The 115,343-nt window shown below is 60.7% G+C and carries 97 protein-coding genes and 3 tRNA genes (2 of these 100 running past the window's edge); 66 read left to right on the forward strand and 34 right to left on the reverse strand.

The window, feature by feature from the left end; all coding sequences use genetic code 11:
* Positions 1-196: the start of a CynX/NimT family MFS transporter gene (locus tag ACJ8IN_RS05115; protein WP_060436999.1), read on the reverse strand. 1,025 nt of this gene lie to the left of the window's left edge; 196 of the gene's 1,221 nt are visible here — the first part of the coding sequence; the start codon lies at positions 194-196; the stop codon falls past the left edge of the window.
* Between the two features lie 503 nt (positions 197-699).
* On the opposite strand from ACJ8IN_RS05115, the gene agaR reads away from it, so the two are divergent.
* From agaR to agaF, 6 genes are read left to right on the forward strand one after another with little or no spacing between them, the layout of a single operon-like run.
* Complete coding sequence (gene agaR, locus ACJ8IN_RS05120) at positions 700-1,473, forward strand: transcriptional repressor AgaR (protein WP_308326005.1); 774 nt, start codon at positions 700-702, stop codon at positions 1,471-1,473.
* Positions 1,474-1,496: 23 nt separating this feature from the next.
* A complete protein-coding gene (locus tag ACJ8IN_RS05125) occupies positions 1,497-2,780 on the forward strand; it encodes a D-tagatose-bisphosphate aldolase, class II, non-catalytic subunit (RefSeq protein WP_060422156.1) in 1,284 nt (427 codons plus the stop codon).
* A 1-nt stretch (position 2,781) separates the two neighbouring features.
* Positions 2,782-3,258, forward strand: coding sequence for a PTS N-acetylgalactosamine transporter subunit IIB (agaV, locus tag ACJ8IN_RS05130; RefSeq protein WP_019455696.1), 477 nt, complete (start codon positions 2,782-2,784; stop codon positions 3,256-3,258).
* 14 nt (positions 3,259-3,272) lie between these two features.
* A complete protein-coding gene (gene agaW / locus ACJ8IN_RS05135) occupies positions 3,273-4,052 on the forward strand; it encodes a PTS N-acetylgalactosamine transporter subunit IIC (RefSeq protein WP_033635784.1) in 780 nt (259 codons plus the stop codon).
* Complete coding sequence (locus ACJ8IN_RS05140; protein ID WP_060428848.1) at positions 4,042-4,935, forward strand: PTS system mannose/fructose/sorbose family transporter subunit IID; 894 nt, start codon at positions 4,042-4,044, stop codon at positions 4,933-4,935. Before agaW ends, ACJ8IN_RS05140 begins: the two co-directional genes overlap by 11 nt.
* Before the next feature lie 10 nt (positions 4,936-4,945).
* On the forward strand, positions 4,946-5,380 hold the full coding sequence (gene agaF, locus ACJ8IN_RS05145; RefSeq protein WP_033654096.1) for a PTS galactosamine/N-acetylgalactosamine transporter subunit IIA: 435 nt from the start codon (positions 4,946-4,948) through the stop codon (positions 5,378-5,380).
* A 36-nt stretch (positions 5,381-5,416) separates the two neighbouring features.
* On the opposite strand, the gene ACJ8IN_RS05150 is transcribed toward agaF, so the two are convergent.
* A complete protein-coding gene (locus ACJ8IN_RS05150) occupies positions 5,417-7,144 on the reverse strand; it encodes an ABC transporter ATP-binding protein/permease (RefSeq protein ID WP_308326004.1) in 1,728 nt (575 codons plus the stop codon).
* A 205-nt stretch (positions 7,145-7,349) separates the two neighbouring features.
* Between ACJ8IN_RS05150 and ACJ8IN_RS05155 the strand changes: the two genes are divergently transcribed.
* Positions 7,350-8,057, forward strand: coding sequence for a hypothetical protein (locus ACJ8IN_RS05155; RefSeq protein WP_033635780.1), 708 nt, complete (start codon positions 7,350-7,352; stop codon positions 8,055-8,057).
* A gap of 32 nt (positions 8,058-8,089) precedes the next feature.
* Here the strand turns inward: ACJ8IN_RS05155 and ACJ8IN_RS05160 are convergent, their stop codons facing one another.
* Both ACJ8IN_RS05160 and ACJ8IN_RS05165 read right to left on the reverse strand, forming a co-directional pair.
* On the reverse strand, positions 8,090-8,737 hold the full coding sequence (locus ACJ8IN_RS05160; RefSeq protein WP_039567349.1) for a DsbA family protein: 648 nt from the start codon (positions 8,735-8,737) through the stop codon (positions 8,090-8,092).
* Between the two features lie 68 nt (positions 8,738-8,805).
* Positions 8,806-9,690 (reverse strand): MBL fold metallo-hydrolase, encoded by an 885-nt coding sequence (locus ACJ8IN_RS05165; RefSeq protein WP_033635778.1) that lies wholly within the window; start codon positions 9,688-9,690, stop codon positions 8,806-8,808.
* A gap of 108 nt (positions 9,691-9,798) precedes the next feature.
* Between ACJ8IN_RS05165 and ACJ8IN_RS05170 the strand changes: the two genes are divergently transcribed.
* The gene (locus ACJ8IN_RS05170; protein ID WP_308326003.1) at positions 9,799-10,707 is read left to right on the forward strand and encodes a LysR family transcriptional regulator; all 909 of its coding nucleotides are present in this window, start codon (positions 9,799-9,801) and stop codon (positions 10,705-10,707) included.
* 27 nt (positions 10,708-10,734) lie between these two features.
* On the opposite strand, the gene ACJ8IN_RS05175 is transcribed toward ACJ8IN_RS05170, so the two are convergent.
* The gene (locus ACJ8IN_RS05175; RefSeq protein WP_161764792.1) at positions 10,735-11,658 is read right to left on the reverse strand and encodes a LysR family transcriptional regulator; all 924 of its coding nucleotides are present in this window, start codon (positions 11,656-11,658) and stop codon (positions 10,735-10,737) included.
* A gap of 133 nt (positions 11,659-11,791) precedes the next feature.
* Between ACJ8IN_RS05175 and lysA the strand changes: the two genes are divergently transcribed.
* A complete protein-coding gene (lysA, locus tag ACJ8IN_RS05180; protein ID WP_308326002.1) occupies positions 11,792-13,054 on the forward strand; it encodes a diaminopimelate decarboxylase in 1,263 nt (420 codons plus the stop codon).
* 27 nt (positions 13,055-13,081) lie between these two features.
* Here lysA and ACJ8IN_RS05185 read toward each other — a convergent pair whose 3' ends face one another.
* From ACJ8IN_RS05185 to galR, 3 genes are all read right to left on the reverse strand, one after another.
* On the reverse strand, positions 13,082-13,384 hold the full coding sequence (locus ACJ8IN_RS05185) for a helix-turn-helix domain-containing protein (protein WP_004931828.1): 303 nt from the start codon (positions 13,382-13,384) through the stop codon (positions 13,082-13,084).
* 5 nt (positions 13,385-13,389) lie between these two features.
* Positions 13,390-13,734 carry a type II toxin-antitoxin system RelE/ParE family toxin gene (locus tag ACJ8IN_RS05190; protein ID WP_033635775.1) on the reverse strand — a complete coding sequence of 115 codons (345 nt, stop codon included), beginning with the start codon at positions 13,732-13,734 and terminating at the stop codon, positions 13,390-13,392.
* Positions 13,735-13,893: 159 nt separating this feature from the next.
* Positions 13,894-14,913 (reverse strand): HTH-type transcriptional regulator GalR, encoded by a 1,020-nt coding sequence (gene galR, locus ACJ8IN_RS05195; RefSeq protein WP_033649496.1) that lies wholly within the window; start codon positions 14,911-14,913, stop codon positions 13,894-13,896.
* Between the two features lie 220 nt (positions 14,914-15,133).
* Between galR and ACJ8IN_RS05200 the strand changes: the two genes are divergently transcribed.
* From ACJ8IN_RS05200 to lplT, 3 genes are all read left to right on the forward strand, one after another.
* The gene (locus ACJ8IN_RS05200; protein WP_308326001.1) at positions 15,134-17,392 is read left to right on the forward strand and encodes a molybdopterin guanine dinucleotide-containing S/N-oxide reductase; all 2,259 of its coding nucleotides are present in this window, start codon (positions 15,134-15,136) and stop codon (positions 17,390-17,392) included.
* Positions 17,393-17,740: 348 nt separating this feature from the next.
* A complete protein-coding gene (gene aas / locus ACJ8IN_RS05205) occupies positions 17,741-19,897 on the forward strand; it encodes a bifunctional acyl-ACP--phospholipid O-acyltransferase/long-chain-fatty-acid--ACP ligase (protein WP_033635771.1) in 2,157 nt (718 codons plus the stop codon).
* Positions 19,894-21,078: a lysophospholipid transporter LplT gene (lplT, locus tag ACJ8IN_RS05210; RefSeq protein ID WP_033635770.1), complete on the forward strand. Its 1,185-nt coding sequence runs from the start codon at positions 19,894-19,896 to the stop codon at positions 21,076-21,078. Before aas ends, lplT begins: the two co-directional genes overlap by 4 nt.
* A gap of 33 nt (positions 21,079-21,111) precedes the next feature.
* On the opposite strand, the gene ACJ8IN_RS05215 is transcribed toward lplT, so the two are convergent.
* The 4 genes from ACJ8IN_RS05215 to mutH all read right to left on the reverse strand — a co-directional run bounded on the left by ACJ8IN_RS05215 (position 21,112) and on the right by mutH (position 24,243).
* On the reverse strand, positions 21,112-22,152 hold the full coding sequence (locus ACJ8IN_RS05215; protein WP_060428836.1) for an NADP(H)-dependent aldo-keto reductase: 1,041 nt from the start codon (positions 22,150-22,152) through the stop codon (positions 21,112-21,114).
* A gap of 206 nt (positions 22,153-22,358) precedes the next feature.
* On the reverse strand, positions 22,359-22,577 hold the full coding sequence (locus ACJ8IN_RS05220; RefSeq protein WP_033635766.1) for a YgdI/YgdR family lipoprotein: 219 nt from the start codon (positions 22,575-22,577) through the stop codon (positions 22,359-22,361).
* Positions 22,578-22,736: 159 nt separating this feature from the next.
* The gene (locus ACJ8IN_RS05225) at positions 22,737-23,453 is read right to left on the reverse strand and encodes a TerC family protein (protein ID WP_033635765.1); all 717 of its coding nucleotides are present in this window, start codon (positions 23,451-23,453) and stop codon (positions 22,737-22,739) included.
* 103 nt (positions 23,454-23,556) lie between these two features.
* Entirely contained in the window at positions 23,557-24,243 is a 687-nt protein-coding gene (mutH, locus tag ACJ8IN_RS05230; protein WP_033635764.1) for a DNA mismatch repair endonuclease MutH, read from the reverse strand.
* Between the two features lie 696 nt (positions 24,244-24,939).
* Between mutH and rppH the strand changes: the two genes are divergently transcribed.
* The 12 genes from rppH (at position 24,940) to recD (ending at position 43,581) form a co-directional block, all read left to right on the forward strand.
* Complete coding sequence (rppH, locus tag ACJ8IN_RS05235; RefSeq protein ID WP_004931849.1) at positions 24,940-25,467, forward strand: RNA pyrophosphohydrolase; 528 nt, start codon at positions 24,940-24,942, stop codon at positions 25,465-25,467.
* A 12-nt stretch (positions 25,468-25,479) separates the two neighbouring features.
* Positions 25,480-27,726 (forward strand): phosphoenolpyruvate--protein phosphotransferase, encoded by a 2,247-nt coding sequence (gene ptsP / locus ACJ8IN_RS05240; protein ID WP_033654107.1) that lies wholly within the window; start codon positions 25,480-25,482, stop codon positions 27,724-27,726.
* A gap of 222 nt (positions 27,727-27,948) precedes the next feature.
* Positions 27,949-28,821 (forward strand): prolipoprotein diacylglyceryl transferase, encoded by an 873-nt coding sequence (gene lgt / locus ACJ8IN_RS05245; RefSeq protein WP_033649501.1) that lies wholly within the window; start codon positions 27,949-27,951, stop codon positions 28,819-28,821.
* A gap of 7 nt (positions 28,822-28,828) precedes the next feature.
* Positions 28,829-29,623, forward strand: a complete 795-nt coding sequence (thyA, locus tag ACJ8IN_RS05250) for a thymidylate synthase (protein ID WP_016929918.1) — start codon at positions 28,829-28,831, stop codon at positions 29,621-29,623.
* A 174-nt stretch (positions 29,624-29,797) separates the two neighbouring features.
* Positions 29,798-30,301: a prepilin peptidase-dependent protein gene (locus ACJ8IN_RS05255; RefSeq protein WP_039567375.1), complete on the forward strand. Its 504-nt coding sequence runs from the start codon at positions 29,798-29,800 to the stop codon at positions 30,299-30,301.
* Positions 30,295-30,873 carry a prepilin peptidase-dependent protein gene (locus tag ACJ8IN_RS05260; protein ID WP_308326000.1) on the forward strand — a complete coding sequence of 193 codons (579 nt, stop codon included), beginning with the start codon at positions 30,295-30,297 and terminating at the stop codon, positions 30,871-30,873. The genes ACJ8IN_RS05255 and ACJ8IN_RS05260 overlap by 7 nt, the downstream gene beginning before the upstream one ends.
* Positions 30,870-31,316, forward strand: coding sequence for a YgdB family protein (locus tag ACJ8IN_RS05265; protein ID WP_033649503.1), 447 nt, complete (start codon positions 30,870-30,872; stop codon positions 31,314-31,316). The genes ACJ8IN_RS05260 and ACJ8IN_RS05265 overlap by 4 nt, the downstream gene beginning before the upstream one ends.
* A complete protein-coding gene (locus ACJ8IN_RS05270) occupies positions 31,306-31,662 on the forward strand; it encodes a prepilin-type N-terminal cleavage/methylation domain-containing protein (protein ID WP_033635757.1) in 357 nt (118 codons plus the stop codon). The genes ACJ8IN_RS05265 and ACJ8IN_RS05270 overlap by 11 nt, the downstream gene beginning before the upstream one ends.
* Positions 31,663-31,694: 32 nt before the next feature.
* The gene (gene recC / locus ACJ8IN_RS05275; RefSeq protein WP_308325999.1) at positions 31,695-35,066 is read left to right on the forward strand and encodes an exodeoxyribonuclease V subunit gamma; all 3,372 of its coding nucleotides are present in this window, start codon (positions 31,695-31,697) and stop codon (positions 35,064-35,066) included.
* 231 nt (positions 35,067-35,297) lie between these two features.
* Positions 35,298-38,186, forward strand: a complete 2,889-nt coding sequence (gene ptrA, locus ACJ8IN_RS05280) for a pitrilysin (protein ID WP_308325998.1) — start codon at positions 35,298-35,300, stop codon at positions 38,184-38,186.
* Positions 38,183-41,734, forward strand: a complete 3,552-nt coding sequence (recB, locus tag ACJ8IN_RS05285) for an exodeoxyribonuclease V subunit beta (protein WP_308325997.1) — start codon at positions 38,183-38,185, stop codon at positions 41,732-41,734. Before ptrA ends, recB begins: the two co-directional genes overlap by 4 nt.
* Complete coding sequence (recD, locus tag ACJ8IN_RS05290) at positions 41,731-43,581, forward strand: exodeoxyribonuclease V subunit alpha (RefSeq protein WP_308325996.1); 1,851 nt, start codon at positions 41,731-41,733, stop codon at positions 43,579-43,581. Before recB ends, recD begins: the two co-directional genes overlap by 4 nt.
* A gap of 37 nt (positions 43,582-43,618) precedes the next feature.
* Here the strand turns inward: recD and argA are convergent, their stop codons facing one another.
* Positions 43,619-44,962, reverse strand: a complete 1,344-nt coding sequence (argA, locus tag ACJ8IN_RS05295) for an amino-acid N-acetyltransferase (RefSeq protein ID WP_049232224.1) — start codon at positions 44,960-44,962, stop codon at positions 43,619-43,621.
* Between the two features lie 221 nt (positions 44,963-45,183).
* On the opposite strand from argA, the gene amiC reads away from it, so the two are divergent.
* Positions 45,184-46,437: an N-acetylmuramoyl-L-alanine amidase AmiC gene (amiC, locus tag ACJ8IN_RS05300; RefSeq protein ID WP_033635752.1), complete on the forward strand. Its 1,254-nt coding sequence runs from the start codon at positions 45,184-45,186 to the stop codon at positions 46,435-46,437.
* A 90-nt stretch (positions 46,438-46,527) separates the two neighbouring features.
* Here amiC and ACJ8IN_RS05305 read toward each other — a convergent pair.
* The 3 genes from ACJ8IN_RS05305 to ACJ8IN_RS05315 form a co-directional block, all read right to left on the reverse strand.
* Positions 46,528-46,604, reverse strand: a tRNA-Met gene (locus ACJ8IN_RS05305).
* Between the two features lie 64 nt (positions 46,605-46,668).
* Positions 46,669-46,745: transfer RNA gene (locus tag ACJ8IN_RS05310), tRNA-Met, on the reverse strand.
* Between the two features lie 58 nt (positions 46,746-46,803).
* A tRNA-Met gene (locus tag ACJ8IN_RS05315) sits at positions 46,804-46,880 on the reverse strand.
* 216 nt (positions 46,881-47,096) lie between these two features.
* Here ACJ8IN_RS05315 and mltA point away from each other — a divergent pair.
* A complete protein-coding gene (mltA, locus tag ACJ8IN_RS05320; protein WP_033635751.1) occupies positions 47,097-48,233 on the forward strand; it encodes a murein transglycosylase A in 1,137 nt (378 codons plus the stop codon).
* Between the two features lie 84 nt (positions 48,234-48,317).
* Positions 48,318-49,124 carry a tRNA cyclic N6-threonylcarbamoyladenosine(37) synthase TcdA gene (gene tcdA, locus ACJ8IN_RS05325; protein WP_004931886.1) on the forward strand — a complete coding sequence of 269 codons (807 nt, stop codon included), beginning with the start codon at positions 48,318-48,320 and terminating at the stop codon, positions 49,122-49,124.
* Here the strand turns inward: tcdA and csdE are convergent.
* Together csdE and csdA are read right to left on the reverse strand one after the other, a co-directional pair.
* Positions 49,115-49,549 (reverse strand): cysteine desulfurase sulfur acceptor subunit CsdE, encoded by a 435-nt coding sequence (csdE, locus tag ACJ8IN_RS05330; protein WP_033649797.1) that lies wholly within the window; start codon positions 49,547-49,549, stop codon positions 49,115-49,117. The two genes, tcdA and csdE, sit on opposite strands and share 10 nt — an antisense overlap.
* A gap of 19 nt (positions 49,550-49,568) precedes the next feature.
* A complete protein-coding gene (gene csdA, locus ACJ8IN_RS05335; protein WP_308325995.1) occupies positions 49,569-50,774 on the reverse strand; it encodes a cysteine desulfurase CsdA in 1,206 nt (401 codons plus the stop codon).
* 196 nt (positions 50,775-50,970) lie between these two features.
* Here csdA and ACJ8IN_RS05340 point away from each other — a divergent pair, with 196 nt between their 5' ends.
* The 4 genes from ACJ8IN_RS05340 (at position 50,971) to rlmM (ending at position 54,041) form a co-directional block, all read left to right on the forward strand.
* Positions 50,971-51,195, forward strand: a complete 225-nt coding sequence (locus tag ACJ8IN_RS05340; protein WP_025304050.1) for a YgdI/YgdR family lipoprotein — start codon at positions 50,971-50,973, stop codon at positions 51,193-51,195.
* A gap of 385 nt (positions 51,196-51,580) precedes the next feature.
* On the forward strand, positions 51,581-52,498 hold the full coding sequence (locus ACJ8IN_RS05345; protein WP_025304049.1) for a transcriptional regulator GcvA: 918 nt from the start codon (positions 51,581-51,583) through the stop codon (positions 52,496-52,498).
* A gap of 51 nt (positions 52,499-52,549) precedes the next feature.
* Positions 52,550-52,945, forward strand: a complete 396-nt coding sequence (locus ACJ8IN_RS05350) for a DUF423 domain-containing protein (protein WP_004931896.1) — start codon at positions 52,550-52,552, stop codon at positions 52,943-52,945.
* A complete protein-coding gene (gene rlmM, locus ACJ8IN_RS05355; RefSeq protein ID WP_033635748.1) occupies positions 52,938-54,041 on the forward strand; it encodes a 23S rRNA (cytidine(2498)-2'-O)-methyltransferase RlmM in 1,104 nt (367 codons plus the stop codon). The genes ACJ8IN_RS05350 and rlmM overlap by 8 nt, the downstream gene beginning before the upstream one ends.
* 39 nt (positions 54,042-54,080) lie before the next feature.
* On the opposite strand, the gene xni is transcribed toward rlmM, so the two are convergent.
* The 3 genes from xni to queF all read right to left on the reverse strand — a co-directional run bounded on the left by xni (position 54,081) and on the right by queF (position 57,294).
* A complete protein-coding gene (xni, locus tag ACJ8IN_RS05360; RefSeq protein WP_197846804.1) occupies positions 54,081-54,839 on the reverse strand; it encodes a flap endonuclease Xni in 759 nt (252 codons plus the stop codon).
* A gap of 52 nt (positions 54,840-54,891) precedes the next feature.
* Entirely contained in the window at positions 54,892-56,256 is a 1,365-nt protein-coding gene (gene ppnN, locus ACJ8IN_RS05365; protein ID WP_021505658.1) for a nucleotide 5'-monophosphate nucleosidase PpnN, read from the reverse strand.
* Positions 56,257-56,448: 192 nt separating this feature from the next.
* Positions 56,449-57,294, reverse strand: coding sequence for an NADPH-dependent 7-cyano-7-deazaguanine reductase QueF (gene queF / locus ACJ8IN_RS05370; protein WP_094860060.1), 846 nt, complete (start codon positions 57,292-57,294; stop codon positions 56,449-56,451).
* A gap of 63 nt (positions 57,295-57,357) precedes the next feature.
* On the opposite strand from queF, the gene syd reads away from it, so the two are divergent.
* A complete protein-coding gene (syd, locus tag ACJ8IN_RS05375; protein ID WP_033649801.1) occupies positions 57,358-57,906 on the forward strand; it encodes a SecY-interacting protein in 549 nt (182 codons plus the stop codon).
* Positions 57,907-58,516: 610 nt separating this feature from the next.
* Here the strand turns inward: syd and ACJ8IN_RS05380 are convergent.
* The gene (locus ACJ8IN_RS05380; RefSeq protein WP_047570722.1) at positions 58,517-59,755 is read right to left on the reverse strand and encodes an MFS transporter; all 1,239 of its coding nucleotides are present in this window, start codon (positions 59,753-59,755) and stop codon (positions 58,517-58,519) included.
* A gap of 178 nt (positions 59,756-59,933) precedes the next feature.
* On the opposite strand from ACJ8IN_RS05380, the gene ACJ8IN_RS05385 reads away from it, so the two are divergent.
* From ACJ8IN_RS05385 to ACJ8IN_RS05405, 5 genes are all read left to right on the forward strand, one after another.
* Positions 59,934-60,260, forward strand: a complete 327-nt coding sequence (locus tag ACJ8IN_RS05385; RefSeq protein ID WP_033654135.1) for a YqcC family protein — start codon at positions 59,934-59,936, stop codon at positions 60,258-60,260.
* Between the two features lie 146 nt (positions 60,261-60,406).
* Positions 60,407-66,382, forward strand: coding sequence for an alpha-2-macroglobulin family protein (locus tag ACJ8IN_RS05390; RefSeq protein ID WP_308325994.1), 5,976 nt, complete (start codon positions 60,407-60,409; stop codon positions 66,380-66,382).
* A gap of 49 nt (positions 66,383-66,431) precedes the next feature.
* Complete coding sequence (gene pbpC / locus ACJ8IN_RS05395) at positions 66,432-68,780, forward strand: penicillin-binding protein 1C (protein WP_308325993.1); 2,349 nt, start codon at positions 66,432-66,434, stop codon at positions 68,778-68,780.
* Between the two features lie 60 nt (positions 68,781-68,840).
* Positions 68,841-69,611 (forward strand): tRNA pseudouridine(65) synthase TruC, encoded by a 771-nt coding sequence (gene truC / locus ACJ8IN_RS05400; RefSeq protein ID WP_060429212.1) that lies wholly within the window; start codon positions 68,841-68,843, stop codon positions 69,609-69,611.
* Between the two features lie 33 nt (positions 69,612-69,644).
* Positions 69,645-70,097 (forward strand): flavodoxin, encoded by a 453-nt coding sequence (locus ACJ8IN_RS05405; RefSeq protein WP_016929894.1) that lies wholly within the window; start codon positions 69,645-69,647, stop codon positions 70,095-70,097.
* 57 nt (positions 70,098-70,154) lie between these two features.
* Here ACJ8IN_RS05405 and ACJ8IN_RS05410 read toward each other — a convergent pair whose 3' ends face one another.
* The 4 genes from ACJ8IN_RS05410 to map all read right to left on the reverse strand — a co-directional run bounded on the left by ACJ8IN_RS05410 (position 70,155) and on the right by map (position 75,072).
* Positions 70,155-70,544, reverse strand: a complete 390-nt coding sequence (locus ACJ8IN_RS05410; protein ID WP_004931929.1) for a DUF3461 family protein — start codon at positions 70,542-70,544, stop codon at positions 70,155-70,157.
* A 129-nt stretch (positions 70,545-70,673) separates the two neighbouring features.
* Positions 70,674-71,498, reverse strand: a complete 825-nt coding sequence (gene dapD / locus ACJ8IN_RS05415; protein ID WP_004931932.1) for a 2,3,4,5-tetrahydropyridine-2,6-dicarboxylate N-succinyltransferase — start codon at positions 71,496-71,498, stop codon at positions 70,674-70,676.
* A 42-nt stretch (positions 71,499-71,540) separates the two neighbouring features.
* Entirely contained in the window at positions 71,541-74,204 is a 2,664-nt protein-coding gene (glnD, locus tag ACJ8IN_RS05420; RefSeq protein ID WP_033649826.1) for a bifunctional uridylyltransferase/uridylyl-removing protein GlnD, read from the reverse strand.
* Positions 74,205-74,277: 73 nt separating this feature from the next.
* Positions 74,278-75,072 (reverse strand): type I methionyl aminopeptidase, encoded by a 795-nt coding sequence (gene map / locus ACJ8IN_RS05425; RefSeq protein WP_004931936.1) that lies wholly within the window; start codon positions 75,070-75,072, stop codon positions 74,278-74,280.
* A 345-nt stretch (positions 75,073-75,417) separates the two neighbouring features.
* On the opposite strand from map, the gene rpsB reads away from it, so the two are divergent.
* From rpsB to ACJ8IN_RS05550, 25 genes are all read left to right on the forward strand, one after another.
* On the forward strand, positions 75,418-76,143 hold the full coding sequence (gene rpsB, locus ACJ8IN_RS05430; protein WP_016929891.1) for a 30S ribosomal protein S2: 726 nt from the start codon (positions 75,418-75,420) through the stop codon (positions 76,141-76,143).
* Positions 76,144-76,272: 129 nt separating this feature from the next.
* Positions 76,273-77,124, forward strand: coding sequence for a translation elongation factor Ts (tsf, locus tag ACJ8IN_RS05435; protein WP_033654122.1), 852 nt, complete (start codon positions 76,273-76,275; stop codon positions 77,122-77,124).
* A 148-nt stretch (positions 77,125-77,272) separates the two neighbouring features.
* The gene (pyrH, locus tag ACJ8IN_RS05440) at positions 77,273-77,998 is read left to right on the forward strand and encodes a UMP kinase (RefSeq protein ID WP_004931940.1); all 726 of its coding nucleotides are present in this window, start codon (positions 77,273-77,275) and stop codon (positions 77,996-77,998) included.
* Between the two features lie 119 nt (positions 77,999-78,117).
* Positions 78,118-78,675 (forward strand): ribosome recycling factor, encoded by a 558-nt coding sequence (frr, locus tag ACJ8IN_RS05445; protein WP_004931943.1) that lies wholly within the window; start codon positions 78,118-78,120, stop codon positions 78,673-78,675.
* Between the two features lie 157 nt (positions 78,676-78,832).
* On the forward strand, positions 78,833-80,029 hold the full coding sequence (ispC, locus tag ACJ8IN_RS05450; RefSeq protein ID WP_049195375.1) for a 1-deoxy-D-xylulose-5-phosphate reductoisomerase: 1,197 nt from the start codon (positions 78,833-78,835) through the stop codon (positions 80,027-80,029).
* 277 nt (positions 80,030-80,306) lie between these two features.
* On the forward strand, positions 80,307-81,065 hold the full coding sequence (gene ispU / locus ACJ8IN_RS05455; RefSeq protein WP_033635737.1) for a (2E,6E)-farnesyl-diphosphate-specific ditrans,polycis-undecaprenyl-diphosphate synthase: 759 nt from the start codon (positions 80,307-80,309) through the stop codon (positions 81,063-81,065).
* Positions 81,066-81,074: 9 nt separating this feature from the next.
* Complete coding sequence (gene cdsA / locus ACJ8IN_RS05460) at positions 81,075-81,917, forward strand: phosphatidate cytidylyltransferase (RefSeq protein ID WP_033644875.1); 843 nt, start codon at positions 81,075-81,077, stop codon at positions 81,915-81,917.
* 27 nt (positions 81,918-81,944) lie between these two features.
* A complete protein-coding gene (gene rseP / locus ACJ8IN_RS05465; protein ID WP_047571735.1) occupies positions 81,945-83,300 on the forward strand; it encodes a sigma E protease regulator RseP in 1,356 nt (451 codons plus the stop codon).
* A 35-nt stretch (positions 83,301-83,335) separates the two neighbouring features.
* Positions 83,336-85,762 (forward strand): outer membrane protein assembly factor BamA, encoded by a 2,427-nt coding sequence (gene bamA, locus ACJ8IN_RS05470; protein ID WP_033649807.1) that lies wholly within the window; start codon positions 83,336-83,338, stop codon positions 85,760-85,762.
* A gap of 156 nt (positions 85,763-85,918) precedes the next feature.
* Complete coding sequence (gene skp / locus ACJ8IN_RS05475; RefSeq protein WP_004931958.1) at positions 85,919-86,416, forward strand: molecular chaperone Skp; 498 nt, start codon at positions 85,919-85,921, stop codon at positions 86,414-86,416.
* Between the two features lie 3 nt (positions 86,417-86,419).
* Positions 86,420-87,442, forward strand: coding sequence for a UDP-3-O-(3-hydroxymyristoyl)glucosamine N-acyltransferase (lpxD, locus tag ACJ8IN_RS05480; protein WP_033635735.1), 1,023 nt, complete (start codon positions 86,420-86,422; stop codon positions 87,440-87,442).
* Positions 87,443-87,602: 160 nt separating this feature from the next.
* The gene (fabZ, locus tag ACJ8IN_RS05485; protein ID WP_004931962.1) at positions 87,603-88,058 is read left to right on the forward strand and encodes a 3-hydroxyacyl-ACP dehydratase FabZ; all 456 of its coding nucleotides are present in this window, start codon (positions 87,603-87,605) and stop codon (positions 88,056-88,058) included.
* A gap of 3 nt (positions 88,059-88,061) precedes the next feature.
* Positions 88,062-88,850 (forward strand): acyl-ACP--UDP-N-acetylglucosamine O-acyltransferase, encoded by a 789-nt coding sequence (lpxA, locus tag ACJ8IN_RS05490; protein ID WP_004931964.1) that lies wholly within the window; start codon positions 88,062-88,064, stop codon positions 88,848-88,850.
* Between the two features lie 3 nt (positions 88,851-88,853).
* Positions 88,854-90,002, forward strand: coding sequence for a lipid-A-disaccharide synthase (gene lpxB / locus ACJ8IN_RS05495; protein ID WP_033635734.1), 1,149 nt, complete (start codon positions 88,854-88,856; stop codon positions 90,000-90,002).
* The gene (gene rnhB / locus ACJ8IN_RS05500; RefSeq protein ID WP_047570732.1) at positions 89,999-90,592 is read left to right on the forward strand and encodes a ribonuclease HII; all 594 of its coding nucleotides are present in this window, start codon (positions 89,999-90,001) and stop codon (positions 90,590-90,592) included. Before lpxB ends, rnhB begins: the two co-directional genes overlap by 4 nt.
* A gap of 82 nt (positions 90,593-90,674) precedes the next feature.
* On the forward strand, positions 90,675-94,163 hold the full coding sequence (dnaE, locus tag ACJ8IN_RS05505; protein ID WP_094860062.1) for a DNA polymerase III subunit alpha: 3,489 nt from the start codon (positions 90,675-90,677) through the stop codon (positions 94,161-94,163).
* A gap of 12 nt (positions 94,164-94,175) precedes the next feature.
* On the forward strand, positions 94,176-95,135 hold the full coding sequence (gene accA / locus ACJ8IN_RS05510) for an acetyl-CoA carboxylase carboxyl transferase subunit alpha (protein WP_004931972.1): 960 nt from the start codon (positions 94,176-94,178) through the stop codon (positions 95,133-95,135).
* A 111-nt stretch (positions 95,136-95,246) separates the two neighbouring features.
* A complete protein-coding gene (locus tag ACJ8IN_RS05515) occupies positions 95,247-97,391 on the forward strand; it encodes a lysine decarboxylase LdcC (RefSeq protein ID WP_197846800.1) in 2,145 nt (714 codons plus the stop codon).
* Between the two features lie 105 nt (positions 97,392-97,496).
* Positions 97,497-97,886: a VOC family protein gene (locus ACJ8IN_RS05520; protein WP_033655316.1), complete on the forward strand. Its 390-nt coding sequence runs from the start codon at positions 97,497-97,499 to the stop codon at positions 97,884-97,886.
* 89 nt (positions 97,887-97,975) lie between these two features.
* Positions 97,976-99,529 carry a lysine decarboxylation/transport transcriptional activator CadC gene (gene cadC, locus ACJ8IN_RS05525; RefSeq protein ID WP_047570737.1) on the forward strand — a complete coding sequence of 518 codons (1,554 nt, stop codon included), beginning with the start codon at positions 97,976-97,978 and terminating at the stop codon, positions 99,527-99,529.
* 369 nt (positions 99,530-99,898) lie between these two features.
* On the forward strand, positions 99,899-101,242 hold the full coding sequence (gene cadB / locus ACJ8IN_RS05530) for a cadaverine/lysine antiporter (protein ID WP_033635727.1): 1,344 nt from the start codon (positions 99,899-99,901) through the stop codon (positions 101,240-101,242).
* Positions 101,243-101,337: 95 nt separating this feature from the next.
* On the forward strand, positions 101,338-103,476 hold the full coding sequence (cadA, locus tag ACJ8IN_RS05535) for a lysine decarboxylase CadA (protein ID WP_043139919.1): 2,139 nt from the start codon (positions 101,338-101,340) through the stop codon (positions 103,474-103,476).
* 68 nt (positions 103,477-103,544) lie between these two features.
* Positions 103,545-104,996 carry a dipeptide permease DtpD gene (dtpD, locus tag ACJ8IN_RS05540; RefSeq protein WP_033655313.1) on the forward strand — a complete coding sequence of 484 codons (1,452 nt, stop codon included), beginning with the start codon at positions 103,545-103,547 and terminating at the stop codon, positions 104,994-104,996.
* Positions 104,997-105,052: 56 nt separating this feature from the next.
* Positions 105,053-106,384, forward strand: coding sequence for a tRNA lysidine(34) synthetase TilS (gene tilS, locus ACJ8IN_RS05545; protein ID WP_308325992.1), 1,332 nt, complete (start codon positions 105,053-105,055; stop codon positions 106,382-106,384).
* The gene (locus tag ACJ8IN_RS05550) at positions 106,384-106,698 is read left to right on the forward strand and encodes a c-type cytochrome (RefSeq protein WP_308325991.1); all 315 of its coding nucleotides are present in this window, start codon (positions 106,384-106,386) and stop codon (positions 106,696-106,698) included. Before tilS ends, ACJ8IN_RS05550 begins: the two co-directional genes overlap by 1 nt.
* A 50-nt stretch (positions 106,699-106,748) precedes the next feature.
* Here ACJ8IN_RS05550 and rof read toward each other — a convergent pair whose 3' ends face one another.
* Positions 106,749-107,012: a Rho-binding antiterminator gene (rof, locus tag ACJ8IN_RS05555; RefSeq protein ID WP_004931991.1), complete on the reverse strand. Its 264-nt coding sequence runs from the start codon at positions 107,010-107,012 to the stop codon at positions 106,749-106,751.
* The gene (locus ACJ8IN_RS05560) at positions 106,999-107,199 is read right to left on the reverse strand and encodes a YaeP family protein (protein ID WP_004931993.1); all 201 of its coding nucleotides are present in this window, start codon (positions 107,197-107,199) and stop codon (positions 106,999-107,001) included. The genes rof and ACJ8IN_RS05560 overlap by 14 nt, the downstream gene beginning before the upstream one ends.
* A gap of 213 nt (positions 107,200-107,412) precedes the next feature.
* Between ACJ8IN_RS05560 and ACJ8IN_RS05565 the strand changes: the two genes are divergently transcribed.
* Genes ACJ8IN_RS05565 through nlpE form a run of 3 tightly spaced genes read left to right on the forward strand, consistent with a single transcriptional unit; the run spans position 107,413 to position 109,091 of the window.
* A complete protein-coding gene (locus ACJ8IN_RS05565; protein WP_025304016.1) occupies positions 107,413-107,961 on the forward strand; it encodes a YaeQ family protein in 549 nt (182 codons plus the stop codon).
* A 3-nt stretch (positions 107,962-107,964) separates the two neighbouring features.
* Positions 107,965-108,378, forward strand: coding sequence for an alternative ribosome rescue aminoacyl-tRNA hydrolase ArfB (arfB, locus tag ACJ8IN_RS05570; protein WP_028127523.1), 414 nt, complete (start codon positions 107,965-107,967; stop codon positions 108,376-108,378).
* 29 nt (positions 108,379-108,407) lie between these two features.
* The gene (nlpE, locus tag ACJ8IN_RS05575; protein WP_033655310.1) at positions 108,408-109,091 is read left to right on the forward strand and encodes an envelope stress response activation lipoprotein NlpE; all 684 of its coding nucleotides are present in this window, start codon (positions 108,408-108,410) and stop codon (positions 109,089-109,091) included.
* A gap of 60 nt (positions 109,092-109,151) precedes the next feature.
* Here nlpE and proS read toward each other — a convergent pair whose 3' ends face one another.
* The 6 genes from proS to metN form a co-directional block, all read right to left on the reverse strand.
* Positions 109,152-110,870, reverse strand: a complete 1,719-nt coding sequence (proS, locus tag ACJ8IN_RS05580; protein ID WP_033655309.1) for a proline--tRNA ligase — start codon at positions 110,868-110,870, stop codon at positions 109,152-109,154.
* Between the two features lie 120 nt (positions 110,871-110,990).
* The gene (tsaA, locus tag ACJ8IN_RS05585; protein ID WP_308325990.1) at positions 110,991-111,698 is read right to left on the reverse strand and encodes a tRNA (N6-threonylcarbamoyladenosine(37)-N6)-methyltransferase TrmO; all 708 of its coding nucleotides are present in this window, start codon (positions 111,696-111,698) and stop codon (positions 110,991-110,993) included.
* A complete protein-coding gene (rcsF, locus tag ACJ8IN_RS05590; RefSeq protein ID WP_025304011.1) occupies positions 111,695-112,099 on the reverse strand; it encodes an Rcs stress response system protein RcsF in 405 nt (134 codons plus the stop codon). Before rcsF ends, tsaA begins: the two co-directional genes overlap by 4 nt.
* Positions 112,100-112,213: 114 nt before the next feature.
* Positions 112,214-113,029: a MetQ/NlpA family lipoprotein gene (locus tag ACJ8IN_RS05595; protein ID WP_033635716.1), complete on the reverse strand. Its 816-nt coding sequence runs from the start codon at positions 113,027-113,029 to the stop codon at positions 112,214-112,216.
* Between the two features lie 39 nt (positions 113,030-113,068).
* The gene (locus tag ACJ8IN_RS05600) at positions 113,069-113,722 is read right to left on the reverse strand and encodes a methionine ABC transporter permease MetI (RefSeq protein WP_004932010.1); all 654 of its coding nucleotides are present in this window, start codon (positions 113,720-113,722) and stop codon (positions 113,069-113,071) included.
* Positions 113,715-114,746: a methionine ABC transporter ATP-binding protein MetN gene (gene metN / locus ACJ8IN_RS05605; RefSeq protein WP_004932012.1), complete on the reverse strand. Its 1,032-nt coding sequence runs from the start codon at positions 114,744-114,746 to the stop codon at positions 113,715-113,717. Before metN ends, ACJ8IN_RS05600 begins: the two co-directional genes overlap by 8 nt.
* Before the next feature lie 188 nt (positions 114,747-114,934).
* On the opposite strand from metN, the gene gmhB reads away from it, so the two are divergent.
* Positions 114,935-115,343 carry the 5' portion of a D-glycero-beta-D-manno-heptose 1,7-bisphosphate 7-phosphatase gene (gene gmhB, locus ACJ8IN_RS05610; RefSeq protein ID WP_033635715.1) on the forward strand. 155 nt of this gene lie beyond the right edge of the window, so the window shows 409 of its 564 coding nt (coding positions 1-409); its start codon is at positions 114,935-114,937; the stop codon falls past the right edge of the window.

Genomic DNA, 115,343 nt, shown 5'->3' on the forward strand with positions numbered 1-115,343 from the left:
GCGAGTTGATCAGGCCGGCGGCGGTGGCGGACAACGCCAGCTGCTGCTGGATCTGTTCCAGCAGCGGGCCGACGCTGGTCAGGGCGGCGCGCAGGTTGGCCGCGATCAGCATAATGCCGACGATCAGCAGAACGGGGCGGTGTAATCGGCGACGCGGGGTCGCGGTGGACGCTGGGGGTGAAGCGGGTTGCGGCATGGGTTCCTCGCACCAGGGCATGCAGTCAATCAGTGCTGCATGGCATGATGCGTTGATTGACGTTAACGCTTACGTACCGACAAATCGACGGTATCCGATCGCAAGTGTAGGGAAGATGGCGCGCGCTGACAAGGGGATGGCCCGGCGGGATGGCGGCGGTTAACCCTCGCCGGCCGCAGGATAATTGCCATTATGTGATCCTGGTCACTGAGTGAACTAAAAGTCAGGGCGCGGGGCGCGCCAGGCGCCGCTTTCGCTTTCCTCGCAGCCCGCACCTCGGCGCTCCGGGCTTCTCGCCCATCATGGCATTTCACTTTTTCTCCCTTCCGCTTTTGGGCTTTTCGATCCGTTTCGATTCGAAAGGTTTTTTGGCGGTTTTTTTGCTAAAACCGGGCTGTAAGCCCGATCACAATTTCATTGCTTTCGCTTTGCTGTAATGCCTGCGCAGTAGAGCGAAAGCCATCTTCTCCCCGGCGATGCCGGAAACCTGAGGACCGCAGCTCATGCCAGTGAATACCGCAAAGCGACGTGAACACATTATCGATCTGTTATGCGAGCACGGCAGCGTGCGCGTGGAGCAGCTCAGCAAACAGTTTGCGGTATCCACGGTGACGATCCGCAACGATCTGCGCTTTCTGGAACGAAAAGGGTGTGCGCTGCGCGCTTACGGCGGCGCGATGCTCAATCAGCAATTCGCTTTCGATCGGCCGCTGCGGGACAAGGGGCGGTTGAATCGCGACGTCAAAATGCTGATCGCCAACGCGGCGGCCGGCTATGTGCGCGACGGCGATGCGCTGATCCTCGATTCCGGCTCCACCACCACGCAGATCGTGCCGTTCCTGAAGGGGCGGCGCGATCTGGTGGTGATGACCAATGCGCTGAACATTGCCTACGAGCTTTCGGGAAACGACGGGGTGGAGGTCATGGTGCTGGGGGGCAGCGTGCGCCGCAACTCTTACTCGCTCTACGGTCCGGCCGCCGAGCAGCAATTGCGTCAGTACCGCTTCGACAAGCTGTTTTTGGGCGTCGACGGGTTCGATCTGAGCGCCGGCATTACCACGCCTCACCCCGGTGAGGCGCACCTCAATCGCGTGATGTGCGAGGTGGCGCGCGAGATTATCGCGGTGGCGGATGCCAGCAAATTCGGTCGCAAGAGCTTTTGCATGATTCGCGAAGCCGGACAAATCCATCGGCTGATCACCGACAGCCGTCTTCCGGACGATTACGAGCGGGCGTTAACCGAGCTGGGCGTGGAGGTCATCATCGCCGATCGGTAGCAGGGCGCCTGCATGGGGGCTTCATGCAGCAGTTGTTACAGCTTGTCGAGCAGCACAAGGCCGGTATGCCGGTCGGGATCTTTTCCGTCTGTTCCGCCCATCCCTGGGTTCTGAAGGCCGCGCTGCGGCAGGCCAAAGCGCGCGGCACGCCGGTATTGGTGGAGGCGACGTCCAACCAGGTCAATCAGTTCGGCGGCTATACCGGCCAAACGGCGGCCCAGTTCCGCGATGCGCTGTGGCATCTGGCGGATGAGATTGGCCTGGCGCGCGATCGCGTGTGGCTGGGCGGCGATCACCTGGGGCCCAACGCCTGGCAAGATCGCCCGGCTCAGGAAGCGATGGCGCTGGCGGAAACCTTGATCGACGATTACGTTCGCGCCGGATTTCGCAAGATTCACCTCGATTGTTCCATGTCGTGCGCCGGCGATCCCTCGCCCCTGGGGGATGCCACGGTCGCCGAGCGTGCGGCGCGCTTGTGCGCGGTGGCGGAGCGGGCCTGGATGCAGAGCGGCGGCGAAGCGCCGGTCTATGTGATTGGCACCGAAGTGCCGGTGCCGGGCGGCGCGCAGGAGGCGCTGGCGAGTCTGCAGGTCACCACGCCGCAGGCGGTGGCGCAAACGCTGGAAACGCACCGTATCGCCTGGCAACAGGCCGAGCTGAACGATGCCTGGCAGAGAACCATCGCGCTGGTGGTGCAGCCGGGCGTCGAGTTCGATCACCACCGCGTCGAACGCTATCAGCCGCAGCGCGCCGACGCATTGAGCCATTTCATCGAACGCCAGCCGGGCATGATCTATGAAGCGCACTCCACGGACTATCAGCCGCCGCAGGCCTACCGCCAACTGGTGCGCGATCACTTCGCCATCCTGAAGGTGGGGCCGGCGCTGACCTTCGCGCTGCGCGAAGCGCTGTTCGCCCTCGATCGCATCGAGCGTGAATGGCTGGGGGAGCGCCAGTCGGCGCAGCTGTGCGCCACGCTGGAGCAGGTGATGCGCGAGCAGCCGCAGCAGTGGAGCCGCTACTACCACGGCACGCCGCACCAACAGTACCTCGATCGCCACTACAGCCTGAGCGATCGGGTTCGTTACTACTGGCCGCAGCCGCAGGTGCAGCAGGCGGTCGACGGGCTGCTGGACAACCTGCGCCGCAGCCCGGCGCCGCTGGCGCTGCTCAGCCAGTACCTGCCTGATCAGGCGCGGGCGCTGAACGCCGGCGAATTGAGCGCCGATCCGCAAGAGTGGGTGCTGCATAAAGTGACGCAGGTGCTCGACGATTACCACGCCGCCTGCTACCCGGAGGGCCGCTGACATGCCGAACATTTTAATGACCCGCATCGACAATCGCCTGGTGCACGGCCAGGTGGGCGTGACCTGGACCAACACCCTCGGCGCCAACCTGGTGGTGGTGGCCAACGACGAGGCCGCCGCCGATCCGGTGCAGCAGAACCTGATGGACATGGTGGTGGCGGAAGGGGTGCAGACCCGCTACTTCACGCTGCAGAAAACCATCGACGTGATCCACAAGGCGGCGGATCGGCAGAAGATTTTTCTGGTGTGCAAAACGCCGCAGGACGTGTTGACGCTGGTGCGCGGCGGGGTGCCGATCCGTTTCGTCAACGTCGGCAACATGCACTTCGCCGAGGGGAAGCGGCAGGTGCACAAAACGGTGTCGCTGGACGACGGCGACGTGGCCGCGTTTCGCGCATTAGCGGCGCTGGGCGTGGAGTGCGAAGTGCGCCGGGTGCCGGATGAGGCGGGCGAGGCGATCGGCAAATTGCTCTTTTGAGCCAGGGGGAAAGCATGTTGACGGATGCGTTATTGATTGCGCTGTTGGCCGGGTTGGCGGGGGTGGACCTGTTCGACGGCCTGACCCACTTCCATCGGCCGGTGGTGATGGGGCCGCTGGTGGGGCTGATTTTGGGCGATGTCTACACCGGCTTGCTGGTGGGCGGCACGCTGGAGCTGGTGTGGATGGGGATGGTGCCGCTGGCGGGCGCCCAACCGCCGAACGTGGTGATCGGCGGGGTGATCGGCACCGCGTTCGCCATTCTGACCAAGGCCGACCCTAAAGTGGCGATCGGCGTGGCGGTGCCATTCTCGATTGCGGTGCAGGGCTGCATCACGCTGCTGTTTACGCTGTTCTCGCCGATGATGCACCGCTGCGATCGCATGGTGAAAGAGCTGAACTGGCGCGGCGTCGAACGGGTGAACTATCTCGGCATCGGCATCCTGTTCATCTTCTATTTCGTGGTGGCGTTCCTGCCGATTTACTTCGGCGCCGATGCGGCCAGCGCCATGGTGCAGAAGGCGCCGGGTTGGCTGCTGGACGGGCTGGCGGTGGCGGGCGGCATGATGCCGGCGATCGGCTTCTCGCTGCTGATGAAGGTGATGATGAAAAAAACCTACGTGGCCTATTTTATCCTCGGCTTTATCTCGGTCACGTTCCTCAAGCTGCCGATCCTGGCGGTGGCGCTGGGCGCCCTGGCGATCGCCCTGATCGATTTCTTCAACACGCAACGCGGCGCGGCAGAGGCGACGGCCCGGCCCGCTCCGCAGGAGGACGCCGAAGATGGCATTTAACGATTCCGACGATCTGCTGGCGCAAAAGGCCGAGCAACGCATGGCGCAGGCGCTGGCCACCAGCCAGGTGGAGCAGGACGACTATCTGGACAGCCAGCCCGCCGACGCGCTGACGCGCGGCGACATCAACCGTATGGCTTGGCGTTCGCTGCTGCTGCAGGCGTCGTTCAACTATGAACGCATGCAGGCCGGCGGCTGGCTGTATCAGCTGATCCCCGGGCTGCGCAAGATCCACCGCAACCCGCAGGATCTGGCCAACTCGATGAAGATGCACATGGAATTTATCAACGTGCACCCGTTCGACGTCACCTTCCTGTCCGGTCTGGTGCTGGCGATGGAGCAGAACAAGGAGAAGATCTCCACCATTCGCGCGGTGAAAGTGGCGCTGATGGGGCCGCTCGGCGGCATCGGCGACGCGCTGTTTTGGCTGACGCTGCTGCCGATCTGCGCCGGGATAGGCGCTTCGCTGGCATTGGAGGGCAGCCTGTTCGGGCCGATCGTCTTCCTGCTGCTGTTCAACCTGTTCCACTTCGGCCTGCGCTTCGGGCTGGCGCACTACGGCTATCAGGCCGGCACCAGCGCGCTGGCGCTGTTGAAGACCCACACCCGGCGCATTTCTCACGCCGCGTCGATCGTCGGCATGACGGTGATCGGCGCGCTGGTGGCCTCGTATGTGCATCTGTCCACGCCGCTGGTGATGCATGCCGGCAAGGCCAGGGTGGCGCTGCAGACCGACGTACTGGACAAGTTGATGCCCAACTTGTTGCCACTGTGCTTCACGCTGCTCATTTTCTTCCTGATGAAGCGCGGTTTCTCGCCGGTGAAGCTGATTGGCGTCACCGTAGCGATCGGCGTGGTGGGCAAATTTATCGGCATTTTGTGAGGAGCGGGCTATGCCAGGCATTGTGATTACCGGCCACGGCGGCTTCGCCACCGGGCTGTTGCAGGCGGTGGAGCAGGTGGTGGGGCCGCAGCGGCACTGCGCGGCGGTCGATTTCCCTGAACAGATGAGCACCGCGCAGCTCAACGACGCCTTGCGCTCGGCGCTGGCGGCGGTGGCGCAGCCGGACGGCGTGGTGTTTCTCACCGACATGCTCGGCGGCTCGCCGTTTCGCAGCGCCTGCGAACTGGCGGATGCGCAGGGCGATTGCGAAGTGCTGACCGGCGTCAACATGCAGCTGGCGGCGGAAATGATGCTGGAGCGCGACGGGTTGAGCCTGGATGAGTTTCGCGAGGTGGCGCTGGCGTGCGGCAAACGCGGCCTGACCAGCCTGTGGCATGAGCGCCGCCGGGTGAAATGCGAAGACGTGCCGGCCGACGGCATCTGAACGAACGCCGGACGCCGCCGCGCCCGGCTCTGCGGGTTATGCCGGCAGCGGGCTTAGCATCAGGCGCGCCGGTTGATCTTCGCTGCGGCTGAAGCGCCAGCAGGTCTGGTGGTACTTCGCCACGCTGTTGCGGTGCGCCACACTGATCAGCGTCACGTCCGGCAGTTCATCCACCAGCAGGCAGTACATCAACTGTTCGGTTTCGTCGTCCAGCGCGCTGGTGGCTTCGTCGAGGAACAGGATGTTCGGGCGAATCAACAGGGCGCGGGCGAACGCCAGCCGCTGTTGCTCGCCCGGCGACAGGCGGTGGCTCCAGTTGGCGGAGGTATTCAGCCAGCGCTGCAGGTGTTTCAGGCGGCAGTTTTCCAGCACCCGCATCAGCTGCGGATCGCTGTATTCCGACGCCAGGCTCGGGTAGCTCAACGCTTCGCGCAGCGTGCCGATCGGAATGTAGCTGCGCTGCGGCAGGAACAACGTGTTGGCATTGGCCGCTACCCCGATGGCGCCCGCGCCGTAAGGCCAGATACCGGCGATGGCCCGCAGCAGCGTCGACTTGCCGCAGCCGGAAGGGCCGACGATCAGCAGGCGATCGCCGCGTTGCAGCGTCATCTCGGCGCCGGCCAGCAGCGGCTGGCCGTCGGGCAAGTGCAGGCTGAGGTTGCTCAGCGTCAACGGATGGGCGGTCTCTTCCCGCAGCTGAATGCCGCGCGGCTGATGATGCACCTGATCGACGGCGGCGTTGAAGCCGGCCAGACGGTTGACGCAGGCTTTCCAGGTCGCCAAATCGTTAAATGCGTCGATGAACCACGACAGCGCACCCTGTACCTGGCCGAAGGCCGAGGCGATCTGCATCAGGCCGCCCATCTGAATGGCGCCGGAGAAGTAGCGCGGCGCCGCCACCAGCAGGGGAAATACAATGGCGAACTGGCCGTAGAAGTTGGTGGCGATGTTCAGCCGCCGGGTGATGCGCATAATCGCCCACCAGTTGCTGCGAATGGTGTCAAAACGATCGCCCAGCTGCTGCGCCTCGCGCTGTTCGCCGTGGTACAGCGCGATGGCGTCGTTGTTTTCGCGGATGCGGATCAGGCCGAAACGGAAGTTTGCCTCATACCGTTCTTGGTTGAAGCCCAACATGACCAGAGGTTTGCCGACCCACCAGATCAGCAGCGATCCCAGCACCGCATACAGCAGCGCGAACCACACCATATAACCGGGCAAGGTGATGGCATGCTGGCCGAGCGCGAAGGTCATTGGCCCGCTGACGTGCCATAGGATGTCGATAAAGGAAAACAGCGTCACAAGGCTGGAGAGCAGCCCGAGCGACAGCGACAGGGTATATTGGGTCAATACGTTGAGATCTTCGGCAATACGCTGATCGGGGTTATCGACGATCTGCTGCTGCTCGGTGTGGTAATACGCCTGGTGCGCCAGCCATTTTTCCATGAACTTTTCCGTCATCCAGCGCCGCCAGCGCATCTGCAGCCCCTGAGTCAGGTAGATCTTGTAGACCGCCAGCACGATGAAGATCAGCGCCAGATAGGTAAAACGCCACAGCTGCGCCTTGAATACCGGGTAGTTCTTGTTCTGCAGCGCATCGTAGAACACCTGATTCCACTGGTTGATCTGCACGCTGATATAGACCAGGCCGAGCGACAGGACGACGATGGCGATCAGCATCATCCAGGCGCGCCATCGTTCCTCCGACACCCAAAAGGGTTTGATCAGCTGCCAAACGGCGTGTTTCTGCAAGGGGGTTGCGTTCATAACGGCTCGATAATTGCGGTATTTCGTTCAGCATGGGCTGCGGGCCGGTAACAAACAAACCGCGACTGTAAGCAGTTTTAACTCCGCTAACTGTTTGAAATAAGGCGGCTGAATCGACAGCGGCACGCCGACGGGCGCAATTGCGGCATACACTCCACCGCCGGGCGGTTATACTTGCGCCGAATTTTTGCAGAAAGGATAAACGATGAAGGCTTGGTTTCCCCTGTTGCTGACCTGCGGCGTCTTCGCCGGCGCCCGGGCCTGGGCGCACATTGACGAGCCGGACATCGCCGCCGACTGCCAAAAGGTGGCGAGCTACGCCGAACTGGGAAAAAAGGCCTATCAGCGGCAGGATTACGCCAAAGCTGCCGACATCTTTCGCGATCAGGCGGCCTGGAGCGAGTTTTGCGGCCTGAGCGAGCAGGCCATCGCCACGGCCTACAACAACGTGGCGCTGTCGCTGATGCGCGCCGGGGAATTGCTCAAGGCACAGGCCTACCTGGCGTTGGCGCCGCACGATGACAAATCGCAGCACAACATGAGCCTGTTGCGCCAACGCCTGGCGCAGCGGCCGCAGCCGCAGGGGCCGGGCGGCGTGTATTGGCAATACGCCGGGCGCGGCGTGTGGAGCGAAGTGGCGGTGAAGCCGCAGGGCGAGCGCTGGCTGATCGATTTTTCCGGCTACGCCATGCCGCAGATGGGGCTGTATTACGGGCCGAACATGGGTGACTTCACCGCCGAGCTGCCAATCGAGCACGGCAAAGCGGTCTACCATCAGCATGACTCGGAAAGCGCGCAGGTCTGCGACGTCACGCTGGAATTTGGCGAGCAAGCGCTGGAGATGCACACGCGCGGGGATTGCGGGTTCGGTCACAACGTGCGGGCGGAAGGGCGGTTCGTGCGGGTCGAATGACCCGCCCCGGCAGCCGGGGCGGGAAAGGTAGGTTACGCCAGCGCGGCGGCGCCCAGCAGGTTTTTCCAGGCTTCCACGTTACCCAGATAGTTGCCGGCCGGCAGCAGATGCAGACGGCCTTCACTGTCCTGCAGCGCAAAGGTCGGGAAGCCCTGGCCTTGCACTTTGGCCAGCAGCGCCCGGCTTTCCGCGATGTGCTGCGCGGTTGGCGCGCCGGTGTTGAAACGCATTTCGGCGATAAACGCCGCCGAAGGCAACCCTAGCTCTTTCGCCAACGCTTCCAGCACCGGCGTATCGGCGATGCGCCGGCCTTCTTGATAGTGCGCCTGCTGAATGCGGTGCAGCATGTCCAGCCCGCGGCCCGCCAGCTTTTCCGCCGCCAGGATGGCGGTGATCGGCGGCTCGGAATCCATCACCGCCGTGGTGTCGCGCAGCAGGCCGTTGAAATAGGCTTCGCCAAAAGGCTGGCCCGTCATCTCGGCGATGCGTTTGTCGTGCGGAATGACGTAGTTGCGCCATTCGTCGGTGATTTGGCGACGGTTGTTGCCGGTCATCATGCCGCCGGCATGCGGCACGATCTTCAGCCCAGGGAGGCTCTGAGCCGCTTTCACCAGCGGCGCGGCGCCGTAGCACCAGCCGCACAGCGGATCGAAAATGTAATGCAGAGTGGTTTCGGTCATCTTTACTCCTCGCCTGGCGCGCGGCAGCTCACCGCGGTGCCAGGGCTGGTTCAATCACGCACGGGCGCTTATTGCGGCCACTTCATCTCGCCTTTCAGCACTTTCGCGCTCAGTTCCAGGCTCGACTCGTCTTTCAGCGTCGGGTAGTGCTTTTTCATCGCCTCAATCAGCGCGGCGGAATCCTTGGCCTTCGGCAGCTCGGCTTCCAGCGTGGTCAGGTATTTCTGGGTAAAGTGCACCGATGCCAGCGTTTGCGCTGCGCCCGGCAGGAAGTGGCCCGGCACCACGACCTGCGGCTTCAGCGCTTCGATGTTTTTCAGCGTCTGCTGCCAGTGCTGGCGCGATTCCACGCTCTGGTTGTCGGCGATCCACGGATGGATATTGTCACCGGCGACCGCGACACCGCCTACTACCGCTTTCAGCGCCGGGATCCACACGAAGGTGCGATCGGGGGTCGGGCCGTTCAGGCCTTTCACTTCCACTTTCTGGCCGTCGATGGTGAAGCTGTCGCCCTGCAGCGGCTGCGGCACGATCACGGTTTTCGGCGCGTTGTCTTTCAGGATCGGGCCCCAATAGGCGACTTTGCCGTCTTTGGTGGCGTTGATGTCCTTGATGGTGCCTGGCGAAGCGATGATTTTCGCCTCCGGGAAGGCCGCTTTAATCACGTCCAGACCGAAATAGAAATCCGGGTCTGAGTGGCTGATATAAACGGTGGTCAGTTTCTTGCCGGTCGCCTTGATCTTTTTCACCAGCGCTTCAGCGTCGTTGCGTTGGAACTGAGCGTCGATCAGCGCCACTTCGTGTTTGCCGCTGATGATTTCGGAAGACACCGGGAACACGCTTTTCTCGCCCGGGTTATACACTTCCATGGTCAGGGTATCGGCCGCGGTGGCGTAGGTGCTGAGGGTGGCGACGCCGGTGAAGGCCAGAGTTAACAGTGATTTCTTAAACATGGGCAGAGGTCCTTAGGTATCGGTTAATGTTGTAATGATGTTAGGTTGCATAAAGCGATAGAAAAACCGGATAATAAGCAATTATTCGTTGCATAAATCGGACTAATCATGGATCGCATTACCGCCGTAGAGGTTTTTGTCACCATCGTCGATCGCGGCAGCATGATCGCCGCTGCGGAAACGCTGGAGATGTCGCGCGCGATGGTGACGCGCTACCTGGCGCAGATGGAGCAATGGGCCGGGGCGCGTTTACTGCACCGTACTACCCGTAAGCTTAGTCTGACCGACGCCGGTGAGCGTACTCTGGAGCGCTGCCGGCAAATGCTGGCGCTGGCGGGGGAGATCGACCTGGTGGAGGAAGGGCAGAGCGACGAGTTGCGCGGCCTGCTGCGCATCACCTGTTCGCAGTCGCTCGGGCAAACGGCGCTGGTGGGGGCGGTCGCTCAGTATCTGAAGCGCCACCCGCAGGTGGCGGTCGATCTGCAGATGAACAATCGGGCGGTGAACCTGGTGGAAGAGCGCATCGATCTGGCGCTGCGCATCACCAACGAGCTGGATCCCAACCTGATCGCCCGCCCGCTGTCCACCTGCGCATCGGTGGTGTGCGCCGCGCCCGCTTATCTGGCGGCGCACGGCACCCCACGCCAGCCGCAGGATTTGGCGTTGCACAACTGCCTGACTTATTCCTATTTCGGCAAAAGCCTGTGGCATTTTGACGCGCAGGGGGTGAAATCGGCGGTGGCGGTCAGCGGCAACCTGAGCGCCAACGAGTCGGTGGTGCTGATGGCCGGCACGGTGCAGGGCGCGGGCATTTCCATGCAGCCCTATTATTCGGCGGCGCCGCTGCTGGCCAGCGGCGAACTGGTCGAACTGTTGCCGGATTACCGGCCACAGTCGATGGGCATCTACGGCATCTACACCTCGCGCCGCCAGATGCCCGCCACCTTGCGCACCATGCTGGACTTTCTGGTGGAATGGTTCGCCACCGATCCGCAGTGGCAGGCGACGCTGCGCTGATGCTGCGGCAATATTCCCCCGCCGCTTTCAGCGCCTGACGGCGGCGGCCAGCCGGGCGGCAAAGGCGGCGGCCTGCTGATGAAGGTGGTCGATAAAGGCCGTCACCAGCGCCGACGAGGGGCGGTGTAGCGGCCGAATCAGGCTGACGGTGAACGGCACGTCGATGCTGAACGGCCGCACGTGCACGCCGTTACCGGCATAGTCGAGCGCCGTCAGCGGGTTGACGATCGACACCCCCACGCCGGCCCTCACCATGGCGCATACCGATGCCGCGCTGTGCGTTTCCATCACCATGCGGCGCTCGACGCCCTGCTCGCCGAACAGCGCATCCAGCAGGTGGCGATAGCTGTCGGTGCTCGACAGGCTGATAAAGTTCTGCCCGGCGAAGTCCTGCGGCGTCAGCCGATCTTTCAGCAGCAGCGGGTGGCCCGTCGGCAGCACGCACACTTCGTTCAACGTCATCAGCGTCACCCGCTCGGTGCCCGCCGGCGTCAGGGTGGTTTCCGTCAGCCCGAGATCGTGGCGCTGGGCCGACAACCACTCTTCCAGCAGCGGCGACTCTTGCGGGATAACGCTGAAGCTGACTTCCGGGTAACGTTCGATAAAGGGCCGGCACACCGCCGGCAGCAGCGATTGAGAAAATACCGGCAGGCACACGATCGACAGCTGCGCCTGCTGAAACTGGCGGATGCCGGCGGCGGCGTTGACGATGCGATCGAGGCCGTAATAGGAGCGCTGCACCTCTTCGAACAACCGTAGGCCCTGCATCGTGGGGGACAAGCGACCGCGCACCCGGTCGAACAGCTGCAGCCGGATCAGCTTTTCAAAACGCGCCAGCTCGCGGCTGACGGTCGGTTGCGAGGTCTGCAGCAGGGCCGCCGCCTCGGTCAGGTTGCCGGTGGTCATCACCGCCCGAAAGATTTCGATCTGCCGCAAAGAGATGCTGTGCATGGCGAGGCCGCTCGGTTAAGGGGAAAGCCATATCATAAATGAATAGATTGCGGCTAAATAGATATTTTCCACCCGATTCAGCGTGCGGCACTATGGCGTTATCTGCCGTCATTTTCGAATTGGGAATATCGCCATGCCACGCCCGTTGCACGACACCTCCACCGCGTTGAACGCCACCAACCTGCTGGCCTTGCCGCAGCGCTTCGGCTGCCCGGTTTGGGCCTATGATGCGGACATCATCAGCCAGCGCATCGCTCAGCTGCGCCATTTCGACACTATCCGTTTCGCACAGAAGGCCTGTTCGAACATTCATATTTTGCGCTTGATGCGCGAGCAGGGCGTGAAGGTGGATTCGGTGTCGCTGGGCGAGATCGAGCGGGCGCTGCAGGCCGGTTTTCAGCCGGGCGGCGAACCGAGCGAAATCGTGTTTACCGCGGACGTGTTGGATCATGCCACGCTGGCGCGCGTCAGCGAATTGAAGATCCCGGTCAACGCCGGTTCCATCGACATGCTGGAGCAGCTCGGCCAGGTTTCCGCAGGGCACCCGGTGTGGCTGCGCATTAACCCGGGTTTTGGCCACGGCCACAGCCAGAAAACCAACACCGGCGGCGAGAACAGCAAGCACGGTATCTGGTATGCCGATCTGCCGCAGGCGGTGGAGAAAATTCGCCGCTACGGCCTGAGACTGATCGGCGTGCATATGCACATCGGTTCCGGCGTCGATTACCAGCATCTGGAGCGCGTCTGCGATGCGATGGTGCAGCAGGTGATCGATCTCGGTCATGATATCAGCGCCATTTCCGCCGGCGGTGGCCTGTCTATCCCGTACCAGTACGGCGAAGAGGCGATCGATACCGAACACTATTTCGGGTTGTGGAACCGGGCGCGTGAACGCATCGCCGCGCATCTGGGGCATCCGGTGCAGCTGGAGATCGAACCGGGGCGTTTCCTGATGGCGGAAGCGGGCGTCTTGGTGGCCGAGGTGCGGGCGGTAAAAGACATGGGCAGCCGCCACTTCGTGCTGGTGGACGCCGGTTTTAACGATCTGATGCGCCCGGCAATGTACGGCAGCTATCACCATATTTCGCTGTTGCCGGCCGATGGGCGCGATACCTCGGGGCAAGCGCTGCGCGAAACGGTAATTGCCGGGCCGCTGTGCGAATCCGGCGACGTGTTCACCCAGCAGGCGGGCGGCGGCGTGGAAACCCGCGAACTGCCGCCGGTGCAGATCGGTGATTATCTGGTGTTCCACGACACCGGCGCCTACGGCGCATCGATGTCCTCCAACTACAACAGCCGCCCGCTGTTGCCCGAAGTGCTGTTCGAAAACGGCGAACCGCGGCTGATCCGCCGCCGCCAGACCATCGAAGAGCTGATCGCGCTGGAGCTTATCTGATAAGCGGGCGGGCGCCTTGCGCTCGCTTCACAGCGTCATGCGGCGGTGTTGGCCATTGGGCAATTGCACATCCAGCGACAGCGTGCCGCCCATCGCCTCGATATAGCGTTTGAGCGACGACAGCTTTATTTCGCTGCCGCGCTTTTCCAAATTGGCGACGGAGGGTTGGCTGATGCCGAGCCGCTTCGCCAATTCAACCTGAGAGACCGCCAGCTCTTCCCTCAGCATCGCCAGCCGCAGCTCGAAAATTTCCTGGTCCGCTTTTTGCCTGGCGGCGGCAACGACGGCGGGATCGAGTTTATCGATCAGTTGGGATAAAGGTTTGGCCATCTGCACTACCTCCGGGTTGCCAGATAATGTGAAAACTCCATGGCGGCGATGGGCAACATGCGCTGGTAAAAGCGTTTGTCGCCGGTTTTATCGCCACCGCACAGCAATACCGCTTGCCGCTGTGGGTCAAAGGCGAAAAACACCCTGAAAGGGCGCCCGCGGTGTTGAACGCGCAGCTCCTTCAACTGCCGGACCGCGTCGGAAAAATACAGCGTATCGGCATGCGGCCGCGTCAACTGCGGGCCGAACGTCTGCAATTTGAAGATCGCCGCCAGGATGCTTGTTTGCTGGGCGTTGTTCAGCGCTAAAAACCAGTCGTCGAACCGTTCGACGGTCACCACTTGCCACATGACGCGCTCCGAATATAGCGTTTATGCTATATAGTGTAAAGGTTATTGTGCCAACAATATGCACGAACGCTGGGAGCGGAAAAAATCCAAAAGCGGGAAATGCGGCGGGCTGCGCAATCTGAGCGCATGGGTGATGGCTCACCCATGCGGCGGCGCGAATTACGGCTGTTCGTGCGCGTTGTTGAGGGTGGCGACCGAGTGGCGGCGCACCAGCGTCGGGCTGAACATGTTGGTGATTTCCGGCAGCGGTTGACGATTGGCCAAGGCCAGGGCCAGTTCCGCCGCCTGGGTCGCCATCGCCACGATCGGGTAGCGAACGGTGGTCAGGCGCGGCCGCAGGTAGCGCGAAATCAGCACGTCGTCGAAACCGATCAGCGAAATTTGCCCCGGTACGTCGACGCTGTTGTCGCTCAGCACCGAAAGCGCGCCGGCGGCCATCGGATCGTTGTAGCAGGTAACGGCGGAGAACGAGCGGCCGCGGCCGAGCAATTCGGTCATCGCCTGTTCGCCGCCGATCTCGTCCGGTTCGCCGTAGGCGATCAGCTTTTCATCCACCGCAATGCCGTGCTCCTGCAGCGCGTCGAGATAGCCTTGCAGGCGATCGGTGGCGTCGGAAATCTGGTGGGTGGAGCAGATGATGGCGATGCGCTGATGCCCTTGCTGGATCAGATGACGGGTCGCCAGCCAGGCGCCGTAGCGATCGTCGAGCGCCACGCAGCGCGTTTCAAAACCCGGCAGCGTGCGGTTGATCAGCACCATGCCCGGGATCTGTTGCATCCAGCCGCCAAGTTCCCGATCGCTCAGACTTTTGGCGTGCACCACCAGCGCCTCGCAGCGATGTCGCACCAGCTGTTCAATCGCCTGACGCTCTTTTTCGGCGTCGTGGTAACCGTTGCCAATCAGCAGAAAATTGTGGGTGGCGTAGGCCACCTGCTCGACCGCTTTGACCATCGCCCCGAAGAAGGGGTCGGAAACGTCGGAGACGATCAGGCCCAGCGTTTCGGTGGACTGCTGCGCCAGCGCCCGTGCGTTGGCATTGGGGTGATACTGCAGCTGTTCCATGGCGGCCAGCACCGCGGTGCGCGACCCTTCGCTGGCCTTGGGGGAATTGTTTATCACGCGGGATACCGTGGCCACGGAAACACCCGCCAGCCTGGCAACATCCTTTATCGTAGCCATATCAGTCAACACATCCTGGGTAATCGCTTACATCCCCCAGTTTTGCGGAAAAAAACCGGGGCTGCAAGCGGTGTTGTGCGCAACTTGTGGCGGCCGTTGCAGAATCTTTTCGCGGCTGCGCGCATAACCGTCGGCCGCCGAACGATAGCGCAATTTGTACGTTGGCACTGGCGACGGGCTGAGGTAACGTCTGTGCATTCCGATTTGCGCCGAGAACGCCATGTCCATTAAACGCTATCCGCAGCTCGCCCATTGGGGCGCCTATACCGCCGTAGTTGAAGACGGCCGGCTTATCCGCTGTGAACCCTTCGCCGACGATCCCGACCCTTCGCCGTTGCTCGATTCCATCGTACCGATGGTTTACTCCGACAAACGTATCCGCAAGCCGGCGGTGCGCCGCTCGTGGCTGCAAAAGCGCGAGGGCAGCGACCGCACGCTGCGCGGCAGGGAAGATTTCGTCGAAGTGGACTGGGAACTGGCGCTCGATTTGGTGGCGCAGGAGAATCGCCGGGTGCGCGATCGCTACGGCGCCTCCGGGCTGTTTACCGGCTCTTATGGCTGGTCGTCGGCCGGGCGCTTGCATCATGCGCGCTCGCTGGTGCGACGGTTCTATTTCAGCGGCGGCGGCGGGGTCGATCAGCAGGGCAACTACAGCTGGGGCGCGGCGCAGTTTTTCCTGCCGTATGTGATCGGCACTTTCTCGCCGTTGACCGGGCGCGTCACCAGTTGGCCAAGCGTGGTGGAGCATTGCGAGCTGTTTGTGGCGTTTGGCGGGCTGGCGCTGAAAAATGCCCAGGTCTCTTCCGGCGGCGCGGCGGAGCATGCGCTCAAACCCTGGCTGCAAAAGCTGGCGCACAAGGGCACGCCGGTTGTCAACATCAGCCCGATGCGCGACGACTGCCCCGGGTTCGTCAACGCGGAGTGGATCCCGATCCGGCCGAATACCGACGTGGCGCTGATGCTGGCGCTGGCTTACGAAATTCAGCGGCTGGGCGCGCAGGACGAAGCCTTCCTGCGCAGCCACTGCGTGGGCTATCAACAGTTGGCGGATTACCTGAACGGCGTGAGCGACGGCGTGGCGAAAACGCCGGCCTGGGCCAGCGCCATTACCGGCATTCCGGCGGCGCGCATCGCCCTGCTGGCGCGGCAGCTGATCGGCGCGCGCAGTTTTATCACCTGTTCCTACTCCGTACAGCGCGCGCACCGCGGCGAGCAACCCTATTGGATGATGATCGCGCTGTCGTCGATGTTGGGCCAGGTGGGCCTGCCGGGCGGCGGCTTCTCGTTCGGCCACGGCTCGATGAACGGCGTCGGCAACCCGCGCGTGGACACCCCCGCGCCGACCATGCCGGTAGGGGAAAACCCGGCCGGGCTGGCGATCCCGGTGGCGCGCATCTGCGACATGCTGCTGCACCCCGGCGAAACTTATCAATTTTGCGGCGAGACTCGGCAGTACCCGGATATCCACCTGGTGCACTGGGCCGGCGGCAACCCGTTCCATCACCATCAGCAGTTGAATCGGCTGGTGGAGGGCTGGCAGAAGCCGGATACGGTGATCGTACAAGATATCTGGTGGACGGCGGCGGCCAAAATGGCGGATATCGTGTTGCCGGTCACCAGTTCGCTGGAGCGCAACGACATCGGCGGCTCCTCGCGCGATCGCTACGTGCTGGCGATGCATCAGGCGATTGCGCCGCAGCATCAGGCGCGCAACGATTTCGATATCTTCGCCGATCTGGCGGAGCGCCTGGGCTATCGCGAGCGCTTTACCGAAAACCGCGGCGAGCGGGCCTGGATCGAAGATATCTATCGGCAATGCGGCGCGGCGCAGCGACGCGCCGGCGTCGCCTGGCCCGAGTTTGAGGATTTTTGGCGCCGGGGCTATGTCGAACTGCCCGCGCCGGCCAAGGAGTTCGTATTTTTTGACGCGTTTCGCGCCGATCCGCAGGCTAACCCGCTTCAGACGCCCAGCGGCAAGATCGAACTGTTCAGCGAGCGGATCGCCGGTTATCGCTACGAGGATTTCGCTCCGCATCCGCAGTGGCGGCCGCCGGTCGAGTGGCTGGGGGCGCCGCAGGCCAAAACCTGGCCGCTGCATCTGATCTCCATTCAACCGAGCGATCGTCTGCACAGCCAGATGGATCCGGCGCCGCTGGCGCAGGGCAATAAGACCGCCGGGCGCGAAACCCTGTATATGCATCCGGAGGACGCGGCGCAGCGCGGCGTGGCGGACGGCGCCGAAGTGCTGGTCAGCAATGCGCGCGGCAGCTGTTTGGCGGGGGCCTCCCTCACCGACGGCGTGACGCGCGGCGTGGTGCTGATGGCGACCGGCGCCTGGTTCGAGCCGGGTTACGACGCGCAGCGCCGGCCGGTCGAGCAGGCGGGCAACCCGAACGTGCTGACGCTGGATATCGGCACCTCGTCGCTGACGCAGGGGCCGAACGCCATGAGTTGCCTGGTGGAGGTCAGCGCGCGATGAGTGAAGGTTTCACGTCGGGATAACCGGCTCGCCGTCGCGGCTGTATTTATTTTTTCGCCGCTGCGGGAAGGTTTAAGTTTCATTGAGTTATTACAGCAGATCGCGGGAAATTTACAGCTGGTTGCATTTGGAGCAGAACTCTTGCGATTCGCCGGTAGTTTCCTGCACGCCATCTCTCTAGAGTAGGTGATCCCAGAGGTATTGATTGGTGAGAAATCAGCATACTCTGTATGTTGAAGCCATTTTCAATTGCACCAACCTACGCGGATGCGTAGGTTTTTTTTTGCCTGCCATATAGTATTCTTTTCCCTACAACGATTTACGCCTCCATGGCCAAGGGAGAAGGGCATGATCTTTTCACTGCTGCGCGCGCTGTTTCGCCTGCTGTTTCGGGTACGGGTCGAAGGGGACGTTCAGCACTTCGAGCGGCAAAAACTGCTGATTACGCCGAACCACGTCTCTTTCCTCGACGGCGTGTTGCTGGCGCTGTTCCTGCCGATTAAACCGGTGTTTGCGGTTTACGCCAGCATCGGCGAGAGCTGGTTTATGCGCTGGCTGCGGCCCTACATTGATTTCGTCTCGCTCGATCCCACCAAGCCGATGGCCATCAAGCAACTGGTGCGCATGGTCGAGCAGGGGCGGCCGATCGTGGTGTTCCCTGAAGGGCGCATCACCGTGACCGGCGCGCTGATGAAAATCTACGACGGCGCGGCGTTTATCGCTGCCAAATCGGGCGCCACCGTGGTGCCGGTGCGGATCGACGGCCCCGAGTTCAGCCCGTTCGGCCGCATGGCCGGGGTATTCAAGATCCGCTGGTTCCCGCAAATCAGCATCCGCATCTTGCCACCGACCACGCTACCGATGCCGGAAGCGCCGCGCGCGCGTGAACGCCGGGCGCTGGCGGGCGATCGGCTGATGCAGATCATGATGCGGGCGCGAATGGATACGCGCGAACCGCAGACGCTGTTCCATGCCTTGCTGGCGGCGCAGCACCGCTACGGGCGCCGCAAGCCCTGTATCGAAGACATCGCTTTCAAAGAAGACAGTTACCAGACGCTGATCAAGAAATCGCTGGGCGTCAGCCGCATTCTGCAGCGCTTTACCGCTGAAGGGGAACACGTCGGGCTGCTGTTGCCGAACGCCACCATCACCGCGGCGGCGATCTTCGGCGCTTCGCTGCGTAACCGCATTCCGGCGATGCTCAACTACACCGCTGGCGCCAACGGCCTGAACAGCGCGATGCTCGCCGCCGGCATCAAGACCATCGTCACCTCGCGCCAGTTTCTGGAGAAGGGCAAGCTGACCCACCTGCCGGAGCAGGTGACGCAGGCCAACTGGGTGTATCTGGAAGATCTGAAAGACACCGTTACGCTGGCGGACAAGCTGTGGATTTTGCGGCACTTGCTGCAGCCGCAGCGCGCGGCGTTGCCGCAACGCCCGGAGGACGCGGCGCTGATCCTGTTCACTTCCGGTTCCGAAGGCCACCCCAAGGGCGTGGTGCATTCGCATGCCAGCCTGCTGGCTAACGTAGAACAAATTCGCACCATCGCCGACTTCACGCCGCGCGACCGTTTCATGTCGTCGCTGCCGCTGTTCCACTCGTTCGGCCTGACGGTGGGGCTGCTTACGCCGCTGATCACCGGCAGCCGCATTTTCCTCTACCCCAGCCCGCTGCACTATCGCGTGGTGCCGGAGCTGGTGTATGACCGCAACTGCACGGTGCTGTTTGGCACGGCGACCTTCCTCAACAACTATGCGCGCTTCGCGCATCCGTATGATTTCGCCCGCCTGCGCTACGTGGTGGCCGGCGCGGAGAAACTGGCGGACAGCACCAAACAAATCTACCAGGACAAATACGGCATCCGCATTCTGGAAGGCTATGGCGTGACCGAATGTGCGCCGGTGGTGTCCATTAACGTGCCGTTGGCGACCAAGGTGGGCACCGTCGGCCGCATCATGCCGCAGATGGAGGCGCGCCTGATTGCGGTGCCGGGCATCGATAACGGCGGCCGCCTGCAGCTGAAGGGGCCGAACATCATGAAAGGCTATCTGCGGGTTGAGCGCCCCGGCGAGCTGGAACCGCCGGCGGCGGAAGATGCGAACGGCGTGCTGCAGCCGGGCTGGTACGACACCGGCGATATCGTCAGCCTGGATGAGCAGGGCTATTGCACCATTCGCGGCCGCGTGAAACGCTTCGCCAAGCTGGCGGGCGAGATGGTGTCGCTGGAGAGCGTCGAATTGCTGGCGCAACGGCTGTCGCCGGAAAAAATGCATGCCGCCACGGCCAAAGGCGACAGCAGCAAAGGCGAGGCGCTGGTGCTGTTCACCACCGATCCCGCCATCACTCGTGAAGCATTGCTGCGGGTGGCGCGTGAGCTGGGCAGCCCGGAGCTGGCGGTGCCGCGCGATATTCGCCTGTTGAAAACGCTGCCGGTGCTCGGCAGCGGCAAACCCGATTTCGTCACCCTGCGTCATATGGCCGAACAGCCGGAGAGTGCCCGATGAATCCTTCGACCGAGTCCCCTTTGCTGTCACGCGGCATGATCGCCGTCATCAGCGCGCAGTTCCTCTCGGCGTTCGGCGACAATGCGTTGCTGTTCGCCACGCTGGCGTTGATCAAGCAGCAGCTGTATCCGGACTGGAGCCAGCCAATCCTGCAGATGGCCTTCGTCGCCACCTACATCATCCTGGCGCCGTTCGTCGGCCAGGTGGCCGACAGCTTTGCCAAAGGGCGGGTGATGATGTTCGCCAACGCCTTAAAATTGGCGGGGGCGTTGGTGATCTGTTTTGGGGGAAACCCGTTCCTCGGCTACAGCCTGGTCGGGGTGGGAGCCGCCGCGTATTCGCCGGCCAAATACGGCATTCTGGGCGAGATCACCAGCGGCGAGAAGCTGGTCAAGGCTAACGGCCTGATGGAGGCCTCGACTATCGCCGCCATTCTGACCGGTTCGGTGGCCGGTGGCATTCTGGCGGACTGGCATGTGGTGGCGGCGCTGGCGGTCTGCGCCTTGGTTTACGCGGGGGCGGTGGTCGCCAACCTGTATATTCCGCGCCTCGCGGCGGCGCGCCCGGGGGCTTCCTGGCGCCCGCGGGCCATGACGAACAGCTTCTTTACCGCTTGCGTCACGTTATGGCGCGATGGGCAGACGCGTTTTTCCTTGATCGGCACCAGCCTGTTCTGGGGGGCCGGCGTGACGCTGCGTTTTCTGCTGGTGCTGTGGGTGCCGGTAGCGCTCGGCATCGCCGATAACGCCACGCCGACGCTGCTGAACGCCATGGTAGCCGTCGGTATCGTGGTGGGGGCCGGCGCCGCCGCACGCTTTGTCACGCTGAAGACGGTGAAGCGCTGCATGCCGGCCGGGATCCTGATCGGCGTTGCGGTCGCGGTATTCGCGCTGCAAACCACCATGCTCAATGCCTATGTCTTGTTGGCGATCATCGGCATGCTGGGGGGCTTTTTCGTGGTGCCGCTCAATGCGTTGCTGCAGGAGCGGGGCAAGCATTCGGTCGGCGCCGGCAATGCTATCGCGGTGCAAAACCTGGGTGAAAACGCCGCCATGTTGCTGATGCTGGCGCTGTATTCGCTGGTGGTGAAGCTGGGCGTGCCGGTGGTGGGCGTCGGCGTAGGGTTTGGCGTGGTGTTTGCGCTGGCGATTAGCGCGCTATGGTGGTCGCAGCGGCGGTGAAACGGGGCGCAGCCAGGCTGCGCCCTTGCTGTATTAAGGCGCCGGAATGGTAAACCGGGTATGGATTTCTTCGAGCGCCTGCAGCACGTCTTCATCCAATACCACATCGAGGCTGTCGATGTTGATTTTCAACTGATCCACCGTGGTGGCGCCCAGCAGGGTGCTGGCGACAAACGGCTGTTGACGCACGAAGGCCAACGCCATCTGCGAAGGATCCAGCCCGTGTTTTTTGGCCAGCGCCACGTACTCGGCGATCGCCAGCTGGGTTTGCTGCCCTGAATAACGGTTGAAGCGGGTGAACAGCGTATTGCGCGCACCGGCCGGTTTTGCGCCATTGAGGTATTTACCGCTCAGGGTACCGAACGCCAGGCTGGAATAGGCCAGCAGTTCCACCCCTTCGTGCTGGCTGATCTCGGCCAGGCCAATCTCAAAGCTGCGGTTCAGCAGGCTGTACGGGTTTTGAATCGACACGATGCGCGGCAGCTCGTGTTTCTCCGCCAGCTGCAGGTAGCGCATCACGCCCCAGGGCGTTTCATTGGAAACCCCGATATAGCGGATCTTGCCGGCGCGCACCTGCTCGGTCAGCGCCTCCAGCGTTTCCAGCAGCGTGACCGCGGCTTTGTCGTCGGTGTATTGATAGTTGAGTTTGCCAAAACAGTTGGTGGCGCGCTGCGGCCAGTGCAATTGGTAGAGATCGAGATAATCGGTATTCAGCCGCTTGAGGCTGGCGTCCAGCGCGGCGCGGATGTTTTTGCGATCGAGCGCCTGCTGCGGGCGAATGCTGCTGTCGGTGCCGCGCACCGGGCCCGAGACTTTGCTGGCCAGGACGATTTTTTCGCGATTGCCGCGCGCCTTGAGCCAACTGCCGATATAGCTTTCGGTCAGGCCCTGGGTTTCCGGACGGGGCGGCACCGGGTACAGTTCGGCGGTGTCTATCAGGTTGACGCCTGCGGCCAATGCATAGTCCAGTTGCGCATGGGCGTCGGCTTCGCTGTTCTGTTCGCCAAAGGTCATGGTGCCCAGTCCCAGCACGCTCACTTCTAAAGAACTGTGGGGAATACGGTGGTATTGCATTAACGGCCTTCCTTTCTTGTTAGCGCTTACGGGCCGCGCGGCCCGGTGAAACAGGAGCCCAATGTCAGAAGACGGCGCAGAGTCCGTCGGGCGGCGATGTCGCCTTTCCTGACTATAACCAAGCGGTGAAGATGGGGGAAGCGGATTCCGTGCGGACGCGAATGGGGGCTACCGCGCTTGAACGGGCGATAGCCGGCGGGCGGTGATTAGCGTTCGATAACCTGAGAAACTTGATCGCCGTTGATCTGGCGCTGGTTGCCTTTCTCGTCTTTATAGCTGATGAGGCCGGTATCTTCATCGATCTCCGGTTTGCCTTGCGTCAGGATCATGTTGCCGTCTTTGGTCGCCATCACGTAGTCGCTGGAACACCCCGCCAGGCCAGCCACCATCACCAGCGCAGACACTGCCATTACCCACTTTTTCATCCTGCGGATCCTCGATTATGCAGAAAATAATGTTCTTTCAAGATTAGCAAACTCTCGGCGAAGCGCGTCTCAGATAAGTCTTTATCTGATAAGAAAAAGTGAAATGAGAGGTCAACAAAGTGATGAAAGCCGCCAATGGCGGCTTTCATATAGATAGCGTTATTCCGGCGCGCGATTTTTTTTGCTGCGCATCAGATTGAGCGCTTCTACCGACATCGAGAAGAACATGGCGAAGTAGATGTAGCCTTTTGGCACGTGCACCTGGAAGCTTTCCAGCATCAGCGTGAAGCCCACCAGGATCAGGAACGCCAGCGCCAGCATTTTCACCGACGGATGGCGGTTGACGAATTCGCCGATCGGTCGGGCAGCGAACATCATCACGCCGACGGCGATCACCACTGCCGCCATCATGATGAACAGATGGTCGGAAAGGCCCACGGCGGTAATCACCGAATCCAGGCTGAAGATAATATCCAACAGCATGATCTGCACGATCGCGCCGAAGAAGCTGTGCACCTTGGTGTGGTGCTCTTCTTCCGACCCTTCGATGGTTTCGTGGATCTCTTTGCTGGCTTTCCAGATCAGGAACAGCCCGCCCAGCAGCAGGATCAGATCGCGAGCGGATACGCTGTGCTCCATCACGGTAAACAGCGGATGGGTCAGGCGAATCACCCAGGCGATGGAAGCCAGTAGCGCCAGGCGCATAAGCATGGCGGCGGCCAGCCCGATCCGGCGAGCTTTGTTCTGTTGCGCTTTGGGCAGCTTGGCCACCACCAGCGACAGAAAAATGATGTTATCAATACCCAGTACGATCTCAAGAATGGTTAGCGTGCCTAACGCTAACCAGGCATTGGGATCCATAATCCATTCGAACATTGCTCGACACACCTTATTAATACTTAATAAATGCAAAGCGTGAATTATACGCGTTTATCATGGCGCTGATAGGGGCAGCTAAACCAGAGTTAAACGAAATCGCTTAGATTGAGAAATGTCTTGCCAGCAGCGCGCCGGTAAAACTCTTTTTCAGATAGAAGCCGCGCGGCAGCGTCATGATCGGTTGCCCTTGTTCGCCGATGGCTTCGGTGAGCGCCTTGCTGTTAGCCGCTTTGGGGCGCAGCTGCAGCACTTCGCCGTGGCGTGCGGTGATGCGCTCTACGTGGCCGAGCACGATCAGATCCATCAATTCTTCCCAGTCGCGGCGCAGCATTTCGTCTTCTGCCGCGCTTGGGCTCCACAGCAGCGGCGAACCGACGCGGCGTTCGGCCAGCGGGATCTGGCGTTCGCCTTCTACCGGTATCCACAACACGCGCGCCAGCTTGTAGCGAACGTGGCTGTTGGCCCAGGTGACGCCGCTGTTGCCGGTGAGCGGAGCGACGCAGACAAAAGTGGTTTCCAGCGGTTTGCCGGCGGCGTCGACAGGAATGGTTTTCAGCTCGATGCCCAGCTCGGGAAAGTCCTGCTCCGGTTTGCTGCCGGCCATGGCGCCGAGATACAGCTCCAGCAGCATGCCTACCCAACCTTTATCGCGTTTCAGATCCTTGGGGATCGGCAGCTGCGCGCGAGCGGCCAGTTCGCCAAAGCTGGCGCCGGCCAGCGCCTGAGCGCGCTCGAACAGCTGCCGTTCATTTTCCGGCGGGGGCGGCAAAGGGGATAAAAACGCCATAAATCAAGCCTGTCTAATTTGGTTGAAAAATGCACTGCAATTATGCACGGTGAGCGATAACCGCCATCGCTTGGGGAAAAGAATAATAGTAGCATGATTTTACATGACTTTTTTCCTTTCTTGGCGTGGTGGACAATGCACTGGCGGGGCTTGTTCACCTGAAGCCACCGACAATAAACAGGATCTTACACCTATTTATCCACAGATTTTTGGGATAACCCAAATTTTTGCCGATCACTGGTTCAATTTACAGCCTTGACTCGGGCGGTTTTTTACGAATTTGTCCGTTTTGTGCGTAACTTGCCCGGATAATCTGTGGATAAAAACGACGTTGGTGGATCTTTCGCCAGGGTAAGATCCTTACCGTGCACAGATCACATTTTTGCCCTGTATATAAAGATGCGTTAATACATAATTGTATGTTTTTAAAATAAATATGAGTTTTTAGTGTTGAGGGGGGATTTTAGGGGTTAAGAGTTTTACCGGCTTATTCCTCGAGTTCTGCACACACCTATCCACAGAAAAAGTGAATAAAACCGGTCTGAAAGGCTAGGGTGTGTTTATAACTTTGCCTATATCTGTGAGTTATCCCAATGTTATTCGGCCCGCAGCGCCGTAAAGCAGTGGTTTACCGCCTGTAGCTTGTGTGAAACAATCAGGACATCTATGCGAATTTAAGCTTATCGAGGTAGTCCGGTGATCGATGATGATGGCTACCGCCCGAATGTTGGTATCGTAATCTGTAATCGTCAGGGGCAGGTCTTATGGGCCCGCCGTTACGGTCAGCACTCCTGGCAGTTTCCCCAAGGTGGGATTAACCCTGGCGAAACTGCGGAGCAGGCGATGTACCGTGAGCTGTTCGAAGAAGTGGGGCTGAGTAAAAAGGATGTGCGCATCCTGGCTTCGACCCGCAACTGGTTGCGCTATAAATTGCCGAAACGTTTGGTGCGTTGGGACACAAAGCCGGTTTGTATCGGCCAAAAGCAAAAATGGTTTTTGTTGCAGCTACTGTGCAATGACGCTGATATCAATATGCAGCGCAGCAGCACGCCGGAGTTCGACGGTTGGCGCTGGGTGAGCTTCTGGTATCCGGTACGCCAGGTGGTGTCGTTCAAACGCGACGTTTACCGCCGGGTGATGAAAGAATTCGCCGTGACCGTGATGCCGATGCAAGAGCAGGCGGCGCCGCGGCAGGCTCCTGCTTATCGCCGAAAGAGAGGTTAAGTTAAGCCGACTATGCTCACGCGCTTGCGAGAAATTGTAGAGAAGGTGGCTGCGGCGGCCAGTCTGACGGATGCGCTGGATCTGCTGGTCAATGAAACCTGTCTGGCGATGGACACCGAAGTGTGTTCCATCTATCTGGCGGACAACGATCGCCGCTGCTACTACCTGATGGCCACGCGCGGGCTGAAAAAGCCGCGCGGGCGCACTATCGCATTGGCGTTTGACGAGGGCGTCGTCGGGTTGGTCGGCCGCAGAGCCGAGCCTATCAACCTGGCCGATGCCCAAAGCCACCCCAGTTTCAAATACGTCCCGCAGGTGAAAGAGGATCGTTTCCGATCCTTCCTCGGGGTGCCGATCATTCATCGGCGCCAGCTGCTGGGTGTGCTGGTGGTGCAGCAGCGCGAGCTGCGCCAGTTCGACGAAAGCGAAGAGTCTTTCATGGTCACCCTGGCCACGCAGATGGCCGGGATCCTGTCACAATCGCAGCTCAACGCCATTTTCGGCCAGTATCGCCAAACGCGCGTGCGCGCGCTGGCGGCCTCGCCCGGCGTGGCGGTGGCGGAAGGGTGGCAGGACAGCAGCCAGCCTTCGCTCGATCAGGTTTACCGCGCTTCGACGCTGGACACCGCCAGCGAGCGCGAGCGCCTGACGCTGGCGCTGGAAGAGGCCGGCGCGGAGTTTCGCCGCTTCAGCAAGCGTTTTGCCGCCAGCTCGCAAAAAGAGAGCGCGGCGATCTTCGATCTTTACTCTCACCTGTTAAATGACGCCCGTCTCAAGCGCGAACTGTTCGCCGAAATCGACAACGGTTCGGTGGCGGAGTGGGCGGTGAAACAGGTGATAGAAACCTTTGCCGAGCAGTTTGCCAAACTGCAGGACACCTACATGCGCGAGCGCGGCAGCGACCTGCGCGCGCTGGGCCAGCGCCTGCTGTTCCACCTCGACGACACCACTCAGGGCGCCACCCAGTGGCCGGCGCGTTTTGTGCTGGTGGCGGATGAGCTGACCGCGACATTGCTGGCAGAAGTGCCGCAGGATCGCCTGGTCGGCGTGGTGGTGCGCGACGGTGCCGCCAACTCGCATGCGGCGATTTTGGTGCGGGCGATGGGGGTGCCGACGGTGATGGGCGCCGACATCCAGCCTTCTCTGCTCAGCCAGCGGCTGCTGATCGTCGACGGTTATCGCGGTGAACTGCTGGTCGATCCTGAACCGGTGCTGGTGCAGGAATATCAACGGCTGATCAGCGAAGAGCTGGAGCTGAGCAAGCTGGCGGAAGACGACGTCGAGCAGCCGGCGCAGTTGAAAAGCGGCGAGCGCATTCAGGTGATGCTGAATGCCGGCCTCAGCCCGGAACATGAACAGCTGTTGGGCGGCCGGGTAGATGGCGTGGGGTTATACCGCACCGAAATCCCGTTCATGTTGCAAAGCGGCTTCCCCTCCGAAGAGGAACAGGTCGCGCAGTACCAGGGCATGCTGCAGCTTTACCCGAGCAAGCCGGTTACGCTGCGCACTCTGGATATCGGCGCTGACAAGCAGCTGCCTTATATGCCGATTAGCGAAGAGAACCCCTGCCTGGGCTGGCGCGGCATCCGCATCACCCTGGATCAGCCGGAGATCTTTTTGATTCAGGTGCGCGCCATGCTGCGTGCCAACGCCGGTACCGGCAATCTGGGCATTTTGTTGCCGATGGTCACCAGCCTGGAAGAGGTCGATGAGGCCAAACGCCTGATTGACCGCGCCGGGCGCGAGGTGGAAGAGGTGCTTGGCTATGCGATCCCGAAACCGAAAATCGGCGTGATGCTGGAAGTGCCGTCGATGATTTTCCTGATCCCGCATCTGGCCGGGCGCGTTGATTTCATCTCGGTCGGCACCAACGATTTGACCCAGTACCTGTTGGCGGTAGATCGCAACAATACCCGGGTCGCCTCGCTGTATGACAGTTTGCATCCTGCGATGCTGCAGGTGCTGAAACTGATCGCCGAGCAGGGGAACGCGGCCGGGTTGCAGCTTAGCCTGTGCGGTGAACTGGCCGGCGATCCCATGGGCGCGCTGTTGCTGGTGGGCATGGGCTATCGCAATCTGAGCATGAACGGCCGCAGCGTGGCGCGCATCAAATACCTGCTGCGGCATATCGACCTTGCCGACGCCGAAATGTTGGCGCAGCGGGTGTTGAACACCCAGATGACCACCGAAGTGCGCCATTTGGTGGCGGCGTTTATGGAGCGACGCGGCATGGGCGGATTGATCCGCGGGGGCCGGTAGCCGCCGCGCGTTGTGATTTTTTTACAGAACTTTTCCCGGCCTGCCGGACCGGACCGCGCTAAGCCTATGTTATGATGCGCAACCTCAGTGCGGCGCAGGCTCGTCGCCTTGCACACCGCAGCGGCCAATGCTGCTGCTTGCAAGACGCGGGACAATCTCCGCCGCCGCTTGGCACCTGCCGCCCCCGCATGGGGAAAAATAACAGACATGTTGTGGTGATAGATGAGCAATAGCTATCTGGCGTTTCCTAAATTTGATCCGGTCATTTTCTCCATTGGCCCGGTTTCTCTGCATTGGTACGGCCTGATGTACCTGGTCGGCTTCGTTTTTGCCATGTGGCTGGCGGTGCGCCGTGCCAACAAGCCGGGCAGCGGCTGGACCAAAGACGAAGTTGAAAACCTGCTCTACGCCGGTTTCCTGGGCGTATTCGTCGGCGGCCGCGTAGGCTATGTGTTGTTCTATAACCTGCCGCTGTTCCTGGATAACCCGCTCTATCTGTTCAAGGTCTGGGATGGCGGCATGTCGTTCCACGGCGGCTTGATGGGGGTGATTCTGGTGATGTTCTGGTTCGCTCGCCGCACCAAACGCACCTTCTTCCAGGTTTCCGATTTTATCGCGCCATTGATCCCATTCGGCCTGGGCGCCGGCCGCCTCGGCAACTTCATCAACGGTGAACTGTGGGGCCGCGTGACCACCGATACCCCTTGGGCGATGCTGTTCCCAAGTTCGCGCAGCGAAGACGTGGCCCTCGCCGCCGCCGATCCTTCCTTGCTGCCGTTATTGAATCAGTACGGCGTACTGCCGCGCCACCCGTCGCAGCTGTATGAACTGCTGCTGGAAGGCGTGGTGCTGTTTATCATTCTGAACCTGTTTATTCGCAAGCCGCGGCCGATGGGCGCCGTCTCGGGCCTGTTCCTGATCGGTTATGGCGCATTCCGCATCATCGTTGAAGCGTTCCGCCAGCCGGATGCCCAGCTCGGCCTGTTCGACGGCGTGATCAGCATGGGGCAGATCCTGTCCATCCCGATGGTGGTGGCCGGTATTATTATGATGATTTGGGCGTACCGTCGTCGCCCGCAGCAACAAATGTCGTGAGGGACAAATGAAACAGTATCTGGATTTGATGAACAAGGTGCTCGCCGAGGGCACCCCTAAAGCCGACCGTACCGGCACTGGCACGCTGTCGATTTTCGGCCATCAGATGCGTTTCAACTTGCAGGAAGGTTTCCCGTTGGTGACCACCAAGAAATGTCATCTTCGTTCGATCATTCATGAGCTGTTGTGGTTCCTGAACGGCGATACCAACATCGCCTACCTGCGTGACAACAAGGTCACCATTTGGGACGAGTGGGCCGATGAAAACGGCGATCTCGGCCCGGTGTACGGCAAACAGTGGCGCGCCTGGGGCGCGGCGGACGGCCGTCAGATCGATCAGCTGAGTAACGTGCTCCAACAGCTGAAGCAGGATCCGGATTCGCGCCGCATCATCGTTTCCGCCTGGAACGTCGGCGAGCTGGATCAGATGGCGTTGGCGCCGTGCCACGCGTTCTTCCAGTTCTACGTCGCGGACGGCAAGCTCTCTTGCCAGCTGTACCAGCGTTCCTGCGACGTGTTCCTCGGCCTGCCGTTCAACATCGCCAGCTACGCGCTGCTGGTGCATATGATGGCGCAGCAGTGCGATCTGGAAGTGGGCGATTTCGTCTGGACCGGCGGCGATACCCACCTGTACAGCAACCACATGGAACAGACTCAGCTGCAGCTGACGCGTGAACCGCGTCCGTTGCCGAAACTGGTGATCAAACGCAAGCCGGCTTCGCTGTTCGATTACCGTTTCGAAGACTTCGAGATCGAAGGTTACGATCCGCACCCGGCCATCAAGGCGCCGGTCGCGATCTAACCTTAACCGCATCACACCAGGGGGGCAGAGATTGCACCCCTTTTTTTATCCGCATTGCGCACCGCGCCGCATTTTTTTGTCGTCCTCTGCCGTCGTAAATAAAACATTGCGCAGCTTGCCGCAGCGATTATGCATGCGGCTTTACCGCGTTGTGGCGATCCTTACACTGGCGGCATGAAAGACAATACTCTCTCGAATATCGATGATCGCCAGCGTGGCATGACGCTGATTGAGCTGTTGGCGGCGATATTGATCGCCGGCATGCTCACCGGCTGGGGCGTCGGGCAATGGCGTTATCATCAGCAAGCGCTGCGGCTGGAACACACGGCTCAGCAGCTGCTGGCGTTTTTGCTGCGATTGCAGGCGGACGCCAACTGGCGTAACCGCGCGACGCTGCTGTGGTTCAAGAACGGCACGCCCTGGTGTCTGGGCGGTGGCGTGCCGCCGACGGATTGCGCTTCCGCCGAAGGCGCCGTTTTCTCGCCGTCTTATCGCGACGTCGCTTTGAGCGGCTACACCGGCAAAGAGATTGGGTTTTACGGTTTGCGCAATACTGCGCAGGCGGGGCACATCCTTCTCAGCAACGACGCAGGCAGCCTGCGGCTGGTGCTGTCCGCCCGTGGGCGGCTGCGTTTGTGCAGCGAAGGGCAGCGGGTCAGGGGCATTGCGCTATGTTGACTTTAGAACGCGGTTTTACCTTGCCGGAGGTGATGTTGGCGTTGGTCTTCGGCAGCGTGATCGCGCTCGGCGCGGCGAAAACCTATCCGTTGTTGCGCCAGCAAAGCGTGGTCGTCAGCCAGCACTTTCGGCTGGAGTCAACGCTGCGGCAACTGGCGTTCGGCATTGAGAAAGATCTGCGCCGCGCCGGTTTTTGCGCCGGGCAGTGCGCCGGCCGTCCGTTGCTGATCGGTCAGGCATCGGGAGAAGCGGCGGGCAGTTGCGTTATCGTTGCCTACGACATCGCTCGCAGCGGGCAATGGCTCGCTTCGGGCGAGGATGCGGGCTATTTCGGTTACCGGCTGCGCAATGGCGGCTTGGAAGGGCAGCGCGGCGTGAGCCAATGCGATGGCGGTGGCTGGGAGCGGTTGCTCGATCATGACGAAGTGCGCATTGAGCGGTTTCATGTGGCGATCGAGCGGGGCGATCACGGCGCGACCTTGGCTCACCTGACGCTGGCGGGGCGCTCCGCCAGCGATACGCGTATCAGGCGCAGCCTGAGTGCGAGCGTCGAAATGGCGGCGCTGCCATGAATTGGCGAACCCAGCGGGGCGGTAGCACTCTGGCGGCGGTGATGTTGCTGTTGGCGCTGGGGCTGATGTTGCTTAACGCTCAGCATCGGCAGTTGGATAACGCGCTGTTACTGGCCGCCGATCAGCAGCGTTACCTTCAGGCTTATAATCAGGCCGCTTCGGCGCTGAGTTGGGGCATGAGCCAGCGCTGGCCACGCGCCGAGCTGAGTGCGGCGGCCTGGTTATGCAGGCAGCGCGCGGAACTGACGGCCTGCGCCCGGCTGTCTGCCAGAGCGGGCGTTGTGACGATACGCGGCCTTGGTGAGATGCGCGGAGGTGAACCGCTTTGGCTGTATCAGTGGGGCACCTTTAACGGCGCAGAGACCGCTGGCAAGGTGCAAGCTCAGCCGGGCGGTCGGCTGGATTTTTGCCCAGAGAAAAGGCTGACCGACTGTGACGGCTAACGCTCGGGCAGGGCGGCTATCCCGCAACGGCTTCAGCCTGCCGGAAGTGTTGGTGGCGGCCTTGCTGTTCTCGGTGTCGCTGCTTGGCTTGTTACAGTATCATCAGGTGCTGTTGCAGTCGTTTCAGCGCCAGTGGCACTACCGGCAAGCCTGGGCGCTGGCGCATCAGCAGTTAGAAGCGTTCGCCGTCACCGGGCGGCTCGAGGCCGAATCGCCGCCGGAAGGTTGGCGACGCGAGACGGCGCTTGACGATGCGGAGAATGATTGCCGCCGATTGACGGTTAGAGTCCAAACCCCGCAGCGGCAGTGGGCGACGCTGAGCCGCTGGTATTGCACCCGCTTTTAAGCCGGTATGTCTTTTGTTTTAAAGGAGCCTTGATGTTCACGGTTTATCATTCCAATCAGCTGGATTTGTTGAAAACGCTGACCAGCGCGCTGATAGCCAGAGATCCGTTGGCCGATCCTTTTCAACCGGAAGTGGTGCTGGTGCAGAGCCCCGGTATGGCGCAATGGCTGCAGATGCAGTTGGCGGAACAGTTCGGCATCGCCGCCAATATTGCGTTTCCGCTGCCGGCGACCTTTATTTGGGACATGTTCACCCGGGTGTTGCCGGATATCCCGAAAGAGAGCGCCTTCAGCAAGGACGCCATGACCTGGAAGCTGATGTGGTTGCTGCCGGAGATGCTGACTCAGCCGGCGTTTGCGCCACTGCAGCACTATCTGACCGATGACGGTGACAAGCGCAAGATTCACCAGTTGGCCGGTCGGGTCGCCGACCTGTTCGACCAGTATTTGGTTTATCGCCCGCAGTGGCTGGAGAGCTGGCAGCGCGGTGAGCGCATCGACGGCCTGGCGGAGGCTCAGCAATGGCAGGCGCCGCTCTGGGCGCGGCTGGTGGAGTACACGTGCGAGCTGGGGCAGCCGGAATGGCACCGCGCCAATCTGTACAGCCGATTTATCCACGCGCTGGAGCAGGCAAAAACCTGCCCGCCCGGTTTGCCGCCGCGGGTGTTTATCTGCGGTATCTCGGCGTTGCCGCCGGTCTATCTGGAGGCGCTGCAGGCGCTGGGGCGGCATATCGATATCCACCTGATGTTCACCAACCCCTGTCGCTACTATTGGGGCGATATTCAGGATTACGCTTTCCTGGCCCGCTTGCAGAGCCGCAAGCGCCGTCACTACCATCAGGCACGCGAGCACGGGCTGTTCCGCCAGCCGGATGACGCGGCGCGCCTGTTTGACGCCGAAGGCCAGCAGCAGCTCAGCAACCCGCTGCTGGCCTCTTGGGGCAAGCTGGGGCGCGATCACCTCTATCTGCTGTCGCAGATGGAAGGGGCGCAAGAGGTTGACGCCTTTGTCGATATCCCGGCCGATACCATGCTGCACGCCGTTCAGCGCGACATGCTGGAGCTGGAAGACCATACGGTGATCGGTATTACCGCGGAAACGCTGGAAAGCAGCTTCAGCAAACGTCCGCTAGATGAGAACGACCGATCCCTCAGCCTGCATGCCTGCCACAGCCCGCAGCGGGAAGTGGAGGTGCTGCACGATCAACTGCTGACCATGCTGGCGCAGGATCCGTCGTTGACGCCGCGCGACATCATCGTGATGGTGGCGGATATCGACAGCTACACGCCTTACATTCAGGCGGTGTTCGGCAATGCCCCTGCCGAGCGCTACCTGCCGTTCGCCATTTCCGACCGTAAAGCGCGCCAGGCGCATCCTGCGTTGCAGGCGTTCATTTCACTGCTCGATCTGCCGCAAAGCCGTTTTACCTCGGAACAGGTGCTGGCGCTGCTTGAGGTGCCGGCCCTGGCCGCCCGTTTCGCCATTGGCGAAGAGGGGCTGCGCCTGCTGCGCCATTGGGTCGGTGAATCCGGCGTGCGCTGGGGCCTGGACGACGATAACGTGCGCGAACTGGATCTGCCCGCTACCGGCCAACATACCTGGCGCTTTGGCATCACGCGCATGTTGCTTGGCTACGCGATGGACAGCAATGCCGGCGATTGGCAGGGCATTTTGCCTTACGACGAATCGAGCGGATTGGTCGCCGAACTGGCGGGGCAGCTGGCAGACCTGCTGGCGCAGCTCAGCCACTGGCGGCAAATCTTGAGCGAAGCGCGCCCGCTCGAGGCGTGGCTGCCGCTCTGCCGGCAACTGCTGGATGCTTTCTTCGCTGCGGACAGCGACACCGAGGTGGTGCTGGCGCTGATCGAACAGCAGTGGCAGCAGGCCATTAATTTTGGCCTGGCGGCACGCTATCCCGATGAGGTGCCGTTGACCATTCTGCGGGACGATCTGGCGGCGCGTCTCGATCAGGAGCGCATCAGCCAGCGCTTCCTCGCCGGGAAAATCAACTTCTGTACGCTGATGCCGATGCGTTCCATTCCGTTCAAGGTGGTGTGCCTGCTGGGCATGAATGACGGCGTGTATCCGCGCACGCTGCCGCCGCTGGGTTTCGATCTGATGGCGCAGCAGGTCAAACGCGGCGACCGCAGCCGGCGCGATGACGACCGTTATCTGTTCCTGGAAGCGATTTTGTCCGCTCAGCAGCGGCTGTATATCAGTTTCATCGGCCGTTCCATTCAGGACAACAGCCCGCGTTACCCTTCGGTACTGGTCACCGAGCTGCTGGAGTACCTGGAACAAAGCTATTGCCTGCCGGGAGATGAAGAGCTTAGCGCAGACGACAGCGCCCGGCGGGTTGGTGAGCACTTGCTGAAGTGGCACGCGCGCATGCCGTTCGCCGCCGAGAACTTCTTGCCTGGCTCGGAGGATCAAAGCTATGCCGCCGAGTGGCTGCCTGCCGCCGATGGGCGCGGTGCGGCGCATCCGGCGTTCAACCAGCCGCTGCCCGCCGAAGCGCTGCAGCAAATATCGCTGGATGAACTGCTGCGGTTTTACCGCCATCCGATTCGCGCGTTTTTCCAACTGCGGCTGGGCGTCAGTTTTATCCTGGAAGAGACCGAGCTGCCCGACGAAGAACCCTTCACGCTGGATAACCTCAGCCGCTACCAGTTCAACAGCCAACTGTTGAATACGCTGATCGACGGTGACGATCCCGAACGGCTGTTCCAGCGGGTGCGCGCCGCCGGCGGCTTGCCCTATGGCGCCTTCGGCGAAATTTATTGGCAAAAGCAGCAGGAAGAGATGAGCGAACTGGCCGAGCAGGTGCGTGCGGAACGCGCAGAGAGCCATAGCCTGGAGCTGGATATCGATATCGCCGGCGTGCGCCTCAGCGGCTGGCTGCATCAGGTGCAGGATGACGGCCTGTTGCGCTGGCGGCCCGCGACGCTGTCGGCGGTGGATGGCATATTGCTGTGGCTGGAGCACCTGGTGTACTGCTGCGCCGGCGGCACCGGCGAGAGCCGCATGTATGGCCGCAAGAACTCCGCCTGGCGCTTTGCCGCGCTGGCGCCTGAAGAGGCACAGGCGCAGCTGGCGGAACTGCTGACGGGCTATCAGCGCGGTCTGAGTCAGCCGCTGCTGTTGCTGAACAAGAGCGGCTGGGCGTGGCTGAGTCAGTGCTATCTGCCGGAAACGCAGCAAATCGACTGGGAGGAAGACGCGCAAATCAAGGCGCGCGCCAAATTGCTGCAGGCCTGGCAGGGCGATCAGCGCATTCCCGGAGAAGGGGAAGATCCCTACGTGCAGCGAGTGTTTCGCCAATTGGATAATGAATACTTAGCGCAAATACTGGCCGAAACAGAGCGTTATCTGCTGCCGGTGGCGCGGCATAACCTGGGGTAACAATCACCCGGTGGTGCTGTGCGGCGGTAGGTGGTAAAAATAACGAAGGTTATATTCAACCATTGGGGTAATTCCCGGTCTTACATAACGTACAGGAATATACCCGCCGAGTTCGGGTCGCCATATTGGCGAAGAATCCGGTGAGTACAGATTTGGTTATGTGGTTTTGATGAACGTCGCCACCGTCAGGGAGTGGGCGCAGCGACGTCAGAATAGGGGTTTATTTTGGATATGCGCAGACAGTTGGCCCGTATCACCGGGCTGGTATTATTGGCTATGTGTTGGGCGCCGTTGAGTTGGGCCGCGCAAGGATGGCAACCGCTGGCGGAGAAGATCAACAAAAGCGAACACGATCCGCGTCAGTATGAGGCGATCAAATTGACTAACGGCATGACGGTGTTGCTGGTGTCAGATGCCCAGGCGCCGAAATCGCTGGCGGCGCTGGCATTGCCGGTCGGCTCGCTTGAAGATCCGAACAGCCAACTGGGTTTGGCGCACTATCTGGAACATATGGTGCTGATGGGCTCCAAGCGCTATCCAGAGCCGGAAAACCTGTCCGAGTTCCTGAAAAAGCATGGCGGCAGCCACAACGCCAGCACGGCTTCTTATCGCACCGCCTTCTATCTGGAAGTGGAAAATGACGCGCTGGAGCCGGCGGTCGATCGCATGGCCGACGCCATTGCCGAGCCGCTGCTGGATCCGGGCAATGCCGACCGTGAGCGCAACGCGGTTAACGCCGAGTTGACGATGGCGCGTTCGCGCGACGGTATGCGTATGGCGCAGGTGGGCGCGGAAACCCTTAACCCGGCGCACCCGAGCGCGCGCTTCTCCGGCGGCAATCTCGATACGCTGAAAGACAAGCCGGACAGCAAGCTGCACGATGAGCTGACCGGCTTCTATAAGCGCTACTATTCTGCCAATTTGATGATGGGCGTTTTGTACGGCAATCAGCCGCTGCCTCAGCTGGCTGATATTGCGGCGAAAACCTTTGGCCGCGTGCCGAATCACGACGCCAGCGTGCCGCCGATCACCGTGCCGGCGGTGACGCCGGAACAACAGGGCATCATCATTCATTATGTGCCGGCACAGCCGTGCAAACAGCTGAAGGTCGAGTTTCGCATCGATAACAACAGCGCCGCGTTTCGCAGCAAAACCGATACCTACATCAGCTACCTGATCGGCAACCGCAGCAAGAACACCCTGTCTGACTGGTTGCAGAAGCAGGGGCTGGCGGACGCCATCAATGCCGGCGCCGATCCGATGGTGGATCGCAACGGCGGGGTCTTCGCCATCAGCGTTTCACTGACCGACAAAGGCCTGGCCAAGCGCGACGAGGTCGTCGCCGCCATTTTCAACTACCTGAAAATGCTGCGCAGCGAAGGCATCAAGCAAAGTTACTTCGACGAAATCTCGCATGTTCTGAATCTGGATTTCCGTTATCCGTCGATCACGCGCGACATGGACTACATCGAATGGCTGGTGGACACCATGCTGCGCGTGCCGGTTGAACATGCGCTGGACGCGCCTTACCTGGCCGATCGCTATGATCCGAAGGCGATCGCCGAACGCCTGGACGGCATGACGCCGCAAAACGCCCGCATCTGGTTCGTCAGTCCGGATGAGCCGCACAACAAGACGGCCTATTTCGTCAACGCGCCTTACCAGGTCGACAAAATCACGCCGCAGCGCTTTACGCAGTGGCAGCAGTTAGGGAGTGGGATTTCCCTGTCGTTACCGACGCTCAATCCGTACATCCCGGATGACTTTACCCTGACCAAGCCGTCGCACGAGTTCAAAAAGCCGGAAATGGTGGTGGATAACCCCGGCCTGCGCGTGCTGTACATGCCGAGCCGTTACTTCGCCGATGAGCCGAAGGCCGACGTCACCGTCGCTTTCCGCAACGCCAAGACCATGGATTCCGCGCGCAACCAGGTGCTGTTCTCACTGACGGATTATCTGGCCGGCCTCGCGCTGGATCAGCTGAGCTATCAGGCATCGGTTGGCGGGCTGAGCTTCTCGACCTCGCCGAACAACGGCCTGATGTTTAACGCCAACGGCTTTACCCAGCGCCTGCCGCAGTTGCTGACGGCGCTGATCGAAGGCTATTCCAGCTTCACGCCGACGGAAGATCAGCTGGCGCAGGCCAAGTCCTGGTATCTGGAGCAGTTGGACGCCGCCGAGAAGGGCAAGGCGTTTGAATTGGCCATTCAGCCGGTGCAGATGGTTTCCCGCGTGCCGTATTCCGAACGCAGCGAACGCCGCGAAGTGCTGAAGACGCTGACGCTGAAAGACGTGCTGGCCTATCGCGACAGCCTGCTGGCCGAGGCTACGCCGGAGTTGCTGGTGGTGGGCAATATGAGCAAGCAGCAGGTCGACACGCTGGCGTCGACGCTGAAACATCGCCTGGGCTGTACCGGCATCGAATGGTGGCACGGCGAAGACGTGGTGGTGGACAAAAATCATCTGGCCAATCTGCAACAGGTGGGCAGCAGCACCGATTCGGCGCTGGCGGCGGTCTATGTGCCGACCGGCTACGACGAAGTGGCCGGCATGGCCTACAGCTCATTGCTGGGGCAGATTATTCAGCCGTGGTTCTATAGCCAGCTGCGCACTCAGGAGCAATTGGGATATGCGGTCTTCGCCTTCCCAATGTCGGTGGGGCGCCAATGGGGCGTGGGCTTCCTGTTGCAGAGCAACAGCAAACAGCCGGCCTACCTGTACCAGCGCTATCAGGATTTCTATCCGAAAACCGAGAAACGCTTGCGCGACATGAGCGAAGCGGACTTTGAACAGTACAAACAGGCGCTCATCAATGAGCTGAAGCAGCGGCCGCAAACCCTGAGCGAAGAGGCCAGCCGGTTCGCCAACGATTTCGATCGCGGCAATTTCGCCTTCGATACCCGTCAGAAGCTGATTGCGCAGGTGCAACAGCTGACGCCGGCCAAACTGGCGGATTATTTCCACCAGGCGGTGATCCAGCCACAGGGGCTGGCTGTGTTGTCGCAGGTGAGCGGCAGCGGGCAAGACAAGGCGGATTACGCGGCGCCTAAGGGCTGGGTCACCTATCCGAACGCGTCTGCATTGCAGCAGATCCTGCCGCGCAAAGTGGCGACGCCATGACGGAAACTGCCCCGCAGAGGCTGGAGCCGCTGACGCTGCCGCTGTTCGGCGAACGCCTGATCGAGGCGTCGGCGGGCACAGGCAAAACCTTTACCATCGGCGCGCTGTACCTGCGTTTGCTGCTGGGGCTGGGCGGTGAAGCGGCGTTTCCCCGGCCGCTGACGGTCGAAGAAATCCTGGTGGTGACCTTTACCGAGGCCGCCACCGAGGAGCTGCGCGGGCGTATCCGCGACAATATCCACGGGCTGCGCATCGCCTGCGTGCGGGGCGTCAGCGCCAACCCGCTGTTTTCGGCGCTGATGGCTGAAATTGACGATTTGACCGACGCCGCCTCGCAGTTGCTGGCGGCGGAGCGGCAAATGGACGAAGCGGCGATCTACACCATTCACGGCTTTTGCCAACGAATGCTGACGCACAACGCCTTCGAATCCGGCATGCTGTTTGAACAAACGCTGGTGCAGGACGAGTTGCCGCTGCGGCGGCAGGCCTGTGCCGATTTCTGGCGTCGCCACTGCTATCCGTTGCCGCTGGGCGTGGCGCGTGCGGTCAGCCAGGAGTGGAGCGGCCCGGAAGCGTTGCTGGCCGATCTCTCCGGCTATCTGCACGGTGAGGCGCCGGCGCTGCGCCGGCCGCCGAAAGAGGAAGAAACCGTTCTGATGCGCCACGAGCAGATCGTCGCGCGCATCGATGCCATCAAGGCGCAATGGCGTGCGGTGGCGGGCGAGCTGGAGGCGTTGATCGCCCAGTCCGGCGTCGATAAACGCAGCTACAGCAGTAAACACCTGCCGAACTGGCTGAACAAGGTCGGCGAATGGAGCGGGCAGGAGACCCAGGACTACCAGTTGCCGAAGGAACTGGATAAATTTCGCCAGTCGGTGCTGCTGGAGAAGACCAAGAAAGGCGAGCCGCCGCGGCATGCGCTGTTCACGGCGATCGACGAGCTGTTCGATGAACCCTTGACGCTGCGCGACCTGATCATGGCGCGCGCGCTCAGCGAGATCCGCACTTCCATTCAACAAGAAAAGCGCCAGCGCGCCGAGCTGGGGTTTGACGACCTGCTTAGCCGTTTGGACGGCGCCTTGCAAAGCGGCGGCGGCGAACAGCTGGCGCAGGCGATCCGCCAGCGTTACCCGGTGGCGATGATCGATGAATTTCAGGATACCGATCCGCAGCAATATCGCATTTTCCAAAAGCTTTACGTCGGCCGGCCCGATTGCGGCCTGCTGTTGATAGGCGATCCCAAGCAGGCGATTTACGCCTTCCGCGGTGCCGATATCTTTACCTACATGCGGGCGCGCTCAGAGGTGAGCGCCCACTATACGCTGGAGACCAACTGGCGCTCGTCGCCGTCGATGGTCGCCAGCGTTAATCACCTGTTTTCTCAGGTAGAAAAGCCTTTCCTGTTCGGCCAAATCCCCTTTATCGAGGTCAGCGCGGCGGAAAAGAACCAAGGGCTGGCGTTTGACCTGCACGGCAAGCCGCAACCGGCGATGCAGTTCTGGCTGCAGCAGGGGGAAGGCGCCGGTGTAAGTGATTACCAACAGCTGATGGCGCGCCTGTGCGCCACGCAAATTCGCGACTGGCTCAGCGCCGGGCAGCAGGGCCAGGCGTGGCTGCAGGGCGGCAAGGAGCCACGGCCGGTGCAAGCCTCCGATATCACGGTGCTGGTGCGCAGCCGCAATGAGGCGGCGCTGGTGCGCGATGCGCTGAGCGCGCTGTCCATTCCGTCGGTCTACCTGTCCAACCGCGACAGCGTGTTCGACACCCCGGAGGCCAAAGACCTGCTGTGGTTGCTGCAGGCGGTGTTGGCGCCGGAGCAGGAGCGCACGCTGCGCAGCGCCATGGCCACCGGGCTGATGGGGCTGGACGCGCCGACGCTGGACGGCCTGAGCCGTGATGAGCGTGCCTGGGACGAGCTGGTTAACGAATTCGATGATTACCGCACGCTCTGGCTGCGCCGCGGCGTGTTGCCGATGCTGAGCGAGGTGATGAAAGCGCGCCAGCTGGCGGAGAACCTGCTGGCCAGCGCCGGTGGCGAGCGTCGTTTGACCGACGTGCTGCATCTGGGGGAGTTGTTGCAAGAGGCGGCGGCGCAACTCGACAGCGAACATGCGCTGGTGCGCTGGCTGGCACAGCAGATCGCCCAGCCTAATCGCCAGTCCGATAATCAGCAACTGCGGCTGGAGAGCGACCGGCATCTGGTGCAGGTGATCACGATTCATAAATCAAAGGGGCTGGAGTTCGATCTGGTGTGGCTGCCGTTCGTCGGCAATTTCCGCCAGCAGCAGCAGGCGCTGTATCACGATCGCCACAGTTTCCAGGCGTTGCTGGATCTCGACGCCAATGAAGAGAGCCAGACCTGGGCGGAGGAAGAGCGGTTGGCAGAAGACCTGCGCCTGTTGTACGTGGCGCTGACCCGCTCGGTGTACCACTGCAGCATCGGCATCGCGCCGCTGTTCCAGGGCACGCGCAAGAAACAGGGCGATACCGATCTGCACCGCAGCGCATTGGGTTATCTGGTGCAGGGCGGGCAGGCCGGCGACGCCGCGTATCTGCAGGAGCGCCTGCAGCAATTGGCGGGCGGCGGCATCGCGCTGTCGCTGGTGGAACCGCCGGACGAGGCGCCCTGGCAGCCCCAGGCATCGCTGGCCGCTACGCTGGCGGCGAAAAACTTTACCCGACGGATCCAGGATTTTTGGCGGGTGACCAGCTATACCGGTTTGCAACAGCACGGTTCGAGCCTGATGCAGGATCTGCTGCCGCGTCTGGATGTCGACGCCGCGGGCGAGCGGGGTGAGGAGAGTGAGCCAGCGCTCACACCGCATACCTTCCCGCGCGGCGCAACGCCCGGCACCTTCCTGCACAGCCTGTTTGAAACACTGGACTTCACCCAGCCGCTGGACGAACAGTGGCTGCAGGAACAGCTGCAACAGCAAGGCTTCGCTGAGCACTGGCAGCCGATTCTGCTGGCGTGGATGCAGGTGTTGCTCAATACGCCGCTCGACGACAGCGGCGTGACGTTGTCGGCGCTGACGCCGCAGCACAAGCAGGCCGAGCTGCAGTTCTATTTGCCGATTAACCGGTTGTTGCAGGCGAAGGCGCTCGATGCCCTGGTGAAGCGTTACGATCCGCTTTCCGCCCGCTGCCCGGCGCTAGATTTTCATCAGGTGCAGGGCATGCTGAAAGGCTTTATCGACCTGGTGTTCTGCTGGCAGGGCAAATACTACCTGCTGGACTACAAGTCCAACTGGCTGGGGGAAGACAGTAGCGCCTATACCCGGCCGGCGATGGAGCAGGCGATGGCGGAGCATCGTTACGATCTGCAATACCAGCTGTATACGCTGGCGCTGCATCGTTATCTGCGTCATCGGTTGCCGGATTACGATTACCGGCGCCATTTTGGCGGGGTGATATATCTGTTCCTGCGCGGCGTGGATGCGGCGCACCCGGGCAACGGCATTTTCACCTGTCTCCCCGAGCTTGAGCTGGTGGAGGGGATGGATCGCTTGTTCAGCGGCGAAGCTGCGGCGACGGAGGAAGGATCATGATCGCACTGCTGGAGCAGGCGGTGGCGCTTGGCGTGCTGCGCCCGCTGGACGTGCAGTTCGCCCGCGTGGTGGCGAACGAAGACGAGCCCGATATTTTGCTGGCCGCCGCCTGCCTGAGCGCAGAGGCGGGAGCCGGTCACGTCTGCCTGATGCTGGAACAGCTGCAGGCGGACACGCTGTTTGAAGGACGCCAGCCGGCGTTGGCGCTGGCGGTGTGGGAGGCGGCCGGGCGACCGGATAGCGTGCGTTGGCAGCAGCGTTTGGCGGCCAGCGCGGCGGTTGGGGACGGCAGCGGCGCTACGCCGCTGGTGCTGCGCGGGCCGCGCCTGTATCTGCAGCGCATGTGGCAAAACGAAGGCGAAGTGGCGGCGTTTATCGGCGGTGAAGGCGAATCGCTGGCGGTGCCGGAGGCTGAGCTGCGCACCATTCTCGACCGCTTGTTCGGCGCCGCGAGCGACGAGCCCGACTGGCAGAAAATCGCCGCCGCGGTGGCCGCCACGCGGCGCATTGCGGTCATTTCCGGCGGGCCGGGCACCGGTAAAACCACCACCGTCGCCAAACTGTTGGCGGCGCTGGTGCAGCTGGATGAAAGCGCGCGCTTGCGCATTCAGCTGGCGGCGCCGACCGGCAAGGCGGCGGCGCGCCTGACGGAGTCGCTTGGCAGCGCCAGCCGCCAGCTGGCGTTGACCCCGGCGCAGCAGGCGCTGTTCCCGACGGAGGCGGCGACGTTGCACCGTCTGTTGGGGGCGCAACCGAACAGTCAGCGCATGCGTTATCACCGTGGCAACCGGCTGCATTTGGATGTGCTGGTGGTGGATGAGGCCTCGATGGTCGATCTGCCGATGATGGCGCGACTGATTGCCGCGCTGCCCGATCGGGCGCGGGTGATTTTCCTCGGCGACCGCGATCAGCTGGCTTCGGTGGAGGCCGGCGCGGTGCTGGGCGATATTTGCCGTTTTGCCGAGCAGGGATACAGCGATGCGCGCGCCGCTGAGCTGAGCCGCCTGACCGGTTGTTCGCTCACGGGGCAGCAGGCCGACGCGGAAGCGGCGGTGCGCGACAGCCTGTGCCTGCTGCGCAAGAGCTATCGCTTCGACGCCCGTTCCGGCATCGGTCAGCTGGCGTTGGCGGTCAACGCCGGAGCGGGGGATCGCGCGCTGGCGGCATTAAACGGCAGTTTCGGTGATGTTGCGGGCTATGCGCTGGCGACGAGCGAAGAGTATCAGGCGCTGTTGGATGCCTGCGTGGCGGGCTACCGCGACTATTTGCGGCTGACCGCAGAAGGGGCGGACGCGGCGACGGTGCTGGCGGCCTTTGGCCGTTTCCAGGTGCTGTGCGCGCTGCGTGAAGGGCCGTTCGGCGTTACCGGCCTGAACGAGCGCATTGAGCTCGGGCTGCAGCGTGCCGGTTTAATTGACCGCAAGCCGGGCGTGCTTGGCCGCTGGTACCGGGGGCGGCCGGTGATGATCGGCCGCAACGACAGCGCGCTGGGGCTGTTCAATGGGGATATCGGCATTACGCTGCCGGATGAGCACGGCGATCTGCGCGTGCATTTCCAACTGCCCGACGGCAGCATCAAGTCGGTACAGCCAAGCCGTTTGCCGGCGCATGAAACCGCTTATGCGATGACGGTGCACAAATCTCAGGGATCGGAGTTTGACCATACGGTGCTGGTGTTGCCGAATCACTTCCTGCCGGTGTTGACGCGTGAGCTGGTCTATACCGCGATCACTCGCGCGCGTAAGCTGCTTTCGCTGTACGCTGCGGAGGCGGTGCTGCTGCGGGCCATTCGCACGCCGACCCAGCGCCGCAGCGGATTGGCTGAACGGCTGCAGGCGGCGGAATAAGCGCTGAGGGGCGCGGCAACGGCCGCGCCCGCAGGGATTACAGATCCGCCAGCAGAATTTTGGAGCGGCGCTGGTAGTTGTACAACGCCTGTTTCTGCATCGGCAGCACGTCGACCTCCGCCGGGGTAAAGCCACGCTCCTGGAACCAGTGGATGCTGCGGGTGGTCAGCACGAACAGCTTCTTCAATCCCATCTGCCGGGCCTGATTTTCCACCCGCTGCAGCAGCATCTCGCCGCGTGATGAGCTGCGGTAATCGGGATGCACCGCGACACAGGCCATCTCACCGATTTTTTCCTCCAAGAACGGGTACAGCGCCGCGCAGGCGATGGTCAGGTTGTCGCGTTCGATAATGGTGAACTTGTCGATTTCCATCTCCAGCTGTTCACGCGAACGGCGCACCAGAATACCCTGCTGCTCGAGAGGCCGAATCAGTTCCAGGATGCCGCCGATGTCGTTGATCGTCGCCCGGCGCACCTGTTCGGCGCTCTCCATCACGATTTGGGTGCCGATGCCGTCGCGCGAGAACAGCTCCTGCACCAGCGCGCCGTCCTCTTGATAGCTGATCAGGTGGCTGCGGCGCACGCCGCTGCGGCAGCCTTTCACCGCGCCGCGCAGGAAGCGCACGGTGCCGGAATGGTAATCGCCGCCTTCTTCCAGCTCTTCAAGGCGCTTTTGCGCGTCGTTGGGGAACAGCTCGGAAAGGATGTTGCCTTCCGCATCGGTTACGCCCTGCGAGGAGCAGAAGCCGATCATTTTTTCCGCTTTCAGCTTGATTGCCAGCTGGGTGGCCACTTCTTCCGAGGTCAGGTTGAAGCTCTCGCCGGTAACGGAAACCGCGACCGGGCCGATCAGCACGATGGCGTTGCTGTCGAGCTGGCGGTGGATCGCGTCTTCATCGATGCGGCGAATGCGGCCGCTGTGACAGTAGTCGATACCGTCATCGATGCCCAGCGGTTGCGCGATGATGAAGTTGCCGCTGACCACGTTGATATGCGCGCCCTGCAGCGGCGTATTGTTGAGGCTCATCGACAGCCGGGCGGTGATGTCGAGCTGCAACAAACCGGCGGCTTGCTTGACCAACTCCAGCGTATGGGCGTCGGTCACGCGCGTGTGCTTGTGGTAGATCGGCTCAAAGTTATGCTGCGCCAGGTTAGCGTCGATCTGCGGCCGCGCGCCGTAAACCACCACCAGGCGAATGCCCAGACTATGCAGCAGCCCGATATCGTTGACGATGTTGGAGAAATTCTCGTGTTCGATGGCTTCCCCGCCGAGCATGATGACAAACGTTTTGCCGCGGTGGGCGTTGATATAGGGGACTGAGTGACGGAATCCTTGCACCAGCTCTGTACTACGTTCCTTCACGACAAACCTCTTTTGCATATTTATACGGTATTTTTGTATTTTTATTCTTTTATGGCGCCGATGGCAAGCGAGAAATCATCATGAAGAGTGGGCTAAGGGCGCTAAATCGTTAATAAATTGAAAAACCATAAAAAGATTTTCTGATGACAGGGCTGGAATGATTGGTTAAAGTTTTCGGCATCCCCATTTTATTGATGTTTTTTTCATCTGTTGTAAACAGCTATTGCTGCCGGAGCCGCATGCCAAACTCTAATCACAATCTGGGCCGCCGTCGTTTATTACAGGGCGTTGCCGCCAGCTGGTTGCTGAGTGTGAGTCGCACGGGCTTCGCCGCGTCATCGCACGTGATCGCCGTGCGCGTCTGGCCATCCTCCACCTATACCCGCGTCACGCTGGAATCCAACGTCGAGCTGAAATACAAGCAGTTTGCCCTGACCAATCCCGATCGCGTGGTGGTGGATATCGAAGGCGTCCACCTCAACAGCGTGCTGAAAGGCATCGCCGGGCAGGTGCGCGCCGACGATCCGTATCTCAAGCAGGCGCGCGTCGGCCAGTTCGATCAGAATACCGTGCGGCTGGTGCTGGAGCTCAAGCAGAGCGTCAGCCCGCATATTTTCACACTGGCGCCGGTGCCGGAGTATCGCAACCGTCTGGTGATGGATCTCTATCCGACCAAGGGCAGCAGCGGCGGCGAGGAGTATGATCCGCTGCTGGCGTTACTGGAAGATTACAACAAGGGCGATCTGGAGCGCACGCTGCCGCCGGAAGCGCCGCAGGCCGGCAAGGCGGGGCGCGATCGGCCGATCGTCATCATGCTGGATCCCGGCCACGGCGGCGAAGATCCCGGCGCTATCGGCAAGTACAAGACGCGCGAGAAAGACATTGTGTTGCAGATTGCCCGCAAGCTGAGCGCCATGATCAAGCGCGAGCCGAACATGAAAGTGTTCATGACGCGCAACGAAGACGTGTTTATCCCGCTCAAGGTGCGCGTCGCCAAGGCGCGCAAGCAGCGCGCGGATCTGTTCGTTTCGATTCACGCCGACGCCTTCACCAGCCGCGCCGCGCGCGGTTCATCGGTGTTCGCGTTGTCCACCAAGGGCGCCACCAGCTCGGCGGCCAAGTTCCTGGCGCAGACGCAGAACGCCTCGGACCAAATCGGCGGCGTCAGCAAGAGCGGCGACCGTTATCTCGACCACACCATGTTCGATCTGATCCAGACCGCGACCATCAACGACAGCCTGAAGTTCGGCAAGGAAGTGTTGAATCGGATGGGGAAAATCAACCGGCTGCACAAGAATCGCGTCGATCAGGCCGGTTTTGCGGTGTTAAAGGCGCCGGATATCCCGTCGATCCTGGTGGAGACGGCGTTTATCAGCAATATCGAAGAGGAGCGCAAGCTGCGCACCAGCCATTTCCAGCAGCAGGTGGCGGAGTCGATTCTGGCGGGCATCAAGGCTTATTTCGCCAACGGCGGCGCGCTGGCGAGCCGATAGAGGCAGGGCCGGGCGCGAGTCCGGCTAGTTTCGCGGATTGCAGATACAAAAAAACACCCGTCAGGGTGCTTGTCTGTTGTCATCAAGAGTTGGTTGCGGGGGCCGGATTTGAACCGACGACCTTCGGGTTATGAGCCCGACGAGCTACCAGGCTGCTCCACCCCGCGTCCGTCTTGGTGCTGTATTACTACGAACCACCGTGCATGTTATGCCGCTGGTACGACATTCGGTTGGTTGCGGGGGCCGGATTTGAACCGACGACCTTCGGGTTATGAGCCCGACGAGCTACCAGGCTGCTCCACCCCGCGTCCGTGTAATACTTTGTTATCGAAGCCAAACGCAAAATACCGCCGCTGCGGCATCGGTTGGTTGCGGGGGCCGGATTTGAACCGACGACCTTCGGGTTATGAGCCCGACGAGCTACCAGGCTGCTCCACCCCGCGTCCGATGGATGCGCACTATACTCTCCATGCGTTTTGTTGCAAACCCTTTTTGCATTTTATTGGCCTAAACCCGTTTTTCTGCTGAATTTGCCCGCAATTTGCCTTCTTTTTCATCACCATCCTCCGTGCGGCTTTTTTTATTTGCAGCGATTCCTTTATCAATGAGCGTTTGTTATCGTTCAGCCGGTAGATCATATCAGTTTGAGAGTGTGCGCGATGAAAGGACGTTGGGGCAAATACCTGCTGGGCGGGTTGATGGTGGCGGTGTTGGCGGGCTGTTCGTCCAAGCCGACCGATCGGGGTCAGCAATATAAAGACGGCCGTCTGGATCAGTCGCTGGAGCTGGTCAATCAGCCCAACGCCAAAGGTTCGCCGGTCAACGCCAAGGATTATTCGGATCAGCTGATGGAGATCAAGTACGCGTCGCCTTCGCTGTTTAACCGCAACAACGGCACCTATCAGGCGGTACAAAATTGGATGGCGTCCGGCGCCGACACGCGCATGCTGAGCCAGTACGGCCTCAGCGCTTACCAGATGGAAGGCGTCGACAATTACGGCAACGTGCAGTTTACCGGCTACTACACGCCGGTGGTGCAGGCGCGCTATACCCAACAGGGCGAGTTCCGCTATCCGCTGTACCGCATGCCGCCGAAGGGCAGGGGCCGCTTGCCGGATCGCGCGGGCATCTATTCCGGCGCGCTCGACGATCGCTATATCATCGCTTACACCAACTCGCTGATGGACAACTTCATGATGGAAGTCCAGGGCAGCGGCTATGTCGACTACGGCAACGGCCAGCCGCTGGTGTTCTTCGGCTACGGCGGCAAGAACGGCCACGCCTATCGCAGCATCGGCAAGGTGCTGATCGATCGCGGTGAAGTGGCCAAGGCGGACATGTCGATGCAGGCGATCCGTCAGTGGGCGGATACCCACAGCGCCGCAGAGGTGCGTGAGCTGCTGGAGCAAAACCCATCGTTCGTGTTCTTCCGCCCGGAAGCTTTTGCGCCGGTGAGAGGTGCCAGCGCGGTGCCGCTGATCGCCAAAGCCTCGGTGGCTTCCGACCGTTCGCTGATCCCGGCGGGCACCACGCTGCTGGCCGAAGTGCCGCTGCTGGACAACAAGGGTAAATTCACGGGAAAATACGAGATGCGCCTGATGGTCGCGCTCGACGTGGGCGGCGCCATCAAGGGCCAGCATTTTGACATGTATCAGGGCATCGGACCGGAAGCCGGCCACTCGGCGGGGTACTACAACCACTACGGCCGCGTCTGGGTGCTGAAGAACAACGGCGGCGGTCAGCTGTTCAGCGCCAATCAGTCAAACGGCGGCGGTTCGTTGCTGGCCACCCGGTAAACGCATACGGCGTGAAAAGAGTGACCCGCAAGGGCCGGATTTTCCGGCCCTTATCATTTGCATTACGAAGGTAATTAAAGCGTTATGAGCACAGCTTATTCGGAAGCCTATCTGCAGCGTTTCGGCGGCACGGCGCGGTTGTACGGCCAGCAGGCGCTGGCGGTGTTCGCGCAGGCGCACGTCTGCGTGATCGGCATCGGCGGCGTGGGTTCCTGGGCGGCTGAGGCGCTGGCGCGCACCGGCATCGGCGCTATCACCCTGATCGACATGGATGATGTTTGCGTCACCAATACCAACCGCCAGATCCACGCGCTGCGCCAACACGTCGGGCAATCGAAAACCGAGGTGATGGCGGAGCGTATCCTGGCGATTAACCCGGAATGCCGGGTGACCTGCATCGACGATTTCATCACCCCGGACAACGTTGCCGAGCTGCTGGACCATAACTTCAGCTACGTCATCGACGCGATCGACAGCGTGCGGCCGAAGGCGGCGTTGCTGTCATACTGCCGCCGCTTCAAGATCCCGGTGGTGACCACCGGCGGCGCCGGCGGGCAGATTGACCCGACCAAAATCGAAGTGGCCGATCTGGCGAAAACCATCCAGGATCCGCTGGCCGCCAAGCTGCGCGAGCGGCTGAAGCACGATTTCAACGTGGTGAAAAACGGCAAGGGCAAGCTGGGCATCGACTGCGTCTTCTCCAGCGAGCCGTTGGTTTACCCGCAGCCGGACGGTTCGGTGTGCGCTTCACGCAGCACGGCGGAAGGGCCGAAAAGAATGGATTGCAGCGCGGGGTTCGGCGCGGCGACCATGGTCACCGCTACTTTCGGCTTCGTCGCCGTGTCGCACGCGCTGAAAAAGATGGTGGCGAAGGCGGCGCGTCAGGCGTAACGGGCGGCGATCGCCTTGACGGCGGCGGCCAACGCCGCCAGGCCGCCGGCGCGGGTGGCGCTCAGCTGGGCGCGCAGCGCTAACCGGTCGAACAGTGCCAGCGGATCCAATGCGGCGATCTGCTGCGGCGTTTTCCCTTCCACTTCGGTCAGCAGCACCGCCAGCAGGCCGCGCACGATGCGGCCTTCGCTGTCGCCATAGAAGTGCAGCGTGCCGTCTTCCAGCAACTGGTGCCCCAACCAGACGCGGTTTTCACAGCCGCTCAACGCCATTTCTTCACTACGCAAGGCCTCCGGCAGCGGCGGCAGCCGTTTCGCGAGCATAATCAGCTGGCGGTAGCGATCTTCCCACTGTTTCAGCGTGCTGAAGGTGGCGATCAACGCCTCGGCGGTGACCTCTCGGCCAAAAGGATGGGGGGCGAGCATAGCGTCTCCGGGAATCAAGTCAGTCGGCCAGCAGATCGAGGGCGTGAGTCAACGCGCTGACCAGCGTATCGACGTCCTGTTGCGTATTGTAGGGGGCGAACGACGCGCGCAGCGTGCCGCTGACGCCCAACGCCGCCATCAGCGGCTGCGCGCAGTGTTGGCCGGCGCGCAGCGCAATGCCTTGCTCCGCCAGCAGGGTGACGATGTCGCTGTGGTGCACGCCGGTGATGTCGAACGCCAGCAGGCTGGAGCCGGAGCTGCGGAAGCTGCGAAAGCCCGGCAGCTGCGCCAACCGCTGTTCCGCCTGGTCCGCCAGCTCGCGGCTGTAGCGCTCCGCCGCCGCCATGTCCTGCTCGCTGAGCCAGGTGAGCGCCGCGGCCAACCCCAGCACGCCGGCGATATTTGGCGTGCCGGCTTCGAAGCGATGCGGCGGCTTTTGCGGGGCAAAGCCGTCGAACGATGCCTGGGTCAGCATCTTGCCGCCGCCTTGCCAGGGTGCCATCTGCGCCAGCAGCTCGGCTTTGCCGTACAGCGCGCCGATGCCGGTCGGGCCATACAGCTTGTGGCCGGAAAAGGCGTAGAAGTCGATGTCGAGCAGCCGTACGTCGGCCGGGCCGTGAACCACGCCCTGTGCGCCGTCGATCATCACGCGTGCGCCGGCGGCATGCGCCATCGCGATCGCTGGCGCCAGATCCGGGCAGCCGCCGGTGACGTTGGACATTTGCCCCAGCGCCAACAGGCGGGTGTTGTCGTTGAGCAGGGTGGGCAGCTGCGTCAAATCCGGCAACCGATCGGCGCCGATCGGCAGTTTCACCACCCGCGCGCCGGTTTGTTCCGCCACCATCAGCCAGGGGATCAGGTTGGCGTGGTGTTCCGCTTCGCTCACCAGAATTTCATCGCCCGGCTGCAGACGCGGACGCAGGTAGCTCTGCGCCACCAGGTTGATCGCTTCGGTGGTGCCGCGCGTCCAGACGATGTCGTCGGCCGACGGCGCATTGATCAGCTGCGCCACCTGGCCGCGCGCCTGCTCGAAGCGGGCGGTCAGATCCTGCGCCGCCCGATGCTGGCTGCGGTGCACGGTGGCGGCGTCATCGCGATAAAATTGCTGCGTGGCGTCGATCACCGCCTGCGGTTTTAACGCGGTGGCGGCGCTGTCCAGATAGATGCCGTCCTGCGCGAGCGCGGGAAACTGTTGGCGAAAAAGGCTGGGGTTAAAAGGCGTCATACCCTGATTGTCACTGGCTTGAGTCGATGGGGGATCCTGTCCTATTTTGCCGCCGGAGACAAGCGATCCTGCCTATTAGGACTTATCGCCTGGCAAAATTGGGAAAGTTTGTTATGCTATTAAATGTGCGCTTATTAATCGCATCTATACACATAAAAGGTATTTATCAGCATTTAAAACTAAAAAGGAGTCCTCAATGAAGAAAACAGCCGCAGTTCTCTCTGCCCTGATGCTTACGTTTACCCTGGCCGCCTGTTCCAGCAACTACGTGATGCATACCAATGACGGACGCACCATTGTCGCTGACGGCAAGCCAAAAGTGGACAACGATACCGGCATGATCAGCTATAAAGACGCCAACGGCGTCGAGCAGCAGATCAACCGCGCCGATGTGAAAGAGATGGTTGAAAGCAACCAGTAACCGTCAGGCAAAAAAAAGCACCGCAAGTTTTGCGGTGCTGCATAAAATCACTATGGACAGACAGGGTAAATGTACAGGAAGTGAAAAAACAGTAGCCTAGCTACCATGTCCGGAATCGCCGGACAATTTGCAAACACAACATCACAACCACAAGCCAAAAGTTCATCGGCGTCCTCGACACCCACTCCCTTTTCGTTCCGGCCCGGGAAGTGCCGCCACTATAGGTATTTGCTGGCGCATCCTCAACGGACAAATTATAATGGCTCGGATTAAAAAAACTAATGGCAATACGCCGTTAGCGTTTACCGATGGCTTGCCACACAAAGCCGCCCGATTTTCGGCGCCGAATCATTCGGATTAATGTTACACAAAAGTAGCTAATTTAATGTCTAAACGCTTACCTCCCCTCAATGCGCTGCGCGTGTTCGATGCGGCCGCTCGCCACCTGAGTTTCACCAAGGCGGCGGAAGAGTTGTTCGTGACCCAGGCCGCGGTGAGCCACCAGATCAAGTCGCTGGAGGACTTCCTCGGGCTGAAGCTGTTTCGCCGACGTAACCGCTCGCTGCTGCTGACCGAAGAGGGGCAAAGTTACTACCTCGATATCAAGGAGATCTTCTCTTCGATCAACGAGGCGACGCGCAAGCTGCAGGCGCGTAGCGCCAAGGGGGCATTGACCGTCAGTTTGCCGCCGAGCTTCGCCATTCAGTGGCTGGTGCCGCGCCTGTCCGGCTTTAACTCAGCTTATCCGGGGATCGATGTGCGCATCCAGGCGGTGGATCGCGAAGAGGACAAGCTGGCGGACGACGTCGACGTGGCGATTTTCTACGGCCGCGGCAACTGGCCGGGGCTGCGCGCCGAGCGCCTGTATGCGGAATATCTGCTGCCGGTGTGTTCGCCGAGCCTGCTGACCGGCGATCATCCGCTGAAAACCGCAGAGGATCTGGCTTATCATACGCTGCTGCATGACGTTTCACGCCGCGACTGGCTGGCCTATACGCGCCAGCTGGGGTTGCAGCACATCAATGTGCAGCAGGGGCCGATCTTCAGCCATAGCGCGATGGTGGTGCAGGCGGCGGTGCACGGCCAGGGCGTGGCGCTGGTGAACAACGTGATGGCGCAAACCGAGATCGAAGCCGGTCGCCTGGTGTGCCCGTTCAACGATGTGCTGGTCAGTAAAAACGCTTTTTATCTGGTATGTCATGACAGCCAGGCAGAACTGGGTAAAATAGCCGCCTTCCGGCAGTGGATCCTGGCGCGCGCCGCCAGCGAACAAGAGAAGTTCCGCTTCCGCTACGAACAATAAGACCGGCCGCCGCCTTGCCGCGGCCGGTGATTTTAAATGGGATAAATCACGATGAGCAGCCGTTCCATGCTGGTTTTCGCCGCTATCAGCGGCTTTGTGTTTGTCGCGTTGGGCGCATTCGGCGCGCATGTATTAAGCGGCACGCTCGGCGCCAACGAAATGGCCTGGATCCGCACCGGGCTGGAGTATCAGGGGTTCCACACCCTGGCCATCCTGGCGCTGGCGGTCGCGATGCAGCGCCGCGTGAGCCTGTGGTTTTACTGGAGCGGAGCGCTGTTGGCGTTCGGCACCGTGTTGTTCAGCGGCAGCCTCTATTGCCTGGCGCTGTCGCACCTGAAGGTCTGGGTATACATCACGCCGGTTGGCGGCGTGTGCTTCCTGATCGGCTGGATATTGATGTTGATTGGCGCTTTGCGTCTGAGGAAAAAGGCCGAGCGCCATGAATAAGATTGCGTTGTACTGCCGCCCTGGCTTTGAAAAAGAGTGTGCGGCGGAGATCACCGACAAAGCCGCCCAGCGGGAGATTTTCGGTTTTGCGCGGGTAAAAGAGCACAGCGGTTACGTGCTGTTCGAATGCTATCAGCCGGACGATGCCGACCGCCTGGCGCGGGAAATTCCGTTCCGCGAACTGATTTTCGCCCGCCAGATGATCGTGGTGGGTGAGCTGCTGCGCGATCTGCCGCCGGAAGATCGGGTATCGCCGATCGTCGGCATGCTGATCGGCGTGGTTGACCGCGGCGGCGAGCTGCGGGTGGAAGTGCCGGACACCAACGAAAGCAAAGAGCTGATGAAGTTCTGCCGCAAGCTGACGGTGCCGCTGCGCGCCGCGATGCGCGAGCAGAAGGTGCTGATGGCGCGTGAGAACCCCACTCGCCCGGTGGTGCACGTGTTCTTCATCGCGCCGGGCTGCTGCTACGTCGGTTACTCCTACAGCAACAACAACTCGCCGTTCTACATGGGCATTCCGCGTCTGCGCTTCCCGGCCGATGCGCCGAGCCGTTCGACGCTGAAGCTGGAAGAAGCGTTCCACGTGTTCATCCCCGCCGACGAGTGGGACGAACGCCTGGCCAGCGGCATGCACGCGGTCGATCTGGGGGCCTGCCCGGGCGGCTGGACCTATCAACTGGTGAAACGCAGCATGATGGTGCATTCGGTGGATAACGGCCCGATGGCGCCGAGCCTGATGGAAACCGGCCAGGTGACGCACCACCGCGCCGACGGCTTCAAGTTCGAGCCGAACAGCAGCAAGATCTACTGGCTGGTGTGCGACATGGTGGAGAAGCCGGCGAAGGTAACCAGCCTGATGATCCAGTGGTTGGTGAAAGGCTGGTGCCGCGAAGCGATTTTTAACCTCAAGCTGCCGATGAAAAAGCGCTACGAGGAAGTGTCGCAGAACCTGATGAGCATCCGCGAAGCGCTGGGTGCTGCCGGCGTCAGCGTCGAAGTGCATGCCAAGCAGCTGTATCACGACCGCGAAGAGATCACCGTACACGTGCGCCGCATGTGGTCGGCGGTGCCGGGCCGGCGCGACGAGCGCGATTAATCGCGTTAAGCCTGATGAAGGGCGCTGCTTGCAGCGCCCTTATGGTATCGGCAGGCGCAGCTGCTGCAGGTTGCCGTCCAGCGACAGATCGGTGCGCAGCGTGGCGACTTGTTTGCTGACGTAGGCCAGCTCGCGGTGTTGCTCCAGCTTGCCGCGCCATTTCTCCGGCACCTGTTCCAGCTGCTGATAGAGCCCGTCCAGGCTGCCCGACTGCTGCAACAGCAGCACGGCGGTTTTCGGCCCGATACCGGCCACGCCGGGGATCTTGCTGCTGCCGATCCCCGCCAGCCCCCAATAGTCCGGCAGCTGCTGCGGCTGCACACCGAATTCCTGTTGCACGAAAGGCATATCCAGCCAGCGTTTCTGGAAGTAATCGCGGATCTGCACGTTCGGCGCCAAAAGCTGGCAGTAGCCTTTGTCGGTGGAGACGATGGTCACCTGGTGGCCGCCGCCGGCGACCTTCGCCGCCAGCGTGGCCGCCAGATCGTCCGCCTCGTTGCCGGGAGAATGCCAGCTGGCGACGCCCAGTTCGGCGAAGGCCTCGCGCAGCTGCGGCATCTCCTGCTGCAGGTTTTCCGGCATCGGCGAACGCCCGGCCTTGTAGTCCGGCAGAATTTGGTGACGCCAGCTGTCGCGGCGATCGTCCTCGTCGAAGACCGCCACCGCGTGGGTCGGGCGGCTGTGCTGGATCAACTGCTGCAGCGCGTGGCGGCAGGCGTTGACGCAAGGGGAACCCTGCACGGCGTGAATGCGGCGGATGAGGTTCAGGGCGTCGACAATCAGTAGGTGTATCATCATGGGCGGCAAGGTCAGAAAACGGGGCGGCCGTTACGCCGCCCGGGATTGAGGGTCAGGCGACGATTTCGTAGCAGGGCACATAGGCGCTGCCCGGCAGCTTCATACGGTGCTGGGCGACAAAGCCCTGCAGCAGGCTGTCCATCTGCTTCATCATCTGCGGCTCGCCGTGCAGCTTGTACGGGCCGAACTGCTCGATGGCGTGGATGCCGTTTTCCTTCACGTTGCCGGCCACGATGCCGGAGAACGCGCGGCGTAGCGCGGCGGCCAATTGCTCCGGCGGCTGGTTCGGATACAGGTTGAGGTTCGCCATGTTCTCGTGGGTCGGCTCGAACGGCAGCTGCAGATCCGGCGCGATGCGAATCGACCAGTTGAAGCTGTAGGCGTCGCCGGTGTTGCGGCGGTTTTCCTTCACCAGCGGCATGGCTTTTTTCATCTGCCGCGCCACTTCCGCCGGATCGTCGATGATGATGGTGTAATGGCGGCGCGCTTCGTCGCCCAGCGTGTTCATGATGAACTCGTCCAGCACGCGGAAGTAATCGGCGCTCTCTTTCGGCCCGGTCAGGATCAGCGGCAGCACCTGTTCGCTGTTCTCCGGGTTCATCAGAATACCCAGCAGGTACAGCAGCTCTTCGGCGGTGCCGACGCCGCCCGGGAAGATGATGATGCCGTGCGCGATGCGCACGAAGGCTTCCAGGCGCTTTTCGATGTCCGGCATGATCACCAGCTCGTTCACCAGCGGGTTTGGCGGCTCGGCGGCGATGATCGACGGCTCGGTCATGCCGATGAAGCGGCTGTTGCGGTAACGCTGCTGCGCGTGACCGACCGCCGCGCCTTTCATCGGTGCTTCCATCGCGCCTGGCCCGCAGCCGGTGCAGATGTTCAGCTCGCGCAGGCCCAGCTGGCTGCCGACCTTGCGCGCGTACAGGTATTCGTTCTCGTTGATCGAGTGGCCGCCCCAGCACACCACCATATTGGGATCTTCATCCAGATGCAGCGTGCGTGCATTGCGCAGGATCGAGAATACCAGGTTGGTGATGTGGGCCGAGTTTTCCAGGTTCAGGTGCTGGAAACGGCCGGCGCTGGCGATTTGGCCGTGCACGAACAGGATGTCGCGCAGCACGGCGAACAGGTTGGCCTGCAGCGAGCGGATGATGCGGCCGTCGACGAACGCCTCTTCCGGCGGGTTGACCAGCTCCAGCTTCACCCCGCGTTCGCGGCGCAGCACGTTGATGTCGAAGGTTTCATAGCGTGACAGCAGCTGCTTGCTGTTGTCGGTTTGGCTGCCGGAGTTCAACACGGCCAGCGAACAGTTGCGGAACAGGCGGTACAGGTCGCTGCTGGCGGTGCGCTTCAGCATGTCTACTTCCAGCTGCGACAATAAATCCATAGAGCCAAGCGGGCTGATGTGTGTAATCAAGGTAACTCCTTTGCACCCGGTGCGGGGCGGTAGTAATCCATACGCAGCAAAACAGCATCTCGTTATGGTTGGCGTGCTGCGGCGCAGCGGGCGCTCCGCCCGGCCGCAGCCTCGTTTTAACCTTACCGCCGTCCCTGCGCTTTTACCAACATAAACCGCTCGTTAGCTCAGTTGTTGAGCAATGTTTCGCACTTATTGGCGCGCCAGGCGGCCGCGTTCGGGAGCGAATTCGACGTTGCTGCGCCACGGGTTGATATCCAGCCCGCCGCGGCGGGTGTAGCGGGCGTAAACCGTCAGGCTTTGCGGCCGGCAGTAGCGCATCAAATCGTTAAAGATGCGCTCGACGCACTGCTCGTGGAATTCGTTGTGGTGGCGGAAGGAGACCAGGTAGCGCAGCAGCGCTTCGCGATCGATCTTGCCGCCGCGGTAACTTATCTGCACCGAGCCCCAGTCCGGTTGATGGGTGATCAGGCAGTTGGACTTCAGCAGGTGGCTGACCAATTGCTCTTCCACCACCTCTTCACCGGCGGCGTTCAGCAGGCAGTCGGCGTTGAACTCATAATTGTCGATGCGGATATCCTGCTGATCGATGCAGTCGCCGGCCAGGTGGGCGATCGGCGTGCCTTCCAACTGCTCGACGCTGAACAGGGTGACGCTCACCTCGCCCTGGGCGCAGGCGGACAGATCGCGCTGCAGCGTGCTGCGCACCGTTTCCCAATCGGCGAACGGGGTTTGGTTGAAGCTGTTGAGATACAGCTTGAAGCTTTTCGATTCGATCAGGTTCAGGCTGTCGGCGTTGAGGCTGATTTCACCGACCGCCACCTGCGGCAGCCCGTTGGCGTTCAGCCAGGAGAGCTCGTACAGCGTCCAGATGTCCGCGCCGTGGAAGGGCAGGTTATCGGGGTACAGCCCCAGCGGCTCGCGGTTCATGCTGCGCGGCACCGCCTGCAGCAGCGAGGCGTCGTAGCGATCGCGGTAGGCGGTGGGTTTGCCCAGCGTCAGCCCCGACAGGGCCTGGTGGTCTTGATATGAGGACATCTGCTGTCACCTTGGTCAGAGATAGGTACAATGGCCGTCAGTTTAACGTATGCGGGAAAGAATATGGACCATGATGTATCGCACGCTCTGCGTGAATTCACTCAACGCTATGTCGAGTTGTGGCAGCAAGAGCGCGGCCACGCGCCGGCCAGCCAGGCGCTGTACGGCGTGCCGTCGCCCTGCATCGTGGAGAACCGCGAGGACGAAGTACTGTGGTTGCCACAGCCTTTCGAACCGGCGGCGACGTTGGAAAAGGTAGAAGCCGCGCTGGAGCTGCGTTTGCAGCCGGACGCGCACCGTTTCTACACGCAGCAATACGCCGGCGACATGAGCGCGCAGTTCGGCGAGCATCGTCTGAGCCTGCTGCAGGTCTGGAGCGAAGAGGATTTTATCCGCCTGCAGGAGAACCTGATCGGCCATCTGGTGACGCAAAAACGCCTCAAGCTGCCGCCAACGCTGTTCCTGGCGACCACCGAATCCGAGATGACGATGGTGTCGTTGTGCAACGTCAGCGGCAACGTGGTGCTGGAACAGTTCGGCAGCGATAAGCGCACCCTGCTGGCGGCGACGCTGGGGAATTTCCTCGATGCGCTGCGCCCGGTGTTGGACTGAATCGCGACGGATTCGCCGTCGCCCGTGTGAGAGATCTCTCACACGGGCTGTGAGAGATCGCTCTTAATTTTTCCCGCCTTTCTCCAGGCTATGAGATTATTATTATCCAGATCAATTGGTTAGAATTTCTTTAGGATAACTCTTAGGCTTAATTTAGTGTGAGACACCTCCCAAACCCTTGTGATTCCGGGGAATTTAAGCGATCTTATCGTTACCGGAACGGAATCGGCGGAGCAGGAAAGCATCAGGATGATGCAGCTTCAGGAAGAAGAAAGGGATGCGCTCAGGCAAGAGCGAAGGATGGCGTCAGGAGATGCCCAGGATGTTTCAGGATAGAAACCAGGGACACCTCCAGGACGGAGATTGAGAGCCGGCACAGGACTGTCGGCGGGTCAGGAAGGCTGAGGAACCGCGTCAGGACGATGCTGCAGGATGATGCAAGGACCACTTGGTCAGGATGGCCGCAGGAAAAGTTTTCAAGGATTGAGCAGGGAGCACGCTGTGTAGCGGGATAGCTATAAAACGAACCGGGGGCACTGTTAACGCAGTGCCCCCAACTTTTTGTTCCATTCCGCCGCGCGTGCGGCTCTGCCTTAATCCCTCTTCAGCGTTAACCAATCGCACCCAGCGTATCGCCTGCGCCCTGTTTTTTCGGCAGCAGGAACAGCGTGGCGTAGATATCCAGCAGGTAAATCGCCGCCAGCAGGCTGATGGCCGCGGTAAACGACACCTGCGTCACCAGCGCACCGATTACCAATGGCCCCAGGCCGCCGACGCCGCGCCCCAGATTGAACAGGATGTTCTGCGCGGTGGCGCGCGCCTGCACCGGATAGGTATCGGAAATCAACGCGCCGTAGCCGCCTATCATGCCGTTGACGAACATGCCCATCACGGCGCCGGCGAACAGCATCAGCGTCGGGTCGCTCAACTGGGCATAGCCGATCACCATCACCACGGCACCGATCTGATAAAACACGAAGATCTTCCAGCGGGCGAAGCGATCGGCCAGCACGCCAAACAGCCAGATGCCGAACGTCATGCCGACCACCGTCACCGCCGTCCACAGGCCGGACTTGGTGAGCGAGAAGCCAAAGTTTTTCGCCAGGTAAGTCGGCATCCAGATCATCAGGCCGTAGTAGCCGAAGTTCTGCACCGAACAGAGAATGAAGATGCCGATGCTGGCCCTGCTGGTGGCGCGATCCTTGAACAGCAGGCGCAAACGCTGCAGGAAGGAGAGCGGTTGCCCGGCATCTTTCTGCCGTACGAATTCCTCCGGTTCGCCCAGAGTGCGGCGGATCAGGAATGACGCCAGCGCCGGCAGCAGGCCGACCAAAAACATGCCGCGCCAGCCGATATGCTCCAGCAGCAGCGGCGTCAGGAAGGCGGCCGCCAGTACGCCCAACTGCCAGCCCATGCCGACGTAAGCCGAAGCGCGGTTGCGCTTCTCTGCCGGCCAGGCTTCGGCGATCAGCGCCATGCCGATACCGAACTCGCCGCCCAGCCCGATGCCCGCCAGGGTGCGATAGGCCAGCAGATCCCAATATCCTTGCGCCACGGCGCACAGGCCGGTGAACAGGGAAAACATCAGGATGGTGATCGTGAGCACCCGGATTCGGCCGAAGCGATCGCTGAGGTGGCCGAAGATCACGCCGCCCAGCACCGCGCCGATCAGCGTCCAGGTGACCAGCGAACCGGCGGCCGATGAGGTTAATCCCAATTCGCTGCTGATGGCCGGCAGCATAAAGCCGAGGATCAGCAGGTCAAACCCGTCCATGGCGTAACCGGTGACCGAAGCCAGCATGGCCTTACCGGGCGTCGCGTGGTTTTTTTTCTCTGTTATTACGGACATGAATCTTTATCTGTGTGGTGAACTCGGTGGGCCTATTGTGCCGCGCGGCGGCGGACGCCACCAGATAAAAACGGCGGGCTGTCTCAGACGCGCCGAATTTGGGCTATAAAAATGCTATGCTTTGCCGCCTTTCAGCCAGCGTGCTGAATACCATGATGAAAAGAGATCGGGAATGCAGATGAGTATACATAACCAGGTGCGCCGCAGTTTGCAGGCGATTGAACAATCCATGCGCGATCTGGCGCTGTGGCAGGCCGCGCCGCCTGATCATGAGGCTTTCTCCAGCACCGAGCCGTTCTGCATCGACAGCATGTCGGCCGAAGCCTGGCTGCAGTGGGTGTTCTTGCCGCGCATGTATGCGTTGCTGGACGCCGAAGCGCCGCTGCCGACGCGCTTCGCCATTACGCCTTATTTCGAAGAGGCGTTGAAAGATCGTGAACCGAGCAGCCTGCCGCTGCTGGTGCTGCTGCAACAGCTGGATTTGATGTTGAATAAAGCGCCGTAATTCGCCGGCGGCGCGCAGATTTTTGCCGCCCGGCAGTGTAGAGTACTCGCGCGGATGCCGGGCAGGAGAGCCGAAGGCGTCTTTCGGCTCGGTTGAACCGCGGCGGTTGACCGGGGGCTGCATTAGGATGATGAGGTGCTGCAATAATGGATTTATTAAGGTTTATCCTGCGTTTGCCTTTTACCCTGGTTAAGGGCGTTTGCCGCCTGCTGGGCGGGATTTTGTCGCTGTTGGGGCGGTTGCTGAGACCGCTGGTCGGCAACCTCAGCTGGCGTGCGCCGGCCTGGTGGGCTGCGCTGCCGCGCGGTTTTTTGCGGCTCGAAAGCGGCGTAGATAAACACCCGAAAGCGATCGGTTTGGGCTTGCTGCTGCTGGCGGGCGCCACAGGCGGCGCGTTTTACGGCTGGCACTGGTGGCAAAACCGCCCCCAGCCCATCGAACCGGCGCCAATGGCGGTTCAGGAGATCAGCGCCGAGTTGGCCAACCCCGAGCCGATAGACTACGCCGCCGCCCGGCAGGCGCCGCAAACGGTGAGCCTGACCTTCAGCGGCTCGGCCGCGGCGATAAGCGCGGTGGGTAAAACCGTGAGCGCCGGCATCATCCTCAAACCGGCTGCGGAAGGGCAGTGGGCGTGGCGCAATGAGTCGACGCTGGTGTTCACGCCGAAAAAACCGCTGCCGATGGGCGCGAAATATGACGTAACCCTCGAGCCCGCCACCTTGCTGGCGCCGCAGGTCAAGCTCGCCAAAACCCGCTATGCCTTCACCGTGCCCGCGTTCGATTACCGCCTGGGGCAGGCCGAGTATTACCGCGATCCGCAAGATGCGCAGAAACGCAGCGCGATTTTCAATTTGCAGTTCAATGCGCCGGTCGACGTCGCCAGCTTTGAAAAACAGATTTCGCTGGGATTGAAGGAGGGCAGCGCTTCCTCCGAGAAAAAGCTGAACTTCTCCCTGGTCTATGACGAGAAAAAACTGAACGCCTGGGTGCATTCCGAGCCGCTGCAGGCGCTGGATCAGGGCGGTGCTGTGCATCTGACCGTCGGCAAAGGCGTTAAATCGACGGCGGCCGGCAATGCGGTCGCTGAGGCGAAAAGCAACTGGGTCAAAGTACCGACGCTGTACAGCCTGGCGCTGAGCGACGCCAGCGCCCAGGTGGTGGATACCGACGGCGGCCAAGGGCAGCGTGCGCTGGTGGTCGGCTTCAGCGATGCGGTGAAGGATAAAGAGCTGGCGCGGGCCACCAAAGCCTGGCTGCTGCCGCAGCACGATCCGAGCGATGCCGAGACCGCCAACGATGCTGAAGATTTCTATCAATGGACGGTCGACAGCGTCGGCAAAAACGTGCTGGCGCAGGCGACGGCATTGCCATTGACGCTTAACGAGGCGGAAGAGGCCTACCAGCCGCAGTTCAGCTTCCGCTTTGAAGCTCCGGCGCACCGCTTCGTGCTGATCGAGATAGACAACCAGCTGGTCTCCGTCGGCGGTTACAAAATGCCGAAGAAGGTTTATCGAGTGGTCGAAGTGCCGGAGTTCCCGAAATCGCTGCAGTTCATGTCCGCAGGCTCGCTGCTGTCGGTCAACGGCGACAAACAGATCAGCGTGGCGGCGCGCAACGTGGCGGGCCTGCGGCTGGACATCAAGCGGGTGATCCCGAGTCAGCTGCAGCACATCGTCTCCTTCAAAAGCCGGGAATACTCGTCAACGGAATTCAACCGGCTCAACGACGAATATTTCACCGAGCATTTCAAATACCAGACGGCGCTCAACAACGAGCGGCCGGGGGAAGTGAACTATCAGGGCATCGATCTCTCCCGCTATCTCTCCACCAACGCCAGTTCCCATCGCGGAGTATTCCTGCTGACGCTGTCCGAATGGCAGCCGAACCGGAAACCGGCGGCGGAAGAGGCGGGCGCCGAGCCAGAACAGGAACCGGACGAGAGCACCGGGGAAGATCAGCCCGACGTCGGCGATTCGCGCTTTGTGGTGGTGACCGATCTGGGCATCGTCGCCAAGAGCTCGCAGGATAAGACGCGAGACGTCTTTGTGCAGTCAATTCAAAGCGGCGCGCCGGTCAGCGGCGCCAACGTGTCGGTGGTGGCCAAAAATGGCGTGACGCTGCTCAGCCAAATCACCGGGGCCGACGGCCACGTGCGTTTCCCGGCGCTCGACGTGTACACCAACGAGCGCCAGCCGGTGATGTTCCTGGTGGAAAAGGAGGGGGATGTCTCCTTCCTGCCGACCGGCAGCTATAACGATCGCGGGCTGGACTTCTCGCGCTTCGACGTCGCCGGTGAACAAACGCCGACCGATCCGCGCACGCTCAGCAGTTACCTGTTCTCCGATCGCGGCGTTTATCGGCCGGGGGATACCTTTAACATCGGCCTGATCACCCGCGCCGCCGACTGGGGCGTTGGCCTGGCCGGCGTGCCGGTGCGCGCCGAAATCCGCGATCCGCGCGACAAGCTGATGACCACCGTGCCGCTGACGCTGGGCGCCAGCGGTTTCAATGAGCTGAGCTATACCACCGATGAAAACTCGCCTACCGGCGAGTGGAACGTCTATCTGTATCTGATCGGCAAAAACAACGATACCTCCACGCTGCTCGGCCATACCGCGGTCAATGTGAAGGAGTTCGAACCGGATCAGCTGAAAGTGAAGCTGGCGCTGACGCCGAACCGCCAGCAAGGCTGGGTCAAACCGTCCGAGCTGAAGGCCAGCATCGATGTGCAGAACCTGTTCGGCACCCCGGCGCAGGATCGCCGCGTGAGCACCAGGCTGACGCTGCGGCCGATGTATCCGAGCTTCGATCGCTTCCCGGATTATGCGTTCTATGAAAATCGGCAAAACAGCGACGGGTTCGAAACCGAGCTGGAAGATCGCACCACCGATGAGCACGGCGCGGCCGATATCCCGCTCGATCTGAAATCCTACGCCGACGCCACTTATCAGCTGCAGCTGCTGTCGGAGGCGTTCGTCGCCGGCGGCGGGCGCTCGGTGGCGGCGACCGCCCGCACGCTGGTTTCGCCTTACGATTACCTGATCGGGGTGAAGGCGGACGGCGATCTGGGCTACATCAACCGCGACGCGGAGCGGCATCTGAACGTGATCGCCATCGATCCGAATCTGCAACAGATCGCCCTGCCGAATCTGAAGCAGGTATTGATCGAGCAGAAATACATTTCGGTGCTGACCAAACAGGATTCGGGCGTTTACAAATACCAGTCGAAGATGAAGGAAGTGCAGCTGTCGGAACAGCCGCTGGCGCTGAGCGGGCAGGGCGCGGATCTGCGGCTGGCGACCGATAAGCCGGGCGACTTCGTGCTGGTGATTGAAGATGCGCAGGGCAAAACGCTCAACCGCGTCGCCTACAGCGTGGCCGGCAACGCCAACCTGAGCCGTTCGCTGGATCGCAACGCCGAACTGAAGCTGAAACTGAACCAGGCGGAATACCAGCCGGGCGAAGAGATCGAGGTGGCGATCAACGCGCCTTATACCGGCAGCGGCTTGATCACCATCGAGAAGGACAGGGTTTACGCCTGGCAGTGGTTCCACACCGACACCACCAGCTCGGTGCAGAAGATCCGCGTGCCGGCCGGCATGGAGGGCAACGGCTACATCAACGTGCAGTTCGTGCGCGATATCAACTCCAGCGAGATCTTCATGAGCCCGCTGAGCTATGGCGTGATGCCGTTCAAGATCAGCACCAAGGCGCGGCAAAACAGCCTCGAGGTGACGGCGCAGGAGGTCATCAAGCCGGGTGAAAACCTGACGATGACGGTCAAGACTGACGCGCCGCAGCAGGTGGCGCTGTTCGCCGTCGATGAGGGCATTCTGCAGGTGGCGCGCTACCGCCTGAAGGATCCGCTGGAGTTCTTCTTCAGCAAGCGCGAACTGAACGTGAGCAGCTCGCAGATCCTCGATCTGATCCTGCCGGAGTTCAGCAAGCTGATGGCGCTGACCGCGGCGCCGGGCGGCGATGCGGGTGAGGGGCTGGATCTCAACCTCAACCCGTTCAAGCGCAAGCGCGACAAGCCGGTGGCCTATTGGTCCGGCATTACCGAGGTCAGCGGCGAGAAGCAGTTCGTTTACCCGGTGCCGGACTACTTCAACGGCAAGATCCGCGTGATGGCGATTTCGGTGACCCCGGAGAAAATCGGCAAGGCGCAAACCGCCGCCACGGTGCGCGACAATTTCATCATGACGCCGAACGTGCCGGCGATGGTGGCGCCGGGTGACGAGTTCGACGTCAGCGTGGGCGTCAGCAACAACCTCGACGGGCTGAACGGTCAGTCGGTGGCTATCAATGTCCTGCTGACGCCGCCGCAGCAGTTGGAGGTGGTGGGCAACGCGACGCAAAGCCTGACGCTGGCGGAAAAACGCGAAGGCGTGATCGCTTTCCGCCTGCGCGCCAAAGCCGTGCTGGGCGATGCGCCGCTGGTGTTCGACGCCCGTTACGGCGACCAGGCCAGCCGCCGCACTGTCAGCACCTCGGTGCGGCCGGCGGCGCCGTACCGTACCCAGTCGGTGATGGGGCGCATGAGCGGCGGCAGTCAGAACGTCGATGGCCTGCGCCAGATGTTTGACGCTTTCGCGCAGCGCCGGGCGGCGGTGTCGAATTCGCCGCTGGTGCTGACCAGCGGGCTGGCGCAATACCTGGCGGATTACCCGTATTACTGTTCCGAGCAGATCGTCAGCCGCTCAATTCCGCTGATGCTGCAGAGCCGCCACCCCGAGATGAAAAGCAGCCTGAGCCAGGCGGAAGTCAGCAAGCAGCTGCGCAACCTGCTTGGCGTGCTGCGCGCGCGCCAGAACGACAGCGGAGCGATCGGCGCCTGGCGTTCGTCGCCGGATGCCGATCCTTTCGTCACGCCTTATGTGGTGCAGTATCTGCTCGAAGCCAAAGCGGCGGGCTACGCCCTGCCGGAAGGCATGCTGGACGAGGCCAACGGCGCATTGCGCGAGCTGGCGGCCAGCGGATTCGACGATCTGTATCTGCTGCGCCTGCGCAGCTGGGCGGTTTACCTGCTGACGCTGCAGGGCGAAGTGACCACCAACTCGCTGGCGGCGGTGCAGGATACGCTGCAAAAACGCTATGGCGAAGGGTGGAAAACCGATCTGAGCGCGCTGTATCTGGCTTCTTCCTATCGGTTGTTGAAGATGGACGACGAAGCCGCCGCGCTGTTGCAACCGAGCTGGCAGCAGCTGAGCAAGGCGTATGACAGCGCCTGGTGGACGCAGAACTATTTCGATCCGCTGGTGCAGGATGCGACGCGGCTGTATCTGATTACCCGTCACTTCCCGGAGAAGGTGGCGTCGATCCCGCCGCAGGTGCTGGAGAATATGGTCAAGGCGCTGAAAGAAGAGCGTTACACCACCTACTCCTCCGCGATGAGCATTCTGGCGCTGGAAAGCTATTCGGCCCAGGTGGCGGCGCAATCCGCCAATGCGGATGCATTGGGCATCGTGCAGGTAGGCAAAGCCGGCGGCGAGCCGCAGCGCATCAGTGAGCTGCAGGGGTTGTTCGTTCAGGGGCAGTTCAACGCCGATGCCACCGCGGTGCGCTTCACCAACGGTGGCAATGCGCCGGCCTGGTATGTGGTGACGCAGGCCGGTTACGACCTGAATGCGCCGCAAAAAGCGCTGTCGCGCGGCATTGAGATCGTCCGCGATTACACCGACGAACAGGGCAAACCGGTGACGCAGGTGACGCTGGGGCAGAAGATCAACGTCCATCTGAAGGTGCGCGCCAACTCGAAAGAGGGGCAGAGCAACCTGGCGATCGTCGATCTGCTGCCGGGCGGGTTCGAAGTGGTGCAGCAGACGCCGCCGGAACCGGCCGACGCCGGCGAGGAGAGCGAAGACCGCGGCGGTTGGCAGTCGCCGCTGGCCGCCTCTGGCTCCACCTGGGCGCCGGATTACAGTGATATCCGTGAAGATCGGGTGATTATCTACGGCAGCGCCGGCAACGAGGTGCAGGAGTTCGTCTATCAGATCAAGGCCACCAATACCGGCAGCTTTATTGTTCCACCGGCCTACGGCGAAGCCATGTACGATCGTGAAGTACAGGCGATGTCGGCCGGCGGCGGCAAGCTGGTGGTGGTGCCGGCGGGCAACGACTAGGCCGGCTCCGGCGCCAGGCCAGCGTCTGGCGCCGGGGTGGTGAGAACGTATGAAGATCCTGACCGGGCGCGTGCTGCAAAACGGCTTGATGGCGGTGTTTTTACTGGCGCTGCTGCTGGCCGCGATTCGGCTGTGGCCGCATCCGCCCCTGTGGCAGGGGCTGCCGCAGTCTTCCGTCTATTACGACAGGCACGGCGCGCTGCTGCGCATCACCCTGGCCAACGACGACCGCTACCGGCTGTGGACGCCGCTGGAGCAGGTGTCGCCGTTGGCGGTGCGCGGGCTGCTGCTGCACGAAGACCACTGGTTCTACTACAACCCCGGTTTTAACCCCGTCAGCCTGATGCGCGGCTTCTGGCGCAGCTATGTCGCCGGCGGCAAAATGCAGGGCGGATCGACCATCAGCATGCAGCTGGCGCGCATGCGCTGGCATCTCAACACCCGCACGCCGGGCGGCAAGCTGCTGCAGGTGCTGCGCGCGGTGCAGCTGGAACTGAGCTACTCCAAGCGCGATATCCTGGAAGCCTACCTGAATTACGCCCCTTACGGCCGCAACATCGAAAGCATCGGCGCCGCCAGCCTGATCTATTTCGCCAAGTCGCCGAAGGATTTGACCCTGCCGGAGGCGCTGACGCTGGCGGTGCTGCCGCAGTCGCCCAGCTACCGTCTGGAGCCGAAAACCGGCGTGCTCGGCCCCGCGTTGACCCAGGCGCGCAACCGTCTGTTCCAGCGCTGGCAGCGGGTTTACCCCACCGACGCCAGCCAGCAAACGCTGTTCCGCCTACCGCTGGCGCTGCGCCAGCCCGAGCAAGTGCCCTATATCGCGCCGCACTTTATCGAACAGCTGCGCCAGCAGACGCAGCAACTGGTGCAGCGCGATACCCGCGTCGACACCACGCTGGACGCCGGGTTGCAGCGGCTGGTTGAGCGGCAGGTCAATGCCTTTATCGCCCGCAACCGCAGCCGCGGCATCCAAAACGCCGCGGTGCTGCTGGTGGACAGCCGCGATATGGGGGTGCGCGCGCTGGTGGGATCGGCGGATTATTACAATCGGCCGATCCAGGGGCAGGTGAACGGCACCAACGCCAAGCGCTCGCCGGGTTCGACGCTCAAACCGTTCATCTACGCGCTGGGCATGGAGCAGGGCGTGCTGCATCCGATGACCATCCTGAAGGACGTGCCTTCGTCGTTCGGCGCCTATGCGCCGGAAAATTTCGACCGGCGCTTTCTCGGCCCGGTGACCGCCACCGACGCGCTGAATTTCAGCCGCAACATCCCGGCGGTGTATGTCGCCTCGCAGCTGCGCCAGCCGACCTTTTATCAGTTTTTGCGCCTGACCGGCGTCGCCAATATGGCCAACGAAAGCCACTACGGGCTGTCGCTGGTGCTGGGCGGCGGCGAGGTGACGGCGCAGGAATTGGCGAAGCTGTATGCGTTGCTGGCGAACCGCGGCGAGCTGCGGCCGCTTCGTATGCAGCTGAACGAGGCCGAATCGACGCCGGTGCGGCTGCTGAGCGAGGAGGCCAGTTTCATCACGCTGGATATGCTGCGCCAGCACCGGCGGCCGGGCGATACGCTGGCGCAGCGTTCTTCTTCGCTGCCGGTGTACTGGAAGACCGGCACTTCCTGGGGCTTTCGCGACGCCTGGAGCGTCGGGATTTTCGGTCCTTACGTGCTGGTGGTGTGGGAAGGCAACTTCGACGGGCGCGGCAACAATGCGTTGGTCGGCGCCGAGGCGGCCGCGCCGCTGTTCTTCAACATCATCGACAGCGTCAATGCCAGCTACCCCGGCCTGCGGGAACCGAAGCACCCGTTCCCCCAACGGCTGCGGCGGGTGGATATTTGCCTCGCCAGCGGCGATCTGCCGACGCCGTGGTGCCAGCAGAAGGGCAAGACCTGGTTCATTCCCGGCAAGTCGCCGATCAAGGTCGACAGCGTCTATCGGCCGGTGGTGCTGGATATTCACAGCGGCGAGGTCGTTTGCCCGCCGTATGACGCGGCGCAGACCCGTACCGAAATCTTTGAGTTCTGGCCTTCCGATCTGGCCAACGTGTTCGCCCAGGCCGGGCTGCCGAAGCGGACGCCGCCGGTCAACCGCTGCAAGGACAACGGCATCGCCGTCGGCGGCAACGCGCCGCGCATCACTTCGCCGCTGAAAAACACCACCTATACCCTGCGCCAGTCGCAGCAGGGGCGAGATAAAATCGCCTTCAACGCGGTGACGGACGCCGACAGCAAGACGGTGTACTGGTTCGTCGATGATATCTATCTCGGCAGTAGCGCCAGCAAAAAGCCGATCGACTGGCGGCCGATCGACAACGGGCGCTACCGCATTCGGGCGGTGGACGATCGCGGCCGCGCCGATACGCGCCTGGTGACCATTGAATGGGTGAACTAGCGCTGAGCCGCACGCCTGTTATACTCGCGCCCGAAACGGCTATTTACCTGGGAAAGCGATGTGATTGAGATTTTGTATCAGGATGAACACCTGGTGGCGGTGAACAAGCCGTCGGGCTGGTTGGTGCACCGCAGTTGGCTGGATCGTCATGAGACCCGCTTTATGATGCAGACGGTGCGCGATCAGCTCGGGCAGCACGTCTTTACCGTGCACCGTCTCGATCGCCCGACGTCCGGCGTGCTGCTGATGGCGCTCTCCAGCGAGGTGGCGCGTCTGCTGTCGCTGCAGTTCGAGCAGCATCAGGTGCAGAAAACCTACCATGCGGTGGTGCGCGGTTACGTGCAGGAGGGGGCGACCCTCGACTACCCGCTGACGGCGGAGCTGGACAAAATCGCCGATAAACATGCCGATGCCGATAAGGAGCCGCAGCCGGCGGTGACGCACTACCGGCCGCTGGCGCAGGTAGAGATGCCGGTGGCCGTCGGCCGCTACGACAGTGCGCGCTACAGCCTGGTGGAGCTGCAGCCGGAAACCGGCCGCAAGCACCAGCTGCGGCGCCACATGGCGCATCTTCGCCATCCGATCATCGGCGACAGCAAGCACGGCGATCTGCGGCAGAACCGCGGCATGGCGCAGCATTTCGGCTGCCCGCGCCTGATGCTGCACGCCAGCCATCTGCAGCTGACGCACCCGGTGACCGGTGAGCCGCTGCGGGTGACGGCGCGCTGGGACGAAGACTGGCAAGGGGTGATGACGCAGTTCGGCTGGGCGGGAGTATTCCCTGAACTTGCCGGGGTTGAGTTTAGCGCGGCTAACGGTCAGGATAGCTGACAATTTTTAAAGGTAATGAAGGGAGTAGGAGCCATGGCTCAGGTTGGTATCTTCGTGGGAACGGTCTACGGCAATTCGCTGCTGGTGGCGGAAGAGGCGCAAAACATCCTCAGCGAACAGGGCCATGAGGTCAAACTGTTCGAAGAGGGCACGCTGGAGGCCTGGCAGTATTATCGTCAGCACTACGCGCTGGTGATCACCTCCACCACCGGGCAGGGCGATCTGCCGGACAGCATCGCGCCGCTGTTCCACGCCATTCGCGATCAGGTTGGCTACCAGCCGGAGCTGCGCTATGGGCTGATCGCCCTCGGCGACAGCAGCTATGACAACTTCTGCGGCGCCGGGCGCGCGTTCGACGCGCTGCTGCAGGAGCAGGGCGCCACCCGCGTTGGCGAAGTGCTGGAGATCGATGCGATGGAACAGCCGGAGCCGGAAGTGGCCGCCTGCCCGTGGGTCGAGCAGTGGGGCACGCTGCTGCAATCGTAAAGTAAAAAGGCGCCGCGAAAGGGCGCCTTGGCGATGATGCGGATCAACCGATCCGCATTACTTGCCGCGGGTGAGTTTTTCCAGATCGGCTTCGATCTCGGCAATCTTGTGCGACACCACGCCTTCGAGATGGCGCAGGTCGTCGAGGATTTTACGCTTCAGATCCACTTCCACCTGATCGCGTTGGCACAGCTGATCCAGTTCGTCGATCACGTAACGCAGGTTCGGGTTGATCTCGTGAATTTCCTTGTAGCCCTGGCCGGCGTTGTCCGCCACCACGGTTTTACGCTGGCGCGGGTACTTGAACTTCACGCTCTTGGCGAAGAACTCGCCCTTGTCTTTGCGGAAATAGATCTTGAGGATGTCGTTGTTGGCCTCTTGACGCAGGCTATAGCGATCGACGTCTTCCGGTTGATTGATGCCCAAACTCTTCAAGTTATCGTACATACTGCGCCCTCTTTAGATGTGATCGTTATATTCCACGACTGCGATTATGGCGGAAAGCGAGGTCTGCGACTGTGACTGCCAGCGAAACGCAGACAAAAAAATAGCGGGTGAATCACCCGCTATTTCAATTTAGTCGATAGTGCGCAATAACTCATTAATGCCGACTTTACCGCGCGTTTTGGCGTCGACTTTCTTGACGATCACCGCGCAGTACAGGCTGTAGGAACCGTCTTTCGACGGCAGGTTGCCGGAAACCACCACCGAACCCGCCGGCACGCGGCCGTAATGGATTTCGCCGGTCTCGCGGTCATAAATGCGGGTGCTCTGGCCGAGGTATACGCCCATCGAAATCACCGAGCCTTCTTCCACGATCACGCCTTCCACCACTTCGGAGCGCGCGCCAATGAAGCAGTTGTCTTCGATGATGGTCGGGTTGGCCTGCAGCGGCTCCAGCACGCCACCGATGCCGACGCCGCCGGACAGGTGAACGTTTTTGCCGATCTGCGCGCAAGAACCGACGGTGGCCCAAGTGTCGACCATGGTGCCTTCGTCGACGTAGGCGCCGATGTTAACGTAAGACGGCATCAGCACGGTGTTGCGCGCGATGAACGCGCCCTGGCGCACGGTGGCCGGCGGCACGACGCGGAAACCCTCCTTCTGGAAGCGCGCTTCGTCGTAGTCGGCGAACTTCATCGGCACCTTGTCGTAGTAGCGGGTTTCCGCGCCGTCCATCACCTTGTTGTCGTTGATGCGGAAAGAGAGCAGCACGGCTTTCTTCAGCCACTGATGGGTGACCCATTGACCGTCGATCTTCTCGGCGACGCGCAGGGCGCCGCTGTCCAGCAGGCCGATCACCTGGTTTACCGCTTCGCGCGTTACGGTGTCTACGTTCGCCGGGGTGATGTCCGCACGGCGCTCGAAGGCGCTTTCAATAACGTTCTGTAATTGCTGCATGCTGTTCTCTTTCCTGATGTTGTCGGTAAAAAGTTACTTGTATCACATTTTATCGTTTGGGGTGAGGGCCTCTGTCAACCGTTGCTCCAACTTTCTGCGCGTTTCCTGGTCGAGCGCGCGCCGCTCGCCGTCGGCCAGGATAAACAAGTCCTCGACCCGCTCGCCGATGGTGGAAATGCGCGCGCCGTGCAGCGACAGCCCCAGGTCGGCGAACACTTCGCCCACCCGCGCCAGCAGGCCGGGTTGGTCGAGCGCGGTCAGCTCCAGGTAGCTGCGGCGATCGGTATGGGTCGGCAGGAAAGTGACCTCGGTCGGCACGCTGAAGTGGCGCAGCTTGGAAGAGGGCCGGCGCACGCGCGGCGGCTGATACTCCCGCTGGGTGATGGCCTGCAGCAGCGCCTGGCGGATCGCCGCGTGGCGATCCTGCGCCAGCGGGCTGCCGTCCGGCTCCAGCACGATAAAGGTGTCCATCGCCATGCCGTCGCGGTTGGTGAAGATCTGCGCGTCGTGTACGCTCAGGTTGCGGCGATCCATCTCCCCGGCGACGGCGGCGAACAGGTAGGGGCGATCCGGGCTCCAGATAAAGATCTCGGTGCCGCCGCGCGTCGCCTGGCGGCTGACCAGCACCAGCGGCTGGGTGGAATCGTGGGCCAGCAGGTGGCGGGCGTGCCAGGCCAGCTGATTCGGCGAGTGGCGCAGGAAATAGTCGGCTCGGCAGCGGCTCCAGATGCGGTGCAGCGCCTCTTCGTCGATGTTGTCCATGCGTAGCAGCGCCAGCGCCTGCAGGCGGTGATGGCGCACGCGTTCGCGCAGATCCGGGCTGTTTTGCATGCCGCGGCGCAGCTGCTTCTCGGTGGCGAAATACAGCTCGCGCAGCAGGCTCTGCTTCCAGCTGTTCCACAGGGTTTCGTTGGTGGCGCAGATGTCGGCCACCGTCAGGCATACCAGATAGCGCAGGCGGGTTTCGCTCTGCACTTCGCTGCTGAACTGCTGGATCACCGTCGGATCCTGGATATCGCGGCGCTGCGCGGTGACCGACATCAGCAGGTGGCAGCGCACCAGCCAGGCCACCAGCTGGGTTTCACGCGAGTTGAGGCCGTGAAGTTCGGCAAACTCCACCACGTCTTCCGCGCCGAGGATCGAGTGGTCGCCGCCGCGCCCTTTGGCGATATCGTGGAACAACGCCGCCAGCAGCAGCAGTTCCGGGTGCGGCAGGCGCGGATACAGCTCCACGCACAGCGGATGGCGCGGCCGGGTCTGGTCGTCGGCGAAACTCTCCAGCTTCTGCAGCACGCGGATGGTGTGTTCATCGACGGTATAGGCGTGGAACAGGTCGAACTGCATCTGCCCGACGATCTTGCCCCACTGCGGCATATAGGCCCACAGCACGCTGTGACGGTGCATCGGCACCAGCGCGCGCGACACCGCGCCGGGATGGCGCAGGATGGCCATAAACAGATCGCGCGCTTCCGGAATGGTGCACAGCGGCTGCTTCAGGTGGCGGCGCGCGTGACGCAGCTGGCGCACGGTGGTGGAATAAATGCCCTTGATCTCGCGGTTGCGCACCATCAGGTAGAACATGCGCATGATGGCCTGCGGCTCGCGGATAAACAGCGTTTCGTCGCGCAGGTCGATCAGATCGCCGCGCAGCTGGAAATCGTCGTTCAGCGGGCGCGGCTTCTCGGTGGCGTCCAGCGCCAGAATGGCCTCGTCGAACAGCTGCAGCAGCATGTGGTTCAGTTCGCTGACGCGCCGCGTCATGCGGTAGAAGTCTTTCATCATGCGCTCGACCGGCTCGTTGCCTTCGCCTTCATAGCGCAGCAGCTGCGCCACGCTGAGCTGGCGATCGAACAACAGGCGGTTGTCGTAACGCGGCAGCACCAGGTGCAGTGCAAAGCGGATGCGCCACAGGAAGCTCTGGCACTCGTTCAGCTCGTTGCGCTCGGCCTGGGTGAGGAAACCGAAGCCGACCATTTCGTCCAGCGAAGTGGCGCCGAAGTGGCGCCGCGCCACCCACAGCAGCGTGTGGATGTCACGCAGGCCGCCGGGGCTGCTTTTGATATCCGGCTCCAGGTTATAGCTGGTGCCGTGGTAGCGCTGGTGGCGCTCCTGCTGCTCGTTGATCTTGGCGTGGAAAAACTGCGGTGAAGGCCAGAAGCCGTCGCTGAAGATATGTTTTTGCATCTGCAGGAACAGCGCGACGTCGCCGCAGATCATGCGCGATTCGATCAGGTTGGTGGCCACGGTCAGATCCGCCAGCCCTTCCAGCAGGCACTCTTCCAGGGTGCGCACGCTGTGGCCCACCTCCAGCTTGAGATCCCACAGCAGGGTGATGAATTCGCCGACCCGCTGCGACTGCTGTTCCGTCAGCCGGCGCTGGCTAAGCACCAGCACGTCGATGTCCGACAGCGGGTGCAGTTCGCCGCGGCCGTAGCCGCCGACCGCCACCAGCGCGGTTTCCGGAATATCTTCGAAGCCGTAGAACGTCCACAGCCGGCGCAGCAGGCGATCGATAAAGTCGCTGCGCGCTGCCACCAGGCTTTCGGCGCTGGAGCCGGCGTCGAACGCCGCCGCCAGCCACAGCTGGAACTGCTCCAGCCGCTGTTTCAGCATCGGGCAGGTGAGCTCTTCGTCGCCGTAGGTGCTGGGGGAGGCGGGCGGCATCGGCACGGCCGGGGCCGCTTGTTGAAGGAGATTGTCAGACATAGTGCGCAGCCCATAAAAAAGGCCGGCAAAAGCCGGCCTGGTGATATTCTGCACGCGGCGTGCGCCGCGGTGCTTACATCTCGTGCGTAATGATGTTGGGGATGGTGTCATCCTTGCGCAACGTCATTATCTCGCAGCCGTTATCAGTGACCACAATAGTATGCTCATACTGCGCCGACAAGCTGCGATCTTTGGTTTTTACCGTCCAGCCGTCTTTCATGGTGCGGATGCGGTAGTCGCCGGCGTTGACCATCGGTTCGATGGTGAAGGCCATGCCCGCCTGCAGCACCACGCCGCCGTCGTCGGCATCATAGTGCAGCACCTGCGGCTCTTCGTGGAACACTTCGCCGATGCCGTGGCCGCAGTACTCGCGCACCACGGAGAATTTCTCGGCCTCGACGAATTGCTGGATGGCCTTGCCCAGGGTGCGAAGGCGGATGCCCGGCTTGACCATCTTCAGCGCCAGATACAGGCTTTCCTGAGTGACGCGGCACAGGCGCTCGCCCAGAATGGTCGGTTTGCCGACGATGAACATCTTTGAGGTGTCGCCGTGGAAGCCGTCTTTAATCACGGTCACGTCGATATTGACGATGTCGCCGTCTTTCAGCGTTTTGTCGTCGCTCGGGATGCCGTGGCACACCACTTCGTTCACCGAGATGCACACGGATTTCGGGAAGCCGTGGTAGCCGAGGCAGGCGGAGATGGCCTGTTGCTCGTTGGTGATGTACTCGTGACAGATACGGTCCAGCTCGCCGGTGGTCACGCCAGGTTTGACGTGCGGCTCGATGATTTCCAGCACTTCGGCGGCCAGGCGGCCGGCCACGCGCATTTTTTGGATGTCATCAGGTGTTTTAATTGAGATTGCCATGAAATTCGTCCGCAGGTGTCGTTATCGTCGACAATAAGAAGCAGTGACTTATGGTATCAGCCCGGCCGGGGGCTGCCAAATTTCATTTCCCGATGCCCGGCGCAAAGCAACAAAAGTTGGTGTCGGCGGCGGGTTTATGGTATAAAGCGCGCCGGCGATCCGCGACTTGGTTCTTGTGACCTGGCAGGAATTGGCCGAAAATACTTTAACTGCACTCATTTTGTGTAAATAACACACACGTATCGGCACATCCGCCGGGGTGCCCTGAGGTGACTTGTCGCCGCCAGGGTCGGCGTTATGGGATACGTGGAGGCATAACCCCAATTAATCTATAGAGGTTTAATCATGGCAACTGTTTCCATGCGCGACATGCTCAAGGCTGGTGTTCACTTCGGTCACCAGACCCGTTACTGGAACCCGAAAATGAAGCCTTTCATCTTCGGCGCTCGTAACAAGGTTCACATCATCAACCTGGAGCAGACCGTACCAATGTTCAACGCCGCTCTGGCTGAACTGAGCAAGATCTCTTCCCGTAAAGGCAAGATCCTGTTCGTAGGTACCAAGCGCGCAGCAAGCGAAGCGGTAAAAGACGCTGCTAACAGCTGTGACCAGTTCTTCGTGAACCACCGCTGGTTGGGCGGCATGCTGACTAACTGGAAAACCGTTCGTCAGTCCATCAAGCGTTTGAAAGATCTGGAAATCCAGTCTCAAGACGGCACCCTGGACAAGCTGACCAAGAAAGAAGCGCTGATGCGCACTCGTGAACTGGCCAAGCTGGAAAACTCCCTGGGCGGTATCAAAGATATGGGCGGTCTGCCAGACGCACTGTTCGTTATCGATGCCGATCACGAGCACATCGCGATCAAAGAAGCCAACAACCTGGGTATCCCGGTATTCTCTATCGTTGATACCAACTCCAACCCAGACGGCGTTGACTTCATCATCCCTGGTAACGACGACGCAATCCGTGCAGTAAACCTGTACCTGACTGCCGTTGCTGCCGCTGTGCGTGAAGGTCGTTCTCAAGATCTGGCCGTTCAGGCGGAAGAAGGCTTCGTAGAAGCTGAATAATAAGGCAAGCTCGTCACTGAGCCCTTATTAACCAGGTATTGACATATGTTGGTTAGGGGGGCCTGTTAAGGCCCCCTTTGCTTATCTGAATGAGAACTGTCTCCACGCGAGATAACCGAGGAAAAATAAATGGCTGATATTACCGCTGCCCTGGTAAAAGAACTGCGCGAGCGTACCGGCGCTGGCATGATGGATTGCAAGAAGGCGCTGGTTGAATCCAACGGCGACATCGAACTGGCAATCGAAAACATGCGTAAGTCCGGTGCGATCAAAGCCGCTAAAAAAGCAGGCAACGTAGCTGCTGACGGCGTGATCAAAACCAAGATCGAAGGCAACTACGGCATCATTCTGGAAGTTAACTGCCAGACTGACTTCGTAGCGAAAGACGCCGGTTTCCAGGCGTTCGCCGACAAAGTGCTGGATGCGGCCATGGCCGGCAAAATCACTGACGTTGACGTGCTGAAAGCACAGTTCGAAGAAGAGCGCGTAGCGCTGGTGGCAAAAATCGGCGAAAACATCAACATTCGTCGCGTTGCTTCCCTGGAAGGCGAAGTGCTGGGCAGCTACCTGCACGGCGCGCGTATCGGCGTTCTGGTTGCGGCTAAAGGCGCTGACGAAGAGCTGGTCAAGCAAATCGCAATGCACATTGCGGCGAGCAAGCCAGAGTTCGTGAAGCCGGAAGATGTGTCTGCTGAAGTGGTAGAAAAAGAGTACCAGGTTCAGCTGGACATCGCCATGCAGTCCGGCAAGCCGAAAGAAATCGCAGAGAAAATGGTTGAAGGCCGCATGAAGAAATTCACCGGCGAAGTTTCTCTGACCGGTCAGCCTTTCGTTATTGATCCGAGCAAATCCGTTGCTCAGGTGCTGAAAGAGCACAACGCTGACGTGACCAACTTCATTCGCTTCGAAGTGGGCGAAGGCATCGAGAAAGTCGAAACCGACTTCGCTGCTGAAGTTGCCGCGATGAGCAAACAGTCTTAATGACTGTCGATGGAACCGCCGTCTGGCGGTTCCATACTATCCAGCCAGAATTACACCGGTGGCAGGCCCTGCAGCGTGATGCTCACCTCAGGCGCGTTTCATCGGCTGAAATCCCCAATACTAATACTGCTTCTTAGGACAGAACACCATGGCAACCAATGCAAAACCCGTATATCAGCGTATTCTGCTTAAACTGAGTGGCGAAGCCCTGCAAGGTGCAGAAGGTTTTGGTATCGACGCCAGCGTTTTGGATCGCATGGCTCAGGAAGTGAAAGAGCTGGTCGAACTGGGAATTCAGGTCGGTGTAGTTATTGGCGGCGGGAACCTGTTCCGCGGCGCGGGCCTGGCGCAAGCCGGCATGAACCGCGTAGTGGGCGACCACATGGGAATGCTGGCTACCGTGATGAACGGCCTGGCTATGCGTGATGCACTGCACCGTGCCTATGTGAACGCCCGCCTGATGTCGGCGATCCCGCTGAACGGCGTGTGTGACAATTACAGTTGGGCAGAGGCTATCAGCCTGCTGCGCAACAACCGCGTGGTGATCTTCTCCGCCGGTACCGGCAACCCGTTCTTCACCACCGATTCCGCCGCTTGCCTGCGCGGCATCGAGATCGAAGCGGACGTGGTGCTGAAAGCCACCAAAGTGGATGGCGTATACTCCGCCGATCCGGTGAAAAACCCGGATGCGACGCTGTATGAACAATTAACCTATCAGGACGTGCTGGAGCGCGAGCTGAAAGTGATGGATCTGGCTGCGTTTACGCTGGCCCGCGATCACGGTCTGCCGATCCGCGTGTTCAACATGAACAAGCCTGGCGCGCTGCGCCGCGTGGTGATGGGTGAGAACGAAGGTACGCTGATCAGCAAATAAGGCTGTTCACACCCCTTTTTCGGTGCGCGTGACGCCATGCGCCGCGCGCTCTCCGAGTACGATTACGGGCTATACTTGAGTATCGCCTGCCAAGTAACCAGCTTCCAAGGGTTTGCAACGTGACTAATGAAATCAGAAAAGATGCTGATTCACGCATGGAAAAAAGCGTAGAAGCATTCAAAAACCAAATCAGCAAGATCCGCACCGGCCGCGCTTCTCCAAGCATTCTGGACGGCATCATGGTGGAATACTACGGCGCCGCTACGCCGCTGCGTCAGCTGGCCAACGTGACCGTGGAAGACTCCCGCACGCTGAAAATCAACGTGTTCGACCGCAGCCTGAGCCAGGCCGTTGAGAAAGCGATCATGAGCTCCGATCTGGGCCTCAACCCGTCTTCCGCCGGTTCTGACATTCGCGTTCCGCTGCCTCCGCTGACCGAAGAACGTCGTAAGGATCTGATCAAGATCGTGCGCGGCGAAGCCGAGCAGGGCCGCGTAGCGGTGCGTAACGTGCGTCGCGACGCCAACGACAAGGTCAAGGCGCTGCTGAAAGACAAAGAGATCAGCGAAGACGAAGAACGTCGTTCACAAGACGAGATTCAGAAAATGACCGACGCTTACATCAAGCTGGTCGACGCCGCGCTGGCGGAGAAAGAAAAAGAGCTGATGGATTTCTAATCAGCATCGCGCAGAAAAAAAGCGTCGCCTGGGCGGCGCTTTGTTTTTTGTGGCGCAGATCCCGTTTCATCGTACTGAAAGATCATGGACAAGCGGTGTCCAAGGTTCCACACTGGAACACCTCCGATCTCATCAGACAGTTATTCAGAGTGAACTCATGAAGCAACTGACCATTCTTGGCTCGACCGGCTCGGTAGGGACCAGCACCCTGGCCGTGGTCAGGGCAAATCCCGACCGTTTTGCGATCAAAGCGCTGGTTGCCGGCCGCAACGTCGCGGTCATGGCGCAGCAATGCATGGAATTTCGGCCCGCCTTCGCCGCGATGGCGGATGAAAGCGCCGCGCGCGAGCTGCGCGCCATTCTGGCGGAAAACGGCGTCGCTACCGAGGTATTGGCCGGGGAGCAAGCGGCCTGCGAACTAGCGGCGTTGGACGACGTCGATCAAGTGACGGCGGCCATCGTCGGCGCCGCGGGGCTGTTGCCGACGCTGGCGGCGATCCGCGCAGGCAAGCAGGTGCTGCTGGCCAACAAAGAGTCGCTGGTCACCTGCGGCCGTCTGTTTATGGATGCGGTACGGCAAAGCCAGGCGCAGTTGCTGCCGCTCGACAGCGAGCACAACGCGATTTTTCAGAGTTTGCCTGAGAGCATTCAGCGTCAGTTGGGATACTCTTCCCTGGACAGTCATGGTGTTTCGCGCATCGTGCTTACCGGCTCCGGCGGCCCGTTCCGCACCACGCCGCTGGAGCAGTTCGCCGCGATGACCCCGGATCAAGCCTGCGCCCACCCGAACTGGTCGATGGGGCGCAAGATCTCGGTGGATTCCGCCACCATGATGAACAAAGGTCTGGAATACATTGAGGCCCGCTGGCTGTTTAACGCCTCGGCCGAGCAAATGGAAGTGATCCTGCATCCGCAGTCGGTGATTCACTCGATGGTGCGCTATGCCGACGGCAGCGTGCTGGCGCAGCTGGGTACGCCGGATATGCGCACGCCGATCGCCCACGCGATGGCGTATCCGCAGCGCGTGAACTCCGGCGTGGAGGCGCTGGACTTCTGTCGCATCGGTTCGTTGACCTTCGCCGAACCGGAGCGCGAGCGTTATCCTTGCCTGTATTTGGCGATTGAAGCGTTCGATGCCGGCCAGGCGGCGACCACTGCGCTGAACGCGGCCAACGAAATCGCCGTGGCGGCATTTTTGCAGCAGCAGATTCGCTTTACCGACATTGCGGCGGTCAACCGCCAGGTGGTGGAGCGCCTTGCGCTGCAGGAACCGACCAGCATCGAAGCGGTCTTAGACATTGACCGCCAGGCGCGCGCCGCCGCCGAGGAGCGCGTTCGCGCGTTGCGCGGTTGAGGACGGCGATTATCCGATTTTGCTCGTAATTCACGCGTGCCGCAGCGGGGCCGTTTGTTCATGCCCCGCTGAGGTGGTATAGTCTGCGCCACCTGTCAGCGGTTATACCGTTGAATTATGGCCTGATTGGCGCTTTGTGCGCCAATGGCGGCCCGGCTGCGCCGGGCATCGCGAGGGCTGGCTGAAAGCCGTGTCGGGCACACGGCTTTTTTTGCGCGTAAGGGCCTGATGTTCCGGAAAGGCAGTTATATTTCTATTGAGGAAATAAGTACGAGTTATGTCGTCCGCAAACCAACAAGAGGCTAATCCATCTTCCCCGGGGCCGCGCCATGTCGCCATTATCATGGACGGTAACGGACGCTGGGCCAAACGTCAGGGCAAGTTACGTGTCTTCGGTCATAAAGCAGGGGTGAAATCGGTTCGCCGCGCGGTCAGTTTTGCCGCCAGCCACCATTTAGATGCGCTCACGCTTTATGCCTTCAGCAGCGAAAACTGGAACCGTCCGGTGCAGGAAGTCTCCGCCCTGATGGAGCTTTTTGTCCGTGCTCTGGATAGTGAAGTAAAAAGCCTGCATAAACATAACGTCAGGCTGCGGGTGATCGGCGATATCAGCCGCTTCAGCTCGCGTTTGCAGGAGCGGATCCGCCGCTCTGAAGCACTGACGGAAAATAACGATGGCCTGACGCTCAATATCGCTGCCAACTACGGTGGCCGTTGGGATATCATTCAGGGAGTAAGGGAACTGGCCGAACGGGTACGGGTGGGGGAGTTGCACCCGGATCAGATCAGCGAGGAATTATTGAACGAGCGGGTTTGCATGAGCGACCTGGCGCCGGTGGATCTGGTTATCCGCACCGGTGGCGAGCATCGCATCAGTAACTTCCTGCTGTGGCAAATCGCCTATGCTGAACTTTACTTTACTGATGTGCTCTGGCCTGATTTCGATGAACTTGTCTTTGAAGGTGCGCTGAATGCATTTGCACAACGTGAGCGCCGCTTCGGGGGAACAACACCTATCGGCGCCGATGCGTCCTAGGGAGAACTTTTGCTGAAGTATCGCCTCATAACTGCTCTGATTTTAATCCCGATCGTTATCGCGGCGCTGTTCCTGTTGCCGCCGCTGGCCTTTGCTCTGGTAACGCTCGTCGTGTGCATGTTAGCAGCCTGGGAGTGGGGCCAACTGGCCGGTTTTACCTCCCGTTCGCAGCGCATCTGGCTGGCGATACTGTGCGGTTTTCTGCTGGCGCTGATGATGCTCAGCGTTCCCGCTTACCATCAATCCGTGCCGCAGATAAGCGGCTCGCTGTGGCTGTCGCTGGCCTGGTGGCTGGCGGCGCTGCTGCTGGTGCTGTTCTACCCCGGCTCGGCCGCCATCTGGCGCAATTCGCGCCCGCTGCGCCTGCTGTTCGGCCTGCTGACCATCGTGCCGTTCTTCTGGGGCATGCTGGCGCTGCGCCAGTTCGGCTACGAGCAAAACCCGTTTACCGGCGCCTGGTGGCTGCTGTACGTGATGCTGCTGGTGTGGGGCGCGGATTCCGGCGCCTATATGTTCGGCAAGCTGTTCGGCAAGCATAAGCTGGCGCCGAAGGTCTCTCCGGGTAAAACCTGGGAAGGGCTGATTGGCGGGCTGCTGACGTCGGCGGTCATTTCCTGGCTGTTCGGCCGTTACGCGCCGCTGAACGTGGTGCCGACCACGCTGTTGGCCTGTTCGGTGATCGCCGCGCTGGCTTCGGTGCTGGGCGATTTGACCGAAAGCATGTTCAAACGCGAAGCGGGCATCAAGGACAGCGGTCACTTGATCCCCGGTCACGGTGGCATACTGGATCGTATCGACAGCCTGACCGCGGCGGTGCCGGTGTTTGCCTGCCTGATGCTGTTGGTGTTTTAATCCGTCGATGACGGAAAGTGAGGGATGATGGTCAGCGTGCTTTGGAACCTGGTGGCGTTTCTGATTGCGCTCGGTATTTTGATCACCGTGCACGAGTTCGGACACTTTTGGGTTGCCCGCCGTTGCGGCGTGCGCGTTGAACGCTTCTCCATCGGCTTCGGCCGGGCGCTGTGGCGCCGCACCGATCGCCAGGGCACCGAGTACGTCATCGCCTTGATTCCGCTCGGCGGCTACGTGAAGATGCTGGACGAGCGGGTGGAGTCGGTGGCACCGGAAATGCGCCATCAGGCCTTCAACAACAAAACCGTCTGGCAGCGCGCGGCCATCATCAGCGCCGGCCCCATCGCCAACTTCCTGTTTGCTATCCTTGCCTATTGGCTGGTGTTCATCATCGGCGTGCCGAGTTTCCGTCCGGTGATCGGCGAAATCGCGCCGCAATCCATTGCCGCCAAGGCTGAAATTTCGTCTGGCATGGAACTAAAGTCGGTTGACGGCATCGAAACGCCTGATTGGGAATCAGTTCGTCTGGCGCTGGTGGCGAAGATTGGCGATGCGCAAACCGAAGTCGGCGTCGCGCCGTTCGGCTCTTCGCAGGCGGTGACCAAAACCCTGGATTTGCGCCAGTGGAACTTTGAACCGGACAAGCAGGATCCCGTTGTCGCGCTGGGCATTATGCCGCGCGGCCCGCAGATAGAATCCGTGTTGGCGGAAGTGCAGCCTAACTCGGCGGCGCAAAAGGCGGGTTTACAAGCGGGGGACAGGATCGTTAAAGTCGATGGTCAGCCGTTGGGTCGTTGGCAGACGCTGGTGAAGCGTATCCACGATGGCCCGGGGCAACCGCTGGCTTTGGAGATTGAAAGAAACGGCGCCCCCTTGTCTTTGACGCTGATACCGGATACAAAGCCGGTGGGAAAAGACAAATCGGTGGGGTTTGCAGGCATCATTCCAAAGGTGCTGCCGCTGCCGGACGAGTATAAAACGATTCGCCAGTATGGACCGTTCCCGGCGCTGTATCAGGCCGGCGACAAGACCTGGCAGCTGATGCGGCTGACGGTCAACATGCTGGGCAAATTAATAACCGGTGATGTAAAGCTGAACAACCTGAGTGGCCCGATCTCGATTGCACAGGGAGCAGGGGCGTCAGCCGGAGTCGGGTTCGTGTATTATCTGATGTTCCTGGCGTTGATTAGCGTCAACCTGGGTATCATCAACCTGTTCCCATTACCGGTGTTAGATGGTGGGCATCTCCTCTTCCTGGCGATAGAAAAGCTGAAGGGTGGGCCGGTTTCCGAGCGAGTACAGGACTACAGCTACCGCATAGGTTCGATCGTGCTGGTGTTGTTGATGGGTCTTGCACTTTTCAATGATTTTTCCCGCCTCTAGGGGCGGGGATAGGTTAGGAAGAACGCATAACAACGATGGCGATGAAAAAGTTGCTCATAGCGTCGCTGCTGTTTGGCAGCGCCACCGTATACGGTGCAGACGGGTTCGTAGTGAAAGATATTCATTTCGAAGGCCTGCAGCGAGTCGCCGTCGGTGCGGCGTTACTCAACATGCCGGTTCGCGTCGGCGATACCGTCACTGACGATGACATCAGTAATACCATCCGTGCCTTGTTTGCCACCGGCAACTTCGAGGACGTGCGCGTACTGCGCGATGGTAATACCTTGATCGTGCAGGTGAAGGAACGTCCTACCATCGCCAGCATCACTTTCTCCGGCAACAAGTCGGTGAAGGATGACATGCTCAAGCAGAACCTGGAAGCCTCCGGCGTCCGGGTGGGCGAGGCGCTCGACCGCACCACGATCTCCAGCATTGAAAAAGGGCTGGAAGACTTCTACTACAGCGTCGGTAAATACAGCGCCTCGGTGAAAGCCGTAGTCACGCCGCTGCCGCGCAACCGTGTCGACCTGAAACTGGTGTTCACGGAAGGGGTCTCCGCCAAGATTCAACAAATCAACATCGTCGGCAACCATGCCTTCACCAACGACGAACTGATCTCACGCTTCCAACTGCGTGACGAAGTGCCGTGGTGGAACCTGGTCGGCGATCGCAAATACCAGAAGCAGAAACTGGCGGGCGATCTCGAAACCCTGCGCAGCTTCTATCTGGATCGCGGCTATGCCCGCTTCAACATCGATTCTACCCAGGTGAGCCTGACGCCGGATAAAAAAGGCATCTACATCACCATCAACATCACCGAAGGCGATCAGTACAAGCTTTCCGATGTTGTCGTGAACGGCAACCTGGCCGGCCACTCGGCGGAAGTCGCTCAGATCACCAAAATCGAGCCGGGCGAGCTGTACAACGGCAGCAAGGTGACCAAAATGGAAGACAACATCAAAACGATGTTGGGCCGTTATGGTTACGCCTACCCGCGCGTCGGCACTCAGCCTGAGATCAACGACGCGGATAAAACCGTCAAACTGCACGTCAACGTCGACGCGGGCAACCGCTTCTACGTGCGTCGCATCAAGTTCGAAGGCAACGACACCAGCAAGGATTCCGTACTGCGTCGCGAAATGCGCCAGATGGAAGGCGCCTGGCTTGGCAACGAGCAGGTCGAGCAGGGTAAGGAGCGTCTGAACCGTCTGGGCTACTTCGAAACGGTTGACGTGGAAACCCAGCGCGTGCCGGGCACCGCCGATCAGGTCGACGTCACCTACAAGGTGAAAGAGCGCAACACCGGTACCTTCAACTTCGGCGTCGGTTACGGCACCGAGAGCGGCGTCAGCTTCCAGGCGGGCGTGCAGCAGGATAACTGGTTGGGTACCGGCTACTCGGTCGGCATCAGCGGCACCAAGAACGACTACCAGACCTATACCGAACTGTCGGTCACCAACCCGTACTTCACCGTTGACGGTGTGAGCCTGGGCGGCCGCATCTTCTACAACGACTTTAAGGCGGATGACGCGGATCTGTCGGACTATACCAACAAGAGTTACGGTATCGACGGCACGCTGGGCTTCCCGATCAACGAAAACAACTCGTTGCGTACCGGCCTGGGCTACGTCCACAACGGCCTGTCGAACATGCAGCCGCAGATCGCGATGTGGCGTTACCTCGACTCGATGGGCGTGGATGCGAACAAGACCGATCGCGCCAGCTACTCGACGGACGACTTTACGTTGAACCTGGGTTGGACCTACAACAACCTGGACCGCGGCTACTTCCCGACGTCGGGTAACCGCACCACGTTGAACGGCAAGGTCACCATTCCGGGCTCGGACAACGAATACTACAAGGTGACGCTGGACAGCGTACAGTACGTGCCGATCAACGACGATCGCACCTGGGTGCTGTTGGGCCGTGGCCGTCTGGGTTACGCGGATGGCTTGGGCGGCAAGGAAATGCCGTTCTACGAGAACTTCTACGCCGGTGGTTCGAGCACCGTGCGTGGCTTCCAGTCCAACACCATTGGTCCGAAGGCGGTGTACTACAATTCCAACTCGTACCAGTGTCAGTTCAACGCCGGCAGCACGACCACGCGTCAGAACATCTGTAGCTCGGATGACGCGGTGGGCGGTAACGCCATGGCGGTCGCCAGCCTGGAGCTGATCACCCCGACGCCGTTCATCAGCGAGAAATACGCCAACTCGGTGCGGACGTCGCTGTTCATCGATGCCGGTACCGTGTGGGATACCAAGTGGAAGAATACCGACGAAACGCTGATGTACGGCGTGCCGGACTACAGCAAGGCCAGCAATATTCGTTCTTCCGCCGGTATCGCGCTGCAGTGGATGTCGCCGCTGGGGCCATTGGTGTTCTCTTACGCCAACCCGATCAAGAAATACGAAGGCGACAAGTCCGAACAGTTCCAGTTTAACATCGGTAAGACCTGGTAACGGGTCTCGCCTCTGGGCATAAAAGTTATTAAGAATCGCAATGGCCAGGCGCCCGCCGGCAGAGGGAGATGATTCTCATTGTTTGGTGGGATAAGTCTGGCAAATTGTGTACTTCAGTGTCATATGACACAAATGGGTGATGGTAAGGAGTTTATAGTGAAAAAGTGGTTGTGTGCCGCAGGCCTCGGTTTAGCAATGGCTGCTTCAGCTGGCGTTCAGGCAGCAGATAAGATCGCTGTCGTTAACGTCTCCAGCATTTTCCAACAGCTGCCGGCCCGCGAAGCGGTCGCTAAACAGCTGGAAAACGAGTTTAAAGGCCGTGCAAGCGAACTCCAGAACATGGAACGTAGCCTGCAGACCAAAATGCAACGTCTGCAGCGTGACGGCGCTACCATGAAAGCCAGCGATCGCAGCAAGTTGGAAAAAGACGTGATGGCGCAGCGCGAGCAGTTCTCTCAGAAAGCCCAGGCTTTCGAGCAGGACAACCGTCGTCGCCAGATGGAAGAGCGTAACAAGATCCTGAGCCGTATTCAGGACGCGGTGAAATCTGTCGCCAGCAAAGGCGGTTATGACGTGGTGATCGACGCCAACGCCGTTGCCTATGCAGATTCTTCCAAAGATATCACTGCTGACGTGCTGAAACAGGTTAAATAACACATGCTTTCAATTCGACTGGCTGATTTAGCGCAGCAGTTGGATGCACAATTGCACGGTGATGGCGATCTCGTCATCACCGGCATTGCTTCTATGCATTCGGCACAGCCTGGCCAAATCACGTTTTTGTCAAACAGCCGCTATCAAGAGCAGCTGTCTTCCTGCCAGGCAAGCGCCGTGGTGCTTACCGAAGCGGATTTACCACACTGCCGTACTGCGGCGCTGGTGGTTAAAAACCCTTACCTGACCTACGCGCGCATGGCGCAGCTGATGGACACCACGCCGGCGCCGGCGCAGGATATCGCGCCAAGCGCGGTTGTCTCGCCTGAAGCGCAACTGGGGCAGAACGTCGCCATTGGGGCGAACGCGGTGATTGAGTCGGGTGCGGTGCTTGGCGATAACGTGGTTATCGGCCCGGGCTGCTTCATCGGCAAACACGCACGCATCGGCGCGGGAACGCGTCTGTGGGCGAACGTCACGATTTATCATGCGGTTGAAATCGGCCAGCGCTGCCTGATCCAGTCCGGCACCGTGATCGGCGCGGACGGTTTCGGCTATGCGAACGAGCGCGGCGAGTGGATCAAAATCCCTCAGTTGGGCACGGTGATTATCGGCGATCGCGTCGAAATCGGCGCCTGCACTACCATCGACCGCGGCGCTTTGGATAACACCCAAATCGGGAATGGTGTTATCATCGACAACCAATGCCAGATTGCACATAACGTCGTGATTGGCGACAATACCGCCGTCGCCGGCGGTGTAATCATGGCCGGCAGCCTGAAAATCGGCCGCTACTGCCAGATCGGCGGTGCCAGCGTGATCAACGGTCACATGGAAATTGCCGACAAGGTTGTTGTTACCGGAATGGGAATGGTTATGCGACCAATCACCGAACCTGGGGTATACTCTTCGGGCATTCCGTTGCAGCCTAACAAGGTTTGGCGTAAAACCGCTGCGTTGGTGATGAATATCGATGAGATCAGCAAACGCTTGAAAGCTGTCGAACGTAAAGTCGGAAAAGACTAATCATTGCCGCCCGCCTTCGCGGGTACAAAACGAAACGCGTTGGTCGTGAGACCAAAAGCGCAAAGAGATGTTAATTTGCGGCCTGCATGATGATCTCCTTTTGGGGTCAGCGCAGGCCGTGTTGTTGATGCCATCAGTTTTTAGAGACAGGAAGAGTATTTTGACTACTGACACTCATACTCTGGATATTGCAGAAATTTTGGATCTGCTTCCTCACCGTTATCCGTTCTTGCTGGTCGACCGCGTCCTCGAGTTTGAAGAGCACAAATATCTGCGTGCGGTGAAGAACGTATCGGTGAACGAACCGTTTTTCCAGGGCCACTTCCCTGGGAAACCGATTTTCCCAGGCGTATTGATTCTGGAAGCCATGGCGCAGGCCACCGGTATCCTGGCGTTTAAAAGCGTCGGCAAACTGGAGCCGGGCGAGCTGTATTACTTCGCCGGTATCGACGAAGCACGCTTCAAACGCCCTGTGGTGCCAGGCGATCAGATGGTCATGGAAGTCACCTTCGAGAAAACTCGCCGCGGCCTGACTCGCTTCAAAGGCGTGGCGACCGTTGACGGTAAAATTGTCTGCGAAGCAACCATGATGTGTGCCCGCAGCCGGGAGGCTTAATCCGTGATTGACCAAACCGCCTTTATCCATCCTAGCGCGATAGTCGAAGAAGGCGCCGTGATCGGCGCCAACGTGCATATCGGCCCTTTCTGCTACGTCGGCTCCCAGGTGGAAATCGGCGCCGGCACGGTGCTGAAATCCCACGTGGTGGTGAACGGCATTACCAAGATTGGCTGCGATAACCAGATTTATCAGTTCGCTTCCATCGGTGAAGTGAACCAGGATCTGAAATACGCGGGCGAACCGACGCGCGTTGAAGTGGGCGATCGCAACCGCATCCGCGAAAGCGTGACCATTCACCGCGGCACCGCGCAGGGCACCGGCCTGACCAAAGTGGGCAATGACAACCTGCTGATGGTCAACGTGCACGTCGCCCACGACTGCGTGGTCGGCAACGCTTGCGTGCTGGCCAACAACGCCACGCTGGCGGGGCATGTGGAAATCGACGATCACGCCATCATCGGCGGCATGACGGCGATCCACCAGTTCTGCATTATCGGCGCGCATGTGATGGTAGGCGGTTGTTCCGGCGTCGCTCAGGACGTGCCTCCATTCGTCATCGCTCAGGGTAACCACGCGACGCCGTTCGGCGTCAACGCGGTCGGCCTGAAGCGTCGTGGTTTTGACAAGGATGAAATGCAGGCGATCCGCAACGCCTACAAGATCCTGTATCGCAGCGAGAAAACGCTGGATGAAGCGAAAGCGGAAATCGAAGCCCTGGCCAAAGAACAGCCGGTGGTGCAGCAATACCTCGATTTCTTTACCCGTTCCACCCGCGGTATCATTCGCTGAGTTATGTCGAATCGTCCATTGACTATCGGATTGGTCGCCGGAGAAACCTCCGGTGACATTCTCGGCGCCGGTTTGATCCGCGCGCTCAAGGCGCAGATCCCCGACGCGCGTTTTGTTGGCGTTGCCGGCCCGCTGATGCAGGCCGAAGGCTGTGAAGCCTGGTACGAAATGGAAGAGCTGGCGGTCATGGGCGTGGTGGAAGTGCTCGAGCGTTTGCCACGCCTGTTGAAGATCCGCAAGGATCTTACCCGCCGCTTCGGCGAGCTGCGGCCGGACGTGTTTGTCGGCATCGACGCGCCGGACTTCAACATCACGCTGGAAGGCCGCCTCAAACAGCGCGGTATCCGCACTATTCACTACGTCAGCCCTTCCGTGTGGGCCTGGCGGCAAAAGCGCGTTTTCAAAATTGGCAAAGCCACCGATCTGGTGCTGGCCTTTCTCCCTTTCGAAAAAGCGTTTTACGATCGTTTCAACGTGCCCTGCCGGTTTATCGGCCACACCATGGCGGACGCCATGCCGTTGCAGCCCGATCGGCTGGCGGCGCGCGCTCAGCTTGGCATCGATCCGCAGGCGCGCTGTCTGGCGTTGCTGCCGGGCAGCCGCGGCGCCGAAGTCGAGATGCTGAGCGCCGACTTCCTCAAGACCGCGCAGCTGCTGCGCACCCGTTATCCCGAGCTGGAAGTGGTGGTGCCGCTGGTCAACGCCAAACGGCGCGAGCAGTTTGAGCGCATCAAGGCGGAAGTGGCGCCGGATCTGACCGTACACCTGCTGAACGGTCAGGGGCGCGAGGCGATGATCGCCAGCGACGCGGCGCTGCTGGCATCCGGCACGGCGGCGCTGGAGTGCATGCTGGCCAAGTGCCCGATGGTGGTGGGCTATCGCATGAAGCCGTTCACTTTCTGGCTGGCGCAGAAGCTGGTGAAAACGCCTTACGTTTCGCTGCCGAATCTGCTGGCGGGGCGGGAGATCGTTACCGAGCTGCTGCAGCATGACTGCGTGCCGGACAAACTGGCCGCCGCCGTGATGCCGCTGCTGGAAGAGAGCCCGCAAACCGAAGCGCTGAAACAGACTTTCCTTACCTTGCACCAAAGCATCCGTTGCGGTGCGGACGAACAGGCCGCTCAGGCTGTGTTGGAGCTGGCGAAAGCATGATTGAACCCTTTATCTATCCCGCTGCCACGCTGATTGCCGGTGTGGACGAAGTGGGCCGCGGCCCGTTGGTCGGCGCGGTGGTCACCGCCGCCGTGATCCTCGATCCGGCGCAACCGATCGTCGGGCTGGCGGATTCCAAGAAACTCAGTGAAAAACGCCGTCTGGCGCTGTATGACGAAATCGTCGCCAAGGCGCTCTCCTGGAGCCTGGGGCGCGCCGAACCGGCGGAAATCGACCAACTGAACATTTTGCACGCCACCATGCTGGCGATGCAGCGCGCGGTGGCCGGGTTGCATATCGCGCCGGACATGGTTTTAATCGACGGTAATCGTTGCCCGAAGCTACCGATGCGTTCGCAGGCGGTGGTGAAGGGCGACAGCCGCGTGGCGGAGATCAGCGCGGCGTCCATTCTGGCGAAGGTCACGCGCGATCGTGAAATGGCCGCGCTGGACAGCGAGTTCCCGGACTACGGTTTCGCGCAGCATAAGGGTTACCCGACCGCCTTCCACCTGGAGCGGCTGGCCGCGCTGGGCGCCACCGAGCATCACCGCCGCAGCTTCGCGCCGGTGAAAAGGGCGCTGGCGCTGTAGTCTGCGGGCCTGGTTGACCAGGCCCGACGAGAGCATTAACCCGGGTTCAGCCTGCTGAGCCCCTTCAATCAGGTATCTGGAGATGGCCGAACCTCGTTTTATTCACCTGCGCGTCCACAGTGACTACTCCATGATTGATGGATTGGCCAAGACGGCGCCGTTGGTGAAAAGAGCCGCCGCGTTAGCCATGCCTGCTCTGGCAATCACCGATTTCACCAACCTGTGCGGGTTGGTGAAGTTCTACGGCAGCGCGCACGGCGCCGGGATCAAACCGATCATCGGCGCGGATTTCCATGTGCAAAGCGAAGAACTGGGCGACGAGCTGGCCCAGTTGACGGTGCTGGCCAGCAACAACGAAGGCTACCAGAACCTGACGCTGCTGATTTCCCGCGCCTATCAGCGTGGCTACGGAGCCGCCGGCCCGACCATCGATCGCGACTGGCTGATTGAACATCGTGAAGGGCTGATTCTGCTCTCCGGCGCGCGTCAGGGCGACGTCGGCAAGTTTCTGCTGCGCGGCAACCAGGCGCAGGTGGATCAGTGCCTGGACTTCTACCAGCAGCACTTCCCGGACTGTTACTACCTGGAACTGATTCGCACCGGCCGCCCGGACGAAGAGAACTACCTGCATGCGGCGGTGGCGCTGGCCACTGAGCGCGGTTTGCCGGTGGTGGCCACCAACGACGTGCGCTTCCTGGTGGAAGACGACTTCGACGCCCATGAAATTCGCGTCGCTATTCACGACGGCTTTACGCTGGACGATCCCAAGCGGCCGCGCAACTACAGCCCGCAGCAATACATGCGCAGCGAAGACGAGATGTGCGAGCTATTCGCCGACATCCCCGAAGCGCTGCTGAACAGCGTCGAAATCGCCAAGCGCTGCAACGTCACCATTCGCCTCGGCGAATACTTCCTGCCGCAGTTCCCGACCGGCGACATGAGCACCGAGGACTTCCTGGTACTCAAATCGAAAGAGGGGCTGGAAGAGCGTCTCGAGTTCCTGTTCCCCGATCCTGAAGTGCGCGCGCAGCGCCGCCCGGAATACGACGAGCGTCTGGACGTCGAGCTGAAGGTGATCAACCAGATGGGGTTCCCCGGCTACTTCCTGATCGTGATGGAGTTTATCCAGTGGTCGAAGGACAACAACGTGCCGGTGGGCCCGGGGCGCGGTTCCGGCGCCGGTTCGCTGGTGGCCTATGCGTTGAAAATCACCGACCTCGATCCGCTGGAGTTCGACCTGCTGTTCGAACGTTTCCTGAACCCGGAACGTGTCTCGATGCCCGACTTCGACGTCGACTTCTGCATGGAGAAGCGCGATCAGGTAATTGAGCACGTGGCGGAGATGTACGGCCGCGAAGCGGTATCGCAGATCATCACCTTCGGCACCATGGCGGCGAAAGCGGTTATCCGCGACGTGGGCCGCGTGCTGGGGCACCCGTACGGCTTCGTCGATCGCATCTCCAAGCTGGTGCCGCCGGATCCGGGCATGACGCTGGAAAAAGCCTTCGCTGCCGAACCGCAGCTGCCGGAAATTTACGAGGCAGACGAAGAGGTCAAGGCGCTGATCGACATGGCGCGCAAGCTGGAAGGGGTGACGCGTAACGCCGGTAAACACGCCGGGGGCGTGGTGATAGCGCCGACCAAAATCACCGACTTCGCGCCGCTGTACTGCGACGCCGAAGGGCAGCACCCGGTGACCCAGTTCGACAAGAACGACGTGGAATACGCCGGGCTGGTGAAGTTCGACTTCCTCGGTCTGCGCACCCTGACCATCATCGACTGGGCGCTGGAGATGATCAACGCCCGGCGCGCCAAGACCGGGCTGGAGCCGATCGACATCGCCGCCATTCCGCTCGACGACAAGAAAAGCTTCGACATGCTGCAGCGCTCGGAAACCACGGCGGTGTTCCAGCTTGAATCGCGTGGCATGAAAGATCTGATCAAACGTCTGAAGCCCGACTGCTTCGAAGACATGATCGCACTGGTGGCGCTGTTCCGTCCGGGGCCGCTGCAGTCGGGGATGGTGGATAACTTCATCGACCGCAAGCACGGCCGCGAAGAGATCTCCTACCCGGACATCCAGTGGCAGCACGAGTCGCTCAAGCCGGTGCTGGAACCCACCTATGGCATCATTCTGTATCAGGAACAGGTGATGCAGATTGCCCAGGTGCTGGCGGGCTATACGCTGGGCGGCGCGGACATGCTGCGCCGTGCGATGGGTAAAAAGAACCCGGTCGAAATGGCCAAGCAGCGCGGCGGCTTTGAAGATGGCGCCAAAGCGCGCGGCATCGATGGCGAACTGTCGGTGAAAATCTTCGACCTGGTGGAGAAATTCGCCGGATACGGCTTCAACAAATCGCACTCCGCCGCCTATGCGCTGGTGTCGTATCAGACGCTGTGGCTGAAAGCGCACTACCCGGCCGAGTTTATGGCGGCGGTGATGACCGCCGATATGGACAACACCGATAAGGTGGTGGGGCTGGTGGACGAATGCTGGCGCATGGGGCTGAAGATCCTGCCGCCGGACATCAACAGCGGCCTGTATCACTTCCACGTCAACGACGACGGCGAGATCGTTTACGGCATCGGCGCCATCAAGGGCGTGGGGGAAGGGCCGATCGAAGCCATCATCGAGGCGCGCAACAGCGGCGAGCAGGGTTACTTCAAAGACCTGTTCGATCTCTGCGCGCGCTCAGACATCAAGAAACTGAACCGCCGCATTCTGGAAAAACTGATCATGTCCGGCGCGTTCGATCGCCTCGGGCCGCACCGCGCCGCGCTGATGAATTCGCTCGGCGACGCGTTGAAAGCGGCGGATCAGCATGCGAAAGCCGAAGCGATCGGCCAGGTGGATATGTTTGGCGTGCTGGCGGAAGCGCCGGAGCAGGTGGAGCAATCCTACGCCAATATCGCGCCCTGGCCGGAGCAGGTGGTGCTGGACGGGGAACGGGAGACGCTGGGGCTGTACCTGACCGGCCACCCGATCACCCAGTACCTGAAGGAGATCGAACGTTACGCCGGTGGCCAGCGTTTGAAAGACATGCACCCGACGGATCGGGGCAAAATGACCACCGCCGTCGGGCTGGTGGTCGCCGCGCGGGTGATGGTGACCAAGCGCGGCAACCGCATCGGCATCTGTACATTGGATGACCGTTCGGGCCGCCTGGAAGTGATGTTATTCACCGAAGCGTTAGAAAAATACCAGCATTTGTTGGAAAAAGACCGTATCCTTATCGCCAGTGGACAGGTCAGCTTTGATGACTTTAGCGGCGGGCTTAAAATGATGGCCCGCGAGGTAATGGACATCAGTGAAGCCCGGGAAAAATACGCTCGCGGGCTTGCTATCTCGCTGACTGACAGGCAAATTGATGACCAGCTTTTGAACCGTCTCCGTCAGTCGTTGGAACCCCATCGCTCGGGGACGATTCCAGTGCATCTCTACTATCAACGGGAAGATGCGCGAGCCAAGCTGCGTTTTGGCGCAACCTGGCGCGTGACGCCCACCGACCGCTTGTTGATCGACTTGCGGACGTTGGTAGGCAATGAGCAGGTGGACTTGGAATTTGACTAAAATAGGAATGCTATGAGTCTGAATTTTCTTGATTTTGAACAGCCGATTGCAGAGCTGGAAGCGAAAATTGACTCGCTGACTGCAGTCAGCCGTCAAGACGAAAAATTAGATATTAATCTGGACGAAGAGGTTCAGCGCCTGCGTGAAAAGAGCGTTGAGCTGACGCGCAAGATTTTTGCCGATCTTGGGGCCTGGCAGATTGCCCAATTGGCACGCCACCCGCGCCGTCCTTATACCCTGGATTATATCAAACACATCTTTACCGACTTCGAAGAGTTGGCGGGCGATCGCGCTTACGCCGACGACAAAGCGATCGTCGGCGGTATTGCGCGCCTGGATGGCCGCCCGGTGATGATCATCGGGCACCAGAAAGGCCGTGAAACCAAAGAGAAGATCCGCCGCAACTTCGGCATGCCGGCGCCGGAAGGCTACCGCAAGGCGCTGCGCCTGATGGAAATGGCCGCGCGCTTCAAGATGCCGATCATCACCTTTATCGATACCCCGGGCGCTTATCCGGGCGTGGGCGCGGAAGAGCGCGGCCAGTCCGAAGCCATCGCGCGCAACCTGCGTGAGATGTCGCGCCTGAACGTGCCGGTCATCTGCACCGTCATCGGCGAAGGCGGCTCCGGCGGCGCGCTGGCGATCGGCGTGGGCGATAAGGTGAACATGCTGCAGTACAGCACCTACTCGGTGATTTCGCCGGAAGGCTGTGCCTCCATTCTGTGGAAGAGCGCCGATAAGGCGCCGCTGGCCGCAGAAGCGATGGGCATCACCGCGCCGCGTCTGAAAGAGCTGAAGCTGATCGACTCGGTGATCCCGGAGCCGCTGGGTTCCGCGCACCGCGACGTGCCGGCGATGGCCGCCGCGCTGAAAGCGCAGCTGCTGGCCGATCTGAAAGATCTGGACGGCCTGAACGACGAAGAGTTGCTCAACCGCCGCTATCAGCGTCTGATGAATTACGGCTACTGCTGAGTTCTGTGCTTCGCTGCAAGAAACCGCCTCCGGGCGGTTTTTTTTTGGCTACACACCACCGGATTTTCGTGGTGTTATAGAGACTTGGCCGTTAACTGACAGGAGCTGCCGATGAATATCATCGCCATCATGGGCCCGACGGGCGTCTACTACAAAGATGAGCCGATCCGCGAGCTCCACGCGGCGCTGGCCGCCATGGGATTCCAGCTGGTGTACCCCAAAAACAGCGGTGATCTGCTGAAGCTGATCGAAGCCAATGCCCGCATTTGCGGGGTGATCTTCGACTGGGACGACTACAGCCTGGAGCTGTGCAGCGAAATCAACGAGCTGAATGAATACCTGCCGCTGTACGCCTTTATCAATACCCATTCCACCTTCGACGTCAGCCTGCATGAAATGCGCATGGTGCTCTATTTCTTCGAGTATGGCCTGAATGCGGCGGACGATATCGCGCAGCGCATCCAGCAGTACACCGCGGAATACATCGATACCATTACGCCGCCGCTGACCAAGGCGCTGTTCAACTATGTGCGCGAAGGGAAGTACACCTTCTGCACGCCGGGCCACATGGCCGGCACCGCGTTTCAAAAAAGCCCGGTGGGCTGCCTGTTCTATGACTTTTTCGGCGCCAATACCCTGAAGGCCGACATCTCGATTTCGGTTACCGAGCTCGGTTCGCTGCTGGATCACACCGGGCCGCACCTGGAGGCCGAAGAGTATATCGCGCGCACCTTCAACGCCGAGCAGAGCTATCTGGTCACCAACGGCACCTCCACCGCCAACAAGATCGTCGGCATGTATTCGGCGCCGGCCGGCAGCACCGTGCTGATCGACCGCAACTGCCACAAATCGCTGTGCCACCTGCTGATGATGAGCGATATCGTGCCGATCTATCTGCGCCCGCTGCGCAACGCCTACGGCATCCTCGGCGGCATTCCGCAGCGCGAGTTCACCCGCGAAAGCATCGCCGCCCGGGTGCAGGAGACCGAGAACGCCACCTGGCCGGTGCATGCGGTGATCACCAATTCCACCTATGACGGCCTGCTGTACAACACCGACTACATCAAGCAGACGCTGGAGGTGCCATCGATCCACTTTGACTCCGCCTGGGTGCCTTACACCAACTTCCATCCGATTTACGACGGCAAGAGCGGCATGAGCGGCGAGCGGGTGCCCGGTAAGGTTTTCTACGAGACCCAGTCGACGCACAAGCTGCTGGCGGCCTTCTCGCAGGCCTCGATGATTCATATCAAGGGCGACTACGACGAGAGCACCTTCAACGAAGCCTACATGATGCACACCACCACCTCGCCGCACTACGGCATCGTGGCGTCGATGGAGACCGCGGCCGCCATGCTGCGCGGCAACCCGGGGCGCCGCTTGATCAACCGCTCGGTGGAGCGCGCGCTGCATTTTCGCCGTGAAGTGCAGCGGCTGCGCGAGGAGAGCGACAGTTGGTTCTTCGACATTTGGCAGCCGGAAGAGATCGATGAAGCGCAATGCTGGCCATTGGATCCGGACGACAACTGGCACGGCTTCGGCCAGACCGATCGCGATCACATGTACCTCGATCCGATCAAGGTGACGATCCTGACGCCGGGCATGAACGAGCTGGGCGCGCTGGAGGAGGAGGGGATCCCGGCGGCGCTGGTGGCGAAGTACCTCGACGAGCGCGGCATCGTGGTGGAGAAGACCGGGCCGTACAACCTGCTGTTCCTATTCAGCATCGGCATCGACAAAACCAAGGCGATGAGCCTGCTGCGCGGCCTGACCGACTTCAAGCGCGCCTACGATCTCAACCTGCGGGTGAAGAACATGCTGCCGGATCTGTACGCCGAGGATCCGGATTTCTATCGCAACATGCGCATTCAGGATCTGGCCGCCGGCATTCATCGCCTGATCTGCCAGCACGATCTGCCGCGCCTGATGCAGCGGGCGTTCGACGTGCTGCCGGAAATGAAGCTGACGCCGCACCAGATGTTCCAGGAGCAAGTGCGGGGCAACGTGGAAACCTGTGAGCTGGATCAGCTGGTGGGCAAGGTGGCGGCCAATATGATCCTGCCGTATCCGCCGGGCGTGCCGCTGGTGATGCCGGGGGAAATGATTACCGAAGAGAGCCGGGCGGTACTCGATTTTCTGCTGATGCTGTGCTCGATCGGCGAGCGCTATCCCGGTTTTGAAACCGACATCCACGGCGCCAAACTGACGGAGGATGGGCGCTATCTGGTGAAGGTGTTGAAAGCCCCACAGCCATAATGCATAACACGCCCGGCGGTTTGGAAAGATATGCCGGGCGTTCCCATTGACGGCATCACCGCCGCCGGATACCTTGCCTCATCAGACCGAACAGGAGAGGCCGCCATGCTGGCGTTACGTCAGGTACACCATATCGCGATCATTGGCGCGGATTACGCCGCCAGCAAGCGTTTTTACTGCGACATTCTCGGATTCACCCTGCTGAGCGAGGTCTACCGCGAGGAACGCGACTCCTGGAAAGCGGATCTGGCGCTCAACGGGCAATACGCCATCGAGCTGTTTTCTTTCCCTTCGCCGCCGGCTCGCGTCAGCCGCCCGGAGGCCTGCGGCCTGCGCCATTTGGCGTTCAGCGTTGACGACATTGACCAGGCCATCGCCCATCTGCAGGCGGCCGGCGTCGCCTGCGAACCGGTACGCGTCGATCCTTACACCCAATCCCGCTTTACCTTTTTCAGCGATCCCGATGGTTTACCGTTAGAATTATACGAGAGTTAACGGCTTAATCGCCTCCCGGCGGCCACAGCCGGGGGTGGTTATGCTATGATCGCGCCCTTGCCCTACATGCCTACAGAGTTATTTCCGCCATGCAAGAGCCTGCTTTTCGCGTCGGGGAGTGGCTGGTTACCCCTGCCGACAACACCATCAGCCGCGACGGACGCCAAAAAACGCTGGAACCGCGCCTGATCGACATGCTGTGCTATTTCGCCCGCCATCCGGACGTGGTGCTGAGCCGCGACGAGCTGATCGACAACGTCTGGAAGCGCAATATCGTCACCAACCACGTGGTGACCCAATGTATTTCGGAACTGCGCAAATACCTGAAAGACGGCGACAGCGACAGCCCGGAATACATTATCACCGTGCCCAAGCGCGGGTATAAGCTGGCGACGTCGGTGATCTGGTGTGAAGAGGGGGAGACGCAACCCGCTCCCGCACCGGCGCCGCAGATTGCGGTGATCATGCATGAACCGGAAGACGGCAGCGAGGAAGACGAGACGCCGTATGTGCCGCCGCGCCGGGCAAGCGCGCCGGTTGCCGCGCCCGGCGAAAAGAAGCCGCGCTTTTATCGCCGCTCGACCTTCTGGGTGTGGCTGGCGTTTCTGGCGGCGCTCAGCGTCTGCGTGGCGTTTGTCGGCATCGCCACGCTGTCGCAGCGCGTGCCGGTATCCACCATGCCGGTGCTGCTCAACCCGCGCGATATCGATATTCGCATCCAGGGCGGCGAGAGCTGCAGCAACTGGATGCCGCAGCTCTCCTATGTGGTGGGCGTCAGCGAGCTGATCACCGATTCGCTGAACACCTACTCGACCTTCCTGGTGCACGACCAGACCAACTACAACTATTCCGGCCCCAGCAACTCGGGCAAGTCGCTGTATATCGAGTTCGTCAATCAGCGCCACTACCGCGCCCAGCAGTGTTTCCTGTCCGTGCGGCTGGTGGATAACGCCGACAGCTCAGTCATGCTGGACAAGCGTTACTTCATTACCGCCGATAACCAGCTGAAGATCCAGACCGACTTCCTCTCCAGCCTGTCCGCAGCGCTGAAGCAGCCCTGGCCGCCACAGCTGGAGCAGCGTCTGGCGCAGCTGCTGCCCGACAACGGGCCGCTGCTGCAGCGTTTCTACCAGGCGCATCAGTTGCTGATCCACGGCGACGCCGATTCGTTGACCCGCGCCAGCGCCCAGCTGAGCGAGTTGATTAAAAGCGCGCCGAACTTCCACTACCTGCTGGCGGAAAAAGCGCTGGTGGATCTGCTGCGCAATTCTTATCAACCGTTCGACAGCCAGGCCTTGGCGCAACTGCGCGCCGATATCAGTCATTTGGCGACCATCCCCGAACTGAAAAACACGCCAATCATGCAGCAAGTTCTGGCGGTAGATGCATTGACGCAGGGGCGCATTGACGAGGCGCACCGGGCGATCGATCTGGGGATTGAATTGCAAATGTCGTGGCTGAATTATGTGCTGCTGGGCAAGGTGTATGAAATGCAGGGGCAGAACCATTTGGCGGCGGATTCTTATATTACCGCATTCAATCTTCGCCCCGGCGAGGACACTTTGCATTGGATCACCAATGGCGTATTCCAGACGTCATTGACCAACGTGGTGCCTTATTTAAATAACTATCAGCGCCAATAATTAACCGCTATCACGCCGCCATTATTCTCCGGGGATCATGGCGGCGTTATTTATTGGTGAAGTCATGTTGCATGAATGTATTATTTTGCTGCACGATATTATTTCTTTTTTGCCGTTTGTTATTCGTTTTTAACCTTTCCATCCTGTTGTTTTAAAATGATGTTTATCTTTTCTTTAGCTTACCTTTTTATCTTGATGTGTTAATGAAAAACCTCAGGTTATCATTTGTATGATCATGAGCGTAATCTCACTTTATCTTTAGGACTTTATTCTCCTCGATGGTTAGCATCCTGACTATCAAGCCGGCTCATTAAAATCCTTTATTTATGGGTGTGGCTTATAAGAAACGTAAATCAGGAGAAACTGACCATGGCTTCACCCAAGAAAATAGGGCTTATTGCCTGCACCGGCGTCGTCGCCGGTAATATGATGGGGAGCGGGATTGCCTTATTGCCCGCCAACCTGGCGAGTCTCGGATCTATCGCCATTTGGGGATGGGTGATCTCGATTATCGGGGCGATGTCGCTGGCCTATGTGTATGCCCGCCTCGCCACCAAAAACCCGCAGCAGGGCGGCCCTATCGCTTATGCGGGTGAAATTTCCCCGGCCTTCGGTTTCCAGACCGGCGTGCTTTATTACCATGCCAACTGGATCGGTAACCTGGCCATCGGCATTACCGCCGTTTCTTATCTCTCCACCTTCTTCCCGGCGCTGAATAACCCGGTACCTGCCGGCATCGCCTGTATCGCCATCGTGTGGATCTTCACCTTCGTCAACATGCTGGGCGGAACCTGGGTCAGCCGTTTGACCACCCTGGGCCTGGTGCTGGTGCTGATCCCGGTGATCGTGACTGCCACCCTCGGTTGGCACTGGTTTGACGCCGCCACCTACCAGGCTAACTGGAATACCTCCGGCACCACCGACAGCCATGCGGTGATTAAAAGTATCCTGCTGTGCCTGTGGGCGTTTATCGGTGTGGAATCCGCAGCGGTCAGCACCGGCATGGTGAAAAATCCGAAACGCACCGTGCCGCTGGCAACCATGCTCGGCACCGGCCTGGCGGGCATTATCTACATCGCCGCCACTCAGGTGATCAGCGGTATGTTCCCGGCGTCTGAAATGGCCGCCAGCGGCGCGCCGTTCGCCATCAGCGCCTCGGCGATTATGGGCAACTGGGCCGCACCGATGGTTTCCGCCTTCACTGCCTTCGCCTGCCTGACGTCGCTCGGTTCGTGGATGATGCTGGTCGGCCAGGCCGGGGTACGCGCCGCCAACGACGGCAACTTCCCGAAAGTGTACGGCGAGCTGGATAAAAACGGCATTCCGAAGAAAGGCCTGCTGCTGGCCGGCTGCAAAATGACCGCGCTGATGGTGCTGATCACCCTGATGAGCTCCGCCGGCGGCAAAGCGTCCGACCTGTTCGGCGAACTGACCGGCATCGCGGTGCTGCTGACCATGCTGCCTTACTTCTACTCTTGCGTAGACCTGATCCGCTTCGAAGGGGTCAACGTGCGCAACCTGCTGAGCCTGATCGCTTCGGTGTGCGGCTGCGGTTTCTGCTTCATCGCGCTGATGGGCGCCAACTCATTCGAACTGTCCGGCACCTTTATCATCAGCCTGATTATCCTGATGTTCTACGCCCGGAAAATGAATACCCGCCAGGCTGCCAACGCCGCGGCGGTCGATGAAAACACCACGGCCAAAGCGCACTGATTCGCGTCCGCTGACCGACTGAATTTACCCAGCCCCTTTCTTTCCGACCTGTCAGCCGCGACGGGAAGGGGCTTGCTTTGCCAGGAGAAATGCATATGAACGTTATCGCCATCATGAATCACATGGGTGTCTACTTCAAAGAAGAGCCTATCCGTGAACTGCATCAGGCGCTGGAAAGTCTGGATTTCCGCATCGTTTACCCTAACGATCGCGAAGACCTGCTGAAACTGATCGAGAACAACGCCCGCTTGTGCGGGGTGATCTTCGACTGGGACAAATACAACCTGGAGCTGTGCGAAGAGATCAGCCAGCTGAACGAATACATGCCGCTGTACGCGTTCGCCAACACCTATTCGACGCTGGACGTCAGCCTGAACGATCTGCGCATGCAGGTGCGCTTCTTCGAATATGCGCTCGGCGCGGCAACCGACATCGCCGCCAAGATCAAACAGAACACCGACGAGTATATCGACACCATCCTGCCGCCGTTGACCAAGGCGCTGTTCAAATACGTGCGCGAAGGCAAATACACCTTCTGTACGCCGGGCCACATGGGCGGCACCGCATTCCAGAAAAGCCCGGTGGGCAGCCTGTTCTACGATTTCTTCGGCCCGAACACCATGAAGTCGGATATCTCGATTTCGGTGTCCGAACTGGGATCGCTGCTGGACCACTCCGGCCCGCACAAAGAGGCTGAAGAGTACATTTCCCGCGTGTTCAACGCCGAACGCAGCTACATGGTCACCAACGGTACCTCCACCGCCAACAAGATCGTCGGCATGTATTCGGCGCCGGCGGGCAGCACGGTGCTGATTGACCGTAACTGCCACAAGTCACTGACTCACCTGATGATGATGAGCGACATCACGCCGATCTACTTCCGCCCGACCCGCAACGCCTACGGCATCCTCGGCGGCATTCCGCAGAGCGAGTTCCAGCGCGCCACCATCGCCAAACGCGTGAAGGAGACCCCGAACGCCACCTGGCCGGTACACGCGGTGATCACCAACTCCACCTATGACGGCCTGCTGTACAACACCGACTTTATCAAGAACACCCTGGACGTGAAGTCTATCCACTTCGATTCCGCCTGGGTGCCTTACACCAACTTCCACCCGATCTATAAAGGCAAGTGCGGCATGAGCGGCGGCCGCGTGGAGGGCAAGGTGATCTATGAAACCCAGTCCACCCACAAGCTGCTGGCGGCCTTCTCGCAGGCTTCGATGATTCATGTGAAGGGCGACATCAACGAAGAAACCTTCAACGAAGCCTACATGATGCACACCACCACCTCGCCGCACTACGGCATCGTGGCGTCGACCGAAACCGCCGCGGCGATGATGAAAGGCAACGCCGGCAAGCGCCTGATCAATGGCTCCATCGAACGCGCGATCAAGTTCCGCAAAGAGATCAAACGCCTGAAAGTCGAGTCCGACGGCTGGTTCTTCGACGTCTGGCAGCCGGAGCATATCGATGAGCCGGAATGCTGGCCGCTGCGCTCCGACAGCGCCTGGCACGGTTTCAAGAACATCGACAATGAACACATGTACCTCGATCCGATCAAGGTCACCATTCTGACGCCGGGGATGAGTAAGGAAGGCGAGATGCAGCCGTTCGGCATCCCGGCCAGCATCGTGGCGAAATACCTCGACGAACGCGGCATCATCGTCGAGAAAACCGGGCCGTACAACCTGCTGTTCCTGTTCAGCATCGGCATCGACAAAACCAAGGCGCTCAGCCTGCTGCGCGCGATGACCGACTTCAAACGCTCGTTCGATCTGAACCTGCGGGTGAAAAACATGCTGCCTTCGCTGTATCACGAAGCGCCTGATTTCTATGAAAACATGCGCATTCAGGATCTGGCGCAGAACATTCACCGCCTGGTGGAGCAACACAACCTGCCGGACCTGATGTACCGCGCGTTCGAAGTGCTGCCAACCATGGTGATGAACCCATACCAGGCGTTCCAGAAAGAGCTGCACGGCGAAGTGGAAGAGGTTTATCTGGAAGAGATGGTCGGCAAGGTCAACGCCAATATGATCCTCCCATACCCACCGGGCGTGCCGCTGGTGATGCCGGGCGAAATGCTGACCGAGGAAAGCCGGCCGGTGCTGGAGTTCCTGCAGATGCTGTGCGAAATCGGCGCGCATTATCCGGGCTTTGAAACCGACATTCACGGCGCCTATCGTCAGGCGGACGGACGTTATCGGGTGAAAGTGCTGAAGGCGAAATAACCGCAGCCAATAACAGGGGAGGCGCTCGCGCTTCCCCTTTGCTGTTCACCGACTGATGGGAGACCTCCATGAAAACACCCTCACAGCCGCGCGCAATCTACTATGTCGTAGCCATACAAATTTGGGAATATTTCAGCTTTTACGGCATGCGTGCGTTACTGATTCTCTATCTGACCCACCAACTTGGCTATACCGACAGCCACGCCATCGATCTCTACAGCGCTTACGCTTCGTTAGTTTACGTCACTCCTATTTTGGGCGGCTGGCTCGCCGACCGCCTGCTGGGCAATCGCGTCGCAGTGATCGCCGGCGCGGCGCTGATGACGCTGGGGCATATCGTGCTCGGCCTGAGCGCGGTCTCCGCCCAGTCGCTCTATCTGGCGCTGGCCATCATCATCTGCGGCTACGGCCTGTTCAAATCCAATATCAGCTGCCTGCTGGGCGAACTGTATCCGGCGCACGACTCGCGCCGCGAAGGGGGCTTCTCGCTGCTGTACGCCGCCGGCAACGTCGGTTCCATTTTGGCGCCGATCGCCTGCGGGTTGGCGGCCGAGCGCTATGGCTGGCACGTCGGCTTTGCGTTGGCCGGGATCGGCATGTTCGCCGGCCTGGCGATCTTCCTGCTCGGCGGGCGCCACTTCCGCCATACCCGCGGCGTGAATGCACCGCTGATGCGCGCCAAAAGCCTGGGTTTGCCGCATTGGGGTTGGCTGTTGGCGGCGCTGCTGGCATCGCCGCTGTTCTTCACGCTGCTGTTTGTGCACGACTGGGCCGGCTATTTGCTCGGGCTGGTGTGCGTGGCGGCGGTGGTGCTGGTGGCGCGCATTATGCTGCGTGCGGACGCCGGCCAGCGCCGGGGGCTGTGGCAGATCGTTGTGCTGATGCTGCTGGGCACGCTGTTCTGGGCTTTCGCCCAGCAGGGCGGCAGCTCCATCAGCCTGTTTATCGATCACTTCGTCGATCGGCGCTGGTTCGGTTGGACGGTGCCGACCGCGCTGTTCCAGTCGATTAACGCCTGTGCGGTAATGCTGGGTGGCGTGGCGCTGGCATGGCTGGCGAGCGGCGACGGTGCGGGCGATCGCACGTTGCGCATCTGGTGTAAGTTCGCCTTCGGTCTGCTGTTGATCGGCGTCGGCTTTACGCTGATGGCACTCAATACGCGGCTGCACGGGCCGGGATCGATGGGGCTGATGATCGCCGGCCTGGCGGTGATGGGCTTCGCCGAACTGTTTATCGATCCGGTGGCGATGGCGCAGATCACCCGGCTGAATATCCCCGGCGCCACCGGCGTGCTGACCGGCATCTATATGCTGGCGACCGGCTCGATCGCCAACTATCTGGCGGGCATTATCGCCAATCAGACCGCCGAGGATCACATCGAGGGGGCGGCGATGCAGGCGTATGGCCGCATTTTCGCCCAGATTGGCTGGGGAGCGGCCGGATGCGCGCTGGCGGTGATCGCGGTGCTGGGCGGTTGGTGGCTGCTGACGCGGCGCCAGGCACGGACGGTTAATGCTTGATTGATGACGGTAGGCGGGGTTAACGTGCAGCTATGTAGAAGTGACAAAGCCTACCGATGAATACTGATCAATTAACGACGCGGGTGGCAGACCAGTTGGGCGCGCAGCAGCGGCTGCTGGTGGCGTTCAGCGGCGGCCTGGATTCCAGCGTACTGCTGCATGTGCTGGCGGCGTTGCGCCGCCGGCGTCCGGGAATGCAACTGCGCGCGCTGCATGTGCATCACGGCCTGAGCGCCTTCGCCGACCGCTGGGTTGAGCATTGCCGCAGCCGCTGCGCCGACTGGCAGATCCCGCTGACGGTGACGCACGTGCAGGTGGACGCCCGCCAGGGCGGCATCGAAGCGGCGGCGCGCGCGGCGCGCTATGCCGCCTTCAGCGCCGCCCTAACGGAGGGCGAAGCGCTGCTCACCGCTCAACACCTCGACGATCAAAGCGAAACCTTCCTGCTGGCGCTCAAGCGCGGCAGCGGGCCGGCGGGGCTGTCGGCGATGGCGGCGCGCGCGGCGTTGGGCGAGCACCTGCTGTTGCGGCCGCTGTTGGGTTGCTCACGCCAGACGTTGGAAAACTACGCGCAACGCCACGCCCTAACCTGGATAGATGACGACAGCAATCAGGATACGCGCTTCGATCGCAATTTCCTGCGCTTGCAGGTGTTGCCGCAGCTCAACCAGCGCTGGCCGCACTTCGCCTCGGCGGTGGCGCGCAGCGCCGGCCTGTGCGCCGAGCAGGAGCAGCTGCTGGACGAACTGCTGGCGGAACCGCTGCAAAGCCTGTTGGCAGCGGATCGCTCATTGGCGATCGACGGCCTGACGGACTGTTCACCGGTGCGGCGCTTCGCCTTGTTGCGGCGCTGGATCGCGTTGTTTAACGTCACCATGCCGGCGCGTGAGCAGCTTCAGCGCCTGTGGGAGGAGGTGGCGCTCAGCCGGGAGGATGCCGAACCGCAACTGCAGCTCGGCGCCTATCAGATTCGCCGTTTCCGCGGCCGGTTGCACCTGTTGCCGCCGCTGGCGGCGCTGCGCGATGTGCATCTGCCCTGGCAGCCTGACCAGCCGCTGGCGCTGCCGGACGGGCTGGGGCGGCTTGTCGCCGGTGAGGGCGAGCTGGCGCTGCGCGCGCCGCAGCCGTCGCAGCGGATCAGCATTCGTTTCGGCGGCGTGCAGGGCGCGGTGCGCATCGTGGGGCGCGCCCATTCGCGGCCGATAAAAAAATTGTGGCAGGAGCTGGGGATCCCGCCCTGGCAGCGTGAACGCATCCCGTTGATTTATTATGATGAGCAGCTGATCGCCGCGCTGGGCGTATTCGTCTGTGAGGCGGGGCAGGTGCCGGAGGGCGAACGCCCGTGGCGGCTACGCTGGGAAAAAAATCATAATAGCGAGGAGCAATGATGAAGTTTATGGGGATCACGCTGTTGGCCACCGGCCTGTTCAGCCTGCCGGCGTTGGCGGCGGGGGATGCGGCGGCCGGCCAGGCGAAAGCCGCCGCCTGCGCGGCGTGCCACGGCGCGCAGGGCAAGGTGACGGTGCCGATGTACCCGAATCTGGCCGGGCAGAACGCCATGTACCTGCAGCACGCGCTGCAGGCGTACAAGAAAGGGGAGCGCAACGGCGGCCAGGCCGAGGTGATGAAGGCCTACGTGTCGGGGCTGTCGGATGACGATATCGCCGATCTGGCGGCCTTTTACGCCAGCCTGAAGCCGTAAATGACGAGGGCAGCCGTTGGGCTGCCCTGTTGGGATGGGGTTACCGCTGCTCAGTCCGACAGACTGACGACCACGGTACCGATTTCCGGATGACTGAAACTGCTGATATGGTCCAGACGCAGGTCGCGCTGTTGGCCATTCTGTTCGATGGTCAGATACTCAACGCGTTTCTTTTGCAGCAGGTCGATCGCCTTGGCCTCGATCACTTCTCCGTCGCGTAACTCCAGCTTCAGAATAAGTTTATGCTGACAGGCGAGTTCCAGGTTGTCGTAGTCATCGCAATTGATGGGTTGGTACTCATCATTCATCAACATAGTCGCTCACCAATAAGTTAGCGGCGGCAAAGGCCGCCTGTTCCCTAACGGAGGACGGTAGCGCATCGTTCGCTGCGACATCGTCCAATGCCTTTAACGCACAAGCCAGCGCATCGGGCACGTAGCCAAGATCTCCACTGCCAATCTCGGCGTAAGTACGGCGTACTAACTCACAGTATTGTTGCACAGTTTCCTCCCTTAAGAACCTCTGCATCATCAAGACTACTATCGCGATGAGGCGCAGGCTCTTGGAGTTTTATCCTATCCCAGACGACTATAGCACAGCTGTTATGGAGTTATCAGCACCCCGGCACGCCTTTCGCACTGCCGCGGCCGGGCCGCGCTGGCGGCGTTCGGCCCTGATCAAGTACACTGTCGCCGGATAATAACGAGGTCACCCATGGCGCTGAAAGCAACCATTTATAAAGCCGCGGTCAATATCGCTGATATGGATCGTCACTTCTACCACGACGCCACGCTGACGCTGGCGCAACACCCGTCCGAAAACGAGCAGCGCATGATGCTGCGCCTGTTGGCCTGGATCTGCCATGCCGACGAGCGGCTGGTGTTCACCAAAGGGCTGAGCGCCGACGACGAGCCGGAGATCTGGCAGCGCAACGACCACAATGGGTTGGAAATGTGGATCGAGATGGGGTTGCCCGACGAAAAACGCATCCGCAAGGCCTGCAACCAGTCGCCGCGCGTGGTGCTGTACGCTTACGGCGAGCGCGCCGCACACGTGTGGTGGCAGGGAATGCAGGGCAAGGTGGCCGGCTACAAGAACCTGAGCGTGCGTTTCCTCGACGACGAGCAGTTGGCGCGCCTGACGGCATTGGCCAGCCGCACCATGACGCTGCAGGCGACGTTGCAGGAGGGAACTATTTGGCTGTCCGATGCTCAGAATAGTCTGGAAATCCAGTTTGCCGAGTGGCAGCAGGCACAGGTGTAACCGGTGCTGGAACTGTCAAGAAACGTCGCCATACCGGATAATGAGCTGGAATTGACGGCGATCCGCGCGCAGGGCGCGGGTGGCCAGCACGTGAACAAAACCTCAACGGCGATCCATTTGCGCTTTGACATCCGGGCATCCAGCCTGCCAGAGTATTATAAGGAAAGGCTGCTGGCGCTGAATCATCATCTCATTACCGCCGATGGCGTGGTGATTATCAAGGCGCAAGAGTATCGCAGCCAGGAATTGAATCGCGAAGCGGCGTTGGCCAGGCTGGCCGCGCTGATTCGGCAGGCGATGGTGGTGGAAAAAACGCGCAAGGCGACCAAGCCCACAAAAGGGGCCAAACTGCGTCGCCTGGAAGGCAAGGCGCGTAAAGGCGCCACCAAGGCGCTGCGTGGCAAGGTTCGCACTTAGGAATACATGAACACAGTAGGAGAATAACTGTGAAAAAAATTACGGTAGCCCTGTTCCTCGCGGCAGGCGCACTCTCGTTGTTGGGATGCAACAATCATTATCAGCCGAAGGAACAACCGCTGCAGCCAATGCCGCAGAGCTATCAAGGGGTGTTGCCTTGCGCCGATTGCGGCGGTCTGGAGACGGCGCTGTTCCTGGATGAGGACGGCACCTTCGTGCTGCAGGAAACCTATCGCGGCACCAAAGACGGCGATCAGACCTTTGCCGACTACGGCAAATGGGCGCGCACCGCGGATAAGCTGGTGCTGACCGACAGCAACGGCGAGAAACGCTATTTCCGCCCGGTGGGCAAGAGCCTGGAAATGCTGGATCGCAGCGGCGTGCCGATCGAGTCCAAGCTGAATTACCGTCTGGATCCGGTTGAGAAGCCGTTGCCTAAAACGCCGATGACGCTGAAAGGCAGCTACACCTATATGGCGGACGCGGCGGTCTTCAAGGACTGCGCTACCGGCAAAACCTTCCCGGTGGACAACAACATCGCGCTGGAGCAAGGTTACGCCAAAGCATACAAGACCGCCGGCGAGCCGGTATTCCTGACGTTCAGCGCGCACTTCAGCGTGCAGCCGTCGATGGAGGAAGGTCTGACCGAGAAGGCGCTGGTGCCGGACGGCAAAATCGTGTTTGACCGCAGCAAAAACTGCAGCAGCAAATAAGCGATTTCGGATATAAAAAAACCCGCCTAGGCGGGTTTTTTACTTTCTGGCATTCGTCGCTTAGCGTTTGATCTGACCCAGCAGGAAATCAACGATTTCGCCGGTTTTGATCATTTGCTTCTCGCCGACGCGGCGGTTCTTGTACTCGATCTCTTCGTTGTCGAGATTGCGGTCGCCGATAACGATAGAGTGCGGCACGCCGATCAGCTCCATATCCGCGAACATCACGCCCGGGCGCTCTTTGCGGTCATCGAGGATCACGTCGATGCCGTGGGAGCGCAGGGTGTTGTACAGCTCTTCGGCCAGCGCCTGCACGCGGAACGACTTGTGCATGTTCATCGGCAGGATAGCGACCTGGAACGGTGCAATGGCGTCCGGCCAGATGATGCCGCGTTCGTCGTGGTTCTGCTCAATGGCGGCGGCCACGACGCGCGTAACCCCGATGCCGTAGCAACCCATGGTCAGCACTTGGTTGCGGCCGTCTTCGCCCTGCACGGTCGCTTTCATCGCTTCCGAGTACTTGGTGCCGAGCTGGAAGATATGGCCCACTTCGATGCCGCGTTTGATCAGCAGCGTGCCCTGACCGTCCGGGCTGGCGTCGCCGTCCACCACGTTACGGATATCGGCCACCTGCGGCAGCGGCAGATCGCGCTCCCAGTTGATGCCGAAGTAGTGTTTGCCGTCGACGTTGGCGCCGGCGCCAAAGTCGCTCATCGCCGCCACGCTGCGGTCGGCTACCACCGGCATCGGCAGGTTGACCGGGCCGAGTGAACCCGGGCCGGCGCCGACGATGGCGCGAATTTCTTCTTCAGTGGCGAAGGTCAGCGGCGTGGCAACCTGCGCCAGCTTCTCGGCCTTGACTTCGTTCAGCTCGTGATCGCCGCGCACCAGCAGGGCAACCAGCTTGTGGCCGCTCTCTTCGGTGGCGCGCACCATCAGCGTCTTCACGGTTTTTTCCACCGGCAGCTGGAACTGATCGACCAGCTCAACGATGGTTTTGGCGTTCGGCGTATCCACCAGACGCAATTCTTCGCCGGCCGCCGCGCGAGGCGCCGCCGGCGCGACCGCTTCCGCCAGCTCGATGTTGGCGGCGAAGTCGGAACCGGTGGAGAACACGATATCGTCTTCACCGCTGTCTGCCAGCACCTGGAATTCGTGCGAGGCGCTGCCGCCGATCGAGCCGGTATCGGCCTGCACCGGGCGGAAATCCAGACCCATGCGGCTGAAGATTTTGCTGTACGCTTCGTACATCGCGTCGTAAGTCTCTTGCAGAGACTCCTGCGAGGTATGGAAGGAGTAGGCATCCTTCATCAGGAACTCACGGGAACGCATTACGCCGAAACGCGGGCGCACTTCATCACGGAACTTGGTCTGGATCTGGAAGAAGTTCAGCGGCAGCTGTTTGTACGAGCTGATCTCGTTGCGGATCAGATCGGTGATCACTTCTTCATGCGTCGGGCCCAGCACGAACGGACGATCGCCGCGGTCGACGAAGCGCAGCAGCTCGGGGCCGTATTGCTCCCAACGGCCGCTTTCCTGCCACAGATCGGCAGGCTGAACCACCGGCATGGACACTTCGATCGCGTTAGCATTGTTCATTTCTTCGCGAACGATGTTTTCAACCTTTTTCAGAACGCGCAGGCCGGTCGGCAGCCAGGTGTAAAGACCGGAGGCCAGCTTGCGGATCATCCCGGCGCGCAGCATCAGCTGGTGGCTGATCACTTCGGCGTCGGCAGGTGTCTCCTTCAATGTGGAGAGCAGATATTGGCTAGTACGCATGGTGTTTTGGTTCCGTTAGAACTGCAAATTGCATCGGGCTGCCAGAGTGGCGGCCAAAAGTGACAAAAGTGGTTTAGTTTACCAGCGCGAGCGGGTCGCCAAAAGAGAGGCGGCGGAATTTTAACGCGGGTCGAGCGCCAACACTTCGGTATGACCGTCCACGACGCGCCAGCGCACGTTGAAATCCAACAGCCAGACGGCGTAATCCCGTTCGACGTCCTCTCCTTTACGATAGGCTGGACGGGGATCTTGCGCCAGCACCTGGCTGATAAAACGCCTTAATTGCGGATAACGCGCCTGATGTTGCTGCAGCTGCTGCTCGGCCTGAGGCGCGAAACACACCGGCATATCGCCGGCGGGCGCGGCCTGGGCAAAACCGGCGCGGGCCTGCGGTTGGCTCTCGGCGAACGGCAGATACGGCTTGATGTCCACCACCGGGGTGCCGTCGACCAGATCGAGGCTGCCCAGCTCCAGCGCCACTTCGCCGTTTTTCACCCGCACGCCTTTTAGCTCAATGAGGGACATGCCGAGCGGGTTGGGGCGGAAAGTGGAGCGGGTGGCGAATACGCCCATGCGGGCATTGCCGCCTAAACGCGGCGGGCGCACCGTCGGCCGCCAGCCGCCTTCCAGGGTTTGATGGAAAATGAACATCACCCACAGATGGCTGAAATCGCTGAGGCCGCGTACCGCCTCCGCCTGGTTGTAAGGTGGCAGCAGCAGCAGTTCGCCGCCACCGTCTTCGACCAGCCCCGGCTGGCGGGGAACGGCGAATTTTTCTTTATATGGCGAGCGGATCACGCCGATCTGCTCGAAAACGAATTCGGTCATTTGGACGAGACGTTAAGCGCCGAGCCCTGGCAGACGGCCTGCTGGTAACAACCGGCGACACCGCTGACAATCTGGCAGTCGTGCAGCAGCACGGCGTTGGCCTTCATGTAAGACGCGCGGATCTGCATGCGTTTACGGGCGGTAGCCAGATTCGGTGGGGAGTCTTGTACGGTGGTTTGGCACGATTCGCCGGACACTTCACCCAGATCGCGGAATGGCTTGCCCACGAGCTCTTCTGCACTTTTGTACAGTTTTACCGGAGCGGGGCGGGCGGCCGGCGTGGTCTTGGCCGGAGCGGTAGTGGTTGGCTTGCTGGTGCTGTTTGTTGAGGACGGCGCGATACGTTGCGATGAACATCCGGCCAGCGCGAGCGCTAACAAACAGAGAGGTAAAACACGCATTGAGATTCCTCTGCCTTAATGAAAGTGGCGCTATTGAAGCAATCTATGGCGGAAATAACAAGACGGGCCTTGGCCCGTCTTGCAATTATAGGAATAAAATTGGCGAATAAGCGCTTACCAGCCTTTCACCGCACCGCCGTTGAAGATTTTGTTGGCGGCGGCGTCCACTTCGTCAGACTGATAGGCCTGCACGAATTTCTTCACGTTTTCCGCATCTTTGTTATCTTCGCGCGCAACCAGCAGGTTGACGTAAGGCGAGTCTTTATCTTCCACGAACAGGCCGTCTTTCGCCGGCGTCAGACCGATCTGGCTGGCGTAGGTGGTGTTGATCACCGCCAGCGCGATCTGCTGATCGTCCAGAGAACGCGGCAGCTGAGGCGCTTCCAGCTCAACCAGCTTCAGGTTTTTCGGGTTCTCGGTCACGTCCAGCACGGTCGGCAGCAGGCCAACGCCGTCTTTCAGTTTGATCAGGCCGACTTTCTGCAGCAGCAGCAGCGAACGGCCCAGGTTGGTCGGATCGTTAGGCAGTGCGATCTGAGAACCCTCTTTCAGCTCGTCCAGCGATTTGATTTTCTTGGAGTAACCGGCGATCGGGTAAACAAAGGTGTTGCCGACCGGCACCAGCTTGTAGCCGCGATCTTTGATCTGCTGGTCCAGGTATGGCTTGTGCTGGAAGGCATTCAGATCGATATCGCCTTTGCTCAGCGCTTCGTTAGGCAGCACGTAGTCGTTGAAAGTGACCAGTTCAACGTCCAGACCGTATTTCTCTTTCGCCACTTTCTGAGCGACTTCAGCTACTTGCTGTTCAGCGCCGACGATCACGCCGACCTTGATGTGGTTTGGATTTTTTTCATCCTGGCCGCAGCCCGCCAGAGCCAGAGAGCCGATCAGTGCGCCAATTGCCGCGATGGATTTAAATTTTAACGACATATCCCTTCCTCATTAGACTCGCATTAACATGCTGTGAAACTATTTATGGGTAACGGCTTTGACGATGCGATCGCCGCAGAATTGGATCAAATAAACCAAAACTACCAGTAATACTAATACGGTATTCATCACTGTGGCGTTATAACCGATATAACCGTATTGGTAACCGATTTGGCCCAGACCGCCGGCGCCGACCGCGCCGCCCATGGCGGAGTAGCCCACCAGGGTGATCAGCGTGATGGTTGCAGCGTTGACCAGGCCCGGCAGGGCTTCCGGCAGCAACACTTTCTTGATGATCTGCATCGGCGTGGCGCCCATGGCGCGCGCCGCTTCCACCAGACCGGACGGGATCTCCAGCAGGGCGTTTTCCACCATGCGCGCGATGAACGGCGCGGCGCCCACGGTCAACGGCACGATGGCCGCCTGCAGACCGATAGAGGTGCCGACGATCATGCGGGTAAACGGAATCATCCAAACCAGCAGGATAATGAACGGGATAGAACGGAAGATGTTCACCAGCCCGGACAGGATTTTATACAGCGAGTTGTTGGCGATGATCTGCCCCGGGCGGGTGACATACAACAGCACGCCTACCGGCAGGCCGAGCACGAAACCGAAGAAGCCGGAGACAAAGGTCATCATGACGGTTTCCCACACGCCACGCGCCATCAACCACATCATTGCCTCAGACATAACCCAGAACCTCTACTTTTACCTGATTTTCCTGCAGGAACTTAATCGTCGCCAGCGCGTCTTCGTCGCTGCCGTGCAGCTCCGCCAGCATCACGCCGAATTTCACGCCGCCGGCATAATCCATCTGGGCGCTGATAATGTTGTTGTTCACGTTGAAGCGGCGAGCGGCTTCAGACAGCAGCGGCGCATCGACCGACTGGCCGGTGAACTCCAGGCGCAGCAGCGGTTGGCGGTCGCCCTGACGCTCCGGCGACAGGCGCGCGGCGTAGTCGTCCGGGATATCCAGATGCAATGTGGATTGAATGAACTGCTGGGCCAGCGGGGTTTTTGGGTGCGAGAACACTTCGCTGACGCTGTCTTTTTCGATCAGTTGCCCCTGGCTGATGACCGCGACCTGGTCGCAGATGCGTTTCACCACGTCCATTTCATGGGTGATCAGCAGAATGGTCAGGCCCAGCCGGCGGTTGATGTCTTTCAGCAGTTCCAGGATGGAACGGGTGGTGGCCGGATCCAACGCGCTGGTGGCTTCATCGCACAGCAGCACTTTAGGATTGCTGGCCAGCGCGCGGGCGATCGCCACGCGCTGTTTCTGGCCGCCGGACAGATTGGCCGGGTAGGCGTCGTGCTTGTCCGCCAGGCCGACCAGCTCCAGCAGTTCGGTCACGCGCTTTTTGATCTCGGCGCGCGGCGTATTGTCCAGCTCCAGCGGCAGCGCCACGTTGCCGAACACCGTGCGGGAAGAGAGCAGGTTGAAGTGCTGGAAGATCATGCCGATTTGGCGACGGGCGCGCGTCAGTTCGCTTTCCGACAACGAGGTCAGATCCTGACCATCGACCAGCACCTGGCCGGACGTTGGGCGCTCCAGCATGTTGGCGCAGCGAATCAGCGTGCTTTTACCGGCGCCGGAGGAACCGATGACGCCATAGATTTGCCCGGCAGGGACGTGAAGGGTCACGTCAGAGAGCGCGGTAATGGTGCGCGAACCCTGCTGGAACACTTTAGTGATGTTAGAAAGTTTAATCATATTCTTCTTATTTTAGCGTGGTTGCCCGTGGCTAGATAAAAGTAAACCTCGGCGTGGAACCAAGGTATGAATCAGATGTTAAGGCGTCTAGACGTCCAAGTCAACGGCCAACGACGTTCTCCGGCGTTCTCAGCGTGGGGTAAAACATGCGATACTGTCAGCGTATACAGGCCCTCAGGAGCAAAGCGGTGACACAAAGCGTTCCAGCAATTTTTCTCGATCGTGACGGTACGATTAACGTTGACCATGGCTATGTCCATGAAATCGACAACTTCCACTTTATTGACGGCGTGATTGACGCCTGTCGCGAACTCAAAAAGATGGGCTTTGCGCTGGTAATGGTGACCAACCAGTCCGGCATTGCGCGCGGCAAGTTCAGCGAAGACCAATTCATGTACCTGACCGAGTGGATGGACTGGTCGCTGGCCGATCGCGACGTTGACTTCGACGGCATCTATTTCTGCCCGCACCATCCGGAGGCGGTAGTAGAAGAGTATCGTCAGGTGTGTGACTGCCGTAAACCGCAGCCGGGCATGCTGCTGCAAGCGCAGCAGGAATTGAACATCGATATGGCCGCTTCTTATATGGTGGGCGATA

Origin of the sequence: Serratia sp. CY31944 (genome assembly GCF_052169175.1) — a bacterium.
GTDB classification, from domain to species: Bacteria; Pseudomonadota; Gammaproteobacteria; order Enterobacterales; family Enterobacteriaceae; genus Serratia; species Serratia sarumanii.

Bases quoted from the DNA above. Each gene is read 5' to 3' on its own strand.
- agaR (WP_308326005.1), top strand. From the start codon at position 700: ATGCCAGTGAATACCGCAAAGCGACGTGAACACATTATCGATCTGTTA.
- ACJ8IN_RS05125 (WP_060422156.1), top strand. From the start codon at position 1,497: ATGCAGCAGTTGTTACAGCTTGTCGAGCAGCACAAGGCCGGTATGCCG.
- agaV (WP_019455696.1), top strand. From the start codon at position 2,782: ATGCCGAACATTTTAATGACCCGCATCGACAATCGCCTGGTGCACGGC.
- agaW (WP_033635784.1), top strand. From the start codon at position 3,273: ATGTTGACGGATGCGTTATTGATTGCGCTGTTGGCCGGGTTGGCGGGG.
- ACJ8IN_RS05140 (WP_060428848.1), top strand. From the start codon at position 4,042: ATGGCATTTAACGATTCCGACGATCTGCTGGCGCAAAAGGCCGAGCAA.
- agaF (WP_033654096.1), top strand. From the start codon at position 4,946: ATGCCAGGCATTGTGATTACCGGCCACGGCGGCTTCGCCACCGGGCTG.
- ACJ8IN_RS05150 (WP_308326004.1), bottom strand. From the start codon at position 7,144: ATGAACGCAACCCCCTTGCAGAAACACGCCGTTTGGCAGCTGATCAAA.
- ACJ8IN_RS05155 (WP_033635780.1), top strand. From the start codon at position 7,350: ATGAAGGCTTGGTTTCCCCTGTTGCTGACCTGCGGCGTCTTCGCCGGC.
- ACJ8IN_RS05160 (WP_039567349.1), bottom strand. From the start codon at position 8,737: ATGACCGAAACCACTCTGCATTACATTTTCGATCCGCTGTGCGGCTGG.
- ACJ8IN_RS05165 (WP_033635778.1), bottom strand. From the start codon at position 9,690: ATGTTTAAGAAATCACTGTTAACTCTGGCCTTCACCGGCGTCGCCACC.
- ACJ8IN_RS05170 (WP_308326003.1), top strand. From the start codon at position 9,799: ATGGATCGCATTACCGCCGTAGAGGTTTTTGTCACCATCGTCGATCGC.
- ACJ8IN_RS05175 (WP_161764792.1), bottom strand. From the start codon at position 11,658: ATGCACAGCATCTCTTTGCGGCAGATCGAAATCTTTCGGGCGGTGATG.
- lysA (WP_308326002.1), top strand. From the start codon at position 11,792: ATGCCACGCCCGTTGCACGACACCTCCACCGCGTTGAACGCCACCAAC.
- ACJ8IN_RS05185 (WP_004931828.1), bottom strand. From the start codon at position 13,384: ATGGCCAAACCTTTATCCCAACTGATCGATAAACTCGATCCCGCCGTC.
- ACJ8IN_RS05190 (WP_033635775.1), bottom strand. From the start codon at position 13,734: ATGTGGCAAGTGGTGACCGTCGAACGGTTCGACGACTGGTTTTTAGCG.
- galR (WP_033649496.1), bottom strand. From the start codon at position 14,913: ATGGCTACGATAAAGGATGTTGCCAGGCTGGCGGGTGTTTCCGTGGCC.
- ACJ8IN_RS05200 (WP_308326001.1), top strand. From the start codon at position 15,134: ATGTCCATTAAACGCTATCCGCAGCTCGCCCATTGGGGCGCCTATACC.
- aas (WP_033635771.1), top strand. From the start codon at position 17,741: ATGATCTTTTCACTGCTGCGCGCGCTGTTTCGCCTGCTGTTTCGGGTA.
- lplT (WP_033635770.1), top strand. From the start codon at position 19,894: ATGAATCCTTCGACCGAGTCCCCTTTGCTGTCACGCGGCATGATCGCC.
- ACJ8IN_RS05215 (WP_060428836.1), bottom strand. From the start codon at position 22,152: ATGCAATACCACCGTATTCCCCACAGTTCTTTAGAAGTGAGCGTGCTG.
- ACJ8IN_RS05220 (WP_033635766.1), bottom strand. From the start codon at position 22,577: ATGAAAAAGTGGGTAATGGCAGTGTCTGCGCTGGTGATGGTGGCTGGC.
- ACJ8IN_RS05225 (WP_033635765.1), bottom strand. From the start codon at position 23,453: ATGTTCGAATGGATTATGGATCCCAATGCCTGGTTAGCGTTAGGCACG.
- mutH (WP_033635764.1), bottom strand. From the start codon at position 24,243: ATGGCGTTTTTATCCCCTTTGCCGCCCCCGCCGGAAAATGAACGGCAG.
- ptsP (WP_033654107.1), top strand. From the start codon at position 25,480: ATGCTCACGCGCTTGCGAGAAATTGTAGAGAAGGTGGCTGCGGCGGCC.
- lgt (WP_033649501.1), top strand. From the start codon at position 27,949: ATGAGCAATAGCTATCTGGCGTTTCCTAAATTTGATCCGGTCATTTTC.
- thyA (WP_016929918.1), top strand. From the start codon at position 28,829: ATGAAACAGTATCTGGATTTGATGAACAAGGTGCTCGCCGAGGGCACC.
- ACJ8IN_RS05255 (WP_039567375.1), top strand. From the start codon at position 29,798: ATGAAAGACAATACTCTCTCGAATATCGATGATCGCCAGCGTGGCATG.
- ACJ8IN_RS05260 (WP_308326000.1), top strand. From the start codon at position 30,295: ATGTTGACTTTAGAACGCGGTTTTACCTTGCCGGAGGTGATGTTGGCG.
- ACJ8IN_RS05265 (WP_033649503.1), top strand. From the start codon at position 30,870: ATGAATTGGCGAACCCAGCGGGGCGGTAGCACTCTGGCGGCGGTGATG.
- recC (WP_308325999.1), top strand. From the start codon at position 31,695: ATGTTCACGGTTTATCATTCCAATCAGCTGGATTTGTTGAAAACGCTG.
- ptrA (WP_308325998.1), top strand. From the start codon at position 35,298: ATGCGCAGACAGTTGGCCCGTATCACCGGGCTGGTATTATTGGCTATG.
- recB (WP_308325997.1), top strand. From the start codon at position 38,183: ATGACGGAAACTGCCCCGCAGAGGCTGGAGCCGCTGACGCTGCCGCTG.
- recD (WP_308325996.1), top strand. From the start codon at position 41,731: ATGATCGCACTGCTGGAGCAGGCGGTGGCGCTTGGCGTGCTGCGCCCG.
- argA (WP_049232224.1), bottom strand. From the start codon at position 44,962: ATGCAAAAGAGGTTTGTCGTGAAGGAACGTAGTACAGAGCTGGTGCAA.
- amiC (WP_033635752.1), top strand. From the start codon at position 45,184: ATGCCAAACTCTAATCACAATCTGGGCCGCCGTCGTTTATTACAGGGC.
- mltA (WP_033635751.1), top strand. From the start codon at position 47,097: ATGAAAGGACGTTGGGGCAAATACCTGCTGGGCGGGTTGATGGTGGCG.
- tcdA (WP_004931886.1), top strand. From the start codon at position 48,318: ATGAGCACAGCTTATTCGGAAGCCTATCTGCAGCGTTTCGGCGGCACG.
- csdE (WP_033649797.1), bottom strand. From the start codon at position 49,549: ATGCTCGCCCCCCATCCTTTTGGCCGAGAGGTCACCGCCGAGGCGTTG.
- csdA (WP_308325995.1), bottom strand. From the start codon at position 50,774: ATGACGCCTTTTAACCCCAGCCTTTTTCGCCAACAGTTTCCCGCGCTC.
- ACJ8IN_RS05340 (WP_025304050.1), top strand. From the start codon at position 50,971: ATGAAGAAAACAGCCGCAGTTCTCTCTGCCCTGATGCTTACGTTTACC.
- ACJ8IN_RS05345 (WP_025304049.1), top strand. From the start codon at position 51,581: ATGTCTAAACGCTTACCTCCCCTCAATGCGCTGCGCGTGTTCGATGCG.
- ACJ8IN_RS05350 (WP_004931896.1), top strand. From the start codon at position 52,550: ATGAGCAGCCGTTCCATGCTGGTTTTCGCCGCTATCAGCGGCTTTGTG.
- rlmM (WP_033635748.1), top strand. From the start codon at position 52,938: ATGAATAAGATTGCGTTGTACTGCCGCCCTGGCTTTGAAAAAGAGTGT.
- xni (WP_197846804.1), bottom strand. From the start codon at position 54,839: ATGATGATACACCTACTGATTGTCGACGCCCTGAACCTCATCCGCCGC.
- queF (WP_094860060.1), bottom strand. From the start codon at position 57,294: ATGTCCTCATATCAAGACCACCAGGCCCTGTCGGGGCTGACGCTGGGC.
- syd (WP_033649801.1), top strand. From the start codon at position 57,358: ATGGACCATGATGTATCGCACGCTCTGCGTGAATTCACTCAACGCTAT.
- ACJ8IN_RS05380 (WP_047570722.1), bottom strand. From the start codon at position 59,755: ATGTCCGTAATAACAGAGAAAAAAAACCACGCGACGCCCGGTAAGGCC.
- ACJ8IN_RS05385 (WP_033654135.1), top strand. From the start codon at position 59,934: ATGAGTATACATAACCAGGTGCGCCGCAGTTTGCAGGCGATTGAACAA.
- ACJ8IN_RS05390 (WP_308325994.1), top strand. From the start codon at position 60,407: ATGGATTTATTAAGGTTTATCCTGCGTTTGCCTTTTACCCTGGTTAAG.
- pbpC (WP_308325993.1), top strand. From the start codon at position 66,432: ATGAAGATCCTGACCGGGCGCGTGCTGCAAAACGGCTTGATGGCGGTG.
- ACJ8IN_RS05405 (WP_016929894.1), top strand. From the start codon at position 69,645: ATGGCTCAGGTTGGTATCTTCGTGGGAACGGTCTACGGCAATTCGCTG.
- ACJ8IN_RS05410 (WP_004931929.1), bottom strand. From the start codon at position 70,544: ATGTACGATAACTTGAAGAGTTTGGGCATCAATCAACCGGAAGACGTC.
- dapD (WP_004931932.1), bottom strand. From the start codon at position 71,498: ATGCAGCAATTACAGAACGTTATTGAAAGCGCCTTCGAGCGCCGTGCG.
- glnD (WP_033649826.1), bottom strand. From the start codon at position 74,204: ATGTCTGACAATCTCCTTCAACAAGCGGCCCCGGCCGTGCCGATGCCG.
- map (WP_004931936.1), bottom strand. From the start codon at position 75,072: ATGGCAATCTCAATTAAAACACCTGATGACATCCAAAAAATGCGCGTG.
- rpsB (WP_016929891.1), top strand. From the start codon at position 75,418: ATGGCAACTGTTTCCATGCGCGACATGCTCAAGGCTGGTGTTCACTTC.
- tsf (WP_033654122.1), top strand. From the start codon at position 76,273: ATGGCTGATATTACCGCTGCCCTGGTAAAAGAACTGCGCGAGCGTACC.
- pyrH (WP_004931940.1), top strand. From the start codon at position 77,273: ATGGCAACCAATGCAAAACCCGTATATCAGCGTATTCTGCTTAAACTG.
- ispC (WP_049195375.1), top strand. From the start codon at position 78,833: ATGAAGCAACTGACCATTCTTGGCTCGACCGGCTCGGTAGGGACCAGC.
- ispU (WP_033635737.1), top strand. From the start codon at position 80,307: ATGTCGTCCGCAAACCAACAAGAGGCTAATCCATCTTCCCCGGGGCCG.
- rseP (WP_047571735.1), top strand. From the start codon at position 81,945: ATGGTCAGCGTGCTTTGGAACCTGGTGGCGTTTCTGATTGCGCTCGGT.
- bamA (WP_033649807.1), top strand. From the start codon at position 83,336: ATGGCGATGAAAAAGTTGCTCATAGCGTCGCTGCTGTTTGGCAGCGCC.
- lpxD (WP_033635735.1), top strand. From the start codon at position 86,420: ATGCTTTCAATTCGACTGGCTGATTTAGCGCAGCAGTTGGATGCACAA.
- lpxB (WP_033635734.1), top strand. From the start codon at position 88,854: ATGTCGAATCGTCCATTGACTATCGGATTGGTCGCCGGAGAAACCTCC.
- rnhB (WP_047570732.1), top strand. From the start codon at position 89,999: ATGATTGAACCCTTTATCTATCCCGCTGCCACGCTGATTGCCGGTGTG.
- dnaE (WP_094860062.1), top strand. From the start codon at position 90,675: ATGGCCGAACCTCGTTTTATTCACCTGCGCGTCCACAGTGACTACTCC.
- accA (WP_004931972.1), top strand. From the start codon at position 94,176: ATGAGTCTGAATTTTCTTGATTTTGAACAGCCGATTGCAGAGCTGGAA.
- ACJ8IN_RS05515 (WP_197846800.1), top strand. From the start codon at position 95,247: ATGAATATCATCGCCATCATGGGCCCGACGGGCGTCTACTACAAAGAT.
- ACJ8IN_RS05520 (WP_033655316.1), top strand. From the start codon at position 97,497: ATGCTGGCGTTACGTCAGGTACACCATATCGCGATCATTGGCGCGGAT.
- cadC (WP_047570737.1), top strand. From the start codon at position 97,976: ATGCAAGAGCCTGCTTTTCGCGTCGGGGAGTGGCTGGTTACCCCTGCC.
- cadB (WP_033635727.1), top strand. From the start codon at position 99,899: ATGGCTTCACCCAAGAAAATAGGGCTTATTGCCTGCACCGGCGTCGTC.
- cadA (WP_043139919.1), top strand. From the start codon at position 101,338: ATGAACGTTATCGCCATCATGAATCACATGGGTGTCTACTTCAAAGAA.
- dtpD (WP_033655313.1), top strand. From the start codon at position 103,545: ATGAAAACACCCTCACAGCCGCGCGCAATCTACTATGTCGTAGCCATA.
- tilS (WP_308325992.1), top strand. From the start codon at position 105,053: ATGAATACTGATCAATTAACGACGCGGGTGGCAGACCAGTTGGGCGCG.
- ACJ8IN_RS05550 (WP_308325991.1), top strand. From the start codon at position 106,384: ATGAAGTTTATGGGGATCACGCTGTTGGCCACCGGCCTGTTCAGCCTG.
- rof (WP_004931991.1), bottom strand. From the start codon at position 107,012: ATGTTGATGAATGATGAGTACCAACCCATCAATTGCGATGACTACGAC.
- ACJ8IN_RS05565 (WP_025304016.1), top strand. From the start codon at position 107,413: ATGGCGCTGAAAGCAACCATTTATAAAGCCGCGGTCAATATCGCTGAT.
- proS (WP_033655309.1), bottom strand. From the start codon at position 110,870: ATGCGTACTAGCCAATATCTGCTCTCCACATTGAAGGAGACACCTGCC.
- tsaA (WP_308325990.1), bottom strand. From the start codon at position 111,698: ATGACCGAATTCGTTTTCGAGCAGATCGGCGTGATCCGCTCGCCATAT.
- rcsF (WP_025304011.1), bottom strand. From the start codon at position 112,099: ATGCGTGTTTTACCTCTCTGTTTGTTAGCGCTCGCGCTGGCCGGATGT.
- ACJ8IN_RS05595 (WP_033635716.1), bottom strand. From the start codon at position 113,029: ATGTCGTTAAAATTTAAATCCATCGCGGCAATTGGCGCACTGATCGGC.
- ACJ8IN_RS05600 (WP_004932010.1), bottom strand. From the start codon at position 113,722: ATGTCTGAGGCAATGATGTGGTTGATGGCGCGTGGCGTGTGGGAAACC.
- metN (WP_004932012.1), bottom strand. From the start codon at position 114,746: ATGATTAAACTTTCTAACATCACTAAAGTGTTCCAGCAGGGTTCGCGC.